At 33.2% G+C, this 115,343-nt stretch carries 102 protein-coding genes and 1 riboswitch (2 of these 103 cut by a window edge); of the genes, 65 read left to right on the forward strand and 37 right to left on the reverse strand.

Going from position 1 to position 115,343, the window contains the following annotated elements:
- Window positions 1-2,007: the 5' portion of a TonB-dependent receptor gene (locus ACVEGE_RS07665; protein ID WP_192499886.1), read on the reverse strand. 585 nt of this gene lie to the left of the window's left edge; only the first 2,007 of its 2,592 coding nucleotides appear in the window; the start codon lies at window positions 2,005-2,007; its stop codon lies off the left edge, out of view.
- Window positions 2,008-2,167: 160 nt separating this feature from the next.
- Between ACVEGE_RS07665 and ACVEGE_RS07670 the strand changes: the two genes are divergently transcribed.
- The gene (locus ACVEGE_RS07670) at window positions 2,168-3,208 is read left to right on the forward strand and encodes a LacI family DNA-binding transcriptional regulator (RefSeq protein ID WP_192499887.1); all 1,041 of its coding nucleotides are present in this window, start codon (window positions 2,168-2,170) and stop codon (window positions 3,206-3,208) included.
- 367 nt (window positions 3,209-3,575) lie between these two features.
- Window positions 3,576-4,046 carry a hypothetical protein gene (locus tag ACVEGE_RS07675; protein WP_192499888.1) on the forward strand — a complete coding sequence of 157 codons (471 nt, stop codon included), beginning with the start codon at window positions 3,576-3,578 and terminating at the stop codon, window positions 4,044-4,046.
- A 106-nt stretch (window positions 4,047-4,152) separates the two neighbouring features.
- Here the strand turns inward: ACVEGE_RS07675 and ACVEGE_RS07680 are convergent, their stop codons facing one another.
- Window positions 4,153-5,100 (reverse strand): L-threonine 3-dehydrogenase, encoded by a 948-nt coding sequence (locus tag ACVEGE_RS07680; protein WP_173851335.1) that lies wholly within the window; start codon window positions 5,098-5,100, stop codon window positions 4,153-4,155.
- A gap of 225 nt (window positions 5,101-5,325) precedes the next feature.
- Here ACVEGE_RS07680 and ACVEGE_RS07685 point away from each other — a divergent pair, with 225 nt between their 5' ends.
- Together ACVEGE_RS07685 and mfd are read left to right on the forward strand one after the other, a co-directional pair.
- Window positions 5,326-5,928: a hypothetical protein gene (locus tag ACVEGE_RS07685; RefSeq protein ID WP_173855998.1), complete on the forward strand. Its 603-nt coding sequence runs from the start codon at window positions 5,326-5,328 to the stop codon at window positions 5,926-5,928.
- A complete protein-coding gene (gene mfd, locus ACVEGE_RS07690; RefSeq protein WP_192499889.1) occupies window positions 5,921-9,298 on the forward strand; it encodes a transcription-repair coupling factor in 3,378 nt (1,125 codons plus the stop codon). Before ACVEGE_RS07685 ends, mfd begins: the two co-directional genes overlap by 8 nt.
- A 312-nt stretch (window positions 9,299-9,610) precedes the next feature.
- On the opposite strand, the gene ACVEGE_RS07695 is transcribed toward mfd, so the two are convergent.
- From ACVEGE_RS07695 to ACVEGE_RS07705, 3 genes are all read right to left on the reverse strand, one after another.
- Window positions 9,611-10,267 (reverse strand): aspartate kinase, encoded by a 657-nt coding sequence (locus tag ACVEGE_RS07695; protein ID WP_173851327.1) that lies wholly within the window; start codon window positions 10,265-10,267, stop codon window positions 9,611-9,613.
- A gap of 118 nt (window positions 10,268-10,385) precedes the next feature.
- Window positions 10,386-10,775, reverse strand: a complete 390-nt coding sequence (locus tag ACVEGE_RS07700) for a YraN family protein (RefSeq protein WP_192499890.1) — start codon at window positions 10,773-10,775, stop codon at window positions 10,386-10,388.
- Window positions 10,776-10,793: 18 nt separating this feature from the next.
- Entirely contained in the window at window positions 10,794-11,795 is a 1,002-nt protein-coding gene (locus ACVEGE_RS07705; protein ID WP_192499891.1) for an LD-carboxypeptidase, read from the reverse strand.
- 170 nt (window positions 11,796-11,965) lie between these two features.
- Here ACVEGE_RS07705 and ACVEGE_RS07710 point away from each other — a divergent pair, with 170 nt between their 5' ends.
- The 3 genes from ACVEGE_RS07710 to amaB all read left to right on the forward strand — a co-directional run bounded on the left by ACVEGE_RS07710 (window position 11,966) and on the right by amaB (window position 15,483).
- Window positions 11,966-13,045, forward strand: a complete 1,080-nt coding sequence (locus tag ACVEGE_RS07710; RefSeq protein WP_192499892.1) for an endonuclease/exonuclease/phosphatase family protein — start codon at window positions 11,966-11,968, stop codon at window positions 13,043-13,045.
- A gap of 89 nt (window positions 13,046-13,134) precedes the next feature.
- Window positions 13,135-13,674 carry a 3-hydroxyanthranilate 3,4-dioxygenase gene (locus ACVEGE_RS07715; RefSeq protein ID WP_173851319.1) on the forward strand — a complete coding sequence of 180 codons (540 nt, stop codon included), beginning with the start codon at window positions 13,135-13,137 and terminating at the stop codon, window positions 13,672-13,674.
- Window positions 13,675-13,929: 255 nt separating this feature from the next.
- A complete protein-coding gene (amaB, locus tag ACVEGE_RS07720) occupies window positions 13,930-15,483 on the forward strand; it encodes an L-piperidine-6-carboxylate dehydrogenase (protein ID WP_173851317.1) in 1,554 nt (517 codons plus the stop codon).
- Window positions 15,484-15,557: 74 nt separating this feature from the next.
- Here amaB and ACVEGE_RS07725 read toward each other — a convergent pair whose 3' ends face one another.
- The 5 genes from ACVEGE_RS07725 to ACVEGE_RS07745 all read right to left on the reverse strand — a co-directional run bounded on the left by ACVEGE_RS07725 (window position 15,558) and on the right by ACVEGE_RS07745 (window position 20,279).
- On the reverse strand, window positions 15,558-16,085 hold the full coding sequence (locus tag ACVEGE_RS07725; protein WP_173855992.1) for a DUF6646 family protein: 528 nt from the start codon (window positions 16,083-16,085) through the stop codon (window positions 15,558-15,560).
- A 48-nt stretch (window positions 16,086-16,133) separates the two neighbouring features.
- Entirely contained in the window at window positions 16,134-16,859 is a 726-nt protein-coding gene (locus ACVEGE_RS07730) for a metallophosphoesterase family protein (RefSeq protein WP_192499893.1), read from the reverse strand.
- Window positions 16,860-17,252: 393 nt separating this feature from the next.
- Window positions 17,253-18,401, reverse strand: coding sequence for an ATP-binding protein (locus ACVEGE_RS07735; protein WP_192499894.1), 1,149 nt, complete (start codon window positions 18,399-18,401; stop codon window positions 17,253-17,255).
- A 198-nt stretch (window positions 18,402-18,599) separates the two neighbouring features.
- Window positions 18,600-19,352 (reverse strand): SDR family oxidoreductase, encoded by a 753-nt coding sequence (locus ACVEGE_RS07740; protein ID WP_192499895.1) that lies wholly within the window; start codon window positions 19,350-19,352, stop codon window positions 18,600-18,602.
- A 54-nt stretch (window positions 19,353-19,406) separates the two neighbouring features.
- Complete coding sequence (locus tag ACVEGE_RS07745) at window positions 19,407-20,279, reverse strand: aldo/keto reductase (RefSeq protein ID WP_192499896.1); 873 nt, start codon at window positions 20,277-20,279, stop codon at window positions 19,407-19,409.
- A gap of 212 nt (window positions 20,280-20,491) precedes the next feature.
- Between ACVEGE_RS07745 and ACVEGE_RS07750 the strand changes: the two genes are divergently transcribed.
- The 8 genes from ACVEGE_RS07750 (at window position 20,492) to ACVEGE_RS07785 (ending at window position 29,722) form a co-directional block, all read left to right on the forward strand.
- Window positions 20,492-21,496 (forward strand): AAA family ATPase, encoded by a 1,005-nt coding sequence (locus ACVEGE_RS07750; protein ID WP_173851303.1) that lies wholly within the window; start codon window positions 20,492-20,494, stop codon window positions 21,494-21,496.
- An 84-nt stretch (window positions 21,497-21,580) separates the two neighbouring features.
- Window positions 21,581-22,444 (forward strand): DUF58 domain-containing protein, encoded by an 864-nt coding sequence (locus tag ACVEGE_RS07755; protein ID WP_192499897.1) that lies wholly within the window; start codon window positions 21,581-21,583, stop codon window positions 22,442-22,444.
- A 58-nt stretch (window positions 22,445-22,502) separates the two neighbouring features.
- Window positions 22,503-24,137 carry a hypothetical protein gene (locus tag ACVEGE_RS07760; protein WP_192499898.1) on the forward strand — a complete coding sequence of 545 codons (1,635 nt, stop codon included), beginning with the start codon at window positions 22,503-22,505 and terminating at the stop codon, window positions 24,135-24,137.
- Entirely contained in the window at window positions 24,137-25,138 is a 1,002-nt protein-coding gene (locus ACVEGE_RS07765) for a vWA domain-containing protein (protein ID WP_192499899.1), read from the forward strand. The genes ACVEGE_RS07760 and ACVEGE_RS07765 overlap by 1 nt, the downstream gene beginning before the upstream one ends.
- Before the next feature lie 74 nt (window positions 25,139-25,212).
- The gene (locus tag ACVEGE_RS07770; protein WP_173851813.1) at window positions 25,213-26,244 is read left to right on the forward strand and encodes a vWA domain-containing protein; all 1,032 of its coding nucleotides are present in this window, start codon (window positions 25,213-25,215) and stop codon (window positions 26,242-26,244) included.
- A 52-nt stretch (window positions 26,245-26,296) separates the two neighbouring features.
- Entirely contained in the window at window positions 26,297-27,073 is a 777-nt protein-coding gene (locus ACVEGE_RS07775) for a tetratricopeptide repeat protein (protein ID WP_173851294.1), read from the forward strand.
- A gap of 92 nt (window positions 27,074-27,165) precedes the next feature.
- The gene (locus ACVEGE_RS07780; protein WP_173851292.1) at window positions 27,166-28,911 is read left to right on the forward strand and encodes a BatD family protein; all 1,746 of its coding nucleotides are present in this window, start codon (window positions 27,166-27,168) and stop codon (window positions 28,909-28,911) included.
- 67 nt (window positions 28,912-28,978) lie between these two features.
- The gene (locus ACVEGE_RS07785; RefSeq protein ID WP_192499900.1) at window positions 28,979-29,722 is read left to right on the forward strand and encodes a tetratricopeptide repeat protein; all 744 of its coding nucleotides are present in this window, start codon (window positions 28,979-28,981) and stop codon (window positions 29,720-29,722) included.
- Between the two features lie 9 nt (window positions 29,723-29,731).
- On the opposite strand, the gene ACVEGE_RS07790 is transcribed toward ACVEGE_RS07785, so the two are convergent.
- Complete coding sequence (locus ACVEGE_RS07790) at window positions 29,732-30,295, reverse strand: CvpA family protein (protein WP_192499901.1); 564 nt, start codon at window positions 30,293-30,295, stop codon at window positions 29,732-29,734.
- Between the two features lie 147 nt (window positions 30,296-30,442).
- Between ACVEGE_RS07790 and ACVEGE_RS07795 the strand changes: the two genes are divergently transcribed.
- The 3 genes from ACVEGE_RS07795 (at window position 30,443) to ACVEGE_RS07805 (ending at window position 32,404) form a co-directional block, all read left to right on the forward strand.
- Window positions 30,443-30,799, forward strand: a complete 357-nt coding sequence (locus ACVEGE_RS07795; protein ID WP_173851286.1) for a hypothetical protein — start codon at window positions 30,443-30,445, stop codon at window positions 30,797-30,799.
- A gap of 91 nt (window positions 30,800-30,890) precedes the next feature.
- The gene (gene pheS / locus ACVEGE_RS07800; protein WP_173851284.1) at window positions 30,891-31,910 is read left to right on the forward strand and encodes a phenylalanine--tRNA ligase subunit alpha; all 1,020 of its coding nucleotides are present in this window, start codon (window positions 30,891-30,893) and stop codon (window positions 31,908-31,910) included.
- Between the two features lie 86 nt (window positions 31,911-31,996).
- Complete coding sequence (locus tag ACVEGE_RS07805) at window positions 31,997-32,404, forward strand: hypothetical protein (RefSeq protein ID WP_173855982.1); 408 nt, start codon at window positions 31,997-31,999, stop codon at window positions 32,402-32,404.
- 73 nt (window positions 32,405-32,477) lie between these two features.
- Here ACVEGE_RS07805 and ACVEGE_RS07810 read toward each other — a convergent pair whose 3' ends face one another.
- From ACVEGE_RS07810 to ACVEGE_RS07825, 4 genes are all read right to left on the reverse strand, one after another.
- Entirely contained in the window at window positions 32,478-33,221 is a 744-nt protein-coding gene (locus tag ACVEGE_RS07810; protein ID WP_225738049.1) for a DUF6503 family protein, read from the reverse strand.
- Between the two features lie 35 nt (window positions 33,222-33,256).
- A complete protein-coding gene (locus ACVEGE_RS07815; RefSeq protein ID WP_173851280.1) occupies window positions 33,257-34,252 on the reverse strand; it encodes an NAD(P)H-dependent glycerol-3-phosphate dehydrogenase in 996 nt (331 codons plus the stop codon).
- Between the two features lie 286 nt (window positions 34,253-34,538).
- Window positions 34,539-35,696: an iron-containing alcohol dehydrogenase gene (locus tag ACVEGE_RS07820; RefSeq protein ID WP_192499902.1), complete on the reverse strand. Its 1,158-nt coding sequence runs from the start codon at window positions 35,694-35,696 to the stop codon at window positions 34,539-34,541.
- Window positions 35,697-35,788: 92 nt separating this feature from the next.
- Complete coding sequence (locus tag ACVEGE_RS07825) at window positions 35,789-36,559, reverse strand: type 1 glutamine amidotransferase domain-containing protein (protein WP_173855981.1); 771 nt, start codon at window positions 36,557-36,559, stop codon at window positions 35,789-35,791.
- Between the two features lie 87 nt (window positions 36,560-36,646).
- Here ACVEGE_RS07825 and ACVEGE_RS07830 point away from each other — a divergent pair, with 87 nt between their 5' ends.
- The 7 genes from ACVEGE_RS07830 (at window position 36,647) to ACVEGE_RS07860 (ending at window position 42,436) form a co-directional block, all read left to right on the forward strand.
- Window positions 36,647-37,543 (forward strand): LysR family transcriptional regulator, encoded by an 897-nt coding sequence (locus tag ACVEGE_RS07830; protein ID WP_192499903.1) that lies wholly within the window; start codon window positions 36,647-36,649, stop codon window positions 37,541-37,543.
- Window positions 37,544-37,621: 78 nt separating this feature from the next.
- The gene (locus ACVEGE_RS07835; protein ID WP_192499904.1) at window positions 37,622-38,314 is read left to right on the forward strand and encodes an NUDIX hydrolase; all 693 of its coding nucleotides are present in this window, start codon (window positions 37,622-37,624) and stop codon (window positions 38,312-38,314) included.
- A 74-nt stretch (window positions 38,315-38,388) separates the two neighbouring features.
- A complete protein-coding gene (gene prs / locus ACVEGE_RS07840; protein WP_192499905.1) occupies window positions 38,389-39,222 on the forward strand; it encodes a ribose-phosphate diphosphokinase in 834 nt (277 codons plus the stop codon).
- Window positions 39,219-39,686 carry a nucleoside 2-deoxyribosyltransferase domain-containing protein gene (locus ACVEGE_RS07845; RefSeq protein WP_192499906.1) on the forward strand — a complete coding sequence of 156 codons (468 nt, stop codon included), beginning with the start codon at window positions 39,219-39,221 and terminating at the stop codon, window positions 39,684-39,686. Before prs ends, ACVEGE_RS07845 begins: the two co-directional genes overlap by 4 nt.
- Before the next feature lies 1 nt (window position 39,687).
- Window positions 39,688-40,077, forward strand: coding sequence for a hypothetical protein (locus ACVEGE_RS07850; RefSeq protein ID WP_192499907.1), 390 nt, complete (start codon window positions 39,688-39,690; stop codon window positions 40,075-40,077).
- 5 nt (window positions 40,078-40,082) lie between these two features.
- The gene (locus ACVEGE_RS07855; RefSeq protein WP_192499908.1) at window positions 40,083-40,925 is read left to right on the forward strand and encodes an ADP-ribosylglycohydrolase family protein; all 843 of its coding nucleotides are present in this window, start codon (window positions 40,083-40,085) and stop codon (window positions 40,923-40,925) included.
- Between the two features lie 56 nt (window positions 40,926-40,981).
- Window positions 40,982-42,436, forward strand: a complete 1,455-nt coding sequence (locus tag ACVEGE_RS07860) for a nicotinate phosphoribosyltransferase (RefSeq protein ID WP_192499909.1) — start codon at window positions 40,982-40,984, stop codon at window positions 42,434-42,436.
- A 77-nt stretch (window positions 42,437-42,513) separates the two neighbouring features.
- Here ACVEGE_RS07860 and nadD read toward each other — a convergent pair whose 3' ends face one another.
- From nadD to ACVEGE_RS07895, 7 genes are all read right to left on the reverse strand, one after another.
- Window positions 42,514-43,095, reverse strand: coding sequence for a nicotinate (nicotinamide) nucleotide adenylyltransferase (nadD, locus tag ACVEGE_RS07865; protein ID WP_192499910.1), 582 nt, complete (start codon window positions 43,093-43,095; stop codon window positions 42,514-42,516).
- Between the two features lie 11 nt (window positions 43,096-43,106).
- On the reverse strand, window positions 43,107-43,493 hold the full coding sequence (locus ACVEGE_RS07870; RefSeq protein WP_192499911.1) for a four helix bundle protein: 387 nt from the start codon (window positions 43,491-43,493) through the stop codon (window positions 43,107-43,109).
- A gap of 40 nt (window positions 43,494-43,533) precedes the next feature.
- Window positions 43,534-44,106, reverse strand: a complete 573-nt coding sequence (gene gmk / locus ACVEGE_RS07875) for a guanylate kinase (RefSeq protein ID WP_173855977.1) — start codon at window positions 44,104-44,106, stop codon at window positions 43,534-43,536.
- A gap of 1 nt (window position 44,107) precedes the next feature.
- Window positions 44,108-44,968: a hypothetical protein gene (locus ACVEGE_RS07880; protein WP_192499912.1), complete on the reverse strand. Its 861-nt coding sequence runs from the start codon at window positions 44,966-44,968 to the stop codon at window positions 44,108-44,110.
- 22 nt (window positions 44,969-44,990) lie between these two features.
- Complete coding sequence (locus ACVEGE_RS07885) at window positions 44,991-45,851, reverse strand: YicC/YloC family endoribonuclease (RefSeq protein ID WP_173851265.1); 861 nt, start codon at window positions 45,849-45,851, stop codon at window positions 44,991-44,993.
- A 77-nt stretch (window positions 45,852-45,928) separates the two neighbouring features.
- Window positions 45,929-46,825 carry a DMT family transporter gene (locus ACVEGE_RS07890; protein WP_192499913.1) on the reverse strand — a complete coding sequence of 299 codons (897 nt, stop codon included), beginning with the start codon at window positions 46,823-46,825 and terminating at the stop codon, window positions 45,929-45,931.
- Window positions 46,818-47,177 (reverse strand): arsenate reductase family protein, encoded by a 360-nt coding sequence (locus tag ACVEGE_RS07895; protein ID WP_192499914.1) that lies wholly within the window; start codon window positions 47,175-47,177, stop codon window positions 46,818-46,820. The genes ACVEGE_RS07890 and ACVEGE_RS07895 overlap by 8 nt, the downstream gene beginning before the upstream one ends.
- 72 nt (window positions 47,178-47,249) lie before the next feature.
- On the opposite strand from ACVEGE_RS07895, the gene ACVEGE_RS07900 reads away from it, so the two are divergent.
- Window positions 47,250-47,705, forward strand: a complete 456-nt coding sequence (locus ACVEGE_RS07900) for a DinB family protein (protein ID WP_173855974.1) — start codon at window positions 47,250-47,252, stop codon at window positions 47,703-47,705.
- A 154-nt stretch (window positions 47,706-47,859) separates the two neighbouring features.
- Here ACVEGE_RS07900 and ACVEGE_RS07905 read toward each other — a convergent pair whose 3' ends face one another.
- On the reverse strand, window positions 47,860-48,603 hold the full coding sequence (locus ACVEGE_RS07905; protein WP_192499915.1) for a DUF3298 and DUF4163 domain-containing protein: 744 nt from the start codon (window positions 48,601-48,603) through the stop codon (window positions 47,860-47,862).
- A gap of 191 nt (window positions 48,604-48,794) precedes the next feature.
- On the opposite strand from ACVEGE_RS07905, the gene ACVEGE_RS07910 reads away from it, so the two are divergent.
- Window positions 48,795-49,937: a cystathionine gamma-synthase gene (locus ACVEGE_RS07910; protein WP_192499916.1), complete on the forward strand. Its 1,143-nt coding sequence runs from the start codon at window positions 48,795-48,797 to the stop codon at window positions 49,935-49,937.
- A gap of 53 nt (window positions 49,938-49,990) precedes the next feature.
- Here ACVEGE_RS07910 and ACVEGE_RS07915 read toward each other — a convergent pair whose 3' ends face one another.
- The gene (locus ACVEGE_RS07915; protein ID WP_192499917.1) at window positions 49,991-50,791 is read right to left on the reverse strand and encodes a THC0290_0291 family protein; all 801 of its coding nucleotides are present in this window, start codon (window positions 50,789-50,791) and stop codon (window positions 49,991-49,993) included.
- A 275-nt stretch (window positions 50,792-51,066) separates the two neighbouring features.
- Here ACVEGE_RS07915 and gdhA point away from each other — a divergent pair, with 275 nt between their 5' ends.
- The 14 genes from gdhA (at window position 51,067) to ACVEGE_RS07985 (ending at window position 70,948) form a co-directional block, all read left to right on the forward strand.
- Window positions 51,067-52,410 (forward strand): NADP-specific glutamate dehydrogenase, encoded by a 1,344-nt coding sequence (gdhA, locus tag ACVEGE_RS07920; RefSeq protein ID WP_173855970.1) that lies wholly within the window; start codon window positions 51,067-51,069, stop codon window positions 52,408-52,410.
- 130 nt (window positions 52,411-52,540) lie between these two features.
- Complete coding sequence (gene porZ, locus ACVEGE_RS07925; protein ID WP_192499918.1) at window positions 52,541-54,829, forward strand: type IX secretion system anionic LPS delivery protein PorZ; 2,289 nt, start codon at window positions 52,541-52,543, stop codon at window positions 54,827-54,829.
- A 49-nt stretch (window positions 54,830-54,878) separates the two neighbouring features.
- Window positions 54,879-55,592, forward strand: a complete 714-nt coding sequence (recO, locus tag ACVEGE_RS07930) for a DNA repair protein RecO (RefSeq protein WP_192499919.1) — start codon at window positions 54,879-54,881, stop codon at window positions 55,590-55,592.
- Between the two features lie 137 nt (window positions 55,593-55,729).
- On the forward strand, window positions 55,730-57,622 hold the full coding sequence (locus ACVEGE_RS07935; RefSeq protein ID WP_173855967.1) for an outer membrane protein assembly factor BamB family protein: 1,893 nt from the start codon (window positions 55,730-55,732) through the stop codon (window positions 57,620-57,622).
- 56 nt (window positions 57,623-57,678) lie between these two features.
- Window positions 57,679-59,574 (forward strand): hypothetical protein, encoded by a 1,896-nt coding sequence (locus tag ACVEGE_RS07940; RefSeq protein ID WP_192499920.1) that lies wholly within the window; start codon window positions 57,679-57,681, stop codon window positions 59,572-59,574.
- Between the two features lie 182 nt (window positions 59,575-59,756).
- Window positions 59,757-61,079 (forward strand): TolC family protein, encoded by a 1,323-nt coding sequence (locus tag ACVEGE_RS07945; RefSeq protein WP_192499921.1) that lies wholly within the window; start codon window positions 59,757-59,759, stop codon window positions 61,077-61,079.
- A 4-nt stretch (window positions 61,080-61,083) separates the two neighbouring features.
- A complete protein-coding gene (locus tag ACVEGE_RS07950) occupies window positions 61,084-62,292 on the forward strand; it encodes an efflux RND transporter periplasmic adaptor subunit (RefSeq protein WP_192499922.1) in 1,209 nt (402 codons plus the stop codon).
- A 5-nt stretch (window positions 62,293-62,297) separates the two neighbouring features.
- On the forward strand, window positions 62,298-63,044 hold the full coding sequence (locus tag ACVEGE_RS07955; RefSeq protein ID WP_225738050.1) for an ABC transporter ATP-binding protein: 747 nt from the start codon (window positions 62,298-62,300) through the stop codon (window positions 63,042-63,044).
- A 1-nt stretch (window position 63,045) separates the two neighbouring features.
- The gene (locus ACVEGE_RS07960) at window positions 63,046-64,266 is read left to right on the forward strand and encodes an ABC transporter permease (protein WP_192499923.1); all 1,221 of its coding nucleotides are present in this window, start codon (window positions 63,046-63,048) and stop codon (window positions 64,264-64,266) included.
- Between the two features lie 11 nt (window positions 64,267-64,277).
- Window positions 64,278-65,312, forward strand: a complete 1,035-nt coding sequence (locus ACVEGE_RS07965) for a sensor histidine kinase (protein ID WP_225738051.1) — start codon at window positions 64,278-64,280, stop codon at window positions 65,310-65,312.
- A gap of 57 nt (window positions 65,313-65,369) precedes the next feature.
- Window positions 65,370-66,095: a LytR/AlgR family response regulator transcription factor gene (locus tag ACVEGE_RS07970; protein ID WP_192499924.1), complete on the forward strand. Its 726-nt coding sequence runs from the start codon at window positions 65,370-65,372 to the stop codon at window positions 66,093-66,095.
- 282 nt (window positions 66,096-66,377) lie between these two features.
- Window positions 66,378-69,842, forward strand: a complete 3,465-nt coding sequence (gene ileS, locus ACVEGE_RS07975) for an isoleucine--tRNA ligase (protein ID WP_192499925.1) — start codon at window positions 66,378-66,380, stop codon at window positions 69,840-69,842.
- A 7-nt stretch (window positions 69,843-69,849) separates the two neighbouring features.
- The gene (locus ACVEGE_RS07980; protein WP_173851229.1) at window positions 69,850-70,230 is read left to right on the forward strand and encodes a TraR/DksA family transcriptional regulator; all 381 of its coding nucleotides are present in this window, start codon (window positions 69,850-69,852) and stop codon (window positions 70,228-70,230) included.
- Window positions 70,231-70,351: 121 nt separating this feature from the next.
- A complete protein-coding gene (locus ACVEGE_RS07985; RefSeq protein WP_173855961.1) occupies window positions 70,352-70,948 on the forward strand; it encodes a lipoprotein signal peptidase in 597 nt (198 codons plus the stop codon).
- Between the two features lie 182 nt (window positions 70,949-71,130).
- On the opposite strand, the gene ACVEGE_RS07990 is transcribed toward ACVEGE_RS07985, so the two are convergent.
- The 3 genes from ACVEGE_RS07990 to ACVEGE_RS08000 form a co-directional block, all read right to left on the reverse strand.
- The gene (locus tag ACVEGE_RS07990; RefSeq protein WP_192499926.1) at window positions 71,131-72,273 is read right to left on the reverse strand and encodes a PKD domain-containing protein; all 1,143 of its coding nucleotides are present in this window, start codon (window positions 72,271-72,273) and stop codon (window positions 71,131-71,133) included.
- Window positions 72,274-72,379: 106 nt separating this feature from the next.
- Window positions 72,380-72,583, reverse strand: a riboswitch (cobalamin riboswitch).
- Between the two features lie 34 nt (window positions 72,584-72,617).
- Window positions 72,618-73,187 carry a 5-formyltetrahydrofolate cyclo-ligase gene (locus ACVEGE_RS07995; protein WP_173851223.1) on the reverse strand — a complete coding sequence of 190 codons (570 nt, stop codon included), beginning with the start codon at window positions 73,185-73,187 and terminating at the stop codon, window positions 72,618-72,620.
- Window positions 73,174-74,151, reverse strand: a complete 978-nt coding sequence (locus ACVEGE_RS08000; RefSeq protein ID WP_192499927.1) for a succinylglutamate desuccinylase/aspartoacylase family protein — start codon at window positions 74,149-74,151, stop codon at window positions 73,174-73,176. Before ACVEGE_RS08000 ends, ACVEGE_RS07995 begins: the two co-directional genes overlap by 14 nt.
- Window positions 74,152-74,288: 137 nt before the next feature.
- Between ACVEGE_RS08000 and uvrC the strand changes: the two genes are divergently transcribed.
- From uvrC to ACVEGE_RS08055, 11 genes are all read left to right on the forward strand, one after another.
- Window positions 74,289-76,085, forward strand: coding sequence for an excinuclease ABC subunit UvrC (gene uvrC, locus ACVEGE_RS08005; protein WP_173855957.1), 1,797 nt, complete (start codon window positions 74,289-74,291; stop codon window positions 76,083-76,085).
- A 56-nt stretch (window positions 76,086-76,141) separates the two neighbouring features.
- A complete protein-coding gene (locus ACVEGE_RS08010; RefSeq protein WP_192499928.1) occupies window positions 76,142-78,343 on the forward strand; it encodes a patatin-like phospholipase family protein in 2,202 nt (733 codons plus the stop codon).
- A 181-nt stretch (window positions 78,344-78,524) separates the two neighbouring features.
- On the forward strand, window positions 78,525-79,682 hold the full coding sequence (locus ACVEGE_RS08015; protein ID WP_173855955.1) for a homogentisate 1,2-dioxygenase: 1,158 nt from the start codon (window positions 78,525-78,527) through the stop codon (window positions 79,680-79,682).
- Between the two features lie 286 nt (window positions 79,683-79,968).
- Entirely contained in the window at window positions 79,969-81,129 is a 1,161-nt protein-coding gene (gene hppD, locus ACVEGE_RS08020; protein ID WP_173851212.1) for a 4-hydroxyphenylpyruvate dioxygenase, read from the forward strand.
- A gap of 290 nt (window positions 81,130-81,419) precedes the next feature.
- A complete protein-coding gene (locus ACVEGE_RS08025; RefSeq protein ID WP_192499929.1) occupies window positions 81,420-82,190 on the forward strand; it encodes a DUF3108 domain-containing protein in 771 nt (256 codons plus the stop codon).
- The gene (locus ACVEGE_RS08030) at window positions 82,190-83,125 is read left to right on the forward strand and encodes a tryptophan 2,3-dioxygenase family protein (protein ID WP_173851208.1); all 936 of its coding nucleotides are present in this window, start codon (window positions 82,190-82,192) and stop codon (window positions 83,123-83,125) included. The genes ACVEGE_RS08025 and ACVEGE_RS08030 overlap by 1 nt, the downstream gene beginning before the upstream one ends.
- 26 nt (window positions 83,126-83,151) lie before the next feature.
- Entirely contained in the window at window positions 83,152-84,384 is a 1,233-nt protein-coding gene (locus ACVEGE_RS08035) for a peptidoglycan DD-metalloendopeptidase family protein (protein ID WP_173851206.1), read from the forward strand.
- A 202-nt stretch (window positions 84,385-84,586) separates the two neighbouring features.
- The gene (pgi, locus tag ACVEGE_RS08040) at window positions 84,587-86,230 is read left to right on the forward strand and encodes a glucose-6-phosphate isomerase (protein ID WP_192499930.1); all 1,644 of its coding nucleotides are present in this window, start codon (window positions 84,587-84,589) and stop codon (window positions 86,228-86,230) included.
- A gap of 277 nt (window positions 86,231-86,507) precedes the next feature.
- Window positions 86,508-89,741 (forward strand): TonB-dependent receptor, encoded by a 3,234-nt coding sequence (locus ACVEGE_RS08045; RefSeq protein WP_192499931.1) that lies wholly within the window; start codon window positions 86,508-86,510, stop codon window positions 89,739-89,741.
- Window positions 89,742-89,845: 104 nt separating this feature from the next.
- Window positions 89,846-90,274: a hypothetical protein gene (locus ACVEGE_RS08050; RefSeq protein WP_192499932.1), complete on the forward strand. Its 429-nt coding sequence runs from the start codon at window positions 89,846-89,848 to the stop codon at window positions 90,272-90,274.
- A 75-nt stretch (window positions 90,275-90,349) separates the two neighbouring features.
- Window positions 90,350-90,850, forward strand: coding sequence for a septal ring lytic transglycosylase RlpA family protein (locus tag ACVEGE_RS08055; RefSeq protein ID WP_173855950.1), 501 nt, complete (start codon window positions 90,350-90,352; stop codon window positions 90,848-90,850).
- 2 nt (window positions 90,851-90,852) lie between these two features.
- On the opposite strand, the gene ACVEGE_RS08060 is transcribed toward ACVEGE_RS08055, so the two are convergent.
- Entirely contained in the window at window positions 90,853-91,320 is a 468-nt protein-coding gene (locus ACVEGE_RS08060) for a CYTH domain-containing protein (RefSeq protein ID WP_192499933.1), read from the reverse strand.
- A gap of 197 nt (window positions 91,321-91,517) precedes the next feature.
- Here ACVEGE_RS08060 and dinB point away from each other — a divergent pair, with 197 nt between their 5' ends.
- The gene (gene dinB, locus ACVEGE_RS08065; RefSeq protein ID WP_192499934.1) at window positions 91,518-92,600 is read left to right on the forward strand and encodes a DNA polymerase IV; all 1,083 of its coding nucleotides are present in this window, start codon (window positions 91,518-91,520) and stop codon (window positions 92,598-92,600) included.
- A 92-nt stretch (window positions 92,601-92,692) separates the two neighbouring features.
- Window positions 92,693-93,208, forward strand: coding sequence for a PAS domain-containing protein (locus tag ACVEGE_RS08070; RefSeq protein ID WP_173851191.1), 516 nt, complete (start codon window positions 92,693-92,695; stop codon window positions 93,206-93,208).
- Window positions 93,209-93,257: 49 nt separating this feature from the next.
- Here ACVEGE_RS08070 and ACVEGE_RS08075 read toward each other — a convergent pair whose 3' ends face one another.
- The 6 genes from ACVEGE_RS08075 to ACVEGE_RS08100 all read right to left on the reverse strand — a co-directional run bounded on the left by ACVEGE_RS08075 (window position 93,258) and on the right by ACVEGE_RS08100 (window position 98,597).
- Window positions 93,258-94,031 (reverse strand): Bax inhibitor-1/YccA family protein, encoded by a 774-nt coding sequence (locus tag ACVEGE_RS08075; RefSeq protein WP_173851189.1) that lies wholly within the window; start codon window positions 94,029-94,031, stop codon window positions 93,258-93,260.
- A gap of 108 nt (window positions 94,032-94,139) precedes the next feature.
- Window positions 94,140-95,570, reverse strand: a complete 1,431-nt coding sequence (pyk, locus tag ACVEGE_RS08080) for a pyruvate kinase (RefSeq protein WP_173851187.1) — start codon at window positions 95,568-95,570, stop codon at window positions 94,140-94,142.
- 5 nt (window positions 95,571-95,575) lie between these two features.
- A complete protein-coding gene (locus tag ACVEGE_RS08085) occupies window positions 95,576-96,064 on the reverse strand; it encodes an IPExxxVDY family protein (RefSeq protein WP_173855945.1) in 489 nt (162 codons plus the stop codon).
- 115 nt (window positions 96,065-96,179) lie between these two features.
- Window positions 96,180-96,920: a ribonuclease III gene (gene rnc / locus ACVEGE_RS08090; RefSeq protein ID WP_173851183.1), complete on the reverse strand. Its 741-nt coding sequence runs from the start codon at window positions 96,918-96,920 to the stop codon at window positions 96,180-96,182.
- Between the two features lie 9 nt (window positions 96,921-96,929).
- Window positions 96,930-98,183, reverse strand: coding sequence for a beta-ketoacyl-ACP synthase II (fabF, locus tag ACVEGE_RS08095; RefSeq protein ID WP_173851181.1), 1,254 nt, complete (start codon window positions 98,181-98,183; stop codon window positions 96,930-96,932).
- Window positions 98,184-98,360: 177 nt separating this feature from the next.
- A complete protein-coding gene (locus ACVEGE_RS08100; protein WP_007137004.1) occupies window positions 98,361-98,597 on the reverse strand; it encodes an acyl carrier protein in 237 nt (78 codons plus the stop codon).
- 176 nt (window positions 98,598-98,773) lie between these two features.
- Between ACVEGE_RS08100 and purN the strand changes: the two genes are divergently transcribed.
- The 4 genes from purN (at window position 98,774) to ACVEGE_RS08120 (ending at window position 102,902) form a co-directional block, all read left to right on the forward strand.
- Complete coding sequence (gene purN / locus ACVEGE_RS08105; protein ID WP_192499935.1) at window positions 98,774-99,337, forward strand: phosphoribosylglycinamide formyltransferase; 564 nt, start codon at window positions 98,774-98,776, stop codon at window positions 99,335-99,337.
- A gap of 43 nt (window positions 99,338-99,380) precedes the next feature.
- Window positions 99,381-99,866: a ribonuclease HI gene (rnhA, locus tag ACVEGE_RS08110; RefSeq protein WP_173851177.1), complete on the forward strand. Its 486-nt coding sequence runs from the start codon at window positions 99,381-99,383 to the stop codon at window positions 99,864-99,866.
- Between the two features lie 76 nt (window positions 99,867-99,942).
- Window positions 99,943-100,866: a PfkB family carbohydrate kinase gene (locus tag ACVEGE_RS08115; protein ID WP_173855942.1), complete on the forward strand. Its 924-nt coding sequence runs from the start codon at window positions 99,943-99,945 to the stop codon at window positions 100,864-100,866.
- 137 nt (window positions 100,867-101,003) lie between these two features.
- On the forward strand, window positions 101,004-102,902 hold the full coding sequence (locus ACVEGE_RS08120) for an amidophosphoribosyltransferase (protein WP_192499936.1): 1,899 nt from the start codon (window positions 101,004-101,006) through the stop codon (window positions 102,900-102,902).
- 356 nt (window positions 102,903-103,258) lie between these two features.
- On the opposite strand, the gene ACVEGE_RS08125 is transcribed toward ACVEGE_RS08120, so the two are convergent.
- A complete protein-coding gene (locus tag ACVEGE_RS08125; RefSeq protein WP_173851171.1) occupies window positions 103,259-103,867 on the reverse strand; it encodes a superoxide dismutase in 609 nt (202 codons plus the stop codon).
- 208 nt (window positions 103,868-104,075) lie between these two features.
- Complete coding sequence (locus ACVEGE_RS08130; protein WP_192499937.1) at window positions 104,076-104,771, reverse strand: ComF family protein; 696 nt, start codon at window positions 104,769-104,771, stop codon at window positions 104,076-104,078.
- A gap of 83 nt (window positions 104,772-104,854) precedes the next feature.
- Between ACVEGE_RS08130 and ACVEGE_RS08135 the strand changes: the two genes are divergently transcribed.
- The 5 genes from ACVEGE_RS08135 (at window position 104,855) to ACVEGE_RS08155 (ending at window position 110,753) form a co-directional block, all read left to right on the forward strand.
- On the forward strand, window positions 104,855-106,396 hold the full coding sequence (locus ACVEGE_RS08135) for a glycine--tRNA ligase (protein ID WP_173851167.1): 1,542 nt from the start codon (window positions 104,855-104,857) through the stop codon (window positions 106,394-106,396).
- Between the two features lie 257 nt (window positions 106,397-106,653).
- Entirely contained in the window at window positions 106,654-107,460 is an 807-nt protein-coding gene (locus ACVEGE_RS08140) for a LytR/AlgR family response regulator transcription factor (protein ID WP_192499938.1), read from the forward strand.
- A gap of 176 nt (window positions 107,461-107,636) precedes the next feature.
- Window positions 107,637-107,906, forward strand: a complete 270-nt coding sequence (locus ACVEGE_RS08145; RefSeq protein ID WP_192499939.1) for a 3-oxoacyl-ACP reductase — start codon at window positions 107,637-107,639, stop codon at window positions 107,904-107,906.
- A gap of 101 nt (window positions 107,907-108,007) precedes the next feature.
- On the forward strand, window positions 108,008-110,071 hold the full coding sequence (locus tag ACVEGE_RS08150; RefSeq protein ID WP_225738052.1) for a tetratricopeptide repeat-containing sensor histidine kinase: 2,064 nt from the start codon (window positions 108,008-108,010) through the stop codon (window positions 110,069-110,071).
- The gene (locus ACVEGE_RS08155; RefSeq protein ID WP_173851160.1) at window positions 110,061-110,753 is read left to right on the forward strand and encodes a response regulator; all 693 of its coding nucleotides are present in this window, start codon (window positions 110,061-110,063) and stop codon (window positions 110,751-110,753) included. The genes ACVEGE_RS08150 and ACVEGE_RS08155 overlap by 11 nt, the downstream gene beginning before the upstream one ends.
- A gap of 55 nt (window positions 110,754-110,808) precedes the next feature.
- On the opposite strand, the gene thiL is transcribed toward ACVEGE_RS08155, so the two are convergent.
- The gene (thiL, locus tag ACVEGE_RS08160; RefSeq protein ID WP_173838029.1) at window positions 110,809-111,855 is read right to left on the reverse strand and encodes a thiamine-phosphate kinase; all 1,047 of its coding nucleotides are present in this window, start codon (window positions 111,853-111,855) and stop codon (window positions 110,809-110,811) included.
- A 163-nt stretch (window positions 111,856-112,018) separates the two neighbouring features.
- Between thiL and ACVEGE_RS08165 the strand changes: the two genes are divergently transcribed.
- Together ACVEGE_RS08165 and ACVEGE_RS08170 are read left to right on the forward strand one after the other, a co-directional pair.
- A complete protein-coding gene (locus ACVEGE_RS08165) occupies window positions 112,019-112,903 on the forward strand; it encodes an ABC transporter ATP-binding protein (RefSeq protein ID WP_192499940.1) in 885 nt (294 codons plus the stop codon).
- A protein-coding gene (locus tag ACVEGE_RS08170) for an ABC transporter permease/M1 family aminopeptidase (RefSeq protein ID WP_192499941.1) crosses the window boundary here: on the forward strand, window positions 112,897-115,343 show its 5' portion. 1,204 nt of this gene lie beyond the right edge of the window; only the first 2,447 of its 3,651 coding nucleotides appear in the window; its start codon is at window positions 112,897-112,899; its stop codon lies off the right edge, out of view. Before ACVEGE_RS08165 ends, ACVEGE_RS08170 begins: the two co-directional genes overlap by 7 nt.

Here is a 115,343-nt window from a genome sequence, read left to right on the forward strand (position 1 = left end):
AAAATTTCCTTTACCATATTTGACTCCTGCTTCACCTTGAATGATATTCTCTGGAGAATAAGTAGAATGACCTCCAGCAGCATTTATTTTTACTGAACGCAGTTCTGGGAAGAAATACCCTTTAGAAAAGTTACCATACACGCTTGTGCTAGTATTTATTTTGTATAAAGCTGCCAATGAAATTGCATAGGCATCTGTAGAAACATTTGCAGTTTCATAAGCTCCAGTTCCCCATTTTATAGTAGCAATTTTAGAGTTGCCTGCGAAAGTGCTCATTGCAAAATCAGCTGTTTTTTCATTTGCAATGGTACCCGAAGCAGTTTCATGTCTGATACCAATATCAAAATTCCATTTGTCTAATTTGATTTGATCTGTTAAGAAGAAAGCCAATTTATTACTTGTAACATTCTTGTTAGAATATCCAGCTCCTCTATTAGTTACGCCATCTACAGTATAACCAGAAAGGTTAACTAAACCTGGGCGATTACTATACTCACTTAAATAACCTGTCGTTATATTCATATCTCCTGCAGATGCTCTTGACATAAATGCTCCTGCAGTTAAAGTATGTACTCCCATTTTATTGATCAATTTAATTTCAGAAACTAATTCATCTAATGGACGTACTCTGTCTAATATTCTGTTTTCGAATAAAAGGGCATCTGCTGGCAATGACGCTCCGTTTAAAGTTGTAAAATCACCAGTCGTTAATCCTCTAGCATTTAAATATTCTTGCTGCGTTTCAACTACTTTAGGTCCAGTTAATCCGCTACCATCAAGAAATAAGTTAAATTGGTGTTTATAATTAGATTTTCTAATTTTAGCATCAATAGAGAAATTATCTGAAAAGTCATGAACAAAATTGGTCATAAAATACCCTCCTTTTGTGGCAACACCATCTTTTATATTAGTTTTGAAAATGCCATCAGGAGTTGCGTAAGAGATATTTGAAGCTGCAGCAGTTTGTAAAGTCAAGATTTCATTACCATCATTACCAATAGGTCTTTCTCTACTTCCTCCTTGTAACGGGTAAGGCAAAAAGAACTGTACTTTATCATCTATTACTTGTCCAGAGAACGTAATTGTACTTTTTTCAGTTACTTTTTTTACATTTCCACGAATTTGATACCCTTCTGTTGGTAAGCCAGTTTTAATAGGTCCTTCATCATAACGATAAAATCCTGTTAACGCATAGAATAAGTTAGAATCTTTTCCTCCTAATTGACCACTTGTTAAGAAATCTGCTTTATATCTAGAGTTAGTTCCAACTTCTGTTTTTAAAATGTTCTTTGGTGTTACTGAACCTGTTTCGCTTGTATAGTTAATAATACCTGCTACAGAGCCTGCACCATAAAGTACTGATGAACCACCTCGAATAAATTCTAGACTTTTCATTCCAATATCTGTTCTAAAATAAACATCATGAGCAGATGAATTCAGTCCAAAAGTTGATAATACAGGCATTCCATCAATTTGGATTGGGTTAAACTGAAATTGTCCTCCAGAAGGTAAACCTCTAACAAATACATTAGAACCTACCTCACCACCTCCGTTTTCTGTAGTAATACCAGGTACACTTCTTAAGATGTTTGCTTGACTACTCGTATTTAATTTTGTTAAATCTTTAGCACTAAAAGAAGTAACTGAGACTGGTGTTTCTTTTTGTGAACGTTTAACTGAAGTTCCTGTTAAAACTACTTCGTCTAATGTTTCGATGCTTTCTTTTAAAATAAAATCTACTGTCACATCTCCATTAAAATTAACCGTTTTAGTTTGACCAAAATACCCAATGTAGGCTATTTTTATTTTTTGCTCACCTGTTAATTTAGAAGGGAATGAATAATTTCCTTCCATATCTGTCGTTGTTCCTTCTAAAGCGCCCACGACCAATACATTGGCCATAGGGATAGGATTGTTTTTTTCATCCTTTACCGTTCCTTTAACGGTTGTTTGAGAGTAGGAAACTGTTCCTATTATCAACAAGAATATTTTTAGATATTTCTTCATTTTGGTTAGAATTAAATTAATTTTGGTTTGATATTTAGGCTAAGTTATATCACATTCAATGTTTTAGATACTGAAAATTCATTAAAAACTAATGCAAACGTTTGCGGAAACGTTTGCGATTAAATTAAAATTAGTACTTTTACTATTATATCCGTAAAAAATGCGCAAAAAAAATATTGTTACTCTAAAAAAAATGGCTTTTGAATTAGGATTATCCATTTCAACGGTTTCTCGTGCACTAAATGATCATGTTGATATCAGCAATGAGACAAAAGAGAAGGTAAAAGCGCACGCAATCAAAGTTAAGTATGCTCCCAACTTGTTTGCGAAAGGTTTTCGATCCCATAAATCAAATATAATTGGTGTTATTATTCCTAACATCGAACATCAATTCACGGCAACACTCTTAAAAGGAATTATTTATAATGCTGACTTAAATGGGTACAAGGTTATTATATGTGAATCCTTTAATAATGAACAAAAACAAGCGGAACTGCTAGAAACGATGGTGCAATTTGGCGTTGACGGAGTTCTATTGTCCTTAGTAAAAAAAAATACTGATGTTGATGATATTTTGCAGATGATGCAGCATATTCCGTTAATATTATTTGATAGAGTATCGGCAAAAGTACCTTGTACGCAAATTGTTATTGATGACGAAGAAGCCGCCTTTAAAGCGGTGGACCATTTAATTAATATTGGTAAAAAAAGAATTGCCATTATTAAGGAAACCGAAAGTTCTATTCTGTCCGAAAAGCGATTTGCAGGATATCTGAAGGCTTTAAAAAAGCATCAAATAGAACTAGATGAAAGTTTAATTATGAGTTGCGACAGTGTCACTATCGAAGAAGGTAAAAAACTTGCGAAAGTGTTAGTAGGGTTACAGCACAAGCCCGACGGAATATTTGCTATCACTGATGAAGCGGGAATAGGTGCGATGCAAGTATTAAAGAAAAACAAAATAAAAATCCCAGAGGACATTGCAGTTGTGGGATTTAGTAATTCGGTTTATTCCACAATAATAAGTCCTAAGCTGACAACGATCGATCAACCTGGAAATAGGATTGGAGAAGTAGCTATCAAATATTTAATAGATGAAATAAATAGCGATACCGTTATCAACTACAAAACAATTGAAATAAAAACAAACCTTATCGTTCGTGGATCTACTTTTAGATCTCCTAAACGAAAATTAAAATAAAAAAGTAGTAAGGTAATGTGGTTAAAAGTCGCATTTTTTAAAAAAGGAATCCCTACAAATAAAACAAAGCTATAAGACTGTTTTATTTGTATCTTTTGTTGTATTTTTAAATAAAAAATGTCCACTAAATATAAAGCAAAAATAACAGATCATGCTTATTTTATAACTAAAGGATTAATATCGTTCTGCTAGAAATTATGCAGCTTTAGACAATGACTTCGACGTTGTAGTACTGGATTTGTTTTAGATTTTTGATGAACTGTGTGGACACGGAATGTAATTCCGCGCTATCGTTTGTGTGACATATCCGCGCTATCGGGTTAACTAATGATAGTTTTTATAATGGACCATCAAACTGCAAATAATCATGAAAAGAATATTTTTTATTTTAATAGTATGTATTTCATTTTCCATATTTGGGCAATCTAGAAATAGCGATTTTTTCAACTTTTATAAAGGCGGAAGTAAGTATAAGAAACCCGTGAAATATGTACTTTTTGATAGTTCTACGGGAGATGTTAAAAAGGAAGTTTATAATAAAACTTATTTTTATATGGGAGGAGAAACATTTATTTTTGATTCTAGAATCGATAAATTAGATTCCTGTATTACTGATCAAACAAAATTCACAATAAGTAAATCAAAGGACTTACAAGAAAAAGCATATCAGTTTTATAAGGAAAAAAAGCAAATAGAGGAAAGGAAAATGAAGTTAAAAAATCCAATACTGTATCCGGTAACTGATTTTAGTGCATACTTTAAAATTTATGTATTAGAAAAAACTAATAAAAATACGCTGCTAAAGCATGAAGTTGATTGGATATATTCTACTTTTTAAGAGAGAAAAATAGTACTATGTTTTGTCATAGTTAATTAAAAAACAATTTTTTAGGAATCCCTAAAAATAAATGCCGCAAAACCTAAATTTTGCGGCATTTTGTATTTTAAATACTTTTACTCAAATTCTCTAGCATATCTTTAGTCATCGATTCGAGATCAAATTGATGTTTCCATCCCCAGTCTGCTCGAGCGTTACTGTCATCGATGCTTGCAGGCCAGCTGTCAGCAATTTTTTGACGAAAGTCTGGCTCATAAGTAATTGTAAAGTCAGGTATGTGTTTTTTAATTTCTGCAGCGATTTCTGTCGGTGTAAAACTCATTGCAGCCAGATTGTATGACGAGTGAATTTTGATTTCTTCAATTGGTGCTTCCATAATTTTTATCGTTGCAGCAATAGCATCATCCATGTACATCATAGGCATTTTAGTCTCTGATGATAAGAAACACTCATACGTTTTATCGGCCAAAGCCTTGTGATAAATATCTACCGCATAATCTGTAGTTCCACCACCAGGAGGAGACGACCAGCTAATTAAGCCAGGATAACGGATGCTTCTTACATCCACGCCAAAGATATTATGGTAGTATTCGCACCATCTTTCTCCTGCTTGTTTGCTAATTCCGTAAACGGTAGACGGTTCCATGATGGTATATTGTTGGGTATTTTCTTTAGGTGTAGTAGGGCCAAAAACAGCAATACTAGACGGCCAGAATATTTTTTTTATTTTTCCGGCTTTCGCCAAATTTAAAACGTGGAATAACGAATTCATATTTAGATCCCATGCAAAAGCAGGATTCTTTTCAGCAGTTGCCGAAAGTAGCGCCGCCATTAAGTAGACATCAGTAATTTGATGAACTTCTACTAAATGTTCGATTTGATTAAAATCTAAAGCATTTATTACTTCAAATGGACCTGAATTAACCACGTCAATATTTAATTTACGAATGTCAGATGCAATCACATTTTCGGTTCCGTGTATTTCCCTGAGCGAGCGAGTTAATTCGGTTCCTATTTGTCCGCATGCCCCAATAATTAATATTTTTGTACTCATAATAAATAGAATTTAAAAAGCAAAGGTAACGTTTTCGTAAATAATTCATAAGAGTGATTGACGGTTTGTTAATAGTTAATTCAAAGCCTTAAAAGGAGAGTTTAATAATTATTATTTTGGCATTTATGCTAATAAAAATGTACCAAATACAAATGAATGGTAATTCGCAATTTCAAATCTGTATTTATAAATTACTTTGTAACTTTGTAGTTCAATGTGATCCCTATGAAATTTAAAATAATATATACTTTTTTACTACTCGTTTTATTTGCTTCCTGCAAAGATGATAGCCAAAAAAGGCTTGCTGAGAATGAAAAAGAATTAAAAAAGAAAGAACTGCTGTTCTCAAATATCAATAAAGGATGGGTTTTTTACGATACACCTATCAATGAAACTGCTGAGGAAAGTGTAGGAGATTGGACAGAATTACGTAGTTTATTAAATGAACTAAGTCTAAAGCCTAAGAAAACTATTGGCGCTTTTCAACAAAAAGCTGCGGCACTATCTAAAAAAGCAATTGCCCTAAATGTCAATATACCCGAGCAATTCAACCAGCCACAAATTAAGAGTCGCATTGCAACTTTGATTACAAAAATCAGGTTATTGGATTTATACATTCATTTAGATAATATTGCTGATGATAAAGTAGTCAAAGTAATCCCTGAAATAAACAATGAGTTGGCTTCTTTGCAGAGACAAATGGATAAAATTGTGGTAAAAAGCAAAATTCCAGTTGAAGAAGGCGAATCAGAATTAAAGAAAATGATGGATGTGTCACGCGCAATTCCTAATGATCCAATAGATCCAAATTTACCTAGAGTTGAGTAAAAAAGTTTTATATAATACCTACGATAAATCGCCAAAAACGTTGCAAATTGCAGCGCAGTTAAATGAAAATACTGGCGTAAAAATGCACCTTAGCGGTTTGTTAGGGTCCGCAACTTCATTTGTAATACACGCTTTATTTACTAAAGCCGAAAATCCTTTTCTAATTGTTTTAAACAATAAGGAGGAGGCCGCTTATTATTTGAACGATTTAGAGCAAATGATAGGCGATAAAGATGTATTGTTTTATCCCGGTTCTTACCGCCGTCCGTACCAAATTGAAGATACGGATAATGCCAATGTTTTATTGCGTGCTGAGGTGCTTAATCGCATTAATTCTCGTAAAAAACCTGCAGTAATTGTTACTTATCCTGAAGCACTTTTTGAAAAAGTAGTTACCCGCAAAGATTTAGAGAAAAATACACTTAAGGTTGCTACAGGCGATAAGATTTCGATTGATTTTATCAATGAAGTGTTATTCGAATATGAATTTAAAAGAGTCGATTTTATCACTGAACCTGGAGAGTTTTCTGTTCGTGGAGGAATTGTAGATGTGTTTTCATTTTCGAATGATAATCCGTACCGAATAGAGTTTTTTGGTAACGAAGTAGATAGTATTCGAAGTTTTGATGTAGCGACACAGTTGTCGATCCAAATTCAGAAAAAAATCACGATTATTCCTAATGTAGAAAATAAAATTTTTCAAGAAAATAGAGAAAGTTTCTTGGATTATATCTCTGAGAAAACAGTTCTTTTTATCCAAAACACTGAGGATTTATTAGGACAATTAGACAAACATTTTGCTAAAGCCGAAGAAGCTTTTGAAAAATTATCTAAAGAGATCAAACACGCATCCCCAGAACAGCTTTTTCTTAACCAGCCTGCTTTTATAAAGCGAGCCGTAGATTTTTCGATGGTTGAATTTGGCTCGAAAGCGATTTTTAGAACTACAAAAAAATTCGAATATCATATTCAGCCGCAACCGTCTTTCAATAAACAGTTTGACTTGTTATTGAATAATTTGAATGAAAATCACTTTAACGGTTTTAATAATTATTTGTTCTGTTCGAATGAAGCTCAGGCCAAAAGATTTCATGATATTTTTGAAACTTTAGACGAAGCTAATTCTGAAAATATCCGAAAACAATATCATACCGTTGTAATGCCTTTGTATCAAGGATTTATTGATTCAGAAAATCAGATTACTTGTTATACGGATCACCAAATTTTTGAGCGTTACCATAAATTCAATATTAAAAATGGATATTCTAAGAAACAGAATATCACTTTAAAGGAATTGACAACTTTGTCTGTGGGGGATTATGTGACGCATATTGACCACGGAATTGGTCGTTTTGGAGGTTTACAGAAAATAGATGTTGAAGGTAAAACGCAAGAAACTATTAAACTTGTTTATGCTGATAATGATATTGTGTATGTGAGCATTCACTCGCTACATAAAATTTCTAAATACACTGGTAAAGACGGCACACCACCCAAGATTTATAAATTAGGCTCAGCTGCTTGGAAAACTTTAAAACAAAAAACCAAAGCTAGAGTTAAGAATGTGGCATTCAATTTAATTCAGCTTTACGCCAAAAGAAGACTCGATAAAGGATTTCAATTTGCGCCAGATAGTTATTTACAAAATGAATTAGAGAGTTCGTTTATATATGAAGATACCCCGGACCAAACCAAGTCAACTGCTGAGGTAAAAGCGGATATGGAAAGTGATCGTCCAATGGATCGATTGGTTTGTGGAGATGTAGGTTTTGGAAAAACTGAGGTGGCTATTCGTGCTGCTTTTAAAGCGGTAGATAACAGTAAACAAGTGGCCATTTTAGTGCCAACAACAATTTTAGCATACCAACATTATAGAACTTTTACAGAACGTTTAAAAGACATGCCAGTTTCTATTGGATATTTAAACCGTTTTAGAACTGCCAAACAAAAAGCTGAAACACTTAAATTATTAGCCGAAGGAAAATTAGATATCGTTATTGGGACGCATCAATTGGTAAACAAAAATGTCGTTTTTAAAGATTTAGGTTTGCTGATTGTTGATGAGGAACAAAAATTTGGTGTAAACGTAAAAGACAAATTAAAAACAATAGCTGCTAATGTGGATACGTTGACTTTAACAGCAACACCTATTCCTAGAACGCTGCAGTTTTCCTTAATGGCAGCGCGCGATTTGTCAGTAATTACAACTCCGCCACCCAACCGTTATCCAATTGAGACCAATGTGGTAGGTTTTAGTGAAGAGATGATTCGGGATGCTATTTCGTATGAAATTCAGCGTAACGGACAAGTTTTCTTTATCAATAACAGAATAGAAAATATCAAGGAAGTAGCTGGAATGATTCAGCGCTTAGTTCCTAATGCAAGAGTGGGAATTGGTCACGGCCAAATGGAAGGAAAAAAATTGGAGGAATTGATGTTGGCTTTCATGAACGGAGAATTTGATGTTCTGGTAGCGACAACAATTATCGAAAGTGGATTAGATGTTCCTAATGCGAACACCATTTTTATCAATAACGCCAATAATTTTGGATTATCTGATTTGCATCAAATGAGAGGTCGAGTAGGACGTAGCAATAAAAAGGCATTTTGTTATTTCATTTGTCCACCGTACTCTGCAATGACAGATGATGCTAGAAAACGTATTCAAGCGTTAGAACAATTTAGCGAACTAGGAAGCGGTTTCAATATTGCCATGAAGGATTTAGAGATTCGTGGTGCAGGAGATTTATTAGGTGGAGAGCAGTCTGGTTTTATCAATGAAATTGGTTTTGATACCTATCAAAAAATTCTAAATGAAGCCATTGAAGAATTAAAAGAAAATGAATTCAAGGATTTATATCCTACAGAGAATGATATTGAGACCAAGGAATATGTAAAAGACCTTCAAATTGATACTGACTTTGAATTATTGTTCTCTGACGAATACATTAATAATATTAGTGAGCGATTGAACTTGTATAATGAGTTAGGATCCATTAAAAATGAGGAAGATTTAAAAGCGTTCCAAGTGAAATTGATTGATAGATTTGGACCTATGCCTCCACGAGCGATTGCTTTAATGAACAGCATTCGAATAAAATGGATTGCTAGCCGTATTGGGATTGAAAAATTAGTGATGAAACAAGGCAAGATGATTTGCTATTTTGTATCTGATCAACAATCAGCTTATTACCAATCAAAACGTTTTAGAGCAGTGATAGAGTTTGTACAAAAACATACTGATATTTGTAAAATGAAAGAAAAACAAACTCCAAATGGTTTGCGATTACTTATCACTTTCGATAATGCAAAATCAACTAGAAAAGCGTTAGAGTTAATGGAGATGTTAGGGGGAATTAATAAGGAATAGATTAGCGAAACTAAGATAACAAAAAAAGCATCCAAACAGTAATAAGTTTGGATGCTTTTTTATGATATTGAATTCCAGAAAAATATCCAAAATTCAAATAATATAATACCCTTATTATTTATGAAAAAGTACTTTTGTTAGTTCGAGCGGAGGAGAGAATTGTTCTTGCCTCAAGATTGCACTCAATGAATAAAAATATTTTGGATTATAGTGTACTGGTTTTTGATATAATATAAAGAGAAGAGATTTTTAAAAACACAATCTTTTTACGTAAAGGCTCTAATTTGTTTAAAATAAGTAGATGGGGAATATTTAATTCTTCAAATCTTTAATTACTTTAAAAGCCACATCTACTTGTTGTTCACTAACTAAAATTGTGAATTCATTTGAAGTCGAAATCACCTCATTAATGATAATTCCTTCCCAAGCTAAACGCTGAAAAATAAAATAGTAAATTCCTGGAACAGCAATATTTTCTTTTGGTAGTTTTACGGTAATCGAAGCAAGATTCTCAAGTCTTTGAATTAATTTTTCGCTTACAAAATGTTTGTCTACTAATTCTTCAACACTATTACTAATTACAATATTGATTTCGTTCACTCCTCTTGATGACGTATAAAAAACATCAGGAAGTGCATTAATATCTGAAATTAAGTCGGCTTGTTTATTTAAAACAGTTTCTGATACTGCAAATGTATAGTCTGTCAATGCAGAACGAACCGTGATTTCACCAATGTTTTTGATAACCTTATTGATTTTATGATTTAGTCGAAAATCAAGTTCTTCGGTTAATCGTTTTAACGACATTACAATTGCACCTTGTTTGACCTCTTTACCAAATTCACTTTCTAATTCAGACATGATATTCCTAGAAAGCGAAGTCAAATTAATAATTCCTAATGATAAAGCGTTTAGTAAAAAGGGCTTTGTTTTAATGTAATTTTCTACAATTGAAGAAACAGTTTTCATAATCGATAAGGTGTTTTAAATTTAGTTGCTGTAGTTAACTTAGTTCAAGTTGTGTTAAAAACTGCTGCAAATATAAATAAAAAACATTTTGTTACAAATATAACATTAATAAAAAACGCTAAAAGTGATAAAAAGCATCGATAAGGTGCTCAATTACAAAAGATTTGTCTTCTTTTTGTGCTGTCTGGGTTTTTTTAGACTCGTTATTTATGGCTATAATGTCAAAGCGAACTTCGATATCAAGATTTTTTTTGTTGACATAAGCATCGACGGCTTTTACTAGAAGTTGTATTTTTTTTGGACTTACAAAATCCTGCGGAAGTCCAAATGCGATTGAAGAACGCGTTTTGACTTCTACTATGGCAAGTATATTTTCTTTTTTGGCAATAATGTCAATTTCAGCTTTTTGAAAAGTCCAATTTGTATCTAGAATTTCATAGCCTTCTTTTTGTAAAAAAGCGACAGCCATTTCTTCTCCTAATTTCCCTAGATCATTGTGTGCTGCCATTGTAATTGTGTTATTTAATTACTCAAAATTCACGGTGCTAGTTTTGTCAGTAACTTCCATCGTTACGGTGCTTCCTAATATAAGTGCTCGATTGTCTCTAATATGTCCAGCAGGAAAGTTATAAATTACCGGAATATTATATTTTTTAGTAACGTCTTCAATAATAGCGACAGCATCTTTCCCCCAAGGGATATCATTGTCTTTCATTTTAGTCATAGAACCTACAATAATTCCTTTAACGCTTTCTAAACAACCATTTCGTTTTAGATTCATCATCATTCGATCAATATGGTAGAGATATTCGTCTAAATCCTCCATAAACAAAATCTTGTCTTTACAGTCAATTGCTGATGGTGAACCTAATAGGCTATATAAAATAGATAAATTACCGCCTACGATTTCTCCTGTAGCTGTACCCATTCTATTCATTTTGTCTGACGGAATGCTGTAGCTTAATTTTTGTCCAAATAAAGACAATCGTAAACTTTCAATCGCATCCGGAGTTGCTCTAGGTACTGTGATAGGCATCACGGCATGAATAGATTTGTAGCCCATTGTGTTTAAATGATTGTGCAATACAGTAATATCACTAAAGCCAACCACCCATTTAGGATGCTGTTTGAACTTAGTGAAATCTAATAAATCAACCATTCTTACTGTACCATAACCACCCTTAACACACCATATTGCCTTAATAGTAGGATTGTCTAATTGGTTTTGGAAATCAGCTGCTCTTTGTTCATCTGTCCCAGCTAGTTGGTTGTTGTCTAAACCTATTGTTGTCCCTATAACTACTTCTAGACCCCAACTATGTGCTAAATCAATAGCAGGTTGTAAATTATTATCAAGGCTTTTTCTGGCAGTTGCAAGTAGTGCTATAGTATCTCCTTTTTGTAAAGTAGGTGGTGTTATCATGTAATTTTGAGCTTGGCTGGTGAAAGATTGTAAAATAAAAAATAAAAATAGGAATTTAAAGAATTCAAAATTATTATTTAACGACCAAATTTTTTTGCTATGCATTTTTTTGTTTTTCTTGAAAATGATTTAATAATGTCGCTTTTAAGTAAACATTCAAACAAAGATAGGGATTACAAAACAAATAAGAATTAATTGTAAAGAGTTAGTGTTAGAAAATAAATGAGAAAAATTGGATTCGTCTTCGTAAATTGTAACACTTTTAAATGTTGTATATGAGAATTTTACGTGTTTTATTACTGATTTTACTTATCTTTTTTTCTGCCAAAACACTTGGTCAACAAAAAAATTATTCTATTCACACCGTAGCTTTTTATAATCTAGAGAATCTTTTTGATACAATAAATGATCCTGATACTAATGATGATGAGTGGACACCCAAAGGCAGTCGTCATTGGACTTCTGCTCAATACCATCAAAAATTAAAGAACTTGAGTAGAGTAATTCTCGAAATAGGTTCTTCTGATAACAAAAACGCACCCACATTTTTAGGCTGTTGTGAAGTTGAAAATCGTGGTGTACTTGAAGACTTGGTTAAGCAACCTTATTTAATTGATATTGACTATGGTATTATTCATTTTGATTCCCCTGATAAACGCGGAATAGATGTGGCGCTTTTGTACCAAAAAAAATATTTTCGTCCTACAAATTATACTAACATTCCTTTGTATGTTTATGAACTAGACTCAAGCAAAATTAAAAATAAAAAAGAATATGATAGTACACAAACGAATCGTGTATTTACGCGGGATCAACTTTTAATTACGGGATTTTTAGAAGGAGAAGAGATTAATATCATTGTTAATCATTGGCCTTCGCGATCAGGAGGCGAAAAAAAATCAAGCAAATTTAGGGAAGCGGCAGGCGATTTGAACCGAAAAATAATTGATTCTTTACAAAATATAAATCCGCTAGCTAAAGTAATTACATTGGGAGATTTAAATGATAGTCCGATCAATAAGAGTGTCAAAATTGCCTTAGGAGCTAAAGGTAAAAAGGAAGCTGTTGGTGAAAAAGGAATTTATAACCCTTTTGAAAGTATGGCACAAAAAGGTTTAGGAACAATTGCGTATCGAGATTCCTGGGATATATTTGATCAAATTATGGTTTCACAACCTTTTATAAGCAATGATTTCACAACATACCAATTCTGGAAAGCAGGAATTTATAATAAACCATTCCTTATTCAAAATTCTGGTAATTACAAAGGCTATCCTAAAAGAAATTCTATTAGTGATGTAGGGTTTAGCGACCACTTTCCAGTTTATATTTATCTCATTAAAGAAATACATTAAATGTAAAACGTAAAGACTTTGAGGATTTCTTAACGCTTGTAGCGCCTAGTTTTTGCTATCTTAGCAATCAATAACTCAATACTGAAAATATGGCAATAGCAAAACCCTTCAATCTTACAAAATGGATTGATGAAAATAGGCACTTATTAAAACCGCCAGTAGGAAATAAAAATTTATACCATGACTCTGGAGATTATATCGTTATGATTGTCGCAGGTCCAAACGCTCGTAAAGACTATCACTACAACGAAACCGAAGAGTTGTTTTATCAACTAGAAGGTTCTATAAAAGTCATTATTCAAGAAGATGGTGAGCGCAAAGTAATGGAACTAAATGCTGGTGATATGTACTTGCATCCAGCAAATATTCCGCATTCTCCAGTACGTTCAGAGGGTTCCATAGGTTTGGTAATTGAGCGCAAACGCGTAGGTAAAGGATTTACTGATGGCTTGCTATGGCATTGCGACAATTGCAATCACAAACTCTATGAAGTTAAATTTGAACTGCACGATATAGAAAAGGATTTCTTGCCTCATTTTGAGCATTTTTACAATTCTGAAGAATTAAGAACGTGCGATAATTGTGGTGCCGTTATGGAAGCTGATCCCCGATTCATAGATAAGAAATAATTGCTTCAATTGTCTATACTCATCATCTATTATTATTTTACCGTTTAAAGAAAGTTATAAATGACATGCTATTTCTAGGGCATCAGAGCAAGGTTGAAAACCAATATAGAGCTCATTTGCTATAAATATCAGCTGTTTTAGCTCTAATATAATTTCTCATTTAGGGTTCATAATTTTAAAGTAGTTTTTTGTTTAGTACACCTTTAAACAATATCTTTACATAAAAATATAACAATTTAAACCAAAAAAGTTACAATGATAACAATAGCAAATCAATTTGGAATGAAAGAAGCTTTAACTCAATTGGGTATAAAGGAAATAAATGAAGGAACTTCAACAGGATTAAATAATTTTTCAAATGGAGCAATCTTAGAAAGTTTTTCGCCTGTAGATGGTCAATTGATAGCGAAAGTTAAAACCTCTACCGCTGCAGATTATGAAAAAGTAATGGAGTCAGCAACTGTGGCTTTCAAAACTTTCAGATTAATGCCAGCGCCACAACGTGGAGAAATTGTACGTCAGTTTGGAGAGAAATTGCGTGAAAAGAAAGAAGCATTAGGTAAACTAGTTTCTTATGAAATGGGTAAGTCATTACAAGAAGGTTATGGTGAAGTACAGGAAATGATTGATATCTGTGATTTTGCAGTAGGTCTTTCTCGTCAATTACACGGTTTAACAATGCACTCTGAGCGTCCGCAACATAGAATGTATGAGCAGTACCACCCTCTTGGAGTTGTTGGAATTATCTCAGCGTTTAATTTTCCAGTAGCAGTTTGGGCTTGGAACACTGCATTAGCATGGATTGCTGGTGATGTTTGCGTTTGGAAACCATCAGAGAAAACACCACTATGTGGAATTGCTTGTCAAAACATAATTGCTGAGGTAATAAAAGAAAATAACCTTCCAGAAGGAATTTCTTGTTTAATAAACGGAGATTACAAGGTAGGAGAGATGATGACTAATGACAAACGCGTACCTTTAATTTCAGCAACGGGTTCTACTCGAATGGGGAAAATCGTTGCGCAAACAGTAGCAGGTCGTTTGGGAAGATCATTATTGGAGTTAGGAGGGAACAATGCAATCATCGTTACACCAGATGCTGATATTAAAATGACGGTTATTGGTGCTGTTTTTGGTGCGGTAGGAACTGCTGGTCAAAGATGTACTTCTACGCGTCGCTTAATTATTCATGAAAGTATTTATGATACGGTAAAAGATGCTGTTGTGGCTGCTTACAAGCAATTGAGCATTGGGAATCCATTAGACGAAAACAATCACGTAGGGCCGCTGATCGATACGCATGCTGTAGAAATGTACAATAGAGCGTTAACTAAAGTAGTAGAGCAAGGTGGTAAAATTCTTGTTGAAGGTGGTGTTCTTTCTGGAGAAGGCTATGAAAGTGGGTGTTATGTGAAACCTGCAATTGCAGAAGCTGATAATTCATTTGAAATCGTACAACATGAAACGTTTGCTCCAGTATTGTATTTATTAAAATATTCTGGAACAGTAGAAAATGCACTTGATGTTCAAAACGGAGTAGCGCAAGGATTGTCATCTGCGATTATGACAAACAACTTGAGAGAAGCAGAGCATTTCTTATCTGTAGCTGGATCTGATTGCGGAATTGCAAATGTAAACATCGGAACTTCAGGTGCTGAAATTGGTGGTGCTTTTGGAGGAGAAAAAGAAACCGGTGGAGGTAGAGAATCAGGTTCTGATGCTTGGAAGGTATACATGCGTCGTCAAACCAATACAATCAATTACGGAACCTCATTACCATTAGCGCAAGGAATAAAGTTTGATTTGTAATCAAAATATAAGATAACAAAAAAGGCAATTTGAATTTTCAAATTGCCTTTTTTTATTTATAAAAACGACTTCTTTTAAAGATTGAAAGAAGCACCAATATTAACAGTAAATTGATTGTTTAAGTTGCGTCCAATATCTGTACTGTTTACGTCATATTTAGCAATTGGAACTCCAGCTTCTCCAAATAACCCAAAACCATCAGTAAAGAAATAACGGAAACCTAAATGTGCTCCAAAATTTTTCAAACCTAAGTCTAAACCAGGGTAAACATCCATTTTAGGATCTAATTGCAATACACTTCCTAGGTTAGCATTAAAACGTGCTTTAACATCTATACGATTTCCAAATGATGGAGTAGAAGAGTAAGCGGTTCCACTAATTGGATCTACATATTTAGCATCATCAACAGATAATAAATAATTTGTAGTAAGTCCTAATGACATGTTTTCTCCAATACCATAATCATAAGATAAAAAAACACCTGTTCCGCCATTTTGAATATTGAAACCAACTTGACCTTTGATATCTCCTTTTCCGTCAAACGCTTGTGCGTTAATAAATCCTGCGCTACATAACAATAGTAACGTGATTAGCTTTTTCATAATTGTTTCTTTTTAGTAAGAATAAGGGCAAAAATAATCTTTTAAATTTTAATTTCTCCCTTTTTCGTCAAAATACAAATTGTTTAAAGGTTCACTTTGCCAAAATTCCTTTGTGTCAATATCTAAAATTGTAAGCGGTCCCTTAAAAGCAGCTCCGGTATCAATATTCCATATACAAGCTTTTTGCACGGGTTCTGTTTTACCAATGCGGGTGACGGGAGTATGGCCAATGTAGACTTCGTCGTATAAAGTAAAACGTTTTGGATATAATAAATCATTAGGTTTGATGCTGGTGTCTAAAGCGAGCGCAGTTTCCCATAAAGTTCTATCCCAATAAAATGATTTAGGATAAAATTCATATTTCACACCATTCATATTGGTAAATCCGGCATGAACAAAAAGGCGGTTTTTTTCATCTAAATAGTAATCCTCTAATGACAATAAAAAAGCTACATGCAATTGTTTTGTAATAGTGTCTACTTTTTCATAGGCAGTTACTGTAGCTTCACCACCATGCTTGTACCACATAAGGTTATCTTTGTTGTCTTTCAACCAATGCAGTAATAATTCGTCGTGGTTGCCGCGAATAAAAACGCAATTATTAGTCGTTTTTAACTGAATCAAATAATCAAGGACTTGTGGAGATTGGCTCCAGCCATCTACATAATCTCCCAAAAAAATTAAAGTATCGTCTTTTGTAACTTTGGCTCTTTCCATAATTTGGTGAAGTGCACGTAAGCCTCCGTGTATATCACCTATAACTAATGTTCTCATTTTGTGTGTGGTCAATCGGGATTATAAAAACAGTAAGATTGTTTTTTTTCTAATCTATAAAATTAAGAAAAAGAGTTGGGACGGGCTGATTTTTTAGTAATTTTTTTATTTAAAACGCATTTAATATAAAATGAGGTTTATCATTTTACTTCAATAATGTAAATTTTCTCGATTGTTACTGAGTTTAAGCAATGGCTTACATATAAATCTATTGAGAATAAAGCAGTTTTTTTTCACTCTGAAATATCACTATTTTTAGTGATTGTTTATTACATTAATTTTAATTATTTTTACAGAAATATATAAATTTTAAGAAAATGAATACACTCATCGCCTTATCTCTTTTGATTATCAGAATGATATGTAGTTTTTTAAATGATATTGTTTCTTTTTTCAATCTTCATTTTTAGTATTATATTTCATTTTTCTCAAAACACGTAGTGCCTCTTTAAATAGGGAATACACGGCTGTGTGCGGTTTTAAAAGCTGTTTGGCATTAATTAATTTATCTTTAGCTTCTTCAAATCCGTTGAGGTAACAAATCATAAATGTTGAGGGTAGGTTTTCTAAATCTCGATACTCTCTTTCCGTCAATTCCATTCCTTTTTCTAACTTTTTCAGTAATGCTATATTCGCATTGTAAATATGAAAAAGCATTTTTTTATTGAATTTAGGCGGTTCAAATAACATTTCACTCTCTATTTTATAATACCCATTCTCATAAAAATAAATTGTTTGTTTCTCTAAAGGGTAGTAACTTGTTTTATCATTTAACCCGAGAGGTACATATTCTGTAATAGTAAACGAGTTTTCGTCAAAGCCTATGGTGACCACATCTTGAGCCGAATAGAATAATTTTACTTGTTCATTGATTAACTCAATATCAACTCTGGATAGATACGTTTTGTGATGCACTCTCTTAGGAATTCCGGCCCAGCAAATAATAAACAATTCTTTAAAAACATGGTATTTTGGTGCCATGTCTTTATGCCGGAAATTGATAAAATCAAAAACACTGTCAAGTGTATATTTGATATTATTTCGCGCATTATTCTCAATATCTGTTACAGTGGTTGTATTTTGATTATTCCTCTCTACTTTTTCAGTAGTTGGTGTTGTATTGCTCCCAATTCGAATAAAGACACTATTTACGGGAATAGTATGAATTCCTTTTTTGAAAAATGAAGTGTTCTTTTTGGGTTTTATAGTTACCAATCCCACCACTTTATGTTTTGGTAAATTAGGAAAAGGAACATTTTCGTACTGAATCTTTGGTGGGTTTTCAAGATAGGCATTCACGAGATTTTGAATACGGCTATCATCAAAAAAATCATCTCCCACAATTTCGTTGTCTTGATCCTCAACACCTACAACTATATACGAGTTATTAGCAGGATTCGAATTAGATAAGGCACAAATATGTTTTAAGAATTTGGCCTTACCTTCCCGAGTATGTAAGTTCAATTGACGCTTTTTATCATAAAAACTGTTCTCATCATTGTGAGCAAGTAAATTCTTGATTAAAAGGCGTTTGTTAATCATTTAGAGATATTTATTACTATTTTTAATTATAAAAATAGTCAAAACAGGATATTAAAAGCCATAAAATTTATAATTTTTACCTCATCATAAAATAATTCTCAGCGGTAAATATTTGGGAATCGGTGTAATTCGTGTTGGCTTTTATTTTGCAAAAGCAGTATATTTTACACCTCTTAGCTATCCCTTTATTAATATAAACTATTCCCTTTTTATAATTGTTGAAGAGGCTTGGGCAGTGCTCATAACCACCAAGTCAGCAATATTAACATGATAGGGTCTTGAAACTACAAAGTGAATAATATCAGCGATATCTTCAGGTTGTAACGGAGAGAAACCTTTGTAGACTTTTTCGGCTTTCTCAGTGTCCCCTTTAAAACGCACTTCACTAAATTCTGTTTCGACCATTCCTGGATGAATTGCACCCACTCTAATAGAAAACGGGTTCAAATCCATGCGCATACCTTGGCTTAATGCATCAACTGCATGTTTTGTAGCGCAATACACATTTCCGTTTGGATATACTTCTTTGGCAGCAGTAGAACCAATGTTAATAATATGGCCTGATTTGCGTTCTTTCATATGCGGAATGATCGCTTTTGATACATATAACAAACCTTTTACATTAATATCGATCATGGCATCCCAATCATCAGTGTCTCCATCTTGAATAGGATCTAAACCATGCGCATTTCCAGCATTATTAATCAAGATATCAATGGTAGAAAAAGCTTCGGGTAATGAATCTATAGCTTCATAAACGGCTTTTTTATCACGTACGTCAAACTGCAAGCTGTGTACTTCGGTAATTGCAGATAATTCTTTATGCAACGCCTCTAAGCGCTCTTTTCTTCGTCCGCAAAGGATAATTTTATAGTTGTTTTGGGCTAGAATTTTAGCAGTAGCTTTTCCTATTCCGCTAGTTGCTCCAGTTATAAAAGCTGTTTTTGTCATTTTATTTATTTTATATTTCGAAAAAGATATTTTTTTGAATCGAAAGACAATTTGTTAAGGAACTTCATTTCCCATGCTTTCGCTCCAAATAGCAAACCAGTCTTCTTTATCTAATTTTAAGGCTACTGCTTTGTGTAAAGATTGTATGCGCGCTACATTTACAGTTCCAGCAATAGGGATCACTTTTGCGGGATGTTGTAAAACCCAAGATAATAAAAGCGTGTCTGAGCCTAAATGGTATTTTGAAACTAGTGTTGCTAATAATTTTTTTAAACGACGTGTTTGCGGAATATCTTCTCTAAATACTGATCCTAATGGATTCCACGACATGGGACGTATGTTGTTTATTTGCATATAATCAAGACTTCCGTCAACCATAGGCTCATAATTAGTGGCAGAAAACTGCACTTGATTGTAACTTACAGTCGTTTTTTGTCGAATTAAATCTGTTTGAGAAGTAGTGAAATTAGAAAGTCCAAATTCCTTTATTTTTCCCTCAGATTTTAATTGTTCTATGGCTTCAGCTATTTCTTCAGCTTGCATTAACGGACTTGGCCTATGCAGTAAAAAAACATCCAAATAATCTGTTTTTAAATTGCTTAAAGACTGCTCTACAGATTTGATTATGTGTGCTTTAGAATAGTCGTAATGTTTGACCTTGTTATTCCTGTTTTCGGCAATCATTTGGATGCCACATTTTGAGATAAGTTGGATTTTTTCTCTCGATATTTTGCTCGAATGAAACGCTTTTCCAAAGTCGGCCTCAGTGGTATAAGACCCATAAATATCGGCGTGATCAAAAGTGGTTATTTTGTTTTCAAAACAAATATGGATCATGTTTTCCATCTCCTTTTGGTTGAGGTTTTTATCCCACACACCCCAATTCATTGTCCCAGCAATAATGGGAGATAATGTTGATTTAGTCATGTTTTTTATTTTTTATTTGGGTTGGATTTTTTACATTTCCAAACTATATTTTTCAAAGTTCTTAAAAATATAAAAATAGTATCATAATTGAAGCTTAAAATTAGGTTATTGTTAGAAGTTTTAACCATTCTTTAACATCTTTCCTCTAAAAAAAAATTCAATTTGCACTACCAAATGTGAGGCATTAAAATTAAGGCATTAAAAATAATAATATGGAAGAGAATACATCGACTTTAGACATTAGAGCAATCAATGAAAAAATAGAAAGAGAAAGTGCATTTATAGATTTACTTTCCATGGAAATGAACAAAGTGATTGTAGGACAAAAGCACATGGTAGAACGTTTGCTTATTGGATTATTAGGTCAAGGGCATATTTTATTAGAAGGAGTTCCAGGATTAGCCAAAACGTTAGCGATTAATACGCTTTCTCAAGCAATTCATGGATCTTTTAGCCGTATCCAGTTCACACCGGATTTATTACCTGCAGATGTTGTAGGTACTATGATTTACAATATTAAGGCAAATGAGTTCTCTATTAAAAAAGGACCCATTTTTGCTAATTTTGTTCTTGCTGATGAAATTAACCGTGCGCCAGCTAAAGTGCAATCAGCATTATTAGAGGCCATGCAAGAAAAGCAAGTAACCATTGGGGATACTACTTTTAAGCTAGAAAGACCTTTCTTAGTATTAGCTACTCAAAATCCAATTGAGCAAGAAGGAACGTACCAGTTACCTGAAGCGCAAGTCGATCGTTTTATGCTAAAAACAGTTATTGATTATCCAAAAATGGATGAAGAGCGTTTAGTAATTCGTCAAAACTTAAAAGGAAGTTATGAGAAAGTAAATCAAGTAGTTTCTGTAGAGCAAATTTTACGTGCGCAAGAAGCGGTTCGTGAAGTTTACATGGATGAAAAAATAGAAAAATACATACTGGATATTATTTTTGCAACACGTTACCCAGAGAAATACAAATTAGCAGAGTTAAAACCATTAATTAGTTTTGGATCTTCACCTCGTGGAAGTATCAATCTAGCTACGGCTGCAAAATGTTATGCATTTATCAAGCGTCGTGGGTATGTTATTCCTGAGGATGTACGTGCTGTTGTTCACGATGTATTGCGTCACAGAATAGGAATTACTTATGAAGCCGAAGCAGAGAATATCACTTCAGTAGATATTATTAATAAAATTGTAAACGAAGTAGAGGTGCCTTAAAATTTGTTTAAGGTTTAAGGTTTCAAGTTGCTGTTGCAAAATGTGAAACCTTAAACTTTTTTAAACTTTAAACAAATTAAATAAATGGATACAAAAGATCTTTTAAAAAAAGTACGCAAAATAGAAATAAAAACCCGAAGATTGAGTGATCACATCTTCTCGGGTGAATACCACACCTCTTTTAAAGGACGCGGTATGACCTTTAGCGAAGTGCGCCAATATCAATATGGAGATGATATTCGAAATATTGATTGGAATGTTACCGCACGATACAATGAGGCTCACGTAAAAGTTTTTGAAGAAGAGCGCGAGTTAACTATGATGTTAATGGTGGATATTTCTGGTTCTGAAAGTTTTGGTTCTAAAAACCAATTTAAAAAAGATATTGTAACTGAGATTGCAGCAACAATGGCTTTCTCGGCTACGCAGAATAACGATAAAATAGGATTGATATTATTCTCTGACCAAATTGAATTGTACATTCCACCAAAAAAAGGCCGCTCTCATGTTTTGCGAATCATTAGAGAATTAATCGAATTTGAACCAAAAAGCCGTAAAACAGATTTGGCGCAAGCCTTAAAGTTTTTATCAAGCACTCAAAAAAAGAAAGCTATTGTATTTATGATTTCTGATTTTATGTGTGAAGGGTACGAGCAAACGTTGAAGATAGCTGCAAAAAAACACGACATTACCGGAATACGCGTGTATGATATTAGAGAACAAAATATGCCAAATATTGGTATGGTTCCTATGCTAGATGCTGAAACAGGCGAAGTAGCAGTTATCGATACCGGTTCAAAAACGGTTAGGTTCAACTATGAAAAACATTACAACGACAAACTAGTATATTTTAAAGAAACCTTTAGTAAATCAGGTTCTGGAGTTGTAAATACAAGAGTCGACGAAAGTTATGTAACGAAGTTATTAGGTTATTTTAAATCAAGATAAAGGCCTTTCCCCCAAATCCTCATGTGTGAGGAATTGAAAAACAAATGTTTCAAATAACATGAAAAGATATATATACCTACTTTTAATTTTGCTTTCATCTACTGTTTTTGCCCAACAAAAACGCGTAGTGACTGCGATAGATACCACTAGAAATAAAATTGGAGCTGAATTTAAGCTTACAGTTAAAACCGATGTGGATACGTTATCCAAAGTTGTTTTTCCAAAATTAAAAAACATTGGTGCGCTTGAAGTTATTAAATCATATCCTATTGATACGGTTAGAAATAATGATCGTTATGAGTTAATCAAGAAATACGGACTTACTCAATTTGATTCAGGTAGGTATGCTATTCCTAGCATCAAAATTTTAATTAACAACAAACCGTATTATACAGATTCTCTTAAAGTTGAGGTTGCAAATGTGCAAGTGGATACGTTGAAGCAAAAAATGTATGACATTAAGGAAATTACTGCAGCTGAAGCTCCGTTGGGAAATTGGTGGAAATACTTATTAGTCATTGCGCTGCTTATAGGAGTTGGTGCCTTAGTATATTGGTTTGTTAAAAAACAACAAAAGAAAAAAATTGAGGAAGAGGTGTTTAAAACGCCTATTGAAAAAGCGACTAGCCTGTTAAATAATTTAGAGCAAAAAGAACTTTGGCAAAAAGGAGAAGTAAAATCATACTACAGTGAATTAACGGATATTGCTAGAAATTATATTGAAGAGGCAATTGAAATTCCTGCTATGGAAAGCACAACAGCCGAATTGATTCACGGACTTAGAGCAGCATCTGTTAAGAAGAAAATGACGCTTACTCCAGAAACAATAGAGAATCTAGAGCGTGTTTTAAAACAAGCAGATTTAGTAAAATTCGCAAAATCAAAACCTTTAGATTTTGAAATTACTGAAGATAAAAATAAAATACAGCGTGTTATATTAACACTTGATAATGCAATTCCAGTTGTTATTGAAATTGAAGAAGACGCTATATTGAATCAAGCACAAAAGCAAAAGCAAATCGAAATTCAACTAAAGAAAAAAAGGAATAGACGCCTTGGTATTGCTATTGCTTCGGTATTGTTTATAGTATTTGCTACAGCTATTTATTTTATTGCAACCAGAGGTTTTGATTATGTAAAAGACAATATTTTAGGTAATCCAACAAAAGAATTATTAGAAGGCGAGTGGGTTAAAAGTGAATACGGAAACCCTGGTGTGATTATTGAAACGCCAAAAGTGCTTAAAAGAGTTGATTTAAAGAAGTCGTTGCCTAAAAACGGATTGGCGTTAATTAAAGAAATGAACTCATTTGCTTATGGGAGTGTTTTAGATAATTTCTATATAATGGTTTCTACTTACAAATACAAGCAAGACTCGACATCAGTAGACTTAAAAAAGTCGATGGAAGTTACTTTGCAAGCTCTTGAGTCACAAGGAGCTCTAAATATGGTTGTAAAACAAGAAGATTTTGAAACTCCAGAAGGGGTAAGTGGTCTAAAAGGATACGGAACATTTTCAAGAATAAACGAAGCAACAAATAGTAGCGAGAAATTGTATTATGAATTATTATTGTTTGGTCAAGATGGCGGATTACAACAAATTATGATTTTTCATGAAGAAGGTGATGCTTATGCAAATCAAATTTCGGATCGAGTATTGAGCGCTGTCGAATTAAAAAAAGTAACTAAATAATGGGTAAAATAACTTTTTTAAATCCTGAATTTTTCTGGTTGTTTCTTCTAATTCCGTTAGCTGTTTTTTGGCTAATTTATACTAGAAATGAACAAACAGCGACTTTAAAAATAAGTTCAATTCAAGGATTCAAAGCAACTGGTTCTTTCTGGGTAAAATTGCGTCCGTATTTGAGCGCTTTTCGTTTATTGGCGTTAAGCTCTTTAATAGTGGCATTAGCAAGACCTAGAACTGTTGATGTGAGTAATAAAACAAAAACTACAAAAGGAATTGATATTGTTATGGCAGTCGATGTTTCAGGGAGTATGTTAGCCAAAGATTTAAAGCCTAATAGAATGGAAGCTTTAAAAAGAGTAGCGGCAGATTTTGTTGAGGAACGTCCTAATGACCGTATTGGTTTAGTGGTTTATGCCTCGGAGGCGTATACTAAAACGCCAGTAACGAGTGATAAAGCGGTAGTACTTGAAACAATTAAAAGCATAAAATACGATAATGTTCTTCAAGATGGAACGGGTATAGGAATGGGATTGGCTACAGCAGTAAACCGATTAAAAGACAGTAAAGCGAAGAGTAAAGTAATTATCCTTTTGACTGATGGTGTGAATAATGCAGGTTTTATTGAGCCAGAAACGGCGGCAGACATTGCTAGGCAATATAAAATTAAAGTGTACACAATAGGAATAGGAACAAATGGTATGGCAGAGTTTCCTTATGCTATAGGTCCTAATGGTGATTTTTTATTCCAAAGAATGAAAGTGGAAATCGATGAGCGTTTGCTAAAAAGTATCGCCAAGAAAACCGATGGAAAATATTTTAGAGCCACAAGCAATAGTAAGTTAGCTGAAATATATGGCGAAATCAATAAATTAGAAACAACTGAAATTGAGGAATTGAAATTTTATGACTATGATGAAAAATTCAGGCCCTTCGTGATTTTGGCAGGTTTGTTATTATTAATCGAAATAGGTTTAAGAAATACAGTGTACAAAAGTTTTATATAATGTTTTAAAAATGAAGCTCACAAAGGGAAGGTAGTTGTAAAAACTAAAACTGACTTTTGGAATTTAAAGAAAATATGGAATTAGACGAAACAAAATATTTATACTTACTTTTTATACTGCCAATTGTGGTAGTGTTATTCTTTTTCAACATGTATTGGAAAAGAAAAAAGCAACGTGAGTTTGGTGATTTAGATTTAATAAAAAAATTAAGTCCTGAAAGTTCTGTATTCAAGCCAGTCTTGAAGTTAGTTGTTATTGTATTGGCATTAATTGGATTAATTTTTGGTTTGGTAAACCCAAAAATTGGCACAAAAATGGAAACGGTAAAACGCGAAGGAATTGATATTGTTTTTGCAATGGACGTTTCTAAAAGTATGCTTGCCGAAGATATTGCGCCAAGTAGGTTAGAGAAAAGTAAGCAAATTGTTTCGCAAATTATCAATCAATTAGGTAACGATCGTATTGGTATTGTAGCTTACGCCGGTAGTGCTTTTCCAGTTTTACCTATTACTAGTGATTATAGTGTTGCTAAGATGTTTTTACAAAGCATGAGTCCTGATATGGTTTCTTCACAAGGAACTTCGCTGGATGAAGCAATTAAGTTATCAGCAACTTATTTTGATGATAAAAGCAAAACGAGCAAGTTGCTTATTTTGATTTCTGATGGGGAAGACCACTCAGAAGGAGCTCAAGCTGCCGCAGAAGAAGCGAACAAACAAGGAATGCGCATTATTACAATAGGTCTAGGTACCGAAAAAGGAGGTACAATTCCTTTAAAAGTGAATGGTAAAATACAAGGATACCAGCGAGATAATAACGATGAGGTGGTCGTTACTAAATTGAATCGCGCAAGTCTTGAGGCTATTGCCAAAGCAACAAAGGGCGGTTATATAGATGGTAAAAACACTAAAGACGTATTAGAATATATAAAAAACACATTAAATACAATTCAGAAAACCGAGTTTGAAGCAACACAAATGGCTGACTTTCAATCGCAATTTCAGTGGTTTTTAGGGTTTGCTTTTGTACTACTATTTGCAGATCTGTTTTTCTTAGAAAGAAAAACGGCATGGGTTAAAAAGATGAACCTATTTAATGACAAGTAGCCCATTAAGATGGTAATTGAATTCTTTTTTTTGATGAACAGAATAAATGAAAATGAAAAATAATATAAAATATACAACCGTTTTTGCATTGTTCCTTTTTTGGGGATGTAATGCTTTATATGCACAAGAAAAAAACTATGTTTTACCGGAAGCAAATGAAGAGTATACCGCTAAAAACTTTGTAGATGCCGAAGCTAATTATAGAATTTCTAATTCAAAGTTTACCAATAAAACGGCATCTGCCTATAATTTAGGAAATGCAATCTACAGACAAAATCAAGCTTCAGAAGCTAAGTTTGCTTATGCAAATGCTTTAACTACAGCAAAAACAGCAACTCAAAAACACAAAGCATTTCATAATATTGGGAATGTTTTCATGAAGGAAAAAAATTATACTGAGGCTGTAGAAGCATATAAAAATGCTTTAAGAAACGACCCTACAGATGATGAAACAAGGTATAATTATGCTTTGGCTAAAAAAATGCTAAAAGAAAATCCTCCTAAAGACGATAAAAAGGACGACAAGAAAGATAAAGACAAGAAAGACAAAGACAAGGATAAGAAAAACGATAAAAAGGACGACAAGAAAGATAAGGATAAAAAAGACGGCGATAAAGACAAAGATAAAAAGGACGACCAAGGCGATAAGGATAAAAAAGATGGTAAGAATGATGATAAAGGAGAGCCAAAACCTGAACCAGGAGGAATGTCACAGCAACGTTTAAAAAACTTGTTGAACGCAGTTAATAATGAAGAAAAGAAAGTTCAGGATAAAGTGAATGCTAGTAAAGTAAAAGGCAAAGCAACAAAGACAGAGAAAGATTGGTAAGATTTAATTGGCTATTTGTGGATTTGTTTTTATCGAAAGAAACAAAGACCTACTCAGAATCAGATTCGCGAATAAATGAATAAACATTAATAATGAAGAAGTTTTTATTTTTAATACTATTAAGCTTTCAAGGACTTTTAGCCCAAGTACAATTTGAGGCAAAAGTGAGTAAAACAACATTAGGTCTTAATGAAAGACTTCGTATTGATTTCTCTATGAATATTGATGGAGATAACTTTAATGAACCTTCTTTTGAGGGGTTTAGAGTTATTGCGGGTCCTAGTCAACAAGTAAGTCAGTCGTGGGTTAATGGTAGAAGTTCCTTCGAGAAAATTTACTCTTATTATTTACTCCCTACTCAAAAAGGGAATTTGACAATTAAACCAGCAACGATTGAGTATAACGGTCAGGTTTACAAAACCAATTCGGTTAAAATTACGGTAACAAATGCTGTAGAACAACCTAAAGATCCTAATGATACTAGTGTTTCAGCAGACGATAATTTGTATTTAATTGCAGAGATATCTAAAACCAATCCGTATGTAAATGAACCTATTACGGTGGTTTATAAATTGTATTTTGCTAACATTGGAATCTCTAATTTTAGAGAATTAAATAAACCAAAATACAATGATTTTTGGAGTCAGAATATTGAAATAAAACAATTAGCAGCGGTTGATGCCATTTTTAAAGGGCAAAATTACCGTTATGTTGTACTTAAAAAAGTAGTGTTATATCCTCAAAAATCGGGAAAATTAGCCATTGAACCTTTGTCTCTTGATGTAGATGTACAATTGCCTACTAATAGACGAGATGTTTTTGGAAGGATGTTGCTTGCAGATGGGAATAAAAAAGTTTCGGCTGGTGCTAAAACAATAAATGTGCGTGCGCTGCCTGAAAAAGGAAAACCAGATGATTTTACTGGTGCAGTGGGTACGTTTGATTTTAAAGTAACGCCGTCTAAAACTAGTTTGAAAAATGGTGAAAGCCTTGATTTATTAGTAAGCGTTACTGGAAAAGGGAATATGAAATTATTCAGTCTACCTAAACCAGTTGTTCCTAATGCACTTGAAATGTACGATCCAGTACATGACGAGAATGTCAATACATCACTAGCTGGAATGTCAGGAAAAATGTCTGACAGTTATACTATTGTACCGCAATACAAAGGAAATTATCCTGTAAAACCTATTCGTTTCTCTTATTTTGATTTGGGATCAGGAACATATAAAACAGTTGTATCTCCTGAGATTATGATTAATGTTTTAAACGGTCCAACTGATACACGTGCAGCAGATAGCTTAAGTGCTAACGCAGGCAAAAATGATGTCAGTATTGAACAGTTTAAATACATTAAATTAAAAACCGAATTAAAACCAACTAACAGTGACGATTTCTTTGGTTCTAAATTGTACTTACTACTACTCTTATTATCCTTTTTATTAATACCAATAATTGTATTAGCAAAAAACAAGAAAGACACTCTTGATGGTGATGTTGTTGGCAATAGAATACGCAGAAACAATAAATTAGCTAAGAAGTATTTGTCTCAAGCTAAAAAACAAATCAACAATAAAGAACCATTTTATGTTGCTCTTGAAAAAGCAATGCATAATTTCTTGAAAGCCAAGTTGCATATTGAGACATCAGAGATGAGTAAAGACAATATCAAGGCTATATTGTTAGCTAAAAATGCAAATTCCGAAACAGTTAATGATTTTATTGCGCTTACTGAAAATTGTGAAATCGCACGATATGCTCCGGCATCAAGTGCAACCATTCAAAAAGATTATGACAAGGCAGTAGCGATAATTTCTGAATTAGAGAAAGAGCTATAAGCACAGTGAATTACAAGATTGATAAGCAAGATGTATTTTTTGCGTAAGCAGTTTATAAATAAAGACAATGAAAAATATTTTATATCTATTCTTATTTTTTACCCAAGTTTTCTTTGCTCAAAATAGCTTTGAAAGTGCAAACGAATTGTATAAACAAGGTAAATATGAAGAGGCAGTTACTGCTTATAATGCTATTTTAGGTACTAAATTACAATCGGCTGAGTTGTATTATAATTTAGGAAACTGCTATTATAAACTAAATAAAGTAGCTCCTGCGATTTATAATTATGAGAAAGCATTGGTTTTAAAACCAAACGATACACAAACTTTAAATAATTTACGCTTTGCGCAAAAAAGAACCGTTGATGAAATCAAAGTAATTCCTAAAGTAGGATTTGCTAAGTTACTTAGGGATTTTACCGCAACTTATAACTACAATACTTGGGGTTATATTTCGGTGGGGTTAGCAGTATTGTTTTTATTGGGTTTTATTGGGTATTATTTTTCACAACAAAGCACCATAAAAAGACTGTTTTTCTTTACTATGTTTATTGTTATTATTTTGCTTATTATTAGTGTTTTGGCTGCTATTTTTGAGATGGATCAGTTTAAAAATGATCGACCGGCAATAGTTTTTGCTGAAATGGTTGATGTTAAAAAAGAACCTCAAAATGCTAGTAAAACCGTTGTTGTCTTACATGAAGGAGCTAAGTTATATGTAGAAGAAACAGTGAACAACTGGAAAAGAGTTGAACTCACAGATGGAACCGTAGGTTGGATAGAAAAAAGCGCAATTAGAGAAGTGAAATAACTTTAAGCCTTACTCTTCTTGTTTTACTTCATTGTTTTTGGGAACTGATTCGTTTTCTGCTTCGGTTGTGTGTTTGTCTTTAAAATCAACGTACCATTTTTCTAAAGAAGGATAAACAAAGCGCGACGTTTTTTGGATAGGGTTATAAAACATAGAATTATCTAAAGTTTCGGCTTTGATGAGCATGTTATTAATATTTACTTTTTCGAATAAATTAAATAATACGCTTAAAAGCAATACCGTTTTTAAAACACTAAATACAGCACCTGCAAGTTTATTTATCCAACCCAAGAAGGCGAAATCCATGATCCCTGTGAATAGCTTTGCTAAAAGGTGAATGCATACCACTACGGCTATGAAAGTTAGTCCAAAAGCAATGATCTCAATGTATTTAGGTGACCATGAAACATGCTTTACTAACATTTCCTTGATCATGTATGAAAATTTTATAGCTAAATAAATTCCAACAATCAAAGACAATAACGAGGCCAGTTCTATAAAAAGTCCGTTTTTAAGCCCTTTATATAAAGCAAAAATCAGTAAAGCGCCCAAAACAATATCTAAAAAACCCATAGTTGTACATTAGTAAGATGAACAACAAATATAAAATAAATCAAACATCCATTGTCAATTTTCAAGTCGTTATCTTTGCAAAAATTAAATAGCTGTTTTTTTTGAATTAGGATACTTAAAAAGGGAGCGGTTACAATCAATATTATAATGTCAAGAGATATACAACTTAAAGAGCGCTGGGAACAGCTTGTCGATATACTTTCTAATCAATTTTCGCAAGGAGAAGATTTAGACTTAGATGCTATTATTTATTTAATAGGAGTTCAAGAACTAGGAAAAGTACACCAAGAATATAAAAAAGATGAAAAATTAAACCTGATGCATATTGCTATTTGCAGGTTATTAGAGCCTTATGGTTTCTATGAATTTGAATTTTTTGATGAAGATGGTTGGCCTCATTACAAAGTAAAAGAGGAATTGCCGCCATTAAGAGCCGGTGAACAATCGGTGTTAATGAAGGAAGCAATCGTGAATTATTTTATAGAAAGAGAAGTGATCCAATAATGTGTCGCAATTTTAGCGCGTAAACTTTTCACTTTACACTTTAAACCTGAAACAAATTTTGTAAATTTGCCCTCTCAATTACTGGATGAAAATGATAGATAAGATAAAAGAATATATTGGCGAAGCACAAGCTTTTTCAACACAAGACAAAGCAGAATTAGAAACATTTAGAATTAAATTTTTAGGAAGTAAAGGACTTCTTAAAGATTTTTTTGCTGAGTTTAAAAACGTACCAAACGATCAAAAAAAAGAATTTGGTCAAGTAATCAATTTACTTAAATCATCTGCCGAAGAAAAAGTGAAAGCTATTCAAGAAGCATTAGAGAGTAAAGAAGAAACTAAAGGTATTTATGGTGATTTAACTCGCTCTGCTGAGCCAGTAATCATTGGGTCTCGTCATCCTATTTCTATTGTAAAAAACCAAATCATAGACATCTTTTCAAACATTGGTTTCAATGTTTCTGAAGGTCCGGAAATCGAAGATGATTGGCATAATTTCACCGCATTAAATTTGCCGGAGTACCATCCAGCAAGAGACATGCAGGACACGTTTTTTATTCAAACAAATCCTGATATTTTGTTACGTACACACACATCATCTGTTCAAGTGCGTTACATGGAAGAGAACAAGCCACCTATTCGTACTATTTCTCCAGGACGTGTTTTTCGTAACGAAGCAATTTCGTCACGTTCACATTGTATTTTTCACCAGGTTGAAGGACTGTATATTGATAAAGATGTATCGTTTGCTGATTTAAAACAAACACTTTTATATTTTACAAAAGAGATGTTTGGGAAGTCTAAAATTCGTTTAAGACCTTCTTATTTCCCCTTTACTGAGCCTAGTGCTGAGATTGATATTTACTGGGGTTTAAAGACAGAAACGGATTATAGGATTACTAAAGGAACTGGTTGGTTAGAGATTGGTGGATGTGGAATGGTAGATCCTAATGTCTTAAAAAACTGTGGTATCAATCCAGAAGAATTCAATGGTTTTGCCTTTGGGATGGGAGTGGAGCGTATTGCAATGTTGCTTTATCAAATAGGTGATATTCGTATGTTTTATGAAAATGACGTACGTTTCTTAGAGCAATTTAAAGCTTCAATTTAGTCCAAGGTTGAAATGTTAAAAGTTGAAACAGCTATTTTAGTAATGATTGACTTTGAGATTTTAAAACTTAGACTTAAGACTAATTTATGAAAAAAGATATTATAATCCCTGAAGTAGAAAATGTTTTCCTAGCGGCCGTTCAAGAATGGAGCGACGATTTTATGGAAAAGGTTTGGTATGCTTATTTAGTTAATGATAGTGATTTCCTTATCGAAAGCGTTATGGTTGTGTCTAAAGCTTTTGGGACAATTGACGGCGAAATGAAAAAAACATCGCTATTGCGCCACGCTTTTGTTGAAGTTCCAGCTGTTTCAGTGGTTAAAATCGAAATGATTGAGAAAAGTGTATTGGTACTCAATAATGAATTTTCAGTGTCTTATTTCGTAGGGAATAAGATGTATGATAAGAAGTTTATTTTTAATGCAAATGCTATGAATGAGCAAGAACTTGAAGAAGTGCCTATTCTATTTGTAGATGGTCTCATTGTAAGATAACAGTAAAAATACAAGCACAAAATAAGCAGCAATCTTAAATAAGGTTGCTGCTTTTTTGTTGTTAAGAGCTATGTTAGCTTTTTGATAATGTATCAGTGGCTAGGTATTTGTCGTCTTGATTTAAATACCAAGCTCTTGCTTTTGGGATTTTAATTCCGGATAATTCCTCTTCGCCACTTAATAAAATATATTCTCCATCATTCTTTTTTTGATCATGGTAAAACTGATATACTTTTAGAGCATAGGTCTTTGTATCAAAATAAAAGTACCAAGCGTCTTTTCCTACACCCTCCTCATACTTTACCGCTAATACTAAATACTCTTGGCCCATGAAGTCCTTTCGTTCAACTACGGGGTTTATAATTGTCCCAGCGTCTTTTAGTTTCATTGGTAAACCATATAAATAAGTGTAATAGTTTTGCATGAATCGGGCTCTAGTTTCTGTTAAGTTAAAAGTTTTTACATCTTCTTCAGTAAAGTCACTTTTGCCATCTAGGCTAAAATTCACAACTTCTTTATCAATAATGTATGTTACTTCTTTGTCATTTTTTGTGACGTTAAGTTTGAAATATTGTTTTGGTAAATCAATACTTACTTTGCTTAGACGTTCAGTATCATCTGGCATTTTCATGGCTATAGAAAGCGTGCTCTTAAAATCATTGTAATGATGATCAGGGTCGTGATAATTGATAGCTTTGTCTAATAACTGTTCTCCAGTTATTTCTTGTGCGGATGCTTTAAAGAAAACTAAAAAACAAAGTACAAACAAGCTTTTTATTAAAGCTGAAAAACGTAAATTAGTGTTGTAATTCGCCATGTTTTAAAGTGTTTTTAAAAGAAATAGAGATAAGCTTAATCTAATTTATCAGTTAGTTTACTAAAAACGGCTTTAGCATCTTTATGTTCATATAGTATTTCATATACAGCATCAATAATAGGCGTTTTAGCTCCATAACCTTGATTTAGTTTATAAGCACTTTTAGTAGCGTAATATCCTTCAGAAACCATGCTCATTTCCATCATGGCACTTTTTACGGTATATCCTTTACCAATCATGTTACCAAAAGTTCTATTTCTAGAAAACATAGAATATCCAGTAACGAGTAAGTCTCCTAAATAAGCCGAATCATTAATATTTCGTTTCATTTTATGGACTTTTTTGATGAATTTTTTCATCTCTCTAATTGCGTTACTCATTAGTACCGCTTGAAAGTTATCACCGTAACCTAAACCATGTGCAATACCAGCGGCTATTGCGTAAATATTTTTAAGCATAGCGGCATATTCAGTACCAATAATATCATCAGTGATTTTAGTTTTGATGAAGTCTCCTGCAAGATTATCAGCTACGATTTTAGCTTTCTCAGCATCACCACAAGCAATCGTTAAATACGATAAGCGTTCCAGTGCCACCTCTTCGGCATGACAAGGGCCAGTAACAACACCTATGTTGTAATAAGGGATGTCGTATGTAAAATGAAAATGTTCTCCCACAATCATACTCGTTTCAGGAACAATTCCTTTTATGGCAGAGAAAATTACTTTGTCTTTTAGAGAGACGTTCATTTTTTCTAATTCGGCACCTACAAACGCTGATGGAATAGCAAATATGATGTAGTCAGCATTAGTAATTGCTTCATTAATATCGCTAGTAAGTTTTAGTTTGTTTGTATCAAATTCAACAGCACTTAAATAATTAGGATTGTGCTTATATTTTTTTATGTGTTCAATTGCAGTTTCATTACGCATGTACCAGTAAACCTCTGGTAGATTTACACATAACATTTTTGTGATTGCAGTTGCCCAGCTACCTCCGCCAATAACTGCAAATTTTAAATTTTTGGCCATTTTTTTATTAAATTTAGTCAAAAGTACTTAAAAAATGGGTGAATTTTAGAATAAAAAAAACCTGAAAATCTGTGATGATTCTAAAGTTCTATTCTTGGAATTAAAAATAAATCGTATTTTTTAATAATTATATAAAATAATTTTACTTTTTTAACGTTATTGTGTAATATTAATCTATTTTTTAGTAAATATGAGAATTGAGTTAGTTAGTAGGTGTTATTAAAAAGGCGTCCTCAATAAATTAAGAACGCCTTTTAATCTCACCGTATTATCGTGGTATTTTATACTAGTAACTCATTTCGACAATAGCTTTCACTTTGTCTAAAGTAATGTTTTGTTTTTCTCCAAGACCTTTCCAACCTCTTTCGTCAAAACGTTTTACAATAAAATCAGCTGTATCGCTATATTCTTTTGTATAGTCAGAAAGTTTAGTGTCCATTCCCATTTTGTGGAAAAATGCTACTGTTTTATTGATGGCTTCTTTTGCAATTTCGTCTTCCGTTCCTTCTAGATTGAAGATACGTTTTCCGTATTGTGCTAGTTTTGCTTTTTTAGTTTCGAACATTACAGTATATAAACTTGGAGCAATTACAGCAAGAGTTCTTGCGTGATCAATTCCGTACATTGCTGTTAATTCATGGCCTATCATGTGTGTTGCCCAGTCACTTGGAACTCCTTTTTGGATTAATCCATTAAGTGCCATAGTACAAGACCACATAAAGTTTGATGCCAATTCATAGTTGGCAGGATCTTCAACTACTTTAGGACCTACTTCAATCAAGGTGTGTAAAATTCCTTCGGCAATTCTATCTTGTAAATGTCCTTCATGAGGATACGTTAGGTATTGTTCCATAACGTGCGTGTAAGCATCAACAACACCGTTTTGTAATTGTCTCTTAGGTAAAGATTGAATTACTGTAGGATCTGTTATTGAGAATTTTGGAAACAAGGCCGAACCACCAAAAGCTAATTTCTCTTTAGTTGATTCGATGGTTACTACTGCTCCGGAGTTCATTTCGCTTCCAGTTGCAGGCAAAGTTAATACTGTTCCAAACGGAATAGCATTTTCTTTAATTAAGATACGCTTTTGCAAAATCTCAATTGGATCCCCTTTATAGTTTACTGCACCTGAAATGAATTTTACACCATCAATTACAGATCCACCACCTACTGCAAGAATAAAATCTATTTTTTGTTCTTTAACAATAGCAACAGCTTTCATCAAAGTTTCAAAATGTGGATTTGCCTCAATTCCTGAAAATTCTACTATTTCGTGTCCTTTAAGATTGTTGATTACTTGCTCGTGTATTCCGTTTTTAAAGATACTTCCACCACCGTAAGCTAATAATATTTTAGCTCCTTTTGGTACAAGTTCTCCTAATTTTTCTATTTGTCCTTTTCCAAAAACTAAATTGGTAGGATTATATAATTCGAAGTTTAACATAATGTTCTATTTTTTATAATTTTAAAAGGCTCCCATTACCTTCAATTTCTATTATAGAATCGTTGTAATTAAGAGCCTTTAAAAAGTGTTAATTATTTTTTAGCATTCAATTGCGCTAACAATTTTTCTGCTACTAATTTAGATGAAGCTGGATTTTGTCCAGTAATCAATAAACCATCTTCTACTGCGTATGGATTCCAGTCTGCTCCTTTAGAATAAGTGGCACCATTAGCTTGTAAAGCATCTTCTAATAAAAACGGAACAACATCAGTTAATCCAACTGCAGCTTCTTCCGTATTTGAAAATCCAGTTACTTTTTTACCTTTCACTAAAAATTCTCCGTTTACTTTTACATTTTTCAACACTGCTGGTGAGTGACATACAAAAGCTACTGGTTTATTATTAGTATAAAACGAAGTAATTAATTTACTAGAATCTTCACTTGATGCTAAATCCCATAATGGTCCGTGACCTCCTGGATAAAATACGGCATCATAATCTGACTCTTTTACATCCGTTAATTTGTGAGTTTTACTCAATTTAGCTTGTAATGCTGTGTCTTTATCAAAACGTTTTGTGTCTTCTGTTGCAAATGATGCATCAGCACTTTTTGGATCAATTGGAGGTTGTCCTCCTAGTGGAGTTGCAATATCAATTACAACGCCTTTATCTGCTAACTCATAATAGGGTGCTGCAAATTCTTCAACCCAAAATCCTGTTTTTTCTCCTGTGTTCCCTAAATCTGAATGGCTAGTTAGAACGAATAATACTTTTTTCATCTTAGTTTTTTTTGTTTTTTGTGCAGTTGCTGTAAAACAACCTACTGTTAATACTAGTATTGCAAATAATGCGACTTTTTTCATTTTGTTATTTTGTTTGTACAAATTTACGACTATTATGCTATCAGTAAAAATAATTTAAATTATGTTTGTGATAAATATATTTATATCATGGTTAATCTAGAATGGTACAGAACATTTAAATCGGTGTATAAAAATGGTAATTTTTCGCTAGCCGCCAAAGAGCTGTTTATAAGTCAACCCGCAGTAAGTCAACAAATAGCCATGTTGGAGGCGCACGTAGGCTATAAATTATTTAATCGAAAATCAAAAGGAGTAGATCCTACTGAGTACGCTAAGTTACTCAATAACTTGATTATAGAAGCACTTGATCGATTAGAAAATGTAGAAAATGGCTTTAGAGCCAAAGCGTTTAATGCGAATAGGTTAATCACTGTTGGTATATCAAAACATTTCTTTAACAGCCTTGGTAATTCATTGATTGGAAAGTTTGATTACATTGACTTTAGTTTTCATGAAGATCAAGACCTCTTTGAACTAGTGGATACTAAAAAAGTTGATTTTGCCATAACCACACAGCAATACGACACTTTTGATACGGTACTATCTAAAGTAGGTCAAATAAAACAAGTCATCGTAGGTTCTGCCGCAATTGATGCTTCTGAAGTAAAGGCAAAAATTAAAAAAGAAGATTTCGTAGCAGTCGAATATTGGTTAAACGAACAAAAGTGGTACAGTCATGATGCTCGAATTCCGCATGTAAAAGTGTTTTGGTTGCATGTTTTTGATAAAAAACGACCTACAATAATCCCGAATTATATTATCCCATCAGAGTTTGAGATGTTGTCGGCAATGGAAAAAAACAATGGTATAGCAGTAAGTTGGGATTGTAATGTAAAGTCTTTTATAGCAGACAAAAAATTACAGTTAGTATGGAATAGCAACAAGATGCCTTGTACTGATGTGTTTTTACTATCAGGAAAAAACGATCAATTTAATACTGCTTTCCAAGTAATTGAAGCAGAGTTAAAGCATAGTTTAGCTTAATCATCCTAAACTTTATTGGGTAATTCCTAAGAAATATAAAACAATTTTTATATTTGTTTAAATCATACGCATTAAAAAATGAGTGAACATCAAAAGATTAAGGTGGCGGTAGATGCTATTGTATTTGGTTACCAAAACAATCAGCTGTATGTATTGTTAATTCAACAAAAATTTGGAACTCAAGAATCCTATTGGGCTTTACCAGGTGGTTTAGTTCATGACGACGAATCTTTGCAAGACGCTGTAAAAAGAGAACTGAAAGAGGAGACGAATATAACTGTGAATTATTTTGAGCAGCTCTATACTTTTGGCGATGATGTATTTCGTGATCCTAGAAACCGTGTAATTTCAGTTGCTTATTTTGCCTTGGTCGATCCCTCAAAACTAAAAGTCAAAGCTAATTCGGATGCAGACAATGCACAATGGTTCAAGATTGATGCGATTCCCAAGCTAGCTTTTGATCATACTCTTATTTTGGCAAAAGCAATTGCGAGGCTAAAAGCCAAACTTACATACGAACCTATCGGTTTTGATTTGTTACCCAATGAGTTCTTATTCTCTGAACTCGAAAATTTATACTGCACTATTTTAGAGAAAGAAATTGATCGAAGAAACTTTAGAAAAAAAATAATGAGTTTCGAAATTATCGAAGAAACTCCTCATTTTTCTCCTGTAAAAACAGGACGTCCAGCCAAATTATTTAAGTTCAATAAGAACAAATACACTGCTTTAGCAAAGAAGGGTTTTTACTTTGAAATAAAGTTTGCGTAATTTTTACACAAATAAAATTGCGTATTCAAAATTTATATTTACATTTGTGTATAATTAACGCAAAATAAAAAATTATGATACTTAATCTAGACCCAAAATTCAAACCATTTACTAATGAGAAAGAAATGGTTTTTCAAAGTTTTACTTTTTCTGGAGGAGAACCTCATATCAAAATCGATCCAAATTTTGATGTTAACCAGAAAGTAATTATTACGCACCGTTTGAATTCTTTTAACGATTTGGGATTGCTATGTATTGCTGTTGATGCGTTGCGAAGAATGTATGTAAAGCAAATCGAACTTTTTATTCCGTATTTTCCAGCGGCGCGACAAGATCGTGTGATGATTAAAGGAGAACCATTATCAGTAAAAGTATATGCTGATATAATTAATGCCATGCAGCTCGACAAAGTATTTGTGTTTGATGCACACTCAGAGGTAACGCCAGCTTTGGTCAATAATTGTGAGGTGATTCCTAATCACACTTTTATTAAAACAGTTATAAAAAACATTGGCAACGAAGTTAAATTAATCTCTCCTGATGGTGGTGCTTTGAAGAAAATCTACAAAGTATCTGAATTCTTAGGAGGAGTAGAAGTGGTAGAATGTAGCAAAAGCCGCGATGTAAAAACAGGTCGTTTGTCTGGTTTCAAAGTGTATAATGACGATTTACAAGGAGTTGATTGCCTTATTGTTGATGATATTTGCGATGGTGGAGGAACATTTGTTGGCTTGGCTGCGGAACTAAAAAGCAAAAATGCCGGAAAATTATATTTGGCGGTAAGCCACGGGATCTTCAACAAAGGTTTTGAAGTTTTGGATTGTTTCGAAAAAATATTTACTACCAATTCCTTTAAAGATTTTGAGGGAGAAAGTGTAGAAGTAATTGGATTAGATCAATTGATATGAAAGTCATTTACCCTACAAGCAAAATTGAAGCAAAAGGACTGAAAATATTTCTAGCGGGAACAATTGACATGGGGAATTCGATGGATTGGCAACAAAAAATAATTGATGACCTTCAATTGTTATATCATGATAAAGAGCTAGCGATCTTAAACCCAAGACGAAAAAATTGGGATTCTAGTTGGGCACAAACTATAGAAAACGAACAATTTAGTTCGCAAGTAAATTGGGAGTTAGACGCACTTGAAGCTTCGGATTTTATAGTTATGTTTTTTGATAAAAACTCTAAATCGCCAATTTCAATGTTAGAACTTGGATTATTTGCAGATTCAAAAAAAATTTTGGTTTGTTGCGAAGAAGGATTTTGGAGAAAAGGAAATATAGACATTGTTTGTAAACGAAAAGCAATTCCAACTTTTGAAAATTTAGAAGATTTAATTAAGGACTTAAAAACTAAAATTAATTAAAATGGATTTCTATTTAAACACCGATAATTCATCAACACGTTTGTTTGAAGAATATAAGACTCATCAATCTATTGTAGTTGCATTTGACTTCGATGATACCGTTTATGATTTTCATAAAAAAGGACGATTGTACAATGATGTGATTGAATTGCTAAAAAAACTGCAATCCATAAATTGCTATTTGATTTGTTGGACTGGGCAGGATGACATAGATTTTGTATCGAATTATTTAAAGAAAAATAATATTCCTTTTGATAGTATAAACGAAAATCCAACTTTTCATAAGTCATCAAGTAGAAAAATATATGCCAACGCCTATTTGGATGATAGAGCAGGCTTAAAGCAGGTTTACGATGAATTGAATCAATTGGTTTTAGATATAAAAAAATAAAGATTATGATTTTAGAAGCAGCTATAGGAGACGCATATGGAGCGGGTTTTGAATTTAGAAAGATGGAATTTATACTTAAAAACAACAATCTAACCCAATATCATAAGCACGGTCTTTATACCGAAATATATAAAAGATATACAGATGACACTCAAATGGCAATTGCAATTTCAGAGTTATTATTAGAGGAAGAAAATTGGAATGAGATAAAAGTAGCTAATAAATTTGTTGAAGTTTTTCATAGAGATAAGAGAAGAGGTTACTCTGACCGAGTTTACAACTCATTGGATGCTAGTAAAAATGGATCTGATTTTATTAAAATAATAAATAATGGTAGTAATGGTAACGGTTCGGCAATGAGAGCTTATGCTATCGGACATCTCAAAAATATAGAACAATTATTAAGTTTTTGTGAAATTCAAGCAATAACTTCACATAACACAAAAGAGGGAATTAGCTGTGCCAAAAGAGTAGCATTAGCAGTACACTTTTTTAAATATAATTTAGAAAATCAATCGACTTTAACGGACTTTATCAATGACACTTTAAAGGAAAAAGAAAATTATCGTATTACTTCACCTATTGATATGCATGGTTATCCTACAACGCAAGCTGTAATAAAAATTGTTTCAGAAGCAAGTTCAATGAGTGATTGTTTGAAAAAGAGTATTGATTATGGAGGAGATACTGATACTGTTGCGGCTCTTTGTATGGCTATTTTGAGTCAGAAAAAAGGAAGTGAACAAACTTTACCTAATTTTTTATACGAAGAACTTGAAAATGATACTTACGGGAAAAATTTCTTAATTAAGCTTGATGTAGCGCTAAATAATAAATTTAGATTCTAAAAGAAAACAGATAATCAATTTAAAATGCTCCATTAGAGCAAAATAATCATAACACTATGAACCCACTATTATTAACTGATGGTTACAAAGTAGACCACAAAAGACAATATCCAGACGGAACAACGTTAGTATATTCCAACTGGACACCTAGAAAATCAAGAATTGATGGTATTGACAAAGTCGTGTTTTTTGGCTTGCAATATTTCTTGAAAAAATATATTATTCATGATTTTGAAACCTATTTTTTTAAACAACCAAAAGAGGAGGTTGTTAAAAAATATGCACGTCGCATCAATAATTATTTAGGCGAAAATCAAGTAGGCACCAAACATATCGAAGATTTACATGATTTAGGGTATATCCCGATGGTATTCAAGGCACTGCCAGAAGGGGTCAGTGTACCTATTCGTGTGCCTATGTTCACGATGTACAATACCATTCCTGAGTTTTTCTGGCTAACAAATTATTTCGAAACCTTACTTTCTGCAGTGATTTGGTTGCCTTGTAATTCGGCTACAATTGCTAAAGAATATCGTCAAGTATTAGACAAATATGCTGCCGAAACATCATCAACACCTGAGTTTGTAGATTGGCAAGGTCACGATTTCTCTATGCGAGGAATGGGCGGAATCGAAGCTGCAGTAACATCTGCTGCTGGACATTTATTGAGTTTTACAGGCTCAGATACGATTCCTGCTATTGAGTTTTTTGAGGACTATTACAATGCAAATTCAGATGTAGAGTTAATCGCAGGATCTGTTGCGGCTACAGAACACTCTGTGATGTGTATGGGAACAACCGAAGGAGAATACGAGACCTTCCAAAGATTAATTTGTGAGGTATACCCAAAAGGAATTGTGTCTATCGTTTCAGATACTTGGGATCTATGGAAAGTGCTTACAGATTATTTGCCTCGTTTAAAAGACGAAATTGTAGCTAGAGAAGGAAAAGTAGTAATTCGCCCAGATAGTGGTGATCCCGTGGACATTATCTGTGGTAATCCAAACGGAAAAACCGAACAAGAAAAGAAAGGAGTGATCGAATTGCTTTGGGATGTTTTTGGAGGAAGTACCAATGCCAAAGGATTCAAAGAATTAGTTCCACAGATTGGAGCGATCTATGGAGATAGTATTACAGTAGCAAGATCTATCGCTATTTGCGAACGTTTGAAAGCCAAAGGTTTTGCGTCTACAAATGTCGTACTAGGGATAGGATCTTTTACCTACCAATACAATACTCGAGATACTTTTGGGTTTGCAATGAAAGCTACCTATGGTGAAGTGAATGGAGAAGGTAGAGCTATTTTTAAAGACCCCATTACAGATGATGGTACTAAAAAATCAGCCAAAGGTTTGATGAAAATAGAATTAGTAAATGGAGAATACCAATTAACAGACAACGTTAGTTGGGAAGAAGAGCAAAAAGGCGAACTGAAAGAAGTTTTTAGAGACGGAAAATTGATAGTCGACTTAAGTTTGGCAGAGATAAGAAATCAAGTCAAAAAGAGTTAATTAGAAATAAGTACTAATGCAAAAGCCTAAATAATAATTATTTCATTTAGGCTTTTTTATGTTCGATTTAGAGGCTTTTACTTCCTGTAAAAATTATTGTGATCGATGTATTCCCAAACTTTATTAGGTAAAAGCGGTTGGATATTTTTACCTTCCTTTATATTGTTTCGAATAAAAGTAGAAGATATTTCAACGATAGGGGCATCGATTATGTGAATTCTAGGATGATCTTTAAGTTCTAAATTTTCTGCTTCAGATGATATTCTTGGGTAAACATAGATGTCATGATTTTGCAAAATCACCTCATAGTTCTTCCATTTATGCAATGATTTCAAATTATCTTCCCCCATAATCAACGAAAAGTCATGATTGGGATATTTTTCTTCTAGGTGAACTAATGTATTTACAGTATAATTAGGTTGTGCTAATTTAAACTCAATGTCCGAAGGTTTGATTTTAGCATAATCTTCGGTAGCTAGATGAACCATGTGCAATCTGTGAAAATCGTCCAGTAAAGTACTTTTCTTTTTATGCGGATTGTGTGGTGTAACTACCATCCAAACTTGATCCAAATCAGAATGTTCTGCCATGTGATTGGCAATGATTAAATGGCCAACATGAATGGGGTTAAAAGTCCCGAAATATAGTCCTATTTTCATTGTTCTAGTAACTAGTGATTAGTAAAAAGTAATTGGTTTTTGAGCGTTTTAATAAAAGAATTAATCATCTTTGATTCTTCTTCAATTTGTCCCAAGACTTCTTTGTACAGAGGTTGATTTGTAATAAAACCAAGTTCATTAGCAATAAGTAACTGAGTTTCAATTTCGAATAATGAGCCTCTGGAAATGTTTAAAAAAGGACTAAATGATTTCTCTGTATTTCTTCCATAACCCTCAGCAATATTAGACGGAATAGATACTGAAGCTCTTTTTAATTGACTGCTTAGGGCATATAGTTCTTCTTTTGGAAAAAACTTTACTAGCTCATAAACTAAAAAGACAATTTTAATTCCCTTTTGCCAAATCAGTAAATCTTTATACGATTTTATTTCTCCCATTTTTAGGCTACTTACTAGTCACTCTTTACTAATTATTTTTTTATTTACTTACAAAATCCTTCACTAATTCAACAGCCTCTTCTAAAGCGACCTCCAAATCGTAATTCTTAATAACTACATCAAATTGTGGTGCTGTTGCTAGTTCTACAGAAGCTTTTGCAATACGCATGTTGATTTTGTCGTCACTTTCCGTAGAGCGCTTTTTAAGTCTGATTTTAAGTTCATCTATACTTGGTGGTTTTACAAAAACAGCAAGTGTTTCTTCAGGGAACTTAGATTTTATTCTTAATCCGCCCGCTACATCAATATCAAAAATTACATTTTTGCCTGTAGCCCAAATGCGTTCAATTTCTGTTTTTAAAGTTCCGTAAAAGTTATCGCGATATACTTCTTCCCACTCAACAAAATCTTCATTTTTAATATGGGTTTTAAAATCATCAAGCGACATAAAATGGTAATCTGTACCATTCACCTCTTCGCCACGAGCTTCGCGTGTTGCAGCCGAGATTGAAAACTCTAAATTTAAATGTTCTTGTTCTAATAAATGTCTAACAATGGTAGTTTTTCCAGATCCTGATGGTGCCGAAAAAACAATTAATTTCCCTTTTTTCATTTTATTTTTCTTTAATAAAAGAAATTGACTTGGTGTCAACTATGATTTGTTTTACAATATTTTTATCTCCACTAGAACTAGTGGTTTTAAACCTTAATTTACTTTTTTCGGCAGACGCTAATTTCTCCGAATAGATGGAGCCACGACAATCGTTTAAAATTAATTCGTCTTTGTAATTTAAATTATTCTGAGCATCAAAACTTAAAATAATATAGCCAGAATCTGTTGCTGCTCCACACATTCCTTGGATATTTGGATTGCCACCAATTTTGTATTTTAAAAGCACTTTTGTCTCCAGTTTGGTTTTAGTACTATTGACAATTTCTAAATGATCATAAGCTATAGAAAAACCAGCTAAATCGATAGTTGTTTTGTTATCTAATTTCAAGAAAGCAAAATCTTTTACAATAGGATTATCCTGAAAATCGAAAACTTTAAGTTTTAATTCTTTGGTTTTACTGAACCATTTTGTATCAGCTGCCTCATTATAAATAGTGAGCTTTTCTTCAAAATCGGTAATCGATTTTATATAATCAATTTTAGTCCAAACGTTTTCTCCTGAGACATTAAAAGTCACTATTTGATCTTCTAGAGTTTTATTTTTTAAAGAGTAAAGAGTTAGTCCGTCAGAGAAATCATAAATACCAACAATTGGTATGTTTTTTTTATATTGGTTGTAATAATACCAACCTTTTACAGAGTACACTCCTTGATGATCATTAGAAAAAGAGGAAAGTTTTAAATAAATGGTAATATCATATTTGCCATCAATGGAACCGTGAAAAATTTTACTTTTGGTTCTAAATTGTTCCAAGTTGATTTTATACTCTTGAGAAAAAGCATTGAAGGTAATTAATAACAAAAAAAATATTTTTTTCCACATTTTAAAGTACATTCAAAACCTGTTCCTTAATTTTCTCCAATTCGTCTTTCATTTGAACGACTAATTTTTGCATCTGAGCATGGTTTGATTTGGATCCCATTGTGTTTATCTCACGACCCATTTCTTGGGTAATAAAACCTAGTTTTCTACCATTAGCTTCTGTTCCGTTGATGGTCTCCAAGAAATAGTCCAGGTGATTGGTCAAACGTACTTTTTCTTCGGTAATATCTAATTTTTCTAGGTAGTAAATCAATTCTTGCTCAAAACGGTTTGCATCTACATTTACTTTTAATTCATCAATTGCAGTTTGTAAACGGTCTTTTATTGCTTGTACGCGTTCAGGATCCAGTGCTAGAGCTTCGGTCATGTACTGGCGAATGTTACCTATGCGCAACTGAAATTCTTTTTCAAGTGAGGCTCCTTCGTCTTTTCTAAAAGTCAAGATATTTTGAACCGCTTCTTCAATAACCGTTTGGATTTCGATCCAGTCATTTTCGTCAATTTCATCGCGCTCAATTTTTAATGCATCAGGCATTCTAATGGCCATTTTCATTAATTCAGTTTCATCAGCAGCGGCATAAATTTCTTTAAGCTGGCCCATGTATGCTTTTACTATTGGTGCATTAACCTTTGTGGTAGTTTGTTCAGCGGTGCTTTCGATAAAAATAGAAAAATCTACTTTTCCTCTTTCTAGTCTAGAGGCTAATTGCGTTCTTAAACCCAATTCCATTTCGCGGTATAAAGAGGGCATTCTTACGTTTAAGTCTAAACCTTTACTGTTTAGCGATTTTACTTCAACAGTAATTTTTTTATTGGGTAAGTGTAAAGACGCTTTACCAAAACCGGTCATTGATTGTATCATATAGTTGTATAAAGAGGTCAAAGATAATGAAAAGGTGCTAAACCCACAAAACGAGGGTTTTTAAGCAAATATTGATTTTATGAAGTGGGTTTAAGAGCTGGTTTTTGTGTAACCATATAAACACCAATAAATATTAATAAAGCCGAGGCTATTTTAGTAAAAGACAATTCATCTTTGCCTAAGCTGATCGCAAAAACAGTAGCGAAAAAAGGTTGCAAATAAATAAAAACAGCTACCGTGGTAGGTTTTAATTCTTTCATTGTAAGTAGGTTGAGTAAATAGGTTAGGAAAGTCGATATTACAACGACAAAACCTATTTTCCAACTAATATCTAGCGGAAGCGCAGTCCAATTTAAAGCTTCAATTTGGCTCCAGCCAAAAGGTAAAACCATTAATAAGCCAAATAAATAGATCCATTTTACAAAAGTAAAAGCATTGTATTTATCCATTAATTTTTTTACAATGATTAAATAAAAACCATAGGATATAGCGTTAACAAGCACCAGTAAGTTACCTAAGGTGGCATTTGAGCTGCTGCCAATTGCTTTGCCATATAATATGAGTGAGCCAGTTCCTATAAGTCCTAATACTATTCCAGTCACCATTCTTTTACGCATGCGCTCTTTCATGATTATCGCTGACAAAATCAACACAATCATAGGTGTTGTCACCATTATCACAGCTGCTGATATGGGCGAAGTAAGACTCAATCCTTTAAAAAAGGTAAGCATGTTGAACGCTACGCCAAAAAATGCTGCCGCAACAATACGCGGAAAATCACTAGGATCTATTTTTTCTTTTGGCATAAACAACCACGCCATCCAGAACAGCAATGTGGAGCCACCTACGCGCAATAAAATAAAGCCGTAAGCATCAACGTAAGCAGGCATGACATCTTTAGCAATGGTAAATGTAAGTCCGTAAATTATTGAAACAAGCGTAGCGCCAAAAAGTGCAATTGTCCTTTTAGACATTATTTAATGCTTTCATTACCTGAAGCATGTTTTGTTGCGTCCCACCCACATATACGTTGCTGTCAATAACAAAAACAGGACGGTTTAAAAACGTATAATGTTCCAAGATGTATTTCTTATAATCGTCCTCAGTCAACGATTGATCCTTTAGATTCATGGATTTATAGAGCTGTGCTTTTTTACTAAACAAGGCTTCGTAGCTTCCTGATGATTGGTACATTTTGTCCAATTCTTCTTCAGTAAGAGGTGTTTGTTTGATGTCTCTAAAAACAAGATTGTTGTCTTTAGGCAATGTTTTTATAATTTTTCGGCAGGTATCACAAGAGGCGATATAATATATTTTATTCGACATAGTTTTTAAATCTTTGTGCAAAGAAAATAATTTGAAACTGAAAATGATTATTTTTAGCAAAAAAAACATAAAATGAATACAACACTTGCTATTACAAGAACAAATAGAAACATCCTCAAGCAAATTTTAGCCAAATATACGCTACAACAACTCAACGAAATTCCGGCGGGTTACAGCAATAATTTGATTTGGAATATCGCCCACGTGGTAGTAACCCAGCAACTATTGGTTTACAAACTTTCGGGCTTGCCAATGCTAGTTTCAGATGAAATGGTAGAAAAGTATAAAAAAGGCAGTAAACCAGAGCATAATGCAACCCAAGAAGAAGTCGATTTAGTTCAAGGATTGTTGTTAAGTACAATAGATCAAACTGAAATTGATATTGCACATAACAGTTTTGCCAATTTTGTCGAGTACCCAACATCAACCGGTTTTGTCTTAAAAAATGTGCAAGATGCTATGGCTTTCAATGATTTTCATGAAGGAATTCACCTTGGGATTATCATGACTATTCGCAAGTTTATTTAAGCCGTTTTCAGGAGCTAATCCTGCTATTCGTTACAACCACATTCATAAAACCTCCATTTTTTAAAGCCTAGAAGGAGCTTCCGCTGGTCGCTCTTCTAGACTAAAAAAATGGAGGTTTTATTTCATGAGGGTTTTCACTGCTATCAGGGCTAGGTTAATGGATTATTAGGAAATTTTTTAATTCTTCGTAAGGAATTAATAATTCTTTTGGACCATCGGCATAAGCGGCAATTTCATAACGGTTGTAATATAATAGCAATCCTTTATCAGTATAAAAAATGTTTATTGGTAACTGAAATTGATCTCCTTCAAACATAAACTTAGTTGCATTAATACTATGGTTTTCGGGAATTTTATATTTACTTCTAAATTTCTTTTCGGCGAAAGCCTTAAAAGTATTTGAGTCTTTAAATAATTGGTTGTTCGTAATTGCTTTACCCGTTTTTGGGTCAAATAATAAAGAGCGTAATCCTTGATAACCATGGGCGCCACCAGTATACGCATAATGGTTTATTTCAATATTCAAAACACTATCTGTTTGGTATTTTATACTTCCTTCAATTTTTGCCTCCCAGCCAAATTCATCTTTTGGGAATTCGGTTTTTAATTTTTCGTAGGAACCTATAAAATCACTAACTAGGCTATCATAATCCTTTGAAGTATAAGGTTTTTCGCCAAAATAGATAATCTCTTTTAGTACAGAAAAAACTTTTTTATTAATGCTATCGCTAACAACGGCATCACCTTTAGCAATAGGGATGCTCATATTAATCTCGGGGCAGCTATCTTCACACAATAAGCTAGATTTCTTATTGTAGGTTTGGTTCTCAAAGGTGAGTTTCTTTTGGCATCCTGCTAGTAGTAAAAATAAACTCAATAAATATACAGTACGTCTCATTTGGTAAAAGGTGTTAATTATATACAAAGGTATAGGGTTCTGGTTCATTAAGAGTAAATTAAAAGGTAAATTTGTAAAGCTATTAATCTCACTCTTTTAAAGCAATATAGCTGATTTTAAGCAAGTATTATCGAAAAATAGACTTAAAAATCAGGAATTTATAGCAAATTAAAAAATAAAATCATTCCAGCATGAAATTCAATACTAAAACAATTCACGGCGGACAGCATAACGATCCTTCAACCGGAGCGGTGATGCCGCCAGTTTTTCAAACGTCTACATTTGCACAAACAAGCCCAGGTAAACCTGTAGGCGATTATGGCTATAGTAGGTCTGCAAATCCCACACGGTCTGCTTTGGAAGAAGCTTTAGCAAGTATAGAAAACGGTGCGAAAGGATTGGCTTTTTCTTCAGGATTAGCCGCCACAGACTGTTTAATGCGCTCTTTTAAAGCGGGTGATGAAATCATCACTATGGATGATTTGTATGGCGGAAGCTATAGAATGTTTACGCAAATATATAAGGACTCAGGAATTAAGTTTCATTATGTGGATATGAATAATCTTGATAATGTTAACGCGGTAATTAATGAAAACACTAAAATGATTTGGGTAGAAACGCCTACTAATCCCTTAATGAAATTAGCTGATATTGCTGCAATTGCAAAAATCACTACCGCAAACAATATTATGCTCGCGGTAGATAATACTTTTGCCACACCTTATTTACAAAACCCAATAGATTTAGGTGCTGATGTAGTAATGCATTCGGCAACAAAATACCTCGCGGGACATTCGGATGTGGTGGCTGGAGCTTTAATAGCTAAAACGGCGGAGCTAGGAAAACAGTTGCACTTTCAGCAATTTGCTACGGGGGCAACTTTAGGGCCTATGGATAGCTTCTTGGTTTTAAGAGGGATAAAAACATTACATCTGCGAATGCAAAGACATTGTGAAAACGGGGAAAAAGTAGCCAGTTTTTTAAACAACCATCCAAAGGTAAAAACAGTCTATTATCCGGGATTAGTAACACACCCTTTTCATGAAATTGCTAAAAAGCAAATGAATGGTTTTGGAGGTATGGTTTCTTTTGATTTTGTATCAGGAATAAAACAAGATTCCATTACATTTCTTGAAAAATTGAAATTATTTACTCTGGCTGAATCTTTAGGAGGAGTAGAATCATTAGCAAATCATCCCGCTTTAATGACGCATGCCTCTATTCCTGAAGACAAGCGTAAAGAAGTTGGAATCACTGATCACTTGGTTCGTTTAAGTGTAGGGGTTGAAGATATTGAGGATTTACTTGAGGATTTAAAACTAGCATTAGCATAATTATTATCCATAAAAAAGTCCCAATTTAATTGGGACTTTTTAGATTAAAATATTTAGTTGTCTAGGTAGTAGATGTAGCCTACGTTAAGCCATAGCAACCAGTCATTTGTTTTGTTTTCGGTGTATATTTTTCTATTTGGATTAAGACCGTCAATCCAGTCTGTATTAAAATATTGAAATCGCATGTCTATCATTAAATCAGCCATAGGAGTTAGTTTGTATCGTGTTCCTAGACTTGAGACTAAAGATAGTGCCGTTCCTTTTTCACTAGAAAAACCATATATTCGTCCTGCAGATGGAGTTAAATATTTAGGGAATGTTGCCGCTACTGTTCCTAATGTTCCAAGAGTAGAATTAACTTCGGTTTTATAACCACTTATTTGTCCTCCAAAACTAATGAAAGGGCCAAAACTACCAGTTACTTTTTCAAAATCATGAATGTCTATAAAATTGTATTCTAATTGCATTCCGAAGTTTATAAGTTGGGTAGTGCCATACATTCCTTTTAATTGTTGTGCGGCAAGAGAATTGGGTTCTTTCTCTACATATATTCCTTGATGTTCTAAATTAGATTTACTATAAGATATTTCCGACCTTACTTTAAAATGTTCTTTAAAGTAAGTATCTTCACTAAATGTTCTTTGATTGTAAGAGAAGTTTAAAAAGTGTACAATCCCGATTCCAAAACCAGAATTACTGAAATTATTTCCAATATTATTCCTTTGCCCATAATCAGATCGCAACTCAACTGGACCAGCAATAACACCAATCTCATGGGCAATACCCTGTTGTGCATTTGAGCTATTTGAGAGACCAAATAAAAAAAATAGGATAAAAGGAATCTGTTTGAACATATTTGGAAGTTTACAAGATGGGACAAATATATAAAAAACATCAATTAAGATTAGAAATAAAAATAAAAAATAAGTAATTAAAAGCTGAAATGCTTAAGAAAAACTCAACGATTATTAACAAAGAGTACTTAGCTAAGCTGCGTTTTTAAAGAAAGGTTGAAAAAAAAATAATTCGTCTAGAATTAACAAAATAATAAAATAAAATTATTTTTATATAACGTATCTTTGTGCACACTAACGAAAACGTTTTCTTAAACGTTAATAATCTAATAATCATGTCACAAAGTATATCTACTTTTATTGAAGCGGTTACAAAAAAGAACCCCAACGAGCCGGAATTTTTACAGGCAGTTTTAGAAGTTGCTGAAACAGTAATTCCATTTATCGAAGAAAATAAGAAATACCAAAACAAAATGCTTTTAGAGCGTATGGTCGAGTCAGATCGTATTATCATGTTTAGAGTAGCTTGGATTGATGACAAAGGACAAACTCAAGTAAATAGAGGATACCGTATTCAAATGAATTCGGCTATTGGACCATATAAAGGAGGTTTACGTTTTCACCCATCGGTGAACTTAAGTATCTTGAAATTTTTAGCTTTCGAACAAACATTTAAAAATAGCTTAACTACATTACCAATGGGTGGTGGTAAAGGTGGAGCTGATTTTGATCCAAAAGGAAAATCAGATAATGAAGTAATGCGTTTTTGTCAAAGCTTCATGACTGAATTATCTAAACATATTGGTGCTAACACTGACGTTCCTGCAGGGGATATTGGAGTAGGAGGAAGAGAAGTTGGATATATGTTTGGTCAATATAAAAGATTAAGAAACGAATTTACTGGTGTTTTAACTGGAAAAGGAATTTCTTTTGGAGGTTCATTAATCAGACCTGAAGCTACAGGATACGGAGCTGTTTATTTTGCTCAAAGTATGCTTGAAACTAAAGGAAATAGCTTTGCTGGTAAAACAGTTGTTGTTTCTGGATCAGGAAATGTTGCGCAATACGCTACAGAAAAAGCAACTCAATTAGGCGGTAAAGTAGTTACTATGTCTGACTCTGCTGGATATATCTACGATGCTGACGGAATTGATGCTGAGAAATTAGCTTTTGTAATGGAGCTTAAAAATGAATTAAGAGGAAGAATCAGTGAGTATGTTGCAAAATATCCAAATGCAAAATATGTTGATGGTGCACGTCCTTGGGAAGTAAAATGTGATATCGCATTGCCTTGTGCAACTCAAAATGAGTTAAACGAAGCTGAAGCTAAAGCACTTGTTGCTAATGGTTGTATTTGTGTAGCTGAAGGAGCTAACATGCCTACAACGCCAGAAGCTGTTTTAGTTTTTCAAAAAGCTAAATTATTGTTTGCTCCAGGAAAAGCATCTAATGCTGGTGGAGTAGCAACATCAGGTCTTGAAATGTCTCAAAACTCTTTGAGATTAAGCTGGTCATCTGTAGAAGTTGATGAAAAATTAAAAGGAATTATGCTTGCTATTCATGCTTCATGTGTACAATATGGTAAGGATGCTTCAGGATATGTTGACTACGTAAAAGGAGCTAATATTGCTGGATTCGTTAAAGTAGCTGATGCTATGTTAGCGCAAGGAGTGGTTTAATCTTCTTTTTTTAATTATATAAAAATGCCTTCAACCTTATTTTGGTTAGAAGGCATTTTTTTTATCGAAATAGAAAAAATCCGTTTCCGTTCTTTATGTTATCTTTGTGAATCTAATTAGTACTGATAAAATGATAAAAAGAATTCTTGGCTTTCTATTTATTCTAAGCATGCACCCAGCGTTTTCTCAAAACAATTTGTCATGGCAAGGCTATTTTTCGTATAACGAAATTAAAGATGTTACTGCTTCTGCAACTACTGTTTATGCCGCTTCAGAGAACGCATTGTTTAATGTCAACACCCTAAGTAACCAGATCAAAACTACAACTACTCTAGACGGTCTTTCAGGCCAAACAATTAGCGCGGTATATTATAGCACAATTTTAAATAAAAGAATTGTAGGTTATGAGAACGGTTTGTTGATTGTAATTAATGAAGCTGACAATAGTATTCTAAAAGTGGTAGATATAATTAATAAACAACTACCCGCTAACCTAAAAAGAATTAATAATTTCATGGAATATGACGGAATCATCTATGTTTCCTGTGATTTTGGAATTGTTCAATTTAATTTAAAAACAATGCTCTTTGGTGACACCTACTTTATAGGAGATAACGGAGCTCAAATACAAGTTAAGCAAACTACAATTAATGGTGCTTTTATTTATGCGGCTACCAGCATGGGTATAAAAAGAGCTACATTAATTAATGAAAACCTTAATGATTATAAGCAATGGTCACAAATTGCGGTTGATAATTGGTCAGATATTAGTTCTTTTGGTACAGAATTAATTGCAATAAATACTTCGGGGTATCTGTACAAATACAATCCGGCTTCAAATACATTTTTGGGATTTGTTCCGCTCAATCAATCGGTGCTTGATTTATATGCTGCCGCTGATTATTTGGTAATAACCACAGCCACTACTATACATATTTATAACAAACAATTGGTTTTAATTCGTCAAATACAAAACAATACGGTACCTGATATTACTCCTGTTTTTACATCAGCAGCAACCATTGGAGAGGTTATTTATATAGGAACAAAAGAAAATGGATTGTTAAAAACAAATGTAACAGCAGGTGCTGGATACGAGAATTTGACACCTATGGGGCCACTACGAAATAATGTTTTTGCAATACAAAGCGGATCAGATTTTTTCTGGGCTGTTTATGGAGATTATTCGGTGGATTATAATCCGTATCCTTTGGATGATTTTGGTATTAGTAAATACAGTACTTCGGGTTGGTTGAATATTCCGTTTAGCGAAGTGCTTGGAGCAAAATCGATTAGTAGGGTTACTATTAATCCAAATAATGAAAATGAAGTTTACCTGAGCTCCTTTTACTCGGGTTTGTTGAAAATTGAAAATGATGCACCCACTGTTTTGTACAATCAAAAAAATAGTGGTTTAGAAACATTAACATTTGTAGGACCTGATTATATTGATGTTCGTATAAATGGTGCTGCATTTGATAAATCAGGAACTTTATGGGTAACCAATAGCCGAATAAAAAACGGAATAAAAGCTTTCAGTAAAAGCGGGCAATGGCAAAGTTATGGTATGGATGCAATCCTAGATGTTAGTGAGGATAATAGTTTTGGAACCATAGCAATCGATAAAAATAATACAAAGTGGATGGCAACTAATAAAAATGGAGTCATAGGGTTTAACGAAAAAGGGACTGTCTTTAAGAAAATTACTTTTGGTCCAGATGCGGGTAATTTACCTGTTGCAGATGTAAGAGCAGTTGCGATAGATACTAAAAACCAACTTTGGATAGGAACCACAAAAGGGTTGCGAGTTTTATCAAATATTGGTCGTTTTCAAACAGATAATCAATTAACTACTAGTGCTATAATTATTGTTGATGATAATTTACCTCAAGAATTGTTATACGAGCAATATATTACTGATATTGCTGTTGATGGTGCTAATAATAAATGGATAGGAACTGCAGACTCTGGGATATTCATGGTATCTGCTAACGGACAAGAAACAAAATATCATTTTACGATAGATAACTCGCCGTTGCCTAGTAATGCGATTAATGATATTGCGATTAATGGTGTATCTGGAGAAGTATTTATTGCTACTGATAAAGGATTAATTTCCTTTAAAGGATTAGCAACAAAAGCAAATGATGACTTGAGTAATGCGTATGTTTATCCTAATCCCGTTCGACCTGGATATACGGGTACTGTAAAAATTGCGGGTCTAATAGATAAGGCAAATGTTAAAATTACAGATGTTACAGGTAATTTGGTTTATGAAACAACTGCTGAGGGTGGCACGATTGAATGGGATACAACAGCTTTTGGAAAATACAAAGTCGCTTCAGGGGTTTATATGATTTTTATAGCTGCTGAAGACGGAGTTGAGACTAAAGTTAAAAAAGTGATGATAATCAGGTAATTAAAAAAAAAGTCATTTTTAAATTAGAGAATCTTATAAATTATTAATTGTGCAAGTAAAAACTAAGGCCATTGTTATTTCCTCTTTAAAATACCAAGAAAAAAGCCTGATCGTGAAATGCTTTACGCAGTCGCATGGCCTGAAGTCTTATTTTGTTCGCGATGCTTTCTCCGGAAGGAAATCAAATCAAAAAATAGCCTATTTCCAACCGCTTTCTATCTTAGAAATTGAGGCAGTTCATAAAAATAAAGGCACTTTAGAAAATTTTAAGGAAATAAAAATCAGTACACCTTTTAAAAGTATTCATTCGGATATTTATAAAAGTACGATGGTGATGTTTATTTCTGAAGTTTTGTACCATTCGATACACGAAGAAGAAAAAAACGAAGCACTTTTCTCTTTTTTAGAAGCAGCATTATCGTGGTTAGATCATCACGATGAAATTGCTAATTTTCATTTAATTTTATTACTCGAAATCACCAAATACTTGGGCTTTTATCCAGATGTAGATGATATTGACATGCCTTTTTTTGAAATGACCGAAGGTGTTTTTACGCCATTACATGCCATAAGTTCTTTAACGGCTCATGAAACAAGTTTATTTAAGAAATTAATAGGCTTGCGTTTTGATAATCATGATAAAATATTTCACGTAATCGAAAGGCAAATTGTACTCAAAATTTTAATAGATTATTACAGTTACCACCTTGATGGTTTCAAAAGACCAAAATCATTAGAGGTATTGAAAGAAGTTTTTTCTTAAAATTAACTTAAAAAAATTTTAATTTTAGTTATCTTTGGCCTTTGGTATTTGTGAGGAAATAAATATTTTTTGAAAGGATTAAAACATTTGCAATACTAAGCATGCCCTAAATTACATATTATTTTAAAAATTTATTTATGAAGAAAATTACACTTTCAATTCTGTTAGTATTATTAGTTAGTTTCTCGGGTTTTGCCCAGAGAACCTATGATGAGATAATTACTACAGAATCTAATGTACAAGATTTAGTTCAAAACGAAATAACAGGTGTTATTGTTTTTAAAGAAGGCGGAACTATTAAAGGTGTTGATCCTGAGTCCAAAAAAATAATCTGGACTTTAACGAGTGAGGATTTTGGAAAAACGAGCGCAGCAGATATTTTAACAGATCCAGATTTTGGAAAATTATTTAAAGAAAAGAGTGATTTAACAAGTGTGGCTGGAAGTCCTTATGTTGAAGCTTACATCAATTCAAAGTTTTTGATTATAAATACTGATACAGGAAAAGTTGCTTACAATTCTTCTAAAGAATCATTTTGGGTAACACAATCTGATTTTCTTCCTGAAACAGATGAGTATTTACTTACGCTAAAAAGCGGTGGTAATATGGCTATTGCTTTGATTGACATGAAAACTGGAGATCTAAAATGGAATACAGTTGTTGATGAAGCAAAATCACTATTTAGTTTTTCTTTAAAAGAATCAGCTAATACAAATATTGCTCGTGTAAACGGATCAATTATCTATTACTTATTGTACGGAAAATTGTATTCTTTCGAAAAAGAATCTGGAAAATTAAACTGGAAAGCTGATGAAGAATATTCAAAGTTTTTCCTTACTCAAAATGATAAAAATATTGTTGTTGTAAATAGTAAAGGAGTTTTTTCTAATAAACAATATTTAAATGTACTGAGCACTGAAACCGGTAAAAGTATCTGGAAAGAGTCTATCAAAACTAAAAGAGTGGTATACCTAGAAGACTGGGGAACAAAATTATTGATTGCTCATTACGGAGGTTTCAACTTTTTTGACCTAAAAACGGGAGAGAAAATATGGAAAAAGGATGCTAGAGGAGATGGCTTGAAAAGAGTTATTCCTATTGAGCAAGACTTTTTATATGTAGCTGAAAATGAAATGATGTTAATTGACAAAGATGGTCAAAAACTTTGGAAAAAATTCATTGAAATTGCTGATGATAAAGAAGATCCTATTTATTACCTAGGAAGAGTAGGAGAAAAAGTAATGTACCTTACGGGGACTTACGGGAATATGGTAGATTATAAAACTGGAGTTAAATTATGGAAACGTAATATTAAGTTTAATGATAAAAGACCTGTTTTACCTACGTATGATGAGGCTACAAACGCTTACTTAGTATACAACGATGAGGAACTTTATAAATTTGATCCAAGCATTGATGATAAACCAGAGCCATTTGCTAAAGTAAATGTAAAAAATGAGAAAGATTTAAACAGTATCGAAAACTATCCTTGGGGAGTTGCAATATCTGGTCCAGTTGAGGTTATGGGAATCGCATTAGACGGAACTGTAAAATACCATAATGTTTACAAACAACCGGGTGAAACAGGTAGAAGATTGCTAAAAGGAGCGTCACTTGTAGGTAGTTATGCTATGGGAGGTGCATCAGCAGTAAATGGTTTTGCGGGTCAAGAAGTAGATTTAGTATTTAGAGATGATCAAGGAAATATAGTAGGTACTGCACATAAAGATGCTGACAAGAAACTTTTAAGAAAGTCTAATAATCAAGCTGCTGCTTCGGCTGCTTTAGGTGTTCTAGCAACTAAGTTTAACTCTCGTTTCAATGCGATGAAACAAAACAGAGATTACTCTTATATTTTTGCTAAAGAAGAAACTGGTGAAAAAGTTTTAATTAAAGTTAGAAAAGCAGATGGTGTTGAGGTAGATAAAATTATCTTTAAAAACAACAAGCCTATCTATGAAATAGATCCTGCGACACAAAACATTTTTTATGTGTTGGATAATTCTATTCAAATTTTCAATAAGAAATAATTAACCAAAACCAATATAGCCATCAAAATTCATTTTTTGATGGCTTTTTTTTTACTATGAAGAAAACTTTACTATTCTTATTCTTTTTTGGACTTTCACTAGTACAAGCCCAAGAAAAAGTAAATTTCAAGAAAAAGAAATTTTATGTTCCAGCAATTACCTATGCTGAATATCCTTGCTTAGATAATGTTTTGACGCAAACTACCATTTATCAGGTGGATAGTGAGTTAAGAGCCGAAGAGATAAAATTTAAAAAGATATTTTTTAATATCGACGGATACATAAAACAACCCGAAGGAAAACTAAAAATATACGTAACTATCCCTTTGCCCCAGTACAGCCGTACGCAAGCGGATAGTACCTATGACAAAGAGAATAAACAATGGAAATACAGTGTATATTCTAAATATCAAGTTAAGATTAATGTTCAGGTAAAATGCATTGATAAGATAGTCTTTTCACAAGATTTTGACAATTCTGAAATTGACCGAATAAGCGGAACGTATCAAAAAGGACAGCTTGCTAAAACTATTGAAGACACTGATCGCAGAATTAGAGAAAATGATGTCAATGAAAATTTTGGTATAGAGAAAGTTCTAGAAGCGTCTATGTATCGCATACAAAATCTGTTAAATTATAAATTGAGCTACGGCACAACAGAGACTAAGGAGAAGTTTGAGTTCTTAACGTCAAAAGAACATTCTGAATACGGTAAAATGCTCAGTTTTGAAAATGAAATAACGAGTCAGCTTGAAAAGATAACGGTAGAAAAAGGATTTGATTCTAAATTGCTAACGCCTCACTTGGTATACCTTGAAAGTTTAGTGCAAAAGTATCCAGAGTCAGAACAAAACTCCGATATTAGATTCATTATAACTAATAATTTAGCGTATGCTTATTTACTTTTAGAAAATAAAGAAAAGGCAATTTATTATGCTGATTTATTAATTAAAAACGGCCAACAAACCTCTAGAGGAACTGATATTATTGACCGAGTAAATAAAGCTAATTTTGTTGCCAATACTGTTAGAACGCATACCAATCGTTTTGTTGAATTGAAAAAATTAGGATTTAAAATTCAGGAAGATAAAGAAGACGCCAGGATTGCTTTTTTTGAAAAAATAGAACAACAAGAGGTTGATTGGGAACAAGAAAAAATAAATAGAACAAAATATTTAAGATTGATTACTGATCGAAGAAATAACATTCTTGATTCTATTGCTTTTCAAAATAATCCAGAGTTATTGGACAAGATTATTTCTGGTTTAGGAGGTAGCGAAGCAATTAAAAACATTCAGAAAATCCATTTACTATCTAAATTAAATTTTGAAGAAAGTAATGTGCCTCAATCAGAAGAGAAATGGGCAACACCCACAAATTATTTACTTCGAAAAAAAATGCCTGACAATTATTACGAAATAATAAATGGACCAGAAGCTTGGAGCTATCAAGATAGGAGTGTAGGAGAAAAATGGGTGAAGTTAACTAATTCTGATTATTGGGAAATTAGTAATAATCTAGATCCAATAAATTTATTGACATCTTTTAGATTTGATCTTTGGAACAAGTTAGAGTTGTTACCTGATGAGACTTCTGACGGAAGGCTTTGTTACCACTTAAGTTACACTGAGAAAACTGTCAATGCTAAAAACAGAGTAATCCCAAAGACCGAATACCATTACTTTATCGATAAAGAGAAATTCAACATTGTGTCTTCAGAGAAAACAGAATTTGAAGAAGGACAAAGAAATTCTTACGAACGTAAGGTATACCAAGATTACAAAGGGATTTCTAATTTAAACTATGGTCAAATTCCACATAAAATTTTATATGAATTTGAAGATTACTACGGAGATACTTTTTATCAAGAGGACCGATCTAAAATAGAAGTTAATCCTGTTTTTTCGAATAGAATTTTTATTAAAGAAGTGTATGCCGGTGGTTTTAGGTAGTATATCTCAAGAAATATAGAATTAAATGCCTCTAGTAGCAACGCGCTATCTAGAGGCATTTTTAGTTTAAGTCCATTTTCTCATCTATAAAATATCCCTTTCTAACCCTAAAAAAACCTTCTCCATCTATTCTGGTTTGTGAGGAGAGCTATTCTAATGAAATTTGGTAAAAATTCTATCAAATGAAAATATATATAGTCATCGGGTTTCTATTTTGCTCCCTCTTTTCTTATTCACAAGAAGTGAAAGCAGAAAAGTTGTGGACATTAGAAGAATGTATCGCTTATGCTAAAGAAAAAAGCATTACCGTAAAATCAGTCGCTCTAACACTAGAATCGGCACAAGTGAATTATGAGAAATCAAAGTCTATGCGTTTGCCTAATTTAATGGGGAGCGTTTCGCAAAATTTCTCTAGTGGGAACACTGTAGATCCTATTACGAGTAGTTATGTATCGCAGCAAATAAATTCTACGAGTCTTATTTTGACGTCATCTGTAACCTTATTTCAAGGAAATCAGTTGAACAATCAAATCAAGCAAAATGAGTTATTAGTACAACAAAACTCCTTGTATGTCGAGGAAGCCAAAAACAATGTAGCATTAAGCATTACGGAGTCTTACTTGCAAGCTTTATACAGTAAAGAGGGAATAGGTATTGCTCAAAATAATTTGACTTCGTCAGAGAAAGAAGTAGTACGATCTAAAGCGCGATTGGATGCCGGTAGTATCGCCATGAAAGATTATACGGATGCAGTCTCACAAGCAGCAACCAATAAATACATCTTAGTAAGTGCAAAAAACAACTACGCACAGCAATTGATTGTTTTGAAGCAATTATTAGAATTAACGCCTGAGGATAGTTTTGATATCGCTGATTTTGAAACTCAAAATAGCCTGCTGACTACAATTCCCAATAAATTGGTGGTTTATAATCAAGCTATTAATAATTTACCAGAAATTAAAGCAGCTACTTTAAGTAAAGCAGTTTCAGAAAAAGGATTGGATATTGCTAAAGGAGCTTATTTACCTACGCTTTCATTGTCAGGAAGTTTGGGGTCTGGCTATACTAGTATTCAAGACGCCAACTTTACAGATCAAATGAATTTGAATTTTAATCAAAGAGTAGGCTTGTCTTTATCGATTCCTATTTTTAATCGAAATCAAACCAAAGGACAAGTTGAATTGGCAAAGATTAATATTGAAAAAGCCGATATCGAGTCACAAACCGTTCGAAAAGAACTTTACGCAAAAATCGAAACGTCTTGGCAAAATGCGACTGCTTCTGTAGAACAATTAGAGGCCTCAAAAATGGCAACTGATGCTGCGAGCGAATCGTATAAATTGGCTCAAAAAAGATATGAGTTAAACGATTTGAGCACAACAGATTTAATTGTGAGTCAGAACATGTTTACCAATGCGCAGCAAAATTACATTCAGGCTAAGTACTTGAACATACTATACTTTCAATTATTACAATTTTATCAAGGGAACGAAATTAAACTATAAAATCATGAAGAAAAATATCATTATAAAAGCATCTATTGCAATCGCAGTTTTGGCAATTGCGTATTTCGGGTTTACCTTTTTTTCGGGATCAGAAATCGCAGCTATAAAAGCAGAAACTATCAAGGCTAAAACAGCTAATGTAATTACAACTGTTACAGCAACTGGAACTTTGCAACCTATTACTGAAGTGAGTGTGGGTACACAGGTTTCTGGAGTAGTTCAAAAAATTTATGTGGATTACAATAGCGTGGTAAAGCAGGGACAATTGTTAGCTGAGCTAGATAAAACCACATTAAATTCGGCAGTTGTTCTGGCACAAGCTGCCTACGATGGTGCCACAAATGAGCAGCGCTATATGCAAACTGTTTACAGTCGTCAAAAAACATTGTATGACAGTAGTGTAATCAGTAAATCTGATTTTGATCAAGCCTTATATCAGTTAAATAACGCAAAAAGCATTGTTTCACAAAGAGCATCAGATTTGGCAAAAGCCAAAACCAACTTGAGTTATGCCAATATTTATTCGCCAATAGACGGCGTGGTTTTATCAAGAGCGGTAGAAGAAGGGCAAACAGTAGCATCATCTTTAAGTACGCCAACATTATTTACAATTGCGGAAGATTTGAGCGAAATGCAAGTAGAAGCTAACGTGGATGAAGCCGATATAGGTCAGGTAAAACAAGGACAACGAGTTTCTTTTACAGTAGATGCGTATCAAGGAGAAGAGTTTGCTGGGGAGATTACCCAAGTAAGATTAAACCCGACAACAACTTCAAATGTTGTGACTTATACAGTGGTTATAAAGGCAGAAAATCCAGATTTGAAATTAAAACCAGGATTAACGGCTACAATTACCATTTATACATTAGAATTAAAAGATGTGTTAACGCTTGAAGCAAAAGGAGTGAATTTTGAACCAGACATGCAAGTTGTGAACAACTATCAAAAAGCGAATGGATTTTCACCGGTTGATGTGGTTGCTAAATCAGGAGCTGAGTCAGGAACAGCTACTATATGGGTAATGACAAGCAAAGGAATTGCATCCAAAACTATAAAAACAGGAACTAGTGATGGTATAAATGTTGAAATTCTTAGCGGACTGTCAGCGGGTGAAGAAGTGGTTTATAATTTAAAAGCGTTGACAAAAACCGAAGTAAAATCGGAACGTGGAGACAATGAGAGTCCGTTCATGACTAAACGTGGAAAAAAATAAGAATTATGTCAAAAACAATCATTAAAATAGAAGATTTGAAACGCTCTTTTACCATGGGTGAAGAGACGGTTCATGCTTTAAAAGGAATTTCGTTCAGTATTCAAGAAGGGGAATTTGTAACCATTATGGGAACGAGTGGGTCTGGAAAAAGTACGCTCCTGAATGTTTTGGGATGTTTAGACCAACCAAATTCTGGTTTGTATCAAATAGATGGTGTTTCGATAAAAGAATTGACTAAAAACGAGTTGGCTCGAATTAGAAACGAGAAAATTGGTTTTATTTTTCAATCTTATAATTTATTAGCTAGAACTACCGCAATAGAAAATGTGGAGTTGCCTTTGCTTTATAGTACTAAAAAACTATCGCCACAGGAAATTCATGATAAAGCTTTAAAAGCATTGGAACAAGTCAATCTATCAGCAAGACTTGATCATACGCCTTCGCAGCTTTCAGGTGGGCAACAACAAAGAGTGGCGATTGCAAGATCTCTTGTAAATGAGCCGGTAGTGATTCTTGCTGATGAAGCTACAGGAAATCTAGATACGAGAACTTCATACGAAATCATGGCTTTGTTTCAAGAGTTGAACAAGCAAGGAAAAACCATTCTGTTTGTAACCCACGAGCCAGATATTGCCACATTTACAGGCAGAACTATCGTGTTGAAAGACGGGCATATCATCCAAGATTACATTAACAACAATGTTCAATCGGCAGCCGAAGCACTTTTAGCTTTGCCAATAGAAGAAGTCTAATATGAGAACGCAAAATTTATTAAAAATATCCTGGAAAGCAATTGTGCTTAACAAGATGCGCACCTTTCTTACCATGCTAGGAATTATCATTGGGGTAGCCTCTGTAATTGCCATGCTGGCCATTGGGGAAGGATCGAAAGAAAGTATTAAAACTCAAATTTCGAGTATGGGTTCTAATATGATTACTATAAAACCTGGTAGTGATGTGCGTGGTGGCGTAAGTCAAGGAAGTAGCGCCATGGAAACCTTGACTTTAAACGACTATGAAGCCATTAAGAAGGAAACCACCTTGCTTACCTCTTTTTCGCCATTGGTAAATAGTGGAGGTCAATCCATTTATGGAGCGAATAACTGGCCAACTTCAGTTTATGGAGTGGCGCCAGACTATTTGAAAATTAAAATATGGGATGTAGCCGAAGGAAGTAACTTTACGGAAAAAGAAGTTAGTTCAGCAGCAAAAGTGGCAGTTATTGGGCAAACAGTTGCTGAAAATTTATTTAAAGAAGGTGTAAGTCCTATTGGTAAAATGATCCGTTTTAATAGTATTCCGCTTAAAATTATTGGAGTTCTAGAAAGTAAAGGGGAAAGTACTGGTGGTCAAGACCAAGATGATGTTATCCTTACGCCTTATACAACAGTACAAAAAAGAATTTTGGCGATCACGCATTTGCAATCCATCGTGGTTTCGTCTATAAGTGAGGAAGATGCGCCAAATGCAGTACTTGAAATTAATACTTTATTGAGAAAAAATCATGGTTTAACGACAAATCAAGTAGACGATTTTTATGTTATTTCAATGGAAGAAATGATCAAAACATTTAGTTCTACCAGTGAGATGTTAACGGTTTTGTTAGTAGCAATTGCGAGTATTTCATTATTAGTGGGTGGCATTGGGATTATGAACATCATGTATGTTTCGGTAAAAGAGCGTACAAGAGAAATAGGTTTGCGTATGGCAGTAGGTGGTCAAGGCTCTGATATTTTGATGCAATTTCTTATTGAGGCCATGTTAATCAGTATTACTGGTGGTATAATTGGTGTGTCTTTGGGTCTAGGAACGACTTTATTTATAGAGAAGGTGTTACACTGGCCTACTTCTGTGACGAGTTCTTCGATTGTAATTTCGTTTGTAGTTTGTGCCATAACCGGAATATTCTTTGGATGGTATCCTGCTAAAAAAGCATCAAGTTTAGATCCTATAACAGCACTTCGTTACGAATAAAAATAGAATAAATGAATTTTATAAAGAGTAAATCTGGCATCGTTTTTTTTCATGTAATGGTTTGGCTACTATTGTTTAGTCTCCCGTATCTGTTGTCTTCAGGGCAAAGTCAGGAACTTCGTAATTTAGCCTTGCATTCATGGATACCGCTGGCATTTTATGCGCTGCTTTTCTATCTCAATTATTTTGTTTTGGTTGACCGCTTTCTTTTTCATAAAAAGCTTTGGGTTTATATTATTATCAGTATTGGGTTAATTCTGTTTTTTGTGGGATTGAATAAGTTATTTCGCTATTATTTTTTTTCGGATTTTATTGCTAGTAAAGTGCTGGATAGTGGTAAGCCCCCTAGAAACTTCTTTTTGTACATAGATATTATCTCTTTTTCGGTACCTATTATTTTTTCCCTAGCATTAAAAACCATTCAAAGATGGGTCAAAACAGAAGCGGAGCGCGTGGAAGCAGCCAACATAAAATTACAGTCTGAATTGCAGCATTTAAAGTACCAGTTGCAACCACATTTTTTCTTTAATTCGCTCAATAATATTTACTCACTGGTCGATATTTCTCCTGATATGGCCAAGCAAACTATTCATAGTCTAGGGAAATTAATGCGTTATTTATTGTATGAAACTAATAATGAAAAGGTAAGTTTGAAGAACGAAATTACTTTCATGACCAATTATATTGAGTTGATGAAGTTGCGATTGAATGACAATACTACGGTACACTACTCTTTTCCAGATTTGAAAACCGACATACAAATTGCACCGTTACTGTTTATTTCTTTAATCGAAAATGCCTTCAAACATGGAGTTTCTGGGGATAAAGCTTCTGCTGTAGTTTTCGAAATGAAAATTGAAGACAAGCAATTGACATTTTACTCAAAAAATCAAAATTTTCCTAAAACAGATAGTGATAAAAGTGGTTCGGGTATCGGACTTGATAATGTAGAAAAACGACTTTCTTTACTGTATCCAGATCAGTTTTCTTTTATTGAAAAGATTGAAGAAGGTATTTTTTCAGTTTGTTTGAAAATCGAAGTATAAATTGGTTTGTTTGGAAAACTTTAAATTTGGAACAATAGCATAAAAAATTAAATTAAAATGGCGGAGAAAATATCATGTTTGATTGTAGATGACGAACCAATGGCGTTAAACTTAGTGGAAAGCTATGTTTTGAAAACACCCTTTTTACATTTGGTTAAAAAGTGTCATAGCGGTATTCAAGCGCTGTCGTATTTAGATGAAGAAAAAGTCGATTTGATTTTTTTAGATATCCAAATGCCTGATTTAACGGGTTTGCAACTAGCCAAAGTACTTCCTAAGTCAACAAGAATAATTTTTACCACTGCTTTTGATCAATATGCCATTGAAGGTTTCAAAGCCGAAGCCCTAGATTATTTGCTAAAACCATTCGATTATTCGGAGTTTTTAATGGCTGCTACCAAGGCCAAAGAATGGTTTGAATTGGTTAAAAACCAAGAGAAAAAAGCACCAGAAACACAAGATTTTCTTTTCGTGAAATCAGAATACAAGCAGATAAAAATAAACTTAAAAGACGTTTTATATTTTGAAAGTTTAAAAGATTACGTTAAAATTTGGCTTAAAGCCGAAACTAAACCCATTCTCACTTTAATGAGTTTGAAAACCCTTGAGGAAGAACTGTCATCCGATCAATTTATGCGTGTGCATCGTTCTTTTATCGTTTCATTAAATAACATCGATACTATTGAGCGCAGTCAAATTCTAATCAATAAGCAACGCATTACAGTTTCGGACCAATATAAAAACCAATTTTTAGCATTTGTTTCTAATAACTCATTAGATTGATGTTTTAGAATTGTAAATCAATAAATAAGTGTAACTCATTCCTTGTTTGTTTAAGCATAAAAGAAATTTTTTTAATAAAAACAAAAAGGGTTTTTATTAAAGCGCTCCATAGTAGCCGTTTATTTATCATAACGGCTACGATAATCCATTGTTGCAGAGGAGCGATATGCTCAATTAGATTCTTCAAAACAATATCAGCTCTGTAAGCAAATTTTGCCTTTTGTCTTTTGCCTTTTTACTATAAATGACTACTTTCGCACTTCGATTAAAGAAAAGGATAAAATGAGCACAAAATTTACTGAATACAAAGGACTTGACTTGCCAACAGTAGCATCAGAAGTACTTGATTTCTGGAAGAAAGAAAACATATTTAAAAAAAGTGTAACGACCCGTGAGGGTAATGAACCATTCGTATTTTTTGAAGGGCCACCTTCAGCAAATGGTTTGCCAGGTATTCACCACGTAATGGCGCGTGCGATCAAAGATATTTTTTGCAGATATAAAACTCAAAAAGGGTACCAAGTTAAGCGTAAAGCAGGTTGGGATACCCATGGTTTACCTGTAGAATTAGGTACCGAGAAGGAATTAGGTATTACAAAAGAAGATATAGGAAAGTCTATTTCCATCGAAGAGTATAACGAAGCTTGTAAGAAAACAGTAATGCGTTATACTGACGTATGGAATGATCTTACCGAAAAAATGGGATATTGGGTAGATATGGAAGATCCATATGTGACTTATAAACCCAAATATATGGAAACGGTTTGGTGGATTTTGAAACAAATCTATAACAAAGACTTGATGTACAAAGGCTACACTATTCAGCCATACTCTCCAAAAGCAGGAACAGGATTGTCTTCTCACGAAGTAAATCAACCAGGAAGTTACCGTGATGTTACGGATACGACTGTTGTGGCGCAATTTAAAGTCCTCACCCCAACCCTCTCCAAAGGAGAGGGAGACGTTGTGGGAAATACTTTTGCCAAAGCTTTCGGGCTAGACTCGCTTTCTTTCGGAGAGGGCAGCAGTGGGGACTTTTATTTCCTTGCTTGGACCACTACTCCATGGACATTGCCATCAAATACGGCTTTAACTGTTGGACCAAAAATCGATTACGTTGTTGTAAAAACATTCAATCAATATACGTTCTTGCCTACAAATGTAGTTTTGGCTAAAAACTTAGTTGGAAAACAATTCGGAAAAGGATTCTTTGCTAGCGAAGAAGCTGCTGACTTTGAGAATTATAAAGGAGGAGACAAGAAAATCCCATTCCAAGTTATTGCTGAAGCAAAAGGGGCAGATTTGGTTGGAATCAAATACGAGCAATTAATGCCGTTGGTATTGCCGTATCAAAACGCTGAAAATGCTTTTAGAGTAATTTCGGGTGATTTTGTAACTACCGAAGATGGAACGGGAATTGTACATACGTCACCAACATTTGGTGCTGATGATGCAAAAGTAGCCAAAGAAGCTACTCCAGAAGTACCACCAATGTTAGTTTTGGATGCAGATGGTACTCCGGTACCATTAGTAAACTTACAAGGAAAATTCATCGAAGGATTAGGTGATTATTCAGGTAAGTATGTTAAGAACGAATATTATGACGATGGTGAGGCTCCAGAACGTTCCTTAGACGTGGAGATTGCTATTCAGTTAAAAGAAGAAAACAAAGCATTCAAAGTGGAGAAATATGTTCACAGTTACCCACATTGTTGGAGAACAGACAAGCCTATTTTATACTACCCACTAGATTCATGGTTTATTAAAATCACAGAAGTTAGAGACAGAATGTTCGAATTGAACGAAACGATTAACTGGAAGCCAAAATCGACTGGAGAAGGCCGTTTTGGGAACTGGATTAAAAATGCTAATGACTGGAATTTATCTCGCTCTAGGTTCTGGGGGATTCCATTACCAATTTGGAGAACAGAAGACAAACAAGAAGAAATTCTAATAGGTTCTGTTGAAGAATTATACAATGAAATAGAAAAATCGATCGCTGCTGGTGTTCAAAAAGAAAATCCTTTTAAAGGTTTCGAAATTGGAAATATGGACGAAAGCAATTATGATTTAATCGATTTACATAAAAATGTAGTAGATGAAATCACTTTACTTTCTCCATCTGGAAAACCAATGACGCGTGAAGCTGATTTAATTGATGTATGGTTTGATTCTGGTTCAATGCCTTATGCACAATGGCATTACCCTTTTGAAAACAAAGATAAAATAGATCAAAACAAAGACTTCCCAGCTGATTTTATTGCAGAAGGAGTAGATCAAACACGTGGATGGTTTTATACCTTACACGCGATTTCTACTTTAGTTTTTGATAAAGTTGCTTATAAAAATGTGGTTTCTAATGGTTTAGTACTAGACAAAAACGGACAAAAAATGTCTAAACGTTTAGGGAATGCTGCAGATCCATTTGAAACATTAAATGAATACGGTCCTGATGCCACAAGATGGTACATGATCTCTAATGCAAATCCTTGGGACAACTTAAAGTTTGACTTAGAGGGAATTGCTGAGGTGCGTCGTAAATTCTTTGGAACATTATACAATACGTATTCTTTCTTTAGTTTGTATGCAAACATTGATGGATTCAAATATGAAGAAGCGGAGATTCCGGTAAACGAAAGACCAGAAATTGATCAATGGATCATCTCAGCGTTGAATACGTTAGTGAAAGATGTTGATGGTTTTTATGCAGATTACGAGCCTACAAAAGCAGCACGTGCTATCTCTGATTTCGTTCAAGAAAACTTAAGCAATTGGTACGTTCGTTTGTGTCGTCGTCGTTTTTGGAAAGGGGAATATGCACAAGATAAAATTGCTGCATACCAAACTTTGTATACCTGTTTGTTAACCGTAAGTAAGTTAAGTGCACCCATTGCACCGTTCTTCATGGACAAACTTTACAGAGACTTAACGCAAGCAACACAGTCTGAAAAGTTCGATAGTGTACATTTGGCAGAGTTTCCAAAATACGTTGAAAACTTTGTTAATAAATCGTTAGAGAGTAAAATGCAAAAAGCGCAAACCATTTCTTCACTAGTGTTATCACTACGTAAAAAGGAAATGATTAAAGTGCGTCAGCCATTACAAAAGGTAATGATACCAGTTCTTGACGAGAACCAAAGAGCTGAAATAGAGGCGGTTTCTGACCTAATAAAAGCAGAGGTTAATGTTAAAGAAATCTTACTTTTAGACGATGCGTCAGGGGTTTTAGTAAAGCAAATCAAACCTAATTTTAAAGCTTTAGGCCCTCGTTTTGGTAAAGATATGGGCTTGATAGCTAAGCAGATACAGGGTTTTTCTGCAGATCAAATTAACGAAATAGAGGCAAAGGGTGCTATTGAAACTGTAATTGCAGGAAATAGTATAACTTTAACTTTGGAAGATGTAGAGATTACATCCCAAGATATAGAGGGCTGGTTGGTTGCAAATTCAAACGGAATCACCGTTGCACTTGATATTGTAATCTCGCCTGAATTGAAAAAAGAAGGGATAGCAAGAGAATTAGTGAATAGAATTCAGAATCTTAGAAAGGATTCCGGATTTGAAGTAACAGATAAAATAAAAGTCTACTTACAAAATAACGCGACGCTAGAAGAAGCAGTTCAAGTAAATGCAGACTATATAAAATCAGAGACACTGACTGAGGAATTAATTTTTACAGCAGCGTTACCTGAAGGAATTGAAATAGAATTTGATGACATAATAACCAAGATAACAATAACTAAATAACAAACCCATGGTAGACGAAGCAACACGATACTCTGATGCCGACTTAGCAGAGTTCAAGGATATAATTCTAAAGAAAATTGACAAGGCTCAAGTAGATTTAGATTTGATAAAAAGTGCTTACATGAATGACTTGAATAATGGGACTGATGATACCTCTCCTACATTCAAAGCATTTGAAGAAGGAAGCGAAAGCATGTCTAAAGAAGCCAATTCACAATTAGCAATACGTCAAGAGAAGTTTATAAGAGACTTGAAAAATGCATTATTCCGTGTAGAAAATAAAACATACGGTTTATGCAAAGTAACTGGTAAGCTAATCAGTAAAGAAAGATTAAAAATTGTTCCTCATGCAACGATGAGTATAGAAGCTAAAAACCTGCAACGATAAGAAATTTAAAATTGCAGCATTAAAATAATCCCAAATACCAACAAATAGTTATAAAATTATTGGTATTTGGGATTTATTTTTTTAGAATTTACCTATTTTTGCGCCAATTAAAATTCTCACAATGTCATTACGAAAAGCGTATCTACTTATCTTCATCATATTAATCATTGATCAAGTCTCTAAAATATTTGTAAAAACTAATTTTATATTAGGTGAAGAAGTTCAAGTTTTTAACTGGTTTAAAATCCTGTTTATAGAAAACGAAGGAATGGCTTGGGGAACCGAAATCCCAGGAACATACGGTAAACTTTTTCTAACATTATTTAGATTAGCTGCCGTAGGCGGTATAGGTTATTGGTTGTGGGATTCTATTGAAAGAAAACACAGTTCTAATTATCTCGTTGTTGCTATCGCTTTGATACTTGCGGGAGCATTTGGGAATATTATTGATTCTGTTTTTTACGGTGTTATTTTTGACGACAGTCACCAGCAATTAGCAACCCTATTTACAGATCAACCTTACGGAAAGTATTTTCATGGTAAAGTAGTTGACATGTTTTATTTCCCTTTTTGGCACGGAAATTTGCCTAGCTGGTTGCCGTTTTGGGGAGGAAGAGATTTTACTTTTTTCAACGCAATTTTCAACGTTGCTGATATGGCAATATGTGTTGGAGTAGGAATATTAATATTTTTCAATAAAAAAGCATTCAATAAATAAGATATTGCGGTTGTTTATAGGAGCAATTTCCTGCTGTACACTGTATCTCTTGTGGCAAACACTGCCACAACAGGATGCCGTTTCCATCAGGGCTAGCGTTTCCGTTTTTCAACAACTATTATATACAAAAGGCAGTGACTATTAATCACTGCCTTTTGTATATATTTAAAAATAGTACCTTTTTATTTTACCATAGAAAGATCTGAAGCGCCTTTTACTTCTGTAGATAACTCACCTAGCCAACCTGCATTGTATTGTGCACCAGTGTAAACTTTTACAAAATCGATACCTTTTAATTTAACTGATTTAGATTGATTGTTTACAGCCCAGTCAATCTCCATGGCATTTCCTCCATAAATGCTGTATTCAGCGTCATAATTATCAACATATCCCCATTCTAAGGCATCAATCGTAACGTAGCTGCCTGGATTTACAATAGGGAAAACGCGCGTTCCTTTAAATGTAACTTCTTTTTTCTCAGCAATAAATAACGGAAAGTAGTTTTGTTTGTGGTAAGTGTTTACAGTAACATTATCTGCACTTCCTTTGTTGTCTGTCCATAAAACATTAGCATATTCCTCTGGATTTACATAGGTAGTTTCATAATTAAGAATTGTTCGCTCTTTAAAATAATTACTTCCTGCTAGTTCGTACCAAGTATCATCGGCAAGGCCATTTCCATTTTCGTCAAAGGAAACTTGTACAATTCCAGGTTCTGAGAGTCCTTTAAATGCATTTCCATAAACCACAAAATCTTTTTGATCTACACGGTTTTCAATTGTATGATCAAAACTAAAAATTACATAACCTCCCCACGCACCTAATGAAAGCGTGTTTGTCTTGTTTCCAATTATTTTTTCGGCATATTCTGGAGTTCCAAAACCAGCATTTATAAACTGTCCTGGCGCCGGTTTGTATTCCATTATTTTAGTAATGAATTCAGTACTTGTTTCCGTTTTTGGACGAAAATATAAAGCATAAGGATCTATCAATTTAATTTGATAGCTGCGCTCAATAGTATTGCTTGCTGTTACTTTAAATTTAAGTGTGAAATTTTCAGCTATTTGAGGTACATAATTTAAACTTTGAGTTGTCGCGATTGATTCGTCATTTTTTGACCATTCAAAACTTGCACCCTCAGGTAAGTTTAGAATTTCAGGAGTGATTTTTAAAGTGTCTCCTATTATTAGTTCATAAACACCTTGATACTCTACTTCGGCAAATTGAATGGGTGTAATTGTAGGATCATCAGTGTTAGTACATGATGTGAGTAGCGTGAAGCCACAAAAAAGCAGAAAAATGTAATTAGTTAGTTTGTTTTGCATTTGAATTGTATTAAAATTAATAATTGTGATTAACTTAATTACAAAACAATAAGGAATAAAATATAGGAATAGAAAATCTACCCCAAAGCTATAACTCCCGAAAGCTTTGTTGTTGTGCTTCTTGGCAGGTCTTCTGACTCATTCCACTTTTTAAACCTTCCCATCAAAAAATCTGACAGTGGTAATTTTAAAAAGCATGTCCTGTTTAACAGGAAGAACTTACAGCAGCGGGAACTGTTCAGGATTTACACCTGATTCCCTTTTAATGTATCTACTTGAAATAAATACAACCAAAAAGCGGGGCAATATTAGTGATTTTATATTAAATAAAAGTGATGGCCACTTTAAAATCGATAAGTGGTTTCTGGAGTGATGCAATAATCGAGTTGTACATCGCCTTCAAAAATATCCGAAATTATTGTTTCGGCTTCAAAGAAGGATAATCCTATTTTAATTACTTCAGGTTTGCATTCGGCTAAAAATTTATCATAAAACCCTTTGCCATATCCTACTCTATTTCCTTTTTTATCAAATGCTAAAAGCGGAATAAAAACCACGTCTATTTTTTTTGAAGGCACTTCGATTCCGTCTACGGGTTCTGGAATGTTATAGGCATTCTTCTTAATTCGGGTATTATCTGTAAGTAAAAAATGAGTCATTATTCGGGTCTCAAAGTCGGCTTTTGAAACAATAATTTCTTTGTCTTTTCCGGAAAGTAAGTGTAGAATCAACTCAGTATCCACTTCTTTATGTTCTACTATAGGAAGGAAAACATGAAAATAAATTTTATCCCAAATAGGAAGCGTCAGTAACTTATTGGCGATAGCCAAACTATTCTCTTCAATTTCAATTTCGGAAAGATTTTGTCGAAGATTTTTGTATTTCTTTCGGAGTTCTGTTTTAGTGTTTGGCATTTATAAGCGTCTTTGAAATATGATAAACAGCATCACCTTGATAAACAATAGGTGCTTGGTTTGCATTGATAATATACCCGTCATTTGGGGCTTTTATTTTACGCTCAAATTTCCCAAAAGGATCAGTAATAGTGGCTAGAACGGTTCCTTTGGTGACAAATGCACCTACATAACCATTGTCATGTAGTAATCCAGAGCATTTAGCACGAATCCATGCTGATTTTTCTATATATATTGTTTTCTTGTTTTGATCTTCAATAAAGTGTTTTGAGTCTAACATATCAAGATGTTGCAGGATTCTTTTGGCACCTTCAACACCGGCATCAGCAACAGGGTAATTAATATCAAGTGATTTTCCGCCTTCAAAAAGCAGCATTTTTACATTTAGTTTTTGACTAGCATTTCTAAAAGTTCCACCAATGTTTTTTGAATATAAAGTAAAAGGGGCATTAAAAGCATCGGCCAAATCTTTAAGATCTTCATTATTAGGGGCAAGTCTTATTTGAGGGGCATTAAATCTACTCGCGCCACCCGCATGAAAATCGACTGCATAATCAACAACAGGCATAATTTCAGTAAGAAGGTGAAAGGCAAAACGACTGGCGAGTGACCCTTTTTTACTTCCGGGAAAAACCCGATTTAAATCCCTACCATCTGGAAATTGACGCGACATATTTACAAAACCAAACATATTTATTACCGGAATACAAATGGTTGTACCTCGTTTTGGTTTATTGATTTTTTTAGAAACTAGCTGACGAACAATTTCGACACCATTTATTTCGTCACCATGAATTCCAGCAGAAAAAAGAACTGTAGGGCCGTCAATTTTAGAACGCTGTACAATTATTGGAATCTTAAGTTTTGTCGCGTTATGGAGTTTTGCGATTTCCATGTTAATGGTTTTGCTTTGTCCTGGCAAAATAGTTTCTCCTAGGATGGTAATGGTTTTTGCGTTTTTCATATTGAATTAAAAGCTAAAAATAGAAATAATTATTTTGAATTCGTAAATTTGAAAATAAATAAGCAGAGGTTTGTAAAATTAACACCCTCAAATAGGAAAGTTGCAGTAAACGGCATCTTTTTTGAAATAAAAACACAATGGATAAACCAACTCTCCAGCTCCAGATACAAACTCTACCAGATAGTCCTGGCGTTTATCAATATTATGATAAAGAAGGGAAAATTTTATATGTGGGTAAAGCAAAAAATCTAAAAAAACGAGTTGCTTCGTATTTTAATAAAATCCACGATACGGCCAAAACAAACGTATTGGTTAAGAAAATAGTAACCATAAAGCATATTGTAGTTCCTACAGAAACTGATGCGCTTTTATTAGAAAATAACCTGATAAAAACATTGCAACCGCGTTACAATGTTTTACTACGTGATGATAAAAGTTACCCTTGGATTTGTATCAAGAAAGAACCTTTCTCTCGCATTTTTGCCACTAGAAGGATGATTAAGGATGGCTCTGAATATTTTGGCCCATATACTAGTTTTAAAACAGTTAACACTATTTTAGAATTGATAAAAGAATTGTACCCTTTACGAACATGTAATTATGATTTAAGCCAATCGAATATTGATAGTGGTAAATTTAAAGTTTGTTTAGAATATCATATTGGCAATTGTAAAGGACCTTGTGAAGGGTATGAAAGTTTAGAAAATTATCAAAAACAAGTAGATGCTATTCGGGAAATACTAAAAGGGAATTTCAAGGAAAGCATGAAGGATTTTAAACGGGTAATGATTGAGCTTGCTCAAGACATGCACTTTGAAGAAGCACAAAAAATAAAAGAAAAAATAGAAGTACTTGAGAATTATCAATCGCGTTCTACGATTGTGAACCCAAAAATTACTAACATAGACGTTTTCTCAATCGTATCAGACGAAGCGGCAGGTTTTGTAAATTTTTTACAAATTTCGCATGGTGCTATTATTCGCTCGCACACGATGGAAATTAAGAAAAAACTGGAAGAAACTGATGAAGAATTATTAGAACTAGCCATAATAGAGTTAAGGGAGCGTTTTCAGTTATTGTCTAAAGAAATTATTGTGCCTTTTAAAGTAGATTTGGGCGAACAAATAAAAGTGACAGTACCACAACTTGGGGATAAAAAACAAATTTTAGACTTATCGATTCGCAATGCAAAATTTTACCGCATTGAGCAATTAAAGCAATTACAAATCGTTGACCCTGATAGGCATACTAACAGGATTATGGCGCAAATGCAAAAAGACTTGCGATTGCCTGTTGAACCAAGGCATATTGAGTGTTTTGACAATTCTAATATTCAGGGTACAAATCCTGTTGCTGCTTGTGTGGTTTTTAAAGATGGAAAGCCCAGTAAAAAAGATTACCGTCATTTTAATATAAAAACAGTCGAAGGACCAGATGATTTTGCCTCTATGACAGAGGTAGTTTATAGGAGGTACAAAAGGTTACTTGATGAAAATGAACCGTTACCTAACTTAATTATTATTGATGGAGGTAAAGGGCAATTATCAGCAGCGTTAAAGAGTTTAGATGATTTAGAGTTGCGAGGAAAAATTGCTATAATCGGAATTGCAAAAAGACTAGAGGAGTTATTTTATCCTGGGGACTCAGTACCTTTATATTTAGATAAAAAATCAGAAACTTTAAAAGTGATTCAGCAATTGCGAAATGAGGCACATCGTTTTGGGATTACACATCATCGCGATAAACGGAGTAAAGCGGCATTAAATTCTTCAATAGAATCAATTCCCGGAATAGGCGAGAAGACTATGTTGACACTGATTCAGCATTTTAAAAGTGTAAAAAGATTAAAATTAGCCACAGAAAAAGATATTACTGCGGTAATAGGTGTGTCTAAAGCAAAAAAAATTGTCGACTTTTACAAAACCATAACCTAATAATCGTTTGGAAGCGAATTGTTAAAGGAATAAATCCCTAAAAATAATAATTATTTATGAAGCAGTATAAACTTTTAATATTCACGCTTTTCTTTTGTTTGAGTGTATTTTCGCAAGAGCAAAACCGACCTAAAATAGGGTTAGTGCTTAGCGGAGGAGGAGCCAAAGGATTTGCGCATATAGGTGTTTTAAAAGTATTAGAAGATGCAGGAATTAAGATTGATTATATAGGAGGAACCAGTATGGGAGCAGTCATAGGGGGGTTGTATGCTTCAGGTTATACTGCTTCACAGATTGATTCTATTTTTCAAAAAACTAATTTTGATGAGTTAATAAATGATTTTGTACCCAGGTCTTCAAAGAATTTCTACGAAAAAAGAAATGATGAATTATATGCCTTAGTACTGCCATTTACTAAGTTTAGAGTGGGCATTCCAGAGGCCCTTTCTAAAGGAATGTACAATTTTAACTTAATTAGTAAATTAACTCGTAATGTAAGGCATGTTAGGGATTTCAATAAATTACCAATTCCTTTTTTATGTATTGGTACTGATATAGAAACTGGAAAACAAGTCATATTGGATAGCGGTAACTTGCCGCAAGCTATAATTGCTAGTGCGGCGTTTCCGTCGTTATTTTCACCTGTAGAGGTCGACGGTAAATTGCTAGTTGATGGAGGTGTTACTAATAATTATCCTATTGATGAAGTTAGAAAATTAGGTGCTGATATTATTATAGGTGTTGATGTTCAAGATGATTTGTTAACTAGAAAATCTTTAAAAGATGCAACACGTATTCTAGTTCAAATAACCAACCTGCATTCCATTGAAAAAATGAAAGAGAATGTAGCTCAAACAGATATTTATATTAAGCCAGATATTAAGGACTACGGCGTTATCTCTTTTGATAAAGGAAATGAAATTATCAAAAAGGGAGAAAATGCTACGTTTGCAGTGTATGATAAAATTCAACAACTAGCTGAAGGACAAACAGCTTATGTGAAACCAAAAATGATTATCAATAAAGATAGTTTAGAAATAAAGGATATAAATATCAATCATTTAGATGATTTTACAAGAGATTATGTACTTGGAAAATTACGTTTTAAACCCAACACTAAAATTAGTTATGAACAGTTAGAGCGTGGGATAAACAATATCAATGCTACACAAAACTTTAGTGTTATCAATTACTCTTTAGATGCTAACAATGGTGATGATAATTTGAGTTTGCAATTAAAAGAGAATCAAACAAAATCTTTTCTGAAATTTGGTTTGCATTATGACGGCTTGTTTAAAAGTGGTATTTTAATTAATCTAACTCGTAAAAAGACATTTTTTAAAAATGATATTGCTTCTTTAGATGTTGTTTTAGGAGATAACTTCAGGTACAATTTTGATTATTATATTGAGAATGGCTATAATTTAAGTTTTGGGTTCAAGTCAACTTTAAATCAATTTAACCGTAATGTAGTAAGCCAGTTAGGTGGTTTAGACCTTGCAGATGTAAGCGTAAATAATATTAATGTTGATTTTTTAGACGTTACCAGTCAATTTTATTTTCAATCTTTATTTGTTCAAAAATTTTTAATAGGTGGAGGGTTAGAGTATAAATACCTTAAAATAAATTCAGAAACGGTAACTGCAACTGCGCCTGTAATTGATAAAAGTAGTTATGCAAGCGTTTTTGGATACATGAAATATGATTCTTTTGATGATAAAGACTTTCCTACTAGAGGATGGTTTTTCTCAGGAGATATAAAGTCATTTTTATTATCATCAGATTATACAAAATCTTTTGAGCCTTTTAGTATTGCAAAAGCAGAATTTGGATTAGCAGCAACTTTATTTAAAAAAGCCACTATAAAGTTTCAAACAGAAGCTGGTTTTTCTTTTGGAGACCAAAGCGTACCGTTTTTTAATTTTATTTTAGGTGGTTATGGATATAAAACATTTAATAATTTTAGACATTTTTACGGTTACGATTTTTTAAGTATTGCTGGAGATAGCTATATAAAAACTACAGGTACGGTTGATTATGAAATATTTAAAAACAACCATGTTAATTTTACGGCTAATTTTGCTAATTTAGGAAATAGAATATTCGACTCTGTAGACTGGATTTCGATACCTAAATATTCGGGTTATGCTGTAGGTTATGGATTAGAAACGGTTATTGGCCCCATAGAAATTAAGCACTCTTGGTCTCCCGAAAATTCAAAAGGATACACTTGGTTTAGTGTAGGATTTATGTTTTAAATTTAATTTATTTCAATAATAATTCCGATATTTGTTATAATGAAAACAAAATGGGCAGGTTTGTTAACGTATCTTCAATTCCTTATCAAGAGAAATCCTGAATAGGGTACTCTTTTTTGATTTAGAATAGCAAATTTCAAAGCCTTCTAGCTTTATTTAGTTACACTTTAAACAAAAAAACATGCCATTATATCATAAATTAGGGACTTTTCCTCAAAAAAGACACACGCAATTTGTAAAACCAGATGGAGGTTTTTACTACGAACAGTTATTTGGTACCGAAGGGTTTCATGGTCACGCCTCTTTATCGTACCATGTTCATAGACCAACACAGGTTAAAGAAATACTTAAATCGTATTCAGTAGAACCAAAAATTGCCATTGGTAAAAACATAAAATCATTGCTACTTAAAGGTTTTGAATTGAAACCAGCCGATGATTTCTTAGAAAGTCGCAAACCCATGTTAGTCAATAAAGACTGTACAATAGGACTTGCTGCGCCCCGAAAATCACTTACAGAATATTTCTATAAAAATGCCGATGCCGATGAAATGATTTTCATCCATAAGGGAAAAGGAAAATTACGCACTATGTTAGGGAATATCCCTTTTGAGTATGGAGATTATCTGATTATTCCTCGCGGAATCATATACCAAATTCAATTTGAAACTGAAGAAAACAGGTTATTCTACGTCGAGTCGTTTGCTCCTTTTTACACACCAAAGCGTTATAAAAACGAATCTGGACAACATTTAGAACATTCTCCTTTTTGCGAACGTGATTTTATCTTGCCAAGCGAGCTAGAAACACACGACGAAAAAGGCGACTTTTTAATCAAAATCAAAAAAGAAGGCATGATGCACGAAGTGGTTTATGCCACGCATCCTTTTGACGTAATAGGTTGGGACGGATACAATTTTCCATACGGATTTAGTATTCACAATTTCGAACCAATAACTGGGCGTGTACACCAACCGCCACCGGTGCATCAAACATTTGAAACCGCTACATTTGTTGTTTGTTCCTTCGTGCCAAGGTTGTATGATTACCACCCAAAATCAGTTCCGGCACCTTACAATCACAGTAATATCGACAGTGATGAAGTATTGTATTATGTTGATGGCGATTTTATGAGCCGCAACAATATCGAGCAAGGACACATCACCTTGCACCCAAAAGGGATTCCGCACGGCCCAGCGCCAGGAGCAATGGAACGTAGTATAGGCCATAAAGGTACAGAAGAGTTGGCTGTAATGGTCGATACCTTCCGTCCGTTGATGGTTACTGAGGAAGCAATGGGACTCGACGATGGCCAGTACTATAAATCATGGGTCGAATAGTTATTGTGTAGAGCGACGCAATCGTACTAAGTATATCAAGTACTATAGGGAGCTATTTCCTGCTATTCGTTGCAAACGATGTTCACTGAACTCCAATGAAAATATAAACAAAGTGAGGAAATCTTTTTTTTCGGTTAAAAAACCTCAAAAAAGGATTTCCACTGCTATCAGGGCTAGGGCTTAAGTGCAAATAATAAACAAATTTTAAAGTAAAAAAATCAGTGAAAATCAGTTTAATCTGTGGCATCCGCGATATAAAATTAGATTTCACATAAAAATAAACAAAATGGCAAAAGAAGTAAAATCAGTAGAATACGGATTAGAAAAAATATTTGAAGGAGCACAAGATTTCCTTCCGTTATTAGGAACTGATTATGTAGAATTCTACGTAGGAAACGCAAAACAATCCGCTCATTATTATAAAACAGCTTTCGGTTACCAATCATTGGCGTATGCCGGACTAGAAACAGGAGTAAGAGATAGAACGTCTTATGTTTTAAAACAAGACAAAATACGTATTGTATTAACGACGCCTTTAACACAAGACTCACCTATTCATGAGCATTTAAGAAAACACGGTGACGGAGTAAAAGTAGCTGCTCTTTGGGTTGAAGATGCAACTAGCGCTTACGAAGAAACTATGAAACGTGGCGCACGTTCATTTATGGAGCCAACTGTAGAAAAAGATGAGCATGGAGAAGTAGTGCGTTCTGGAATTTACACTTATGGAGAAACAGTTCATATATTCGTTGAGCGTAAAAACTACAATGGTGTTTTCTTGCCAGGCTATAAAGAATGGAAATCAGATTATAACCCAACACCAACAGGTTTAAAGTACATTGACCACATGGTAGGAAATGTAGGTTGGAACGAAATGAACACATGGGTGAAGTTCTATGAAGAGGTGATGGGATTTGTAAACTTCCTTTCTTTTGATGACAAACAAATCAATACAGAATATTCTGCTTTGATGAGTAAAGTAATGTCAAACGGAAATGGTAGAATTAAATTCCCAATCAATGAACCAGCCGAAGGAAAGAAAAAATCACAAATCGAAGAGTACTTAGATTTCTATGGAGGCCCAGGAATACAACATATAGCAATAGCTACTGATGATATTATTAAAACAGTAAGTGAATTAAAAGCAAGAGGAGTTGAGTTTTTATCAGCGCCACCACATACTTATTATCAAGCAATTCCAGAACGTTTGGGAGAGCACATGAAAATGATGAAAGAAGATTTAGGTGAAATAGAAAAGTTAGCCATCATGGTAGATGCCGATGAAGAAGGGTATTTATTGCAAATTTTTACTAAACCAGTACAAGATAGACCCACCTTGTTTTTTGAAATTATTCAAAGAATGGGAGCCAAAGGTTTTGGAGCGGGAAATTTTAAAGCACTTTTTGAATCAATCGAGAGAGAACAAGAATTACGAGGAACTTTGTAAAAACGTCTTTTTTTTGCATTATGTGAAAAAATAACTATTCAAACAGTTCGGATTTTATCAATGATTTGTTAAACTTTTTTTTTAGTTTTCATATCTAGTTTTGTTAACTACCTTTGCACTCGCAAAATGGAAGGGGTGGTTTCCTTCCGATTTGATATAAATTTCATAATTTATAGTTTTTTGGTTAGTTAATAGCATAAAAACTCAGTCATTATTTGACTGAGTTTTTTTGTTTTAATATATTTGGAACAAAATTTGCAACTTACTACAATAAATAGAAAAAGTAAATTATGAAAAAAATAATCCTATTCTTCTTATTGGTACTAACAGTAAGTTTTGATAACCGCAACCAAGACGCCTACGATGTAGGAGAATGGTTTAAATTTCGTATCCACTACGGATTAGTTAATGCAGGCTACGCTACACTTGAGGTCAAAGATGCTACAATAAATAACAAAAAAGTATTTCATGTTGTGGGTAAAGGGTACACAACTGGTATGTCTCGTTTTTTCTTTAAGGTAGATGATTTATATGAAAGCTATATTGACAAAGAAACCGGAAGTCCGTATCGATTTGTTAGAAAAATTGACGAAGGTGGCTACAAAAAAAATCAAGAAGGCTTTTTTAATCAATCATCAAATAGAATTCTCGTAAAAGATTATAAAAAAAATAACGAGAAAACGTTTGTAATTCCTAGAAACACACAAGATATTTTATCGGCATTTTATTATTTAAGAAACTACCCAGGGATCGAAAAGATCAATACAGGGGAGTCTATTGCTATAGATATGTTCTTTGATGATGAAACAACAAAATTTAAGTTAAAGTTTGTAGGTCGTGAAAATATTACGACTAAATTTGGCGTTGTCTCTTCAATGATTTTTAAACCCCTTGTGCAATCAGGCCGTGTATTTAAAGAGCAAGAAAGTTTGACAGTGTGGATTTCAGATGATGATAATAGACTGCCTATTAGAATAAAAGCAGACCTAGCAATTGGCTCGCTAAAAGCAGACTTAGATGGTTATAAAGGATTAAACAATACGTTTAAAATAAAAAAATAATGAGCATTAATGAAAATAGAGAAGCTATTTTAAAAGAAATAGAGCTTAAATACGATGCTATAAATCAAAAAACCGATACGCATCTTGAAGGTTTGTTGTGGGCAAAACCAATTAATTACTGGGACTACATTCAAACTGATGCGTTACTGAGCTTACAAACACAAAGAACTACGCTTCCTGATGAAATGGTTTTCATCATGTACCATCAAGTAAATGAATTGATTTTCAAGATGATTCTATGGGAAATGCAGCAAATATGTCATAGTGACAATATAAATACTGGTTTTTTTACCGAAAGGATTATGCGTGTAAGTCGCTATTTTGACATGCTCACCACGTCTTTTAGTATTATGGAAGAAGGTATGGAAGTGGAGCAATATATGAAATTTAGAACGACGTTAACTCCTGCAAGTGGATTTCAAAGTGCACAATACCGTTTAATAGAATTCACATCAACTGATTTGATTAATCTAATTGATAATCGCTTCAGAGGTAAAATTGATAGAAATACACCTTACGAAAATGCTTTTGAGCACTTATATTGGCAGGCGGCAGGAAAAGACTATACAACTGGTAAAAAATCATTTTTATTAGAGGAATTTGAGCGCAAGTACAAAGACGTGTTTTTAAAACACATGGAACAATACAATTCTATAAATATTTGGCAAAAATTCAAACAACTTCCTGAATTAGACCAAAAAAATCCTGACCTTGTAAAAGCAATGCGTCATTTTGACCATACAGTGAATATTACTTGGGTAATGCAGCATCTTAATGTAGCTATAAAGTATATTGATCACAGCGGAAAAGGAGATGGAGAAGCTACTGGTGGTAGTGATTGGAAAAAGTATATGCATCCAAAATACCAACGAAGAATCTTTTTTCCAGAATTGTGGAGTGAGGAAGAGTTGGCAAATTGGGGTCTTGAAAAATAAGTTGAATTAGAAAAAACACACATAGTTTGAAGCAAGTATTAATAATTATCATGGTATTGACAACAATACTATCTTGTAATAAATCCGAAGATAAATCTGAAAATAAATTGCCAATTAAAAAGGTGAAAGCAGTTGCAGAGAATTCTGATTTTGGCTTTAATTTTTCTGATTATAATGTAGTACAAGACACGGTAAGAAAAGGGGATACTTTTGGTACAATTATAAACAAGCAAAACATTGGTGACAGGAAAGTGTATGAAATTGTTGAAAGTGTAAAAGATACTTTTGATGTTCGCATTATTAGGCCTAATAAGGCTTATACTATGTTGCGATCTAAGGATAAGAAAAACAAATTAGAGGTTTTTGTGTACCAACCAGATGCTTTAAGTTATTATATTTTTGATTTACGTGATTCAGTTATTGTAGCACATAAAAAAACGAGACCTATTACTATTAGAAGACGTACAATAGGAGGTGTTTTAAAAGGCTCTTTGTCTGAAACTTTAGGAAATGCAGGAGTAGAAGCTGCTTTAGCTAATAGAATAACTAAGATTTATTCGTGGTCAATTGATTTCTTTAAATTAAAAAAAGGCGATCGCTACGGAATTACTTTTACTGAAAGGTTTATTAACGATTCTATTTATGATGGAGTTGACGAACTAGAAGCTTCGTTCTTTGAATACAAGGGGAAGTTTGTTTATGCTTTTCCTTTTGCTCAAAATGAATCTACTGGCAAAGTTGAATATTATGATGAAGAAGGGAAAACGTTAAAAAACTTTTTTCTAAAAACGCCTATTAAATTTAGTAGAATTACTTCCCGTTTTACAATGAATAGATTTCACCCCGTACAACACCGCTGGAAAGCACATAAAGGAACAGATTATGCTGCTCCAACAGGGACGCCTATAACAACTACTGCTTCAGGAGTAGTGGAACAAGCAGGTTATACTGCGGGTAATGGTAATTTTGTCAAAGTCAAACACAACGGAACTTATTCTACGCAATATTTACACATGTCAAAAATATTAGTTAGACGAGGTCAACATGTTAATCAAGGAGATGTAATAGGAAGAGTAGGGAGTACTGGCTTAGCAACGGGTCCTCATGTTTGTTACCGTTTCTGGAAAAATGGAGTTCAAGTTGATGCTTTAAAGTTAAATTTGCCAAGTGGAGAACCTATGGAAGGAACTAATAAAGCCCGTTTTTTAAAGAAAATAACACCGCTAAAATTAGAATTAGACAGTATTGCTAATTTGTAAATAAAATTTTTAGATTAAACTTGTTTTATAGATATAAAATTTAATACGAGGCTCCAAGTTGTCAATTTGATAATTTGGAGCTTTATTTTTTATCGAAAGTAACGCTGCCAAAAATGTTGATTTTCGTATTTGTTTGAAAGGGTTTATTAGTTAAAACATATTTCAGTATTTTTACAACCATTAAACACTTGAACTAAAAAAAATGGCTTTACAAACAATTAACCCAACAACAACTCCGTCTTGGAGCAAACTTCAGCAGCATTTTGAAGTTATGCAAAATGTTTCTATGCAAGAAATGTTTAAAGAGGACGCTGCGAGAACAACAAAATTCAATATAAAATGGAATGATTTTTTACTTGATTACTCTAAGAACAGAATAAATCAAGAGACTATTTCGTTACTTTTAGATTTGGCAAACGAAATGGGATTGAAAAATGCTATCACGGATTATTTTGATGGAGAGATTATAAATCAAACCGAAAATAGAGCAGTACTACATACTGCTTTACGAGCAAAAGAAAATGCGGTAGTAAATGTAAATGGAGAGAATGTTATTCCAGAAGTTTATGCTGTAAAAGATAAAATAAAAGAATTTTGCCATGAAGTTATATCGGGTGATAGAAAGGGTTATACAAGCAAGGCTTTCACTGATGTTGTTAATATTGGTATTGGAGGTTCTGATTTAGGCCCTGCTATGGCAGTTGAGGCTTTACAGTATTATAAGAACCACTTAAACGTGCATTTTGTTTCAAATATTGATGGGGATCATGTAAATGAAATTATAAAGAAATTAAATCCCGAGACTACACTTTTTGTTATTGTTTCTAAAACATTTACAACTCAAGAAACGCTAACAAATTCTGAAACTATAAAAAAATGGTTTTTAAATAGTGCTATACAAAAAGATATTGCCCAACATTTTGTTGCAGTTTCAACTAATATTGAAAAAGTAACACAATTCGGAATCAATCCTGACAATGTTTTTCCAATGTGGGATTGGGTAGGCGGACGTTTCTCGTTGTGGAGTGCTGTGGGTTTAACAATTAGTCTTGCAGTAGGTTTTGACAATTTTGAGGAGTTGTTAAATGGGGCAAATGAAATGGACGATCACTTCAAAACAGCTGATTTTGATAAAAATATCCCAGTCGTCTTAGCTTTATTAAGTGTTTGGTATAATAACTTCTTTGGAGCCGAAAGTGAGGCTTTGATTCCGTACACACAGTATTTACAAAAATTGGCGCCTTATTTACAGCAAGGCACAATGGAGAGTAACGGAAAGAGTGTAGGGAGAGACGGTAAAGTAGTAAATTATGATACCGGTACGATTATTTGGGGCGAGCCAGGTACAAATGCGCAACATGCCTTTTTTCAATTGATTCATCAAGGAACTAAATTAATTCCTTCTGATTTTATAGGTTATGTAAAACCTTTATATGGAGACCAGGACCATCATAATAAATTAATGTCAAACTTTTTTGCGCAAACCGAAGCATTGATGCAAGGAAAGTCTAAAGAAAAAGTCCAAGCTGAATTTGATAAACAAGGGTTAAAAGCATCAAAAGCAGCATTTTTATTACCTTTTAAAGTATTTGAAGGCAATAAGCCTACTAATACGTTATTGATTGAGCAGCTAACCCCTAAAACATTAGGATCGTTAATTGCTTTATATGAACATAAGATTTTTGTTCAAGGAATAATCTGGAATATCTTTAGTTTTGATCAATGGGGAGTAGAATTAGGTAAACAGTTGGCTAGCTCTATATTAAGCGAAATTGAAACTGGAAAAATAGCCAATCATGATAGTTCAACTTCCTTTTTATTGAACTATTATTTAGATAAAAAATAAAATTCTGTTTAATTTTATACAAAAAACCTGATTTTTAATAAAAAGTCAGGTTTTTTTTAGCTTTTATACTTGTAGTTTTATCAGGGAATTGTTTGCTGAATTAGCATGTTTTAGGCCTTGTGTATCAGAGTTTATAAGGTATTTTTATAAGAATAGCTTCTTTGCTGAATTTAATCAAAATACCACTATGTGAAAAAAAATAATTTTTCTTAACGTTGTCTTAACTTTTTACGGAAAATAAGTTATAATTTTGCCAAAAATAATAAACTAAACAAAAATGAAAAAAATTTTAAAGTTATTTTTGGTACTAGCGGCATTTATCGGTGCAAGTAGTACTTATGCTCAAGGTAACACAACCTCTTCTATTAATGGAGTTGTTTACGACAGCCAAGGAGAACCATTACCTGGAGCTTCAATTTTAGCTACACACATGGATTCAGGTACACGTTATTCTGCTTCAACTGATTTCACAGGTGATTTTAGAATTTCTAACATGAGAGTTGGTGGTCCGTATAAGATTATAGTAACTTATATTGGATTTGGAACTTTTGAACAAAATGGAGTTTACCTTCAATTAGGGGATTCAAAAAATTTCAAAATATCTTTAAAAAGTGAATCTAACGAATTAGAAGAGGTTGTTGTTAAGTCTACAAAAGATAACACATTTAATTCTAATAGAAATGGTGCTGAAACGATTATCAACTCTGATAAAATAAAATCATTACCATCTTTATCAAGAAATATTGCTGATTTTGCAAGATTAACTCCTCAAGCGCAATTGCGTGGAGATGATCAACTTTCTATTGGTGGTCAAAATAATAGGTTCAATGCGATCTATATTGATGGAGCGGTTAGTAATGATGTTTTTGGTTTATCATCTAACGGAACTAATGGTGGACAAACAGGTGTTAGTCCAATATCAATTGATGCAATTGAGCAATTTCAAGTGAGTGTTTCTCCCTTTGATGTTAAGTTGTCTGGTTTTGCTGGTGGAGCAATTAGTGCGATCACACGTTCAGGATCAAACAATTTTGAAGGATCTGCTTATTTTTTCTATAGAGATCAATCATTGGCAGGAAAGACTCCTTTAGAGTCAGGAAGTACAGCAACTCGTGAAAAATTAGCTGATTTTACTGCGCAAACTTACGGTGTAAGAGCAGGTGGAGCTATAACTGAAAATAAATTATTTTACTTCATTAATTACGAGAGACAGGATAATCAAACTCCAAGTCCTTTTGATGTTAACGATTATTTAGGAACAAGTGGGGCAAGAATTCCTGAGCTTGTAAAGTATTTAGGAGATAATTATAGTTATAATCCAGGTTCATTTACTAATAATGTTAGTACTTTAGTTAGTGATAAATTGATTGCTAAAATTGACTGGAATATTAACGATAATCATAAGTTATCTGTGAAAAATAGTTATGTTAAAGCAACTAATTTTTCTCCAAGTAGATCCTCTTCAAGAGGAATTAATTTCTTGAATGGTTCTCAAAACTTTGTTTCTACAACAAATTCTACAGCACTTGAATTAAATTCACGTTTTAGTAATAAATTTTCAAATAACTTAGTTGTAGGTTATACTGATGTTACTGATGATAGAGATCCTCTTGGAGATCCATTTCCTTCAGTAGAAATTAGAGATGGTTCTGGTGCAATTTATTTTGGTTCAGAGGCTTTTTCAACAGCAAATTATTTAAAACAAAGAATTCTTACTGTTTCTGATAACTTTGAAATCAATACAGGGAAACATAATATTTTAATTGGTACGCATAATGAATTTTCTTATGCTAAAAATGTATTTGTTGGAAGAAACTACGGATACTATAGATATAATTCATTAGAAGACTTTTTAACTGATGCTAAACCAAATAGGTACCGTTTAGGTTATTCTTTGTTTGGTGGTTCAGGAGATGATTCTCAGGGAGCAGCAGAATTTAATGTTAGCCAATTTGGTTTATATATTCAAGATAACTTTAAGCTTACAGATAACTTCAAATTTTCTTACGGTGTAAGAGTTGATGTGCCTGTATGGGATAAAGGAACTGTAAATAACGATTTTAATACTAGAACAATACCTTTGTTAACTGCAGCAGGTAAAGATCTTCAAGGAGCTACTGTAGGTGATAGAATTGCTACTACAGCACATTATTCACCTCGTGTTGGGTTTAATTACGATTTGAATGGAGATAGAGTTACTCAGTTTAGAGGAGGTTTTGGAATATTTACTTCAAGATTACCTTTAGTATGGCCAGGTGGAGCTTATAATAATAACGGAGTTTCTCAAGGAGCTATCGATATTAGTACAGGAACACCTAATTTTAACCCTAATACAAATGTTGAAAGTCAACTTGACAACAATGGAACTCCATTAGGACCTTTACCAGGAAGTGGTCAACTTGGTGGAAATATTGATTTGTTTGCTAAAAACTTTAAATTACCACAAGTATTTAAAGCAAGTTTTGCTGTAGATAGAAAATTACCTGCAGGATTTGTAGTATCAGGAGAAATTATTTACAATGATAATATTTCTGCTGTTACTTATGAGAATTTAAATATCTATAATCCTTCTTCAAACTTAACTGGAGCAGATACAAGATCAAGATATAACGGAAGAAACCTTATTGATAAAACTTATACAGGTGTTTATTTAGGTAAAAACACAAGTGAAGGTAAAGCATGGAATTCATCTATTACACTTACTAAAAATTTCGCATCTGATTTAGTTGATGCAAATATTTCTGCTACTTATTCTTATGGTAAATCTACTGTTTTAATGGATGCAACATCTTCACAAAATAGTTCTCAATGGAGTAATGTAGAGACTGTAAATGGTGTTAATGCACTTTCTGGAGTTTCAAGATCTGATTTTGATCAAGGGCATAGATTTTTAGGTAATGCTTCTGTAAAGTTTAAATGGTCTAAGACTATGAAAACAACATTAGGTCTTTTCTATGAAGGAGCTCAAGGAACACCGTTTAGTTATGTTTACAATGATTTTGGAGCTTTATTACAAGATACTTACAGTTCTTCAGCATTGATTTATGTTCCTGCATCTAGATCAGAGATTAACCTAGTTTCTAATTCTACTTACACTGCAGATCAACAATGGGAAGCGTTAAGTGCTTTTATTGATGGTGATAAATACTTAAGTAGTCGTAAAGGTAATTATACTGAAAGAAACGGTGATCGTTTAAAATGGAGTCATGTAGTAGATTTAAAATTAGCACATGAATTCGCTATAAACGTGAACAAAAAGAGTCATAAAATTGAATTAACTGCAGATGTATTTAACTTCACCAATTTACTTAATAAAAACTGGGGTAGAAGATATTACACTTCTTATGACCAAGTTCAATTACTTAAACAAGAAGGTTTCCTAGCAGATAAAACTACACCAACATTTAGTTTTGATCCAGCTAATGCTGACAGAATCAATCAAGTTGATGATTTAGGTTTGCAATCTTCAAGATGGCAAATGCAAGTAGGTGTAAGATATTCTTTTGAATAATTCTTTACTGAAATAAATAATGTTAAAAACCCTCATTTCATTCGAAATGAGGGTTTTTTTTATCCCTTTTTTACTTATATTTGTTTTTAAAAAATAGTTTATTTATGTACGATTTTATTCAAAAATTTCACTCAGGTTGGGCTTATTTAGCTCTTTTATTATTAGTAATTGCAGTAGCTAATTCACTTATAGGGCATTTCTCTAAAAAGGAATTTACAGCAACTGATAGAAAAATTGCGTTATTTGGTCTTATAGGAACGCACACACAATTGCTAGTTGGTTTAATTCTATACTTTGTGTCGCCTCTAGGTTTTACTTCTTTAGGAAATATGTCAGATAAAGCGATACGTTTAACTTCGCTTGAGCATCCTTTAATTAATATTATTGCAATTGCTTTAATAACTATCGGTTGGTCTAAACATAAAAAATTGTTGACAAGCGAATCAAAATTTAAAACATTTGCCATTTTTTACACCTTAGGTTTACTTCTTATCTTGAGTAGAATACCTTGGAATTTGTGGTTTAAAAACTAAAAAAAAAGTCCTCTTTGCAGGACTTTTTTTATCTAGGTATGGTTTTTGTAAAATACAGATTGAAATAAAAATAATATGAAAAAATTTATTACACCATTTTTTTTAATTGCTATAATTGGTTTTACTGCCAGCCAAAGCGCTATAGCAGAAAGGGTAAAGACTACGTTACAAAAAACGACTATTCAAAAAGATACACTTAAAAAAAGTAAAAATGTAGTAGCTGTACAACCAGAAGCGGCAAAAGATACCATCGCTGAAAAATACGGTAAGTTAAGCCCCTATAAAACCAATGCACATGCATCCTATTACGCAGATAAATTTCATGGTAGAAAAACAGCGAGTGGTGCACTATTTAATATGCATAAATATACAGCAGCACATAAAAAATTTCCTTTTGGAACCATGTTAAAAGTTACCAATCAGGTTAATGGAAAATCGGTTATTGTTGAAGTTAATGATCGTGGTCCTTTTGTAAAGTCTAGAGAAATTGACCTTTCTAAAAAAGCCTTTATGGAGATTGCTAAAAATAAAGGAATTGGTGTGATGACTGTAACAATTGAAGTTTTTTCAAAGTAATATTACCAATTTATAAAAGAGTTTTTACTTAAATAAGCATTGTAATAACGGCTGTCCCGAGTAACTTCTTGACCTAACCATAATGGCTTTTCAAAAATTTCTGTTTCTGATTTTAGCTCAATCTCAGCCATTATTAAGCCTTCGTTTTCACCATAGAATTCGTCAACTTCATAAGTGTGTTCGCCTACCTTTACTTCATAACGGGTTTTATCAATAATGCCTTTTTCACAAAGTAATAAAAGGCTTTCTGCTTCATTAATTAGGACTTCTTTTTCCCATTCAAATCGTGACATTCCACTTTCGCTTGATGCGCCTTTAATGGTCAAGAAAGCTTTGTTTCCTTTTATTCTAACCCTAACGGTTCTTTCAGGAACAGCGCTTAAGTAGCCTTGTTTTATACGGTTTTTAGAAAAAGCCTCTTCTTTGAAGGCGTTTGATGTAACCAAAAATTTGCGTTCTATTTCAATCATTTTATCTGTTTTTTTTAAGGAGCTATTCCAGCTGTCCGCTGTATCTTTTTATCTTGCACTTATTTCAAAAACATGAAATAAGTGCAAGATAAAAAGGATGCCGCTTCCATCAGGGCTAAAAAGCGTATCCAAATGTATTAAATTTATTTAACAGCAATGGCGTTTCATTTTATATAAAATGGCTATAAATTTGTAAAATGATTAGCAGCAACCCTAATAGAAAAATTATTCATATTGACATGGACGCATTTTATGCCTCGGTGGAACAAATGGACAACCCTTCGTTAAAGGGAAAACCTATTGCAGTTGGAGGTTCAGAAAATCGAGGGGTAGTTGCAGCCGCAAGCTACGAAGCTAGAAAGTTTGGAGTTCGCAGTGCTATAAGTGGTGTTATGGCTAAAAAAAATTGTCCTAACCTTATTTTTGTCTCTCCTAGATTTGAACGCTATAAAGAGATTTCTAAGCAAATTCATAAAATATTTAAAGATTATACAGATCTCGTAGAGCCTTTGTCCCTTGATGAAGCCTATCTTGATGTGACCCACAATAAAAAGGGTGCAACCAGTGCAAGTTTATTAGCAGAGGAGATTAGATTGCGAATTTTTAATGAAGTTGGTTTAACTGCATCTGCAGGGATTTCGATTAATAAATTTGTTGCTAAAATTGCCAGCGACTATAACAAACCTAACGGACAAAAAACGGTCAATCCAGACGAAGTAATTGCTTTTTTAGAAAATTTACCTATTCGTAAATTTTATGGAGTAGGAAAAGTAACTACCGAAAAAATGTACCAATTGGGTATTTTTACGGGATTAGAATTAAAAAGTAAATCAGTTGATTTTTTAGAAAAACATTTTGGAAAATCGGGAGTGTTTTATTACAATGTGGTGCGCGGAATTCACAATAGTGAAGTCAAACCGAATAGAATTTCTAAGTCTGTTGCTGCCGAAAATACTTTTGACACCAATTTGTCTTCAGAGATTTTTATGCTAGAGCAGTTAGATAAAATCGCGACTACTTTAGAGAGGCGATTAAAGAGGAGCAATGTCTCGGGTAAAACAATTACACTTAAAATAAAATATAGCGACTTTACTCAGCAAACCAGGAGTAAAACGTTACCCTATTATATTTCTGACAAAGGATTGATTCTAGAGTCGGTTAAGGAGTTGTTGTACCAAGAACGTATGAAAGATTCAGTTAGATTATTAGGGATCTCCATGAGTAATTTAAATACAGAAGTTAAAAAAGCCGTTTTTGTGCAATTAAAATTTTCCTTTTAGGCTAAAAAAAATACGTTCAACAATAGTTAAATGCAAAATTTCTAGTCTTTTTGTTTTAGATTAAATTTATATTTGAATAAAAATAGACGATCATGATTAATTTTCAAGACTATGATAATGGGGTTGCTAAGTTTAATGAAGCCCTTAAAATAAATTCTAATCCAGTGTTTTCATGGGATTTTTATAGTGATGCATTCATGCAATTGAAAAGCAGGAATGTGGATACTAAAAAAATTAAAGAATTGGCGCTAGCATCTAAATGGGTAAATGTTCATTGGGACATAAAAAACGCCCTTTCTGAGGAAGTAATTGTAGTTACTGACGCAAGTCTAACCATTGTTTTTGCATCCCAGAATATCGCTAAAATGAACGGATATAAATCCGAAGAAGTTGTTGGTAAGAGCCCTAGAATGTTTCAAGGTGCTGCGACTTGTCAGGAAACTTCAAATGAAATAAAAAAGGCTATTAAAAATGGTGTTCCTTTTGAGAAAAAGGTTGTGAATTATAAGAAAAACGGAGATGTTTACTACTGTTTGATTAAAGGTTTTCCTGTATTTAATAAAAAAGGGAATCTATCGCACTTTATAGCTTTTGAGCAAGCAGCATAAAATAAGCTTTTCGTTATGAAAAGCCTTTTTTTATAATTTATAATGTGATTTAATCTTTACTAGCAAGTTTAGAGAACAATCTTAAAAACTCGATGTACAGCCAGACTAGTGTTACCATTAGTCCCATAGCGCCAAACCATTCCATGTATTTAGGCATTTTTTGTTGTACTCCTTTTTCTATTCGATCAAAATCTAAGAATAAGTTCAAAGCGGCAATTACAATTACAAAAACACTAATACCAATACTCATCCATGAGTTTCCGTAGTGTACTGGTTGGTATCCTGTAAACATTGAAAATAACCACGTAATAAGGTAATAGGTGGCTATGGCAAGTGTAGCAGCAACCACAACCGATTTAAATTGTTCTGTTACTTTTACGATTTTGAATTTATATAATCCTAAACAAACAGCAAAGGTTACAAATGTTGCTCCTACAGCTTGAGTTACAATTCCAGGGAATTTAATTTCAAATATAGCCGAAATCCCTCCAATAAAAAGTCCTTCGAATAAGGCATATCCAGGTGCTAAGTAACCCGAATATTGTGGTTTGAAAGCAGCGGCTATAACTAAAATTAATCCAATAACTGCTCCAGCGATAGCGGGAACCATAGCGTTCATTCCGTTAAAAGCCATCCACCATACCACCATTGCTGATGCTATAAGTAATAAGAATAATAAAAAAGTTTTATTGATTGTTCCTGACAAAGTCATTTCTTGGTTATAATCAATAATTTTAGCTTGATGCATATCATCTCTTCTAGTAGCTGTAGTAGCTGAGAAAGATTTGTTGTTCAAAAAAGGATTTTTTGACTTGAAATTCATTTTAATAATAGTTTTATTTTATCAAAGATAATTTAAAAATAAGTACAAAAAAACCGTCTTGTTTAATTTTTAACAAGACGGTTAGTATTTTTATAGAAACAAAATTTGTTATTCTATTTCAGAAACTCTCATGGTGTTTACCATTCCTTTTTCTTTGATAGGCATTGCAGCTAAATTGATTAAGAAATCTCCTTTAGATACATATCCTTTTTCTTTTGCAATTTCATTAACATCAGTTACGGTGTCATCAGTGCTTACCGTTTTGTCATAGTAGTATGATTTAACTCCCCATAATAAACTTAGTTGAGTTACAATTCTTTTATTTGATGTAAATACTAAAATATGTGCAGAAGGTCTCCAAGCCGAAATTTGGAAAGCTGTATACCCACTATTTGTCAAAGTACAAATTGCTTTTGCTTTAATAGCATCGGCCATAATTGCTGCGTGACGACAAATTGTTTTTGTGATGAAACGATTTGTTTTAATTTGTGGTGTGTTTTGTGGCACTTGAATAAGTGGAGAATCTTCTACTGCTTGAATGATTTGTGTCATTTTTTGGATTACTTGAACAGGATAGTTTCCTGCGGCAGTTTCTCCAGAAAGCATTACAGCATCTGCGCCATCCATTACTGAGTTGGCAACGTCATTAACTTCAGCTCTTGTAGGAGTCAAACTAGTGATCATTGTTTCCATCATTTGTGTAGCGACAATTACTGGAATACGCGCCATTTTAGCCTTACGGATCAAGTCTTTTTGAACTAAAGGTACTTCGTGAGCAGGAAGTTCAACTCCTAAATCTCCACGTGCAACCATAAGTCCGTCACAATAAGCAACAATCTTATCCATGTTTTCTAATGCTTCGGGCATTTCGATTTTGGCAATGATTGGGATTTTTACGTCAGAGTGCTCGTTGATTAAATCTTGTAAGTCTTTTAAATCTTGTGGTGTTTTTACAAAAGAAAGTGCAATCCAGTCTACTTTTTGGCCAATTGCGAAAATGGCATCAGCAATATCTTTTTCTGTCAAAGCAGGAAGAGATATTTTAGTATTCGGTAGGTTAACCCCTTTTTTAGATTTTAATTCACCACCTTGAATTACTCTTGCAACTACTTCTGTTTTTTTGTCAGTAGAAACAATTTCGAAAATAAGTTTTCCGTCATCTAATAAAATTCTTTCTCCTGGATTTACATCATTAGGAAAGTTTTTATATTTCATGAAAACTTTTTCGGCTGTACCAATCACTTCTTCAGCTGTAGTAAATGTGATTAAATTACCGTCATTTACGATAACTCCCTCGTTCATTATTCCTACACGCAGTTTAGGACCTTGTAAGTCTCCTAGGATTGCTGTAGTATAGCCAAATTCATCATTTAAAGATCTAATGATGTTGATTTTTTCTTTAACACCTTCGTAATCTGCATGAGAAAAGTTAATTCTAAATACATTTACTCCTGCGTCAATCATATCTTTTATAATCTCTCTTGTGCTACATGCAGGTCCAAGTGTGGCTACAATTTTGGTTTTTTTGTTTGGAATCATTTGTCTTAAAAAATTAAATTGTTTTTTGATTTTATTTGATTAGTATCTACTGCATACACTGTTGATACATTATCTATGGAATTTAATAGAGTCTTAATTTCGGACACATTTATAGTGTCATCTGTGTTTTCTATTTTTAAAAAATAATCTGCTTTTTTAAATTCTGGAAGTAAGAAAACTTTTGTAGAAATCTCCATTGCAACATTCGAAAACAAATCGTCTGAATTAGCTGCTTTTTGCTGAAGAACTTCGTTTTTATTTTGAATTAAATTCCAAGATATGGCGTTCTCAGAATCAAAATGATAAAATCGGGTGAAATTAGTTTCCCCTTCTTTTATATTTATCTGAACCTCCTCTTTGCTTTTTGCTAAGTTTATAGGAAGTTTTTGATTGATAAAATAAGCCAGTCGATAATCCTCTAATGAAGTATGTATAGCGATTAAAAAATAATCTACTTCATCAAATTCGCCAAGATCCAGTTTATGAATAGCCATTTACATTAAAAATAATGTTGTAAATATACTATTTCTATTGAAGTTAAAGAGTAGAAAAATGTAATGATTTCGTTAATTTATGAACGAAAACGTTGTAGTTTTGATGAATATGATATTATTTCTTGTCCATTTTTTCTTGAAATGCAAAATAAGCGCGTTGTGATGCTTTTTCTTCAGCCTTCTTTTTTGATGTTGCTCGGGCTTTTGCAATCACTTTATCATCGATACTTAGTTTAACACCAAAAAGGCGTTGGCCATCAATGGCATTGTCTTCAAAAATATCATAATGGAATATTTTTTTTTCTTTTTGGCACCATTCGATAACTAAACTTTTATAGCTAATTACCTTGCCTTCTAATCTCGAAATGTCTACGTACGGTACGATAACTCTTTTTTGGATGAATTTCTCGCAGTATGGATATCCCTTGTCTTGATAAATTGCACCAATTAAGGATTCAAAAATATTACCATGAATATTTTCGCCAAAATGTTGAACGGGTACTTTGCTTTCGATAAATTGAATTAATTTTAAGTCTTTCCCTAATTCGTTTAAATGCTCACGACTTACAATTTTTGAACGCATTTTAGTCAAGTAACCTTCATCTCCATGAGGTGCTTCAGTAAATAAATAAGCGGCAATTACGGAGCTTAACATTGCATCGCCTAAAAACTCAAGGCGTTCGTAATTAATTGGGTTTCCCTCAGAGTTCAAGCGATTTGATGACCGATGCGTAAAGGCTTTCTTATAGTTTTCTAAGTTATGTGGGGCAAAACCTAATATTTTTTCGATAGCATCAAAAAAAATCCCGTCTTCTAGAGAACGGGATTTAGAAAATATTTTTTTAAATATACTCATAATGGTTTATTATAAGTCTAATTTTTTAACTAATACGCAAGCGTTGTGTCCACCAAATCCAAAGGTGTTACTCATAACAATATTCATTTCTCTTTTTTGAGCTACATTAAATGTAAAGTTCAACTTAGGGTCAATGTTTTCATCATCAGTAAAATGATTGATTGTAGGAGGTACAATTCCGTATTTCATAGAAAGTATCGAAGAGATTGTTTCTATTGCTCCGGCAGCACCTAATAAATGGCCAGTCATTGATTTTGTTGAATTCAAGTTCATGCTATAAGCATGTTCTCCAAATACGTGTTCGATTGCTTTTGATTCGGCTAGATCACCTAAAGGAGTTGAAGTACCGTGCATGTTTAATCCATCAACATCTGTTGGTTTTAAACCAGCATCTCTCAAACAGTTTAACATTACATTTTTAGCACCTAAACCTTCTGGATGAGGAGCAGTGATGTGATGTGCATCTGCAGACATTCCTCCACCGCCAATTTCACAGTATATTTTAGCACCACGCGCTACAGCATGTTCGTACTCTTCAAGAATTAATGCACCAGCACCTTCTCCTAGAACAAAACCATCACGGTCTTTATCCATAGGTCTTGAAGCTGTTTTTGGGTCATCATTTCTAGTTGATAAAGCATGCATAGCATTAAAGCCACCCATTCCTGCAATAGTTACTGCAGCTTCAGACCCTCCCGTTACCATAACGTCAGCATGTCCTAAACGGATATAGTTGAACGCGTCTATGATAGCGTTAGTAGATGATGCACAAGCAGAAACTGTTGCAAAGTTAGGCCCTCTAAAACCATATTTTATTGAAATATGACCACAAGCAATGTCTGAGATCATTTTTGGGATAAAAAACGGATTGAACTTTGGAGTACCGTCACCAGCAGCAAAATTCAACATTTCTATTTGAAAAGTTTCTAAACCACCAATTCCTGATCCCCAAATTACTCCAGCTCTATCTTTATCTAATTTTTCAAAATTAAAACCAGCATCGTTTACAGCTTCTTCTGACGAGACCATTGCGTATTGTGCATAACGGTCCATCTTTCTAGCTTCTTTTCTATCTAAGAAATCCTCGGCATTAAAGTTTTTTAATTCGCAGGCAAACTGAGTTTTAAATTTTGAAGCGTCAAAATAAGTTATTGGTGCCGCTCCACTCACTCCATTAATTAGGCTGTTCCAATACTCTTGAATGTTATTTCCTATAGGAGTAAGAGCACCTAAACCTGTCACTACAACTCGTCTTAATACCATAACTATGTGTTTTTATCTTTAAACAAATAATACCCACGCTTTCTTTACTGTATTGTTACAAAAGAGCCGTGGGCATTATCTTATAAATATTCTTTTGATTGAATATCAATCTCAATTTTCTTTTAGAAAAATAATAATAACACCCATATACCATTTGGCATACGGGTGTTTCATTTATTATTTTTTAGCTTCCTCGATATAAGAGATTGCTTGACCTACAGTAGCGATGTTTTCTGCTTGATCGTCTGGAATTTGAATGTCAAATTCTTTTTCGAATTCCATAATAAGCTCAACAGTGTCTAATGAGTCAGCTCCTAAATCATTAGTGAAGCTTGCTTCTGTTACAACTTCGTTTTCGTCAACACCTAATTTGTCTACGATAATCGCTTTTACTCTTGATGCAATGTCTGACATAATCTTTAATTTTAGAATTTAATTTGTTGGCAAAAATAAAAAACTTTATTTTAAAACAACGAATAAGTTGATAAATGTATCAACTAAATTAAAAAAAAGATTTGAACAAAGGCTTCTCAATGTTATTTATTTTGGATTTTTATTCCTTTTTTTGCGTAACTTTAAATTCCTTAATCATGAAAAAAATTCTGATTTTTGCTTCTGGATCGGGCTCTAATGCTGAAAATATTATAAAGTATTTCGAAAATAAAGAAATTGCAACAGTGATTAGTGTTTTTACAAACAATCCAAATGCAACGGTAATTGAAAAGGCAAAAAATCTAGGAGTATCTTCATATGTTTTTAATAAAAGCGAATTAATTGAAGGTAAAGTATTACAATATATAAGTAAGCTCCAACCAGATTTAATTGTTTTAGCGGGATTTTTGCTTAAATTCCCTGATGATATTATTGCTGCTTATCCTAATAAGGTTATAAATATCCACCCTGCTTTGCTACCTAAATATGGCGGAAAGGGAATGTATGGAATGAATGTTCATCAAGCAGTGGTTGAAAATAGAGAGCTTGAAACTGGAATTACCATTCATTTTGTCAATGAACATTATGATGAAGGCGGAATCCTATTTCAAACAAGTGTTTCGCTTAATGAACAGGATACAGCAACAACTGTTGCGGGAAAAATTCATGTTTTAGAACAAAAATATTTTCCTGAAGTTATTGAAAATCTCTTAAAGCAATAAAAGAGACTACCTAGATAGATAGTTATCAAATTTAATATTAAAAATGGATTACGAAGTACATATATATACAGATGGAGCAGCTAAGGGGAATCCTGGAAGAGGTGGCTACGGCGTGGTGATGGAAACCGTAATGATGGGCAAGACATATAGAAAAGAATTTTATGAAGGTTTTAGGTTAACTACTAATAATCGTATGGAATTACTGGCTGTAGTGGTAGGTTTAGAAAAACTAAAAAATCCTAATACAAAAGTATTGGTGGTTAGTGATTCTAAATATGTTATTGATTCAGTGGTTAAGAAATGGGTTTTTGGTTGGGAGAAAAAGAAATTCGTTGACCGAAAAAATGCTGATCTATGGAAAAGGTTGTTAGTTATTTATAGAAAACACCAAGTAGACTTTAAATGGGTAAAAGGACATAATAGCCATCCGCAAAATGAACGTTGTGATGAACTTGCCGTTATGGCTTCAACGCAAAAACAACTTTCTATAGATGCTTTTTATGAAAATCTTGAAGGAGAATTATTGTGATAACTTTGCGAGTTTGAATCTTTGCAACTATGAAAGTTATAAACTATCTTTGCGCCTTAATTCGAAACTCATATAAATGAACAAATTATTGATTGTTGGAACTGTTGCTTTTGACGCAATTGAGACTCCTTTTGGGAAAACAGATAAAATTTTAGGTGGAGCAGGGACATACATCGGTTTGTCGGCTTCTTTTTTTAACTTACAATCTGCGATCGTATCAGTAGTTGGTGACGATTTTCCACAAGAATATTTAGATTTATTGACAGATAGAAATATTGATATTTCTGGTCTTGAAGTTGTTAAAGGTGGTAAAACATTCTTTTGGAGTGGGCGCTACCATAATGACTTGAACTCTAGAGACACACTTGATACACAGTTAAATGTTTTAGCTGATTTTCAACCTAAGGTTCCTGAAAACTATAAAAATGCTGATGTGGTGATGTTAGGAAACTTACATCCGTTAGTGCAAAGTAGTGTTTTAGACCAAATGGCAACACGACCAAAATTAGTTGTTTTAGATACAATGAACTTTTGGATGGACTGCGCTTTACCAGAATTACTTGATGTAATAAAACGTGTAGATGTTATTACTATTAATGATGAAGAGGCAAGACAACTTTCAGGAGAATATTCTCTTGTTAAGGCTGCAGCCAAAATTCAAACGATGGGTCCTAAATATGTTGTGATTAAAAAAGGAGAACATGGTGCGTTATTGTTCCATGATCAAGATGTTTTCTTTGCACCAGCGTTACCATTAGAAGAGGTCTTTGATCCAACAGGAGCAGGGGATACTTTTGCAGGTGGTTTTGCAGGATTTATTACGCAAAGCGAAAACATATCATTTGACAATATGAAAAACGCCATTATCTACGGCTCAAATTTAGCTTCCTTTTGTGTAGAGAAATTTGGAACAGAAAGAATGGTCGCTTTAGAAAAAGAAGAAGTGGTATCGCGCTTAAAGCAATTTAAGTCATTGACACAATTTGATATAGAATTATAATGCCTTAAAGCCTCGGAGACGGGGCTTTTTTGATTGCTTATTTGTCGGTATCATTATTGATTGAATTACAATAAGATTATTACAGATAGTTATATTTTAAGAACAACAACAACAACAACACAACTAAAAATAACACAATGAGCGACGCTTTAAAACACGAGTGTGGTATAGCCTTGGTTAGACTACTTAAACCGCTTGAATTTTACAAAGAGAAATACGGTTCAGCTTTTTACGGAATACAAAAAATGTATCTCCTTATGGAAAAGCAACATAACCGCGGACAAGATGGTGCTGGTTTTGCAAGTATTAAATTAGATGTAGAGCCTGGTGAACGTTATATTAGCCGCGTGCGATCGAATCATGCACAACCTATTCAAGATGTTTTTGCTCAAATTAACGATAGGGTTAATGAGGAAATGAAATTACATCCTGAGTACGCTGATGATGTTGCGATGCAAAAAGCAAAAATTCCTTATGTAGGAGAATTGTTTTTAGGTCACGTACGTTATGGAACCTTTGGGAAAAATAGTATTGAGAGTGTTCATCCATTTTTACGTCAAAATAATTGGATGCACCGTAATTTGATTCTTGCAGGAAACTTTAATATGACAAATGTTAAAGAGCTTTTTAATAGTTTGATCGAATTAGGACAGCACCCCAAAGAAATGGCTGATACTGTTACTGTGATGGAAAAGATTGGTCATTTTCTTGATGACGAAGTCACTGACTTATATCAAGAATGTAAAAACAACGGACTTTCTAAAAGAGAGGCTTCTCCTGTAATTGCAGAGAAACTTGATGTGGCTAAAATTTTGGCTAGAGCCTCAAAAAATTTAGATGGTGGATATGCTATGGCTGGTTTATTAGGTCATGGTGATGCTTTTGTTTTTAGAGATCCAGCTGGAATACGTCCTGCTTATTTTTATCAAGATGATGAAGTGGTTGTTGTAGCTTCAGAAAGACCGGTTATTCAAACTGTTTTTAATGTTGATTTTGATAAAGTTCAAGAAATTGAGCCAGGAAACGCATTAATTATAAAAAAGAATGGTACGGTATCTATGCAAGAGATTCTAACTCCTACAGTTAAAAAAGCATGTTCGTTTGAACGAATTTACTTTTCTAGAGGAAGCGATGCAGAAATTTATCAAGAAAGAAAAAACCTGGGAAGATTGATTTTGCCAGCAGTTTTAAAAGCAATCGATCAAGATACTGACAATACTGTTTTTTCATACATTCCAAATACTGCCGAAACTTCTTTTTACGGTTTAGTTGAAGCGGCACAAGATTTTCTAAATCAAAGAAAGAATAATTTTATTCTAAAAAATAGAGATACGCTAACTGCCGAAAGTTTACAAGAATTGCTTTCAGTTAAAATACGTACTGAAAAAGTAGCAATTAAAGATGCAAAACTAAGAACCTTTATTACTGAAGATAGTAGTCGTGATGATTTAGTTGCCCATGTTTATGATGTTACTTACGGCGTAATTAAGCCTACAGATAATTTAGTAATCATTGATGACAGTATTGTTAGAGGAACGACTCTAAAAATGAGTATCATTAAAATGATGGACCGTTTAAATCCAAAAAGAATTGTTGTGGTTTCCTCAGCACCACAAATTAGATTTCCTGATTGCTACGGAATCGATATGGCTAAATTAGAAGGCTTAGTTGCCTTTAGAGCGGCATTAGAATTATTGAAAGAGAGAAATCTTTACCATATTGTTGATGAAGTGTATGCTAAGTGTAAAGCACAAGAGAATTTTATAGATACAGAGGTAGTAAATTATGTTACGGATATTTATGCGCCGTTTGAGCCGCAAGAAGTATCAGATAAAATTGCTGAAATGTTAAGCTCTCCTGAAATTAAAGCCGAGGTTAAAATTATTTTTCAAACAGTTGAAGATTTACATATAGCTTGTCCTAAAAATTTAGGAGATTGGTATTTCACGGGTGACTATCCTACTCCAGGAGGAAACCGTGTTGTTAATCGTGCTTTTATGAATTTTTATGAAGGTAAAGATGCTAGAGCATACTAAAAAAAGCTAAAAAATGCCACGAATAGGGCGTTTGTCGGTTTTATGGGTTATTCATCTTAAATGTTTGGTGACATTAACCTTCTACTGTAAATTTACTGAACCATAAAATTAGTAGGTTAAGTTTATGGTAGATTTGGGGCAAAAAGGGTGGAAGAAATTCCACCTTTTTTATTGTAATAAATTCAACGAAAAAGAAAATAAATTTAAGACGAGTGAGCTAATTAGTTCGTTCGTCTTTTTTATTGGGGTAAAGTTTTTGTGCAATAATAAAAAGTAGATATAGTGTAAAAAAAAATAGACAAACAACTTTTTAGTTATCTGTCTATTTTCTATGTTATTTTTTATTTTAAAAAATACTATTTCTCAGATGCAAATCTTCTTGAAACTTCAGTCCAGTTAATTACATTGAAGAAAGCTTCAATATAGTCTGGTCTTCTGTTTTGGTAATGCAAGTAGTAAGCATGTTCCCAAACATCCATTCCTAAAATTGGAGTTCCTCCACAACCAATACCTGGCATTAAAGGGTTGTCTTGATTTGGTGTTCCACATACATCAAGTTTTCCACCTTTATGAACACATAACCAAGCCCATCCTGAACCAAATTGTGTTGCTCCTGCTTTGCTGAATTTTGCTTTGAATTCATCAAAACTCCCAAAATCACTTTCAATTGCTGCAAGTAAATCACCAGTAGGTAGACCACCACCATCAGGAGACATTACAGTCCAAAAAAGGTTATGATTGTAAAAACCACCACCGTTGTTACGAACAGCTGCATTTTTTAAATCAAGGTTAATTAAGATATTTTCAATTGTCTTTCCTTCCATATCTGTACCAGCAATGGCAGCATTTAGGTTGGTAGTATAAGCGTTGTGATGTTTTGTATAATGAATTTCCATTGTACGTGCATCAATATTTGGTTCTAATGCGTCATACGCATAAGGTAACTGAGGTAATTCAAATGCCATAATATGTTTGTTTAAATATTTATAAAATTTTATTCAAATTTAAACATTTAACTTTGGAAACGGAAATTCTAGATTGTTATAATTTCATTAAATTAATCGTTTGTTGTAATAATAAGGTCATTTTATGCTTGTAAATTTTAATTATTTTATAATTTTCACAAAAGTCTCGTTTTAATTTTATGAGCATTTAAAAGATTTGCATTATCTTTTATGACTCGGCCATAGCCATACAAACGATACTGATTTTTGCTCCAGGAATTTTCAATAATGCTTTAGAGCAGGCTTCTAGAGTTGCGCCGGTAGTTATTACATCGTCAATTAATAAAAAGTGTTTGTTGTGATCTTTTTCGGTGAATATGACGTCAAATGTAGACCCAATCCCTTCGGATCTTCCTAATAAGTTTTTCTTTGATTGTGTTTTGGCGTAAACTTTCCGGATTAATATCGTGCTTGTGTATGTTAAATTTAATCTTTTTGCTAAAGCGAAACCAAAAGTAGTGACTTGGTTGTAACCACGTTCATTAAATTTCCTTTTGTGAAGTGGGACCGGAATAATGCAATCTACAGATTTTAGTTTTGGGATTGTCGCTAAATCTTCAGCGTACCAATTTCCGAGTAATTCCCCAATATCTTCATGACCTCTATATTTTAAATTATGAATCATCTCTTGAACGATTCCTTTTTTATGAAAATAAACAAATGCCGAAGCGTGTATTACATCAACTCTACCATAAAATTTATTAAAAGCTTCGTTTTGAGGATTCAAATGATGGTTTGTCAACGGAATATTATGGCGGCATAAAGTGCAAATTATTTTTTCATTAGATGCTAAAATAACATTACAGCCACCACATGTTTCAGGGAAGAAGAGATTAATTACGCTTTTGAATAGCTGATTTACCATTTTATTTATAAAAATATGAAAATCAATGCTTCAATCTTACATAAATTCCTTTTTTTTAAGTTCTCTTTTTATATTTTTGCAGTATGGCAAAACAAGAAGATATATTTAAGAATGTAATTTCGCATGCAAAAGAGTACGGTTTTATTTTTCCGTCAAGCGAAATTTACGATGGTTTGAGTGCAGTTTATGATTATGCACAAAACGGAGTAGAGTTAAAAAAGAACATACGTGAATATTGGTGGAAATCAATGGTTCAGATGAATGAAAATATTGTAGGACTTGATGCATCGATATTAATGCACCCTACAACTTGGAAAGCATCAGGCCACGTAGACGCATTTAATGACCCATTAATTGATAATAAAGATTCAAAAAGAAGATATAGAGCCGATGTTTTAATTGAAGATTATGCTGAAAAGCTAAATATCAAAGCAATTAAAGAAGTCGAAAAAGCAAGAGTTCGTTTTGGAGATGCTTTTGATGAAGCTGAATTTGTTTCAACAAATACTAGGGTTGTAGAGTATAAAGCAAGAGAAAGAGAAATTTTAGAGCGTTTAGGACGTTCTTTAGGAAACGAAGATCTTGAAGATGTAAAAGCATTAATCGAAGAGTTAGAAATTGCTTGTCCAGAAACAGGTTCTCGTAATTGGACTGAAGTTCGTCAATTTAATTTGATGTTTGGTACAAAATTAGGAGCATCTGCAGATACTGCTATGGATTTATACTTACGTCCAGAAACGGCGCAAGGTATTTTTGTAAATTTCTTGAATGTACAAAAATCAGGAAGAATGAAAGTTCCTTTTGGTATTGCACAAACAGGTAAAGCATTTAGAAATGAAATTGTTGCAAGACAGTTTATCTTTCGTATGCGTGAATTTGAACAAATGGAAATGCAATTTTTTGTACGTCCAGGCGATGAGATGATCCACTACGAATTCTGGAAAGAAACAAGATTAAAATGGCATTTATCATTAGGGCTAGGTAAGGAAAATTACCGTTACCATGACCATGAGAAATTAGCTCATTATGCTAATGCAGCTGCAGATATTGAATTTAATTTCCCATTTGGATTTAAAGAACTAGAAGGAATTCATTCTCGTACCGACTTTGATTTAAAAGCACACGAAAAATTCTCTGGAAGAAAATTACAATATTTTGACGCTGAATTAAATAAAAACTACGTTCCTTATGTTGTAGAAACTTCAGTAGGTCTTGACAGAATGTTTTTAGCTGTTTTTGCAACTTCTTTAAAAGAAGAAACTTTAGAGGATGGTTCAACAAGAACAGTATTAAAATTGCCTTCAGTTTTAGCACCAACAAAAGCGGCTGTTTTACCATTAGTTAAAAAAGACGGTTTGCCGGAAATTGCACATAAAATCATTGAAGATTTAAAGTGGGATTTCAGTGTTACTTATGATGAAAAAGATGCAGTAGGTCGACGTTATAGAAGACAAGATGCATTAGGAACACCGTTTTGTATTACAGTAGATCATCAAACTATCGAAGATCAAACAGTGACGATTCGTCATAGAGATACTATGAAACAAGATCGCGTTAAAATATCAGAATTAAATGCTATTATCGAAAATGAAGTAGCTATGAAAAACTGGTTAAAAAGAATGTAATTACTATAGATTAACATATTAAAAAAAGGCTTTCCTGTAGAGGAAAGCCTTTTTTTATGCCCAATAGGCAAAAAGCTTCCTCTCAATTTTAAAAGAAAAGCGCTTTTAATCGTGTATATTTGTGTTTTAACGAGTTAAATTGATATTTTAGAAACTGTAAAAAGTAAAAAAGTAAATTTAATTTTGATTACAACCTCAAGGAGTAACTTTACCTAGAAAGTTGTTTTTAAATTGAAAAGACAATTATAAAAATATAAATGAGCTACTCATATATAATTATCGACGATGATCAACAAAATGTTTTGGAGACTCAGGCAGTAGCTGATGGGTTTTCAGAGTTTGTTTTTGTAGCATCAGCAAATAATTATAAAATGGGTTTAAATTTAATTTTAGAACACAAACCAGATTTTGTTTTTCTCGAAATTGATCCAAAAAACATTAAAAGCAAATTATCATTATTATTGATTAATGAACTTCATAGGTATTTAAAAAAAGTTCCAGAAATAATTGTTACTACTAGAAAGAAAAAACTAGCTTTTGAAGCCATCAAATATCAAGTCACAGATTATTTATTGAAGCCTTTAGTAAAAAGTGATTTGGTTAAATTAATTTTAAAATTAAATAAAAGTAGAGAACAAGAGTTAGGGATGTCTTTAAATGATCAATTAACTCCACAGGCCATTTTGTTACAAGATAAAATTACTCCTACACAACAAGCGCTTATCTTGTGTATCAAATCTTATGGAGACTACAGGTATATCGATACAAAGGATATTACCTACCTCAAAGCTGATAATAACTCAACGGATATACATTTAAACACAGGAGAAATGATAACGGCATTCAAAACATTGAAGCATTTTGAGTCGGCATTGTATTACCCATTTGTGAGGATTCACAATAGTTATATTGTAAACAGCAGTTATATATCTAGAATTCATACAGGAAATGCTATCTGTCATATAAAAAATGCAGCTACAAAACTTCCTTTTTCTAAAACATACAAATCAAATATTGATCTTATAATTAGTAAAATTTCAAGCAACAATTACCTTGAAATCTAAAATGTATGCAGTTACCATAATTTGGTAGCTGTTTACTATCAGACTACTACAGCTTACCATATACGCTTAATTTTGCGTTGAAAAGGAGGGATGTCGTTATAATTTTACATCAGGAAATCGCTGATAAAGCAGTTTTAAGAAAGTAAAATTTAACAACAACATAAAAATCCCAAATCATGAAAAAATTAATCTCAACAATCGGTTTATTCTCTTTAGTAGTAACAATGAGTTCATTTACAACTCCAGGTAATGGAGGTGAAAATATTATTGGTGGAGGATCTACTTCAGCAGGAAATGTAAAACTAGATATTATTGGTGGAGGGTCTACTTCAGCAGGAAATGTAAAACTAGATATTATTGGTGGAGGATCTACTTCAGCAGGAAATGTAAAACTAGATATTATTGGTGGAGGATCTACTTCGGCAGGAAATGTTAAATTAGATTAGATGTAATGTAAATAAGACATAAAAAAAGCTATCAATTATTTGATAGCTTTTTTTATGTCTTATTTTATTTGACTATTTTTGATAAAACTCATGATTTAAAATTGAAAAACACTTTATTTTTAATTACAGCGTATTTTTTTATTTTGTTTTTTTTTGGTTGTTCCAAAAAAAGCACAAAGCAAACCACTATTTCACCATCAGGGGATAGTCTTGATTTATATTTTGTATTAGCAAATGATTTTAATTTAGATAAAGATAAAAGATTCGACTTTACTAAAAAAGCTTTTAATATTGTAATAAGTCAAAAAGAAGATTCTTTGAACAGAGTTAATTTGTTTAAAGTTGCAAATAGATATTATAACATCAACAAATGGAATGAGTTCAATAAAACTGTGTATTTAGTACTTGATCAAGCCCAAGAAGTTAAAGACACTTTACAACAGATAAAAGCATATACTTATTTAGGAGATTATTATGATTCTCAAGCAATTTCAGATAGTGCTTTTATGTTTTATTACAAAGCGGAAAAATTGTTTACTAAACCGAAAAACAATATTGTTTTAGGTAAAATACTAATTAGTAAAGCTAACCTTCAATATAGGATAGGAGATTTTTTAGGTTCTCAAAATACCGTATTTAATGTTTTAAGAAAAATTAAAGATGAAAATAAAGTAAATAACTTACTTTATGATTCGTATAATCTTTTAGGACTTATTTACAATGAACTTGGAGAGTATGATAATGCGATGATTTATGCAAATAAAGCATTAATAATGAGTGATGATAAATCTATTCCAATAGAGTTTCAATCTAAAGCTAGCGCTTTAAATAATATAGGTTTTGTATATTTAAATTCTCAGAAGTACTCTTTGTCTCAGAAGTATTTTAAAAGTGGACTAGAACAACAAAATTTAATTAAATTTAAGCCAGCTTTATACGCTGTTTTGCTTGATAATTTTGCTTACGCTAAATTTAAGACAAATGAAACTGAAAACCTTCCAGATTTATTTTTTAAAGCACTTGATCTGAAAGAGAGTTTAAAGTTTACATCTGGTGTTTTTATTAGTAAAATACACTTGTCAGAATATTATGCTTCTATAAAAGATACCGTAAAAGCGATAAAATATTCACAAGAAGCACTTGTCTTGGCAAGAAAAACAAAGGTTTCTCGTGATATTTTAGTTGCTCTTAAGCAATTGGCTGTTGTAAGACCGCAAAATGCGTCACTTTATTCAAAAGAATATATTAAAATCAATGAACAACTTCAAAAGGCAGAAAGAAAAATAGGTGATAAGTTCACTCGTATTGAATATGAAACTGATCAAATAAAAGATAAGAACTCAGATTTAGAAACTCAAAACAGAAATTTAGTTTATATTTTTAGTTTTGTAATTTTATTGGGTATTTTTTTGTATATTATTAAAGCTCAAAAAGCAAAAAATAAAGAGTTAGTATACATTCAACAACAACAAAAAACAAACGAGGAGATTTATAACCTAATGATTTCGCAACAAAGTACCATTGAAGTAAATAGGGTAAAGGAAAGAAAACGTCTAGCGCAGGAATTACATGACGGCGTCTTAGGGAAAATGTTTGGAATCAGGATGAATTTAGATGGCTTGAATAGGTTTAAAGATGAATTGGCAATGGACCAAAGAGACAACTACATAGTTGAGCTTAAAAATGTTGAACAAGATATTCGGGAAATTTCACATGATTTGAGTAAAGAAAAATCAGGATTAATTAATAACTTCGTAGCAATTGTTGAAGATTTATTTGAAGAACAACGCAAAACTTTTAAAAGTAAACTGATCTCTAATATTGACTCAGATATTAAATGGGAGCTAATTGTCAATTCAATAAAAATCAATTTATATCGGATCATTCAAGAATCATTACAAAATATTAATAAGTATGCTTATGCAGATACGATTATAATAGAATTAAAAAAGCAAGATAAAACGCTTCTATTAATAATTAGTGATGATGGTATCGGTTTTGACACCAAATTAAAAAGAAAAGGCATAGGTTTGCAAAATATTATCTCTAGAACGAAAGATTGTAACGGAACTTTTGATATTGAGTCTAAAAAAAATAGTGGGACAACGATAACAATTACAGTTCCATTAGAACAAAAAATAAATACCAGCAATAATGACAAGTAACTCTGTTGTAACAAATAGCATTAAGAATAATATCTTAATTGTTGATGACCATCCTTTTATAATTCAAGGATATAAAAATGCAATTACAAGATATCATCCTGATAATTATGAGTTTATAATTGATGAAGCTAAAGACTGCGAGTCGGCTTATCACATTATAACAAATGCGAGTACACCAGATTTTGATATTGCATTTTTAGATATAAGCATGCCAACTTATGAAGAAAAAGGTTTGTATTCAGGTGAGGATTTAGCAAGGCTAATTTTAGAAAAGATGCCTAATTGCAAGATTATTTTACTTACAATGTTTACAGAGTTCCTCAAGATACAAACAATCATTGATGGTATAAATCCACATGGATTAGTAATTAAAAATGACCTAACGTTTAATGAGTTGCTTTTTGCTTTTGATAAAGTAATCAATAACGAACGTTATTATAGTAATTCGGTTCTTAAAATGTTAGAATCCCAAGAACATAGAATTGAGATTGATATATTTGATAAACAAATTTTATTTCATTTATCAAAAGGAACAAAATCAAAAGACATGATGCAGTATATTCCTATTTCGTCTAATGCTATTGCTGTTCGAAAGTTAAACCTAAAAAAAATATTAGGTTTACCAGAAGGTACTGATATAGAATTAGTTCGTGAAGCAAGAAGTAAAGGATTGCTTTTTTAAGTAGATTCTTAGTTATAAAAAAGGGCATCATTTTTAAATGATGCCTCTTTTTTTGTTATTCGCTTAATGCGTTCCACCCTCTAGCTTTAAGAGGGATGCGAGTATTAGCTCGAGTAACTAAGTGTATTCCTTCACTTTCTTGAACCATGTGTCCAATAATAGAAAAATTAGGATTTGCTTTTATTTTTTCGAAATCTTCCATTGCAATTGTAAATAGCAACTCATAATCTTCTCCACCATTTATTGCAACTGTTGTGCTGTCGATATCAAATTCTTCACACACGCTTATTAATTGTGGGTCTAAGGGTAATTTATCTTCATAAAGATTACAGCCTACCTTTGATTGCTTGCACAAGTGCATGATTTCAGATGAAAGACCGTCAGAGATGTCAATCATGGATGTTGGCTTTATTTCTAAGGCATGCAATAAAGTACGTACATCTTTACGAGCTTCAGGTTTTAATTGGCGTTCAATTAAGTAGGTATACAAATCTAAGTCGGGCTGCGAATTTGGATTCACTTGAAACACTTGTTTCTCTCTTTCTAGAACTTGTAATCCCATATAAGCGGCACCTATATCTCCTGTAACTACTAATAAATCAGAACTTTTTGCTCCATTTCTATAAACGATTTCGTCTTCGTCTGCTTCACCTATTGCAGTGATACTTATAATTAATCCTTTTTGAGATGAGGTAGTATCTCCTCCTATCACATCTACTTTATATTCTGCGGCAGCGTGAGCAATTCCTTCAAATAATTCATCTAAAGCCTCTAGTGGAAAACGGTTTGACACCGCAACAGACACTGTTATTTGCGTTGCCTTTGCATTCATTGCACAAATATCAGAGATGTTAACTACTACAGCTTTATATCCTAAATGTTTTAAAGGCATGTAAGCCAAATCAAAGTGTACTCCTTCTATCAATAAATCAGTAGAAACGACTACTTTTTTTTCTTTAAAATCCAAAACAGCTGCATCATCTCCTATACCTTTTAACGTAGAACTTTGATTTACCTCAAAGTTTTTAGTAAGGTGATCTATCAGTCCAAATTCTCCTAATTGTGCAATACTAGTGCGTTGTGGGTTTTTATCTTCAATCATTATTTTTAATTTAAAAAGCAAAGGTACAAAGATAATTAGATAGTGATTTTTCAGGGAGCATCTATTTGGTTTTTTGTAAGAATATTTTCGACTACTTGTTAATATTATTGTAACAATTGCAGTTGTTTGCCTACTAATGTATAAACCATTTAAATTTTTCACAATGAACCTGAAAATAACTAACCTTAGTAAGACCTATATAAACGGTGTAAAAGCACTTGATAATTTGAATTTAGAAATTGGAACTGGAATGTTTGGTTTACTTGGGCCTAACGGTGCTGGTAAGTCATCATTGATGCGAACAATTGCTACGTTACAAAAACCAGATTCGGGTACGATTGAATTTGATGGTAGTAATGTCTTAGAAGATCAAATGTCGCTAAGAAAAGTTTTGGGCTATTTGCCGCAAGAATTCGGAGTCTATCCTAACATGTCTGCTGAAAGCTTACTAGATTATTTTGCTCAGTTAAAAGGGATTTCGAGTAAAAAAGAAAGACAAGAGATAATCAAACAAGTCCTAGAGGTGACTAATTTGTATGAAGTTCGAATGAAATTTGTAAACGGCTATTCTGGAGGAATGAAACAACGTTTTGGAATCGCCCAATTGCTGTTGAACAACCCAAAATTAATTATAGTTGACGAACCTACTTCTGGTTTAGATCCAGCAGAAAGACATCGTTTTTTGAATGTGTTACGCGAGATAGGGACAAATCATACTGTGATCTTTTCGACGCACATTGTTGATGATGTGAAAGAGCTTTGTAATGAGGTTGCCATTTTAAATGGAGGGAAAATTCTAACTAAGGGGACACCTACAGCAGTTATTGCGGCACTTGAGGGCACAATATGGACTAAGGTTATTGATAGAGATAGCTTAGAGGAAAATGAGAAAAAATTTAATGTTATCTCGTCTAATTACAATCAAGATAATACCTTAAATATTAGAGTGCAAAGTATTGGGCAACCTGACGAACAATTTGTTACGGCTGCTCCGCAATTAGAAGATGTATATTTTGTAGCACTTAAAAAAGATACTGTATTATGTTAGGAACTATATTTACTTTTGAAGTAAAAAGGTGGCTTAAAAATCCGTCGTTTTACATTTATACAGCGTTATTTTTTATTTTCTCATTATTGATGGCTGCTGCTGCACTAGGTATTTTTGACGGTTTTACAGTAACGACCTCATCTAATACTCTTGTCAACTCGCCCATAGCATTAAATGGTTTAATAAACGGGCTATCTACCTTTACCTATTTCTTAGTGCCTACCATTATTGGAGCTTCTATCTACAGGGATTTTAAATATAATATGCACACTATTCTCTTTTCCTATCCTTTTACTAAAATGGATTATTTACTAGGGAAGTTCTTGAGTTCATTTTTTATAGTAATCTTAATTGTAGCGGGTATTGGCGTTGCCACGTATCTCGCAAGTTTTTTACCAGGTACTAATCAAAGTTTGTTAGGACCATACAGTATCGTAGCCTACTTACAAATCTACTGCATCTTTGTAATTCCGAATCTATTTTTTTACGGGGTTATCGTTTTTGCGATCGTTACCATTACTAGAAATATATCTGTAGGATTTATTGCAGTGATTGTATTGTTGTTTTTAGACGCTATTATAGGGAGTTTTACAAATGATACAGACAATCGTTATTTAGCTGGAATTCTAAATCCTTCTGGTAGTGAGGCTCTTTCCTATTATACGCAATACTGGACCGCTTCAGAGAAAAATGCAAATTTACTGCCTTTTGATAGTGTGATTATATACAATAGGTTGTTGTGGTTAGGAGTTTCAATCATCATATTTATTTTATTATATCGCTATTTCTCATTTACACAAACGGCATTAACTTTTGGAAAAAGTAGAAAGGAAGAACGCGTTACTAAAAATAATTTTGGAGGTATCACTAGGATAAAACTTCCTAATACTACTTTTAATTATTCGACAAAAAATAATCTAAAAACAGCTTGGAATCTTTCGAACATCGACTTTATTCTTATCGTTAAAAATTGGGTTTTCATTAGTATTGTAATTGTAGGGCTCGTTTTTATATTGTTAACGTCACTGACATCTGGAGTTATTTTTGGAACAAGTACCTATCCTACCACTTGGCAAATGCTTGAGATACCAGGAAGCACTTTTGGTTTGTTTATTAATTTACTAACATTTTTATTTGCTGGTATACTTACGCATCATGGTGCTACCACTAGAATGAATCATTTAGTAGATGTAACGCCTACACCTAACTGGGTATTTTTAGTCTCTAAGTTTATAGCAGTAGTAAAAATGCAAATCGTTTTACTAGCAGTAATTCTAATAGCTGGTGTAGCAATTCAAACATATCATGGTTATTATAATTTCGAAATAGGCCATTATCTTTATGAATTATATGTTATAAAATTGGTCAATTTTATAATCTGGGCTTTCTTAGCATTTTTTATACAAACACTTTTTAAAAACTACTTACTAGGATTTTTTGTATTGCTAATTTTAACAATAGGATTGGCTTATTTACCAACTCTTGGTGTAGAGCAGGGTGTTTTTAGATTCAATAGTGATGGTGGGTTTCAATATTCTGATATGAATGGATATGGAAGTAGCCTGCCGCTTTATTTCCTATATAAAGGGTATTGGTTTATGTTAGGGTTGGCTTTGTTCGGCTTTACATTATTATTCTGGACGAGAGGAATGGGGCAAAAAGCTTCGGCAAGATTAAAAGATGCTAAAGAACGTTTTCATGGGGCAAAAGCACTTTTAATCCGTTTGTCTTTAATTGGGTTTTTAGCATTGGGTGCGACTTTTTATTATCAAAATAATGTTTTACACCAGTATGACTCTAACTTAGATAATGAGAAATCACAAGCGACTTGGGAAAAGAAATACAAGAAATATCAAAATTATGCACAACCGCGTATTACCGCAATCAATGTTGATGTGGCTTTATATCCTGATAAAAGAGATTTTGTTGCAAGCGGAACCTACATTTTAAAGAATAAAAGCAAGCAAGCTATCGACTCTATATTTATCGACTATAATGAGTATAAAACTAAAATCAAGTTTGCGGTTGCAACTAAATTAGTGTCAAAGGATACTGTGTTTAATTTCAATATTTATAAATTAGATCAGCCACTCGCTGTAGGGGATTCTATTGTAATGAATTTCGAAATTAAAAATGAAGCAAACACTGTTTTTAGATCGAATTCTCCTGTGATTGCTAATGGAACTTTCATTAACAACGGTATTTTTCCGTTAATAGGCTATAATGATCAAGGTGAATTGACAGATGATGAAGTTAGAAAAACCTATGGCTTAAAGCCAAAGGATCGTATGGCCAGTCCTACTGATTCTATTGCAAGAATGAATACGTACATTAGTAATGACGCTGATTGGGTAAGATTTGAAACAACAGTTAGTACAGCGGGAGATCAAACCGCTATTGCTCCAGGGTACTTGCAAAAGCAATGGAAAAAAGACGGGAG

Source organism: Flavobacterium sp. PL002 (assembly GCF_054165825.1).

What these genes read in the sequence shown, in the direction of transcription:
- ACVEGE_RS07680 (WP_173851335.1), bottom strand. Translation starts at nt 5,100, where the DNA reads ATGAGTACAAAAATATTAATTATTGGGGCATGCGGACAAATAGGAACC.
- ACVEGE_RS07785 (WP_192499900.1), top strand. Translation starts at nt 28,979, where the DNA reads ATGAAAAATATTTTATATCTATTCTTATTTTTTACCCAAGTTTTCTTT.
- ACVEGE_RS07945 (WP_192499921.1), top strand. Translation starts at nt 59,757, where the DNA reads ATGAAAATATATATAGTCATCGGGTTTCTATTTTGCTCCCTCTTTTCT.
- dinB (WP_192499934.1), top strand. Translation starts at nt 91,518, where the DNA reads ATGATTAGCAGCAACCCTAATAGAAAAATTATTCATATTGACATGGAC.
- ACVEGE_RS08045 (WP_192499931.1), top strand. Translation starts at nt 86,508, where the DNA reads ATGAAAAAAATTTTAAAGTTATTTTTGGTACTAGCGGCATTTATCGGT.
- ACVEGE_RS07915 (WP_192499917.1), bottom strand. Translation starts at nt 50,791, where the DNA reads ATGTTCAAACAGATTCCTTTTATCCTATTTTTTTTATTTGGTCTCTCA.
- ACVEGE_RS07885 (WP_173851265.1), bottom strand. Translation starts at nt 45,851, where the DNA reads ATGATACAATCAATGACCGGTTTTGGTAAAGCGTCTTTACACTTACCC.
- ACVEGE_RS08155 (WP_173851160.1), top strand. Translation starts at nt 110,061, where the DNA reads ATGACAAGTAACTCTGTTGTAACAAATAGCATTAAGAATAATATCTTA.
- prs (WP_192499905.1), top strand. Translation starts at nt 38,389, where the DNA reads ATGATACTTAATCTAGACCCAAAATTCAAACCATTTACTAATGAGAAA.
- ACVEGE_RS07675 (WP_192499888.1), top strand. Translation starts at nt 3,576, where the DNA reads ATGAAAAGAATATTTTTTATTTTAATAGTATGTATTTCATTTTCCATA.
- porZ (WP_192499918.1), top strand. Translation starts at nt 52,541, where the DNA reads ATGATAAAAAGAATTCTTGGCTTTCTATTTATTCTAAGCATGCACCCA.
- ACVEGE_RS08085 (WP_173855945.1), bottom strand. Translation starts at nt 96,064, where the DNA reads ATGGCTATTCATAAACTGGATCTTGGCGAATTTGATGAAGTAGATTAT.
- ACVEGE_RS07810 (WP_225738049.1), bottom strand. Translation starts at nt 33,221, where the DNA reads ATGGCGAATTACAACACTAATTTACGTTTTTCAGCTTTAATAAAAAGC.
- ACVEGE_RS07955 (WP_225738050.1), top strand. Translation starts at nt 62,298, where the DNA reads ATGTCAAAAACAATCATTAAAATAGAAGATTTGAAACGCTCTTTTACC.
- ACVEGE_RS07890 (WP_192499913.1), bottom strand. Translation starts at nt 46,825, where the DNA reads ATGTCTAAAAGGACAATTGCACTTTTTGGCGCTACGCTTGTTTCAATA.
- ACVEGE_RS07775 (WP_173851294.1), top strand. Translation starts at nt 26,297, where the DNA reads ATGAAAAATAATATAAAATATACAACCGTTTTTGCATTGTTCCTTTTT.
- ACVEGE_RS07825 (WP_173855981.1), bottom strand. Translation starts at nt 36,559, where the DNA reads ATGAAAAAAGTCGCATTATTTGCAATACTAGTATTAACAGTAGGTTGT.
- ACVEGE_RS08000 (WP_192499927.1), bottom strand. Translation starts at nt 74,151, where the DNA reads ATGAAAAACGCAAAAACCATTACCATCCTAGGAGAAACTATTTTGCCA.
- ACVEGE_RS07970 (WP_192499924.1), top strand. Translation starts at nt 65,370, where the DNA reads ATGGCGGAGAAAATATCATGTTTGATTGTAGATGACGAACCAATGGCG.
- ACVEGE_RS07795 (WP_173851286.1), top strand. Translation starts at nt 30,443, where the DNA reads ATGTCAAGAGATATACAACTTAAAGAGCGCTGGGAACAGCTTGTCGAT.
- ACVEGE_RS07820 (WP_192499902.1), bottom strand. Translation starts at nt 35,696, where the DNA reads ATGTTAAACTTCGAATTATATAATCCTACCAATTTAGTTTTTGGAAAA.
- ACVEGE_RS07770 (WP_173851813.1), top strand. Translation starts at nt 25,213, where the DNA reads ATGGAATTAGACGAAACAAAATATTTATACTTACTTTTTATACTGCCA.
- purN (WP_192499935.1), top strand. Translation starts at nt 98,774, where the DNA reads ATGAAAAAAATTCTGATTTTTGCTTCTGGATCGGGCTCTAATGCTGAA.
- ACVEGE_RS08130 (WP_192499937.1), bottom strand. Translation starts at nt 104,771, where the DNA reads ATGGTAAATCAGCTATTCAAAAGCGTAATTAATCTCTTCTTCCCTGAA.
- ACVEGE_RS07705 (WP_192499891.1), bottom strand. Translation starts at nt 11,795, where the DNA reads ATGCATAGCAAAAAAATTTGGTCGTTAAATAATAATTTTGAATTCTTT.
- pgi (WP_192499930.1), top strand. Translation starts at nt 84,587, where the DNA reads ATGGCTTTACAAACAATTAACCCAACAACAACTCCGTCTTGGAGCAAA.
- ACVEGE_RS08015 (WP_173855955.1), top strand. Translation starts at nt 78,525, where the DNA reads ATGCCATTATATCATAAATTAGGGACTTTTCCTCAAAAAAGACACACG.
- ACVEGE_RS07850 (WP_192499907.1), top strand. Translation starts at nt 39,688, where the DNA reads ATGGATTTCTATTTAAACACCGATAATTCATCAACACGTTTGTTTGAA.
- gmk (WP_173855977.1), bottom strand. Translation starts at nt 44,106, where the DNA reads ATGAAAAAAGGGAAATTAATTGTTTTTTCGGCACCATCAGGATCTGGA.
- ileS (WP_192499925.1), top strand. Translation starts at nt 66,378, where the DNA reads ATGAGCACAAAATTTACTGAATACAAAGGACTTGACTTGCCAACAGTA.
- ACVEGE_RS07750 (WP_173851303.1), top strand. Translation starts at nt 20,492, where the DNA reads ATGGAAGAGAATACATCGACTTTAGACATTAGAGCAATCAATGAAAAA.
- ACVEGE_RS07830 (WP_192499903.1), top strand. Translation starts at nt 36,647, where the DNA reads ATGGTTAATCTAGAATGGTACAGAACATTTAAATCGGTGTATAAAAAT.
- pyk (WP_173851187.1), bottom strand. Translation starts at nt 95,570, where the DNA reads ATGATTCCAAACAAAAAAACCAAAATTGTAGCCACACTTGGACCTGCA.
- ACVEGE_RS08120 (WP_192499936.1), top strand. Translation starts at nt 101,004, where the DNA reads ATGAGCGACGCTTTAAAACACGAGTGTGGTATAGCCTTGGTTAGACTA.
- ACVEGE_RS08025 (WP_192499929.1), top strand. Translation starts at nt 81,420, where the DNA reads ATGAAAAAAATAATCCTATTCTTCTTATTGGTACTAACAGTAAGTTTT.
- ACVEGE_RS08140 (WP_192499938.1), top strand. Translation starts at nt 106,654, where the DNA reads ATGAGCTACTCATATATAATTATCGACGATGATCAACAAAATGTTTTG.
- ACVEGE_RS07900 (WP_173855974.1), top strand. Translation starts at nt 47,250, where the DNA reads ATGAATACAACACTTGCTATTACAAGAACAAATAGAAACATCCTCAAG.
- ACVEGE_RS07860 (WP_192499909.1), top strand. Translation starts at nt 40,982, where the DNA reads ATGAACCCACTATTATTAACTGATGGTTACAAAGTAGACCACAAAAGA.
- ACVEGE_RS08070 (WP_173851191.1), top strand. Translation starts at nt 92,693, where the DNA reads ATGATTAATTTTCAAGACTATGATAATGGGGTTGCTAAGTTTAATGAA.
- ACVEGE_RS07725 (WP_173855992.1), bottom strand. Translation starts at nt 16,085, where the DNA reads ATGAAAAAGCTAATCACGTTACTATTGTTATGTAGCGCAGGATTTATT.
- ACVEGE_RS07685 (WP_173855998.1), top strand. Translation starts at nt 5,326, where the DNA reads ATGAAATTTAAAATAATATATACTTTTTTACTACTCGTTTTATTTGCT.
- ACVEGE_RS07980 (WP_173851229.1), top strand. Translation starts at nt 69,850, where the DNA reads ATGGTAGACGAAGCAACACGATACTCTGATGCCGACTTAGCAGAGTTC.
- rnc (WP_173851183.1), bottom strand. Translation starts at nt 96,920, where the DNA reads ATGAGTATATTTAAAAAAATATTTTCTAAATCCCGTTCTCTAGAAGAC.
- ACVEGE_RS07935 (WP_173855967.1), top strand. Translation starts at nt 55,730, where the DNA reads ATGAAGAAAATTACACTTTCAATTCTGTTAGTATTATTAGTTAGTTTC.
- ACVEGE_RS07670 (WP_192499887.1), top strand. Translation starts at nt 2,168, where the DNA reads ATGCGCAAAAAAAATATTGTTACTCTAAAAAAAATGGCTTTTGAATTA.
- ACVEGE_RS08075 (WP_173851189.1), bottom strand. Translation starts at nt 94,031, where the DNA reads ATGAATTTCAAGTCAAAAAATCCTTTTTTGAACAACAAATCTTTCTCA.
- ACVEGE_RS08135 (WP_173851167.1), top strand. Translation starts at nt 104,855, where the DNA reads ATGGCAAAACAAGAAGATATATTTAAGAATGTAATTTCGCATGCAAAA.
- ACVEGE_RS08030 (WP_173851208.1), top strand. Translation starts at nt 82,190, where the DNA reads ATGAGCATTAATGAAAATAGAGAAGCTATTTTAAAAGAAATAGAGCTT.
- ACVEGE_RS07815 (WP_173851280.1), bottom strand. Translation starts at nt 34,252, where the DNA reads ATGGCCAAAAATTTAAAATTTGCAGTTATTGGCGGAGGTAGCTGGGCA.
- ACVEGE_RS08145 (WP_192499939.1), top strand. Translation starts at nt 107,637, where the DNA reads ATGAAAAAATTAATCTCAACAATCGGTTTATTCTCTTTAGTAGTAACA.
- ACVEGE_RS08060 (WP_192499933.1), bottom strand. Translation starts at nt 91,320, where the DNA reads ATGATTGAAATAGAACGCAAATTTTTGGTTACATCAAACGCCTTCAAA.
- ACVEGE_RS07715 (WP_173851319.1), top strand. Translation starts at nt 13,135, where the DNA reads ATGGCAATAGCAAAACCCTTCAATCTTACAAAATGGATTGATGAAAAT.
- ACVEGE_RS07985 (WP_173855961.1), top strand. Translation starts at nt 70,352, where the DNA reads ATGTCATTACGAAAAGCGTATCTACTTATCTTCATCATATTAATCATT.
- ACVEGE_RS07845 (WP_192499906.1), top strand. Translation starts at nt 39,219, where the DNA reads ATGAAAGTCATTTACCCTACAAGCAAAATTGAAGCAAAAGGACTGAAA.
- ACVEGE_RS08165 (WP_192499940.1), top strand. Translation starts at nt 112,019, where the DNA reads ATGAACCTGAAAATAACTAACCTTAGTAAGACCTATATAAACGGTGTA.
- amaB (WP_173851317.1), top strand. Translation starts at nt 13,930, where the DNA reads ATGATAACAATAGCAAATCAATTTGGAATGAAAGAAGCTTTAACTCAA.
- ACVEGE_RS07745 (WP_192499896.1), bottom strand. Translation starts at nt 20,279, where the DNA reads ATGACTAAATCAACATTATCTCCCATTATTGCTGGGACAATGAATTGG.
- pheS (WP_173851284.1), top strand. Translation starts at nt 30,891, where the DNA reads ATGATAGATAAGATAAAAGAATATATTGGCGAAGCACAAGCTTTTTCA.
- ACVEGE_RS07960 (WP_192499923.1), top strand. Translation starts at nt 63,046, where the DNA reads ATGAGAACGCAAAATTTATTAAAAATATCCTGGAAAGCAATTGTGCTT.
- ACVEGE_RS07700 (WP_192499890.1), bottom strand. Translation starts at nt 10,775, where the DNA reads ATGGCAGCACACAATGATCTAGGGAAATTAGGAGAAGAAATGGCTGTC.
- ACVEGE_RS07805 (WP_173855982.1), top strand. Translation starts at nt 31,997, where the DNA reads ATGAAAAAAGATATTATAATCCCTGAAGTAGAAAATGTTTTCCTAGCG.
- ACVEGE_RS07950 (WP_192499922.1), top strand. Translation starts at nt 61,084, where the DNA reads ATGAAGAAAAATATCATTATAAAAGCATCTATTGCAATCGCAGTTTTG.
- ACVEGE_RS07760 (WP_192499898.1), top strand. Translation starts at nt 22,503, where the DNA reads ATGAAAAGATATATATACCTACTTTTAATTTTGCTTTCATCTACTGTT.
- ACVEGE_RS07995 (WP_173851223.1), bottom strand. Translation starts at nt 73,187, where the DNA reads ATGCCAAACACTAAAACAGAACTCCGAAAGAAATACAAAAATCTTCGA.
- ACVEGE_RS07940 (WP_192499920.1), top strand. Translation starts at nt 57,679, where the DNA reads ATGAAGAAAACTTTACTATTCTTATTCTTTTTTGGACTTTCACTAGTA.
- ACVEGE_RS07710 (WP_192499892.1), top strand. Translation starts at nt 11,966, where the DNA reads ATGAGAATTTTACGTGTTTTATTACTGATTTTACTTATCTTTTTTTCT.
- ACVEGE_RS07855 (WP_192499908.1), top strand. Translation starts at nt 40,083, where the DNA reads ATGATTTTAGAAGCAGCTATAGGAGACGCATATGGAGCGGGTTTTGAA.
- rnhA (WP_173851177.1), top strand. Translation starts at nt 99,381, where the DNA reads ATGGATTACGAAGTACATATATATACAGATGGAGCAGCTAAGGGGAAT.
- uvrC (WP_173855957.1), top strand. Translation starts at nt 74,289, where the DNA reads ATGGATAAACCAACTCTCCAGCTCCAGATACAAACTCTACCAGATAGT.
- ACVEGE_RS08100 (WP_007137004.1), bottom strand. Translation starts at nt 98,597, where the DNA reads ATGTCAGACATTGCATCAAGAGTAAAAGCGATTATCGTAGACAAATTA.
- ACVEGE_RS07765 (WP_192499899.1), top strand. Translation starts at nt 24,137, where the DNA reads ATGGGTAAAATAACTTTTTTAAATCCTGAATTTTTCTGGTTGTTTCTT.
- nadD (WP_192499910.1), bottom strand. Translation starts at nt 43,095, where the DNA reads ATGAAAATAGGACTATATTTCGGGACTTTTAACCCCATTCATGTTGGC.
- ACVEGE_RS08115 (WP_173855942.1), top strand. Translation starts at nt 99,943, where the DNA reads ATGAACAAATTATTGATTGTTGGAACTGTTGCTTTTGACGCAATTGAG.
- ACVEGE_RS08125 (WP_173851171.1), bottom strand. Translation starts at nt 103,867, where the DNA reads ATGGCATTTGAATTACCTCAGTTACCTTATGCGTATGACGCATTAGAA.
- ACVEGE_RS07990 (WP_192499926.1), bottom strand. Translation starts at nt 72,273, where the DNA reads ATGCAAAACAAACTAACTAATTACATTTTTCTGCTTTTTTGTGGCTTC.
- ACVEGE_RS07910 (WP_192499916.1), top strand. Translation starts at nt 48,795, where the DNA reads ATGAAATTCAATACTAAAACAATTCACGGCGGACAGCATAACGATCCT.
- ACVEGE_RS07965 (WP_225738051.1), top strand. Translation starts at nt 64,278, where the DNA reads ATGAATTTTATAAAGAGTAAATCTGGCATCGTTTTTTTTCATGTAATG.
- fabF (WP_173851181.1), bottom strand. Translation starts at nt 98,183, where the DNA reads ATGGTATTAAGACGAGTTGTAGTGACAGGTTTAGGTGCTCTTACTCCT.
- ACVEGE_RS07895 (WP_192499914.1), bottom strand. Translation starts at nt 47,177, where the DNA reads ATGTCGAATAAAATATATTATATCGCCTCTTGTGATACCTGCCGAAAA.
- ACVEGE_RS07905 (WP_192499915.1), bottom strand. Translation starts at nt 48,603, where the DNA reads ATGAGACGTACTGTATATTTATTGAGTTTATTTTTACTACTAGCAGGA.
- ACVEGE_RS07790 (WP_192499901.1), bottom strand. Translation starts at nt 30,295, where the DNA reads ATGGGTTTTTTAGATATTGTTTTGGGCGCTTTACTGATTTTTGCTTTA.
- ACVEGE_RS07730 (WP_192499893.1), bottom strand. Translation starts at nt 16,859, where the DNA reads ATGAGAACATTAGTTATAGGTGATATACACGGAGGCTTACGTGCACTT.
- ACVEGE_RS08010 (WP_192499928.1), top strand. Translation starts at nt 76,142, where the DNA reads ATGAAGCAGTATAAACTTTTAATATTCACGCTTTTCTTTTGTTTGAGT.
- gdhA (WP_173855970.1), top strand. Translation starts at nt 51,067, where the DNA reads ATGTCACAAAGTATATCTACTTTTATTGAAGCGGTTACAAAAAAGAAC.
- ACVEGE_RS07755 (WP_192499897.1), top strand. Translation starts at nt 21,581, where the DNA reads ATGGATACAAAAGATCTTTTAAAAAAAGTACGCAAAATAGAAATAAAA.
- ACVEGE_RS07740 (WP_192499895.1), bottom strand. Translation starts at nt 19,352, where the DNA reads ATGACAAAAACAGCTTTTATAACTGGAGCAACTAGCGGAATAGGAAAA.
- ACVEGE_RS07735 (WP_192499894.1), bottom strand. Translation starts at nt 18,401, where the DNA reads ATGATTAACAAACGCCTTTTAATCAAGAATTTACTTGCTCACAATGAT.
- ACVEGE_RS07870 (WP_192499911.1), bottom strand. Translation starts at nt 43,493, where the DNA reads ATGGGAGAAATAAAATCGTATAAAGATTTACTGATTTGGCAAAAGGGA.
- ACVEGE_RS07835 (WP_192499904.1), top strand. Translation starts at nt 37,622, where the DNA reads ATGAGTGAACATCAAAAGATTAAGGTGGCGGTAGATGCTATTGTATTT.
- ACVEGE_RS08055 (WP_173855950.1), top strand. Translation starts at nt 90,350, where the DNA reads ATGAAAAAATTTATTACACCATTTTTTTTAATTGCTATAATTGGTTTT.
- ACVEGE_RS08050 (WP_192499932.1), top strand. Translation starts at nt 89,846, where the DNA reads ATGTACGATTTTATTCAAAAATTTCACTCAGGTTGGGCTTATTTAGCT.
- hppD (WP_173851212.1), top strand. Translation starts at nt 79,969, where the DNA reads ATGGCAAAAGAAGTAAAATCAGTAGAATACGGATTAGAAAAAATATTT.
- ACVEGE_RS07780 (WP_173851292.1), top strand. Translation starts at nt 27,166, where the DNA reads ATGAAGAAGTTTTTATTTTTAATACTATTAAGCTTTCAAGGACTTTTA.
- thiL (WP_173838029.1), bottom strand. Translation starts at nt 111,855, where the DNA reads ATGATTGAAGATAAAAACCCACAACGCACTAGTATTGCACAATTAGGA.
- ACVEGE_RS07695 (WP_173851327.1), bottom strand. Translation starts at nt 10,267, where the DNA reads ATGAAAACTGTTTCTTCAATTGTAGAAAATTACATTAAAACAAAGCCC.